Below are 112,432 nucleotides of genomic sequence, written 5' to 3' on the forward strand. Positions count from 1 at the left end.
CGATTCCCACTTGATGTGCTTCTTCAAAGCTCACTTCTTCCGGAACAAAGGATTGGATTAAATGATGGGCTAAAGTCTTTGTCCTCGACTTAAACTGTTTCTTGGTAAGTTCAAATTCCTTATGAGTATTTTCTCTGCTGCAAAGATGCGTTGTAACATAGATTTCATTATCTGTTTTATCGCCATTGCAAATATAGTCTATGGCTTTTTTTAGTGTTGTTTTAATGGGATGTATCTTTGTAACTGCCATCAGCCTATTACCTTGTTGATGATATAATCGGAAACTTTTTCTCTAAATTCCGCAAGAAATGACAACTCCAGTTCTAATCCAGAATGGATTAATTCAATATCTTTTTTGTAAATTACTCCTGTACTGTTTATATGCTTTGTTATTTGATTTAAGTTTGCTGAATTTCTACTTACAAGAGAAGATAATTCTCTTAATTCTTTTCTAAAAGCTCCTGATATATCAATGCTGATAATCTTTTTTTAAAGATAGCATCTCTATAAAATTCTCGTTTATTCTTAAAATTTGTTAATGCAAATCTTCGATTGAATTCTTTCAGCTCTTCTTCGTTCACCATAAAATGAACAGTACAGTTGTTTTTACGATTAACTGTCTTTGACATTTTTCATCTCTCCTTTCTTTTTCGGGGTCTTAGGGTTCTCCCTAAATATTTCAAATTTGAGTTATCAAATTTCAAGCCTACTTTTTGAGTGTGGTCAAAAAGTATATGCTTGCTATCTACCTATAATTCATACTTTTTATAAATTAGTCTTTAACTTACACAGAAAAAAATGGATGTAAATTCTACTTTTACCCTTTGCACCGTTCATACCGCACGACATTCCCTTACACACGAAACATCAAACGGTACGAACGGTCTGAACAGAATTTTAATAAATTACATCCTCTGAATTATATTTAACTTGATAATTATTATTGTTTTTCCCTCGCTTCATGTAAATGCTTATTCCATTTTTCCTAAGAATATCTTTATTACGATTTAATGTCTTTCCAAACTGCTGAGGACTTTCAATTTCTAAATTGATTCTGGAACAAATATCTACGATTGTTCCTTCAATTTCTTTTAATCTCGGCATAACCTGTACCAATCTTTGAATTGATGGTTCAAGCATTTCTATCGGATCAATCTTATCAAGCTCTAATATCTTCTTTGACGGATGAATCTTAACTTGATATACCTTTGACTCAAAGAGTCTACTTGTAACATCTAAGTTAAATTCCGTATCAAATTCAGATGCTTTATTTATAGCTATAATTGTATCTACTGAACCGGATAATGCCTGTGAACCTATAACTTTTTCACTCACACTTTTGATAGATGAATCCTTTTTTGTGTGGTACATCATAATAAAAGTGCAACCATATTTTTCTATAAGCTAATAATACTTTGCCATAACCTCATAGGTGTCATTGTAATCATTGGCATTATATTTTCTGTCATATTTTATCTTAGAAAAGGTATCTACAATAAATACTTCATAACCCAAATCCCTATCTGCTTTAACGATTCTTTCAAATTCATCAAAGTCTACATAACTTGTTCCCTCGTAGAATTTCATGCTGCTTGAACAAGGTATGCCTAGTCTTCTAATTCTTTCTTGAATTAGCCTTCCAGAAAGTTCGTTACAATAGTAAACAACCTTTGTTTTTCTAACTTTATTTTCAAGAAAATCAATTCCTTCGTTGATACATATACCAAGATTTAATCCCAATGCAGTCTTTCCTTTTTTAGGAGAAGCTACTATCAAAGTAATACTTTTTCTTGCAATGACGTTATCCACTATATACTTATCAGAGGCATCAAACTCAGTATCTATCGTATATGCTTTCAACGAACTGCCTCCCTTGTTTTTCTTTGATAGTTATAATCCCAATAATTCATTCCACCGACTTCCTGTGCCTTTTGAATACTTTGATTTAAGTATTTAATATACGCACCCTCAGTTCTTCTCTTACTCATATCACACCCATTCGATTTAGTGCCGATTTTAAGAATATCTCAAGCATTCAATCTACATTTCCATGTGTAAAGCTATTTAGAATAAGAAGTAATTGAAAATCATCTTTACTTGCATCACCTGTGGAATATTCCCCTCTAAAAAGCTCTCTGCCTTTGCGATTTGTCATATAAATTACCTTTAAAATGTCCTCTATACCAGGAACATCGCTATCTAAATTTTTATAGTAGGATATTCGTTCTCTAATCGTTTCTTTAAGAGCATACTTTTCATAATAAAGATTTAGCTTATACTGTTCATTCTGTATTTCTGTGCAAATTCCTATAACATCGCCTGTCATAGCAATGCATTTATTTGATTTATACATTTCAAAATGATCAATTTGATTATTGATGTTTTTGTGGATTTTGCCCTTAGCAAAGATATGAACTCCATTTCCTGATACAGAAATTTCTTCATATGTTTCTCCAAAATCACTTATTATGTCTTGCACATCCTTAAACCTGTCCTTAACCTTGTCCAAATCAATGCAGATAAATGGATCATCTTCGGTTAGTACAAAAGATAGTCCGTCACAACCACTTCTTTCTAGTCCATCTAAGGCAGTTTCAAAACTTGCCCAGTTTTCTTCTTTATTCCACTCTTTTGATTCACAAGTAATTGGACTGATTGGAATCTTAACCATTTTTATATTTCTGTTTTTATCTTCGTTATGGTAAATCTTGAACCATAACCACTGTTTACATTCTTTTAACTCCTGCGGAATATTGTTAATATATTTTTCTTTGTTTACCATTGCTACCTCCATATTTTTGTTGATAATAAAAATACAACCTGATAAAATATTTTCAAGAGTTGCAATCTTATCAGGCTGCTTCTTGGCTCTATCTATTGCCGTAGGTAGAGTCATTTTTATTTCTATTCACCGTTTCAAACATTTCCAAAATATATGCCAGAAGTTCGAGTTTATTTTCTTCAATATCGCAGTCCAAATTAACATTTTTAAAATATTCTTCAAGCATCTTCAGTTTCGTTTTCAGTTCATCAAACACTCTTATATTTCCAGATACCTCAACTTTATGATTTATGCTCATTTGAATCATATAATCCTGTTTGTTTAATCCTGATAATGCTATTTTCTCTTCCAATAAACTTTTTTCTTCCGGAGACATTCTGAAATTCACTATAATATTTCTTTTTCTATTTTTATCGACTTTCAGTTTTCTACCTTTTGTTTGTAGACTTTCTCTTTTAAATATCTTACTCATCTTAATAAATTTAATTCCTTTCTTTCTCTATCATTTCAATGATTTCCAACTGCTTTGACGGATATAAATGTGCATAGTTTAAGGTTATCGAGATACTTTCATGACCTAATCTTTCTGCAATTACCACAGGAGAAAAAACTTGCTCTATCAAATAAGCAACATGAGAATGTCTTAAATCATGAACTCTAATTCGTTTTACTCCTGATAACTTACAAGCTCTATCCATTTCATGATGTAAATATGATTTTGTAAAATTAAATAGTCTCGCCTTTGAATCCAGATGATAAAACATTCCAAAGAAGTCTGCCATTTCATCACATAGAAATTGTGGTAATTGAATTACTCTATTGCTTTTTTCTGTCTTTGGAGATGTAATGTAATCTTTTCCTTTTAACCTTTGAAATGATTTACTAATAGTTAGAGTTTTCTTCTCAATATCAAAATCGTCTTTTGTAAGTGCAAGCAATTCACCTTCTCTAATACCGCACCAATAAAGTATCTCAAAAGCATAGTATGAGGCAGGTTTGCTCTTAACACTTTCAGCGAATTTTTCATATTCCTCTTTAGTCCAAAATAACATTTCCTGTGCCTTTGATTTTCCCATCTTAGTAGTTTTATGAGCAGGATTACTTGTTAAGCCATAATACTTATTGGCATGATTAAGAATTGCATTTAGTTGATTCTGAATTGTTCTTAAGTAAGTTTGAGAATATTGTTTCCCCTCACCATCTGACTTTTTAAGCAATTCATTTTGCCATTGTAAAATATCCGGAGCTGTTATTTCAGCTATAGATTTTTTAGCAAAGTATGGTATTATTTTCGTTTCTATAATATGAACCTTTGTCAAATAAGTGTTGTATTTAATCCTCGGCTTTAAATCACTCAAATAGATTTCAACAAAGGATTCAAATAACATATTCAAATCTCTTGACTTACTCGATAAAAACTCCCTTTCATATTCCAATGCCTCTCTCTTTGTAGCGAATCCACGTTTTATATGGATTTGTTTTACTCCTTGCCAATCAACATACCTCAAATAAATTTTCCAGGTACCTCTTTCTTTATACTTGCTTGCTGACACAGCACCACCTCCTACACTTCTTTCGATTGTCCATAACAGTTTTCTTCATAAAATTTTCGATTAACCTTGCCTGCAATCACTATCAGATTTGGATTGCCTTTTAACATTCTCTCATTTAATTCTTTTATCATTTTGTATGCCTTAGGTTTTGAAACTCCCCAATCTTTGCTGACTTCTTCAGCATCAACATACATTTTTCTCATATTTTTCCTCCTCTCTCGTTTATTTGAACTTGCGATATATATTAGTATACCGATTTATATAATATAATTAAATAGTTGTTTCTAATTTTTATCAGTTTTTCTCTTTATTTTTAGTATACGATTTGATATAATAAGATATAATAAATATAGGAGATTGTAATATGAATAATAAAACTGTATCGGAACGATTGAAATATCTTCGTTCTATAAATAAAAAAACACAAAAGGAGTTTGCAGAATTTTTAGGAATACCTCAACCGTCAATGTCTGCTTACGAAAATGATAAAAATAATCCTACAATAGATGTGCTGATAGATATTGCCGATAAATGCAAAGTATCTTTAGATTGGCTTGCCGGAAGAAGTGACTATACTTTAGGTCTTTCAAGCATGAGAGATTTTGTATTATTTATGTATGAACTGGCAATGAAAAAAGAAATCGGATTTGAAATAATTGTGGAAGATAAATTCCCCAATAATGACATTGAAACCGATGAAAATAAATGGAATGTTAAGCTTGTGTTCTATGGTAATGATAAAGAACACGCTTTTAATGCTGATGTATGCAATATCCTAAAAGAGTTGTCTGATAACCTGTTTGACTTGGAATCCTACTCCATTACAAAAGAGCAGTTTGATTCTATGAAAAATAAATCTATAGAGTATTATTCTCTACCGCTAACACAGAAAGAATTTGAAGAACTGTCAAGAGATGAGATTCTGAAAAAGAGAATTGAATACTTGAAAGAAAATAATTTGTTATAGCTTTAATAGAATACTGTAATATATACAAAAGTGAGGTATACATATGAGATTTTGCGATTTATTTATCAGTTATAAAATAGGTTTAAAGGACACCAAGAGTACTATCCCTTTTACTAAGCTACCGCTATACCGAAAAGTTTTTCTTGTCATCTTTCTTACCGGAATTATTATCAGTGGCATTTTGCTTATATTTATACAAAATATATTTTCATTTATCCCAATGGGATTAAGTTTAATTTCACTTATCATTTTCGCTATAATTGACTCTAAAAAAGATAATCTTCGTGTCATGCTTGAAAACCATTATATTCCCTATTCTGAAAAGCGAATGAATATGACAATTGAAGTTTTAAAAAAGTATAATATTGACATCAAAAATTTAGATTCTCTTGATATGTTAATTACGGAAGCAAAATATGCACAGATACAATGTGATTTATTATCACAATTTAAAAAACCTTTCAAAACATTGGGGGCAATCATTATTCCTATCGTCGTATTTATTGCCAAGAAAATTAGTGAGACAGCTACAGAAACACAGATGCTTAATATGGCGGTATTAACAATAATCTTAATTTTATTAATTTTTTCACTCATATTTTCTTTCGTACCTATTGTAAAAGATATATTTTGCGAATATAATAGGTATGATGAATTTATATATGACTTAAGACAAATAAAACTTTTCTATTCAAAAAACTAACTACTTAATTACTCTACACTTACACAAAAATGATTTGAAGCTCTTAGTCGTGAAAAGATTCTAAAAAAGAGAATTGAATACTTGAAAGAAAACAATTTACTGTAATAAATAATGCTATGGGAAACTCCCTGTAGCATTTTTAGGCACCACAACTTCTAGTGGGGAATTAAGCAATGAAATCAGACTGAAATTCGTAGACATAATACGAAATTCAGTCTGATTCTTTTAATCGAACGTTCGGAATAATGAGTGTTTAGTCTCTTAGAGTCCAATCGTCTTGATTAATGACATATATCATACGGTTACGACAACGTTGGAAGGAATGCATCCCTTTGGCATTGCGAACTAAATTTTTAATCTGCCATTAGACGATTCGGCAAAAGCATTGGATAACCTAACACCATTAATCACCGTAAAAGAATTACAAATTTCTATCTTCCACCTGCTTAATAATTTTCCAAATTGCACCATTTCAGGGATGCCAGAATTGTAGAAATCGCTAATAAAAGCATCAATCTCAGCGAGTTTTCTATGAGGAAAATCGATGTGAGAATTGAAGAGGATATATTGATCCACTAAGCTATATGCTTTTTCTAAAATGGGATCAATTTGTAATAGTAATTCAAACAACTGTGCTTTATTAATATACCGTTTTAATTTACGATTGTATTGAGGGAGATTATGAAAATCACTTTTACGATTAAAAAGTAGATATTTCCAATTTTTTTAGCAGATAATACTCAATAGAATCAGAATGATACATATCCATGCAGATGTATTGAACTTTTTCTTTGTCTTTAGCAGAGAAAGGTCAAAAAACGGTGTAGGTCTTCTTTTGTTCTAGAAGGAAGGACATCGATTAATTTTTTATTTTCAAAATCATACATGACAGTTAGGTAATTAGAACGAATAGTTAACGATGGAACATAGATTTCATCTAAGCAAAGAACGGAAGGAAATTGAAATTTAGGTGGATGATAATATTTGTCAAAATACCGTTTAACGGTTGTTTCAGACACATGAAAGTTATCAGCGATTGATTTAAACGTCTGATTTTCTTTTTTTAGACTAGTCATAATCGCCTCAATTGTAGGGTAAGATGTAATGAAATTTCTGGGGGGTAATCCCGTACTGTTAGAGAAAGAATGGAGACATTCTTGGCATTTAAAACGTTTAATATTAAGAATGATATTTTTAATATTAGAGTGTTGGTAAGGAATGGTAAAAGATTTTTTATAGAAACCTTTACTATAAACATGAGTAGAATGACAAAAGGGACAAGCTGAATGAGTATTTTTTAACACACAAGAAATAGAGGATGAATCAATGGTGGTAATCGTATCGATTTCTTGAAAGGGCAAATTTAATAAATGAGCAATCAATAATTTATTATCTTCAAAAGTATACATAAAATAACCTCCTGCTGAAAATACGAACGTTCGATATATATCAGTATAGGAGGATATTTTGAATAATCTATAGTTCTACAACTTCTGGTGAGGAATTTGTGTCCCCAACAGAAGTTGTAGTAGCCCCAATCCCCTGGAGAAGTTGTTGTTCTAAAAAAATCACCTAAAGAATTACTCTTCAGGTGATCCATTTCTAAACTTTGCAAGCATTTTGCAAGCACGCCACTCACAAAACAGCTATTTATAAGGCTTTAACGCCTGTTTTTAACTACTCCCACTCAATAATTAACGTATCATATTTGTTTCTTTTATATACTATCAGTATCTATTAAGTTTCTAAAATTGGTCATTTTTATATCTATTTTATGGTTTTTGAGATTTTTAGTATCAAAGCAGTATCAATGATGATACTACAGTACGAATATCTTTCTATTATTAGCACACATTATTCATCCAACATCAATTTGCCTTTTTTAGCTTTATCCTTTAGACGCTTCATCTGCTCTTTTTCTATCTGTTGAATACTTTTCTCCGGAACAGGCAAATCTTCCGGCATAGTACCTCCAATTTTTTCAATAGCACTTCTCACTTCTTTTCCTACTGAATAATGAACCTTTGTTGCAGCTTCTACACCTTCAATTTTGTCCTTCCTTAACTTTTCTTCGGTCTGTGAAATTCTAAATAAATTAGCAATCAATTCGGTGCTTCCCATATAATCCAAAATTTTTTGTCTTGCGGTTAAGCCTTTTCTGTCATGTATATCTTCTACATCTAACCCACCGTACAAACCCATATAGCCTGCATTCTGAAATATAGCAAATTCTTCATTTGTTATAACTCCTGCATCATGTGCTGTTTCTACCAAAAGTTGATTCCACTGTTTAATATCTCCACGAACAACAAGTCTTCTTCTATCTTCATCAAGCTGATTAAAATGGTCAGTTATTTCTTGACGATATGTTTGTATGGCAAAATAGGTTTGTCCAAGTGCAATCACTTCTTTTCTCGGGTCGCCGTTTTGCACAATCAAATAGCAAGCATATCTCGTAAGTTCATAATCTTTTATAGACTTGCTTGTAGCACCAGCTTCCACGATTTTGCTGACCTCAGCAAAATCGTATTCTATTTCATGTCCACTATTCTCACAGGCAATCATTGCTCTATCAATGACCTTTTGAAAGTTTCGCCATTGGGAATAATCCAGTACAGCAGCAAGTTCTCTTGCACTCCAATACTCACTTCCGTCTTTCCGAACATATTTTATATCTTCAAATTTTTTATGTTCTTTTGCTTTTAAATTTGGCATAACTTGTCATCCTCCTAATCAATGGAAGAAATATCTATAATATTTTCTTCACCAAAAAAAACTCTTTCGCTTTCCTTAATATGTCAGAATCATTAGTAGGCATATATATTTTTGATAAAAGCCATGTTCTGAAATTTTGTACATCCAAAACCGAAATATCCTTTAGTTTCTTTCTACCAAACCTTTTTATAACTAAATGGATTGCTGAATGGCGTGTGGAGTAGGTCTGCTCATTTACTTCTGATTGATAAAATGGTAAGTAGGTTGTTTTCATAAATTGCTCATATGTCATGGCATAATTTGAATAGCCATTAGATTATAGATAGTCATTCTAGTCATGTAACTTACAACCAAGAACCTTTTCAACGGCAGTAGACGAGACTCTTCCAAGCCGTCTATTATCGTATAAAGTATACCCTTGTTGTACCATATTCAGCTTTACTTGTCGAATAATTTATAGTAACTAAAAAGCAGAGAACTTTATTCTCTGCTTTTTAGTTTTAAGATTTGAAATCAAGTATAATCTTTTAGAGACAATTTGGAGACAGTTCAAAGGGATCTATCTCATTTTAATACTTTATGCGGCTGTTAAAATGCTGTTGAATCAAGGTTTCTTAGCCTAAGTTAACCTTATCTTTTATTCCCACTCTATCGTAGCTGGCGGCTTGCTTGTAATATCATACACCACTCGGTTTACATGAGCGACTTCGTTTACGATACGGGCACTGATTTTCTGTAAAACATCCCAAGGAATTCGAGCGAAATCGCTAGTCATACCGTCAATTGAAGTAACAGCACGGATACCGATAGTATAATCATAAGTTCTACCATCTCCCATAACACCGACACTTCTAAATCCTGGTAGCACAGTAAAATATTGCCATACATCACGTTCTAAACCGGCATTTGCAATCTCTTCTCGTAAAATAGCATCTGATTCACGAACAATTTCAAGTTTTTCTTCAGTAATTTCACCGATGACACGAATTCCTAATCCTGGACCTGGGAATGGTTGACGCCAAACGATGCTATCTGGCATACCTAAAGCCGTTCCTAAGGCACGAACTTCATCTTTAAATAATGTATTCAATGGTTCGATTAATTCAAATTGCATATCTTCTGGTAAACCACCGACATTATGATGCGATTTAATCGTCTGAGCCGTCTTAGTACCCGACTCGATAATGTCCGTATATAAAGTTCCTTGTGCTAAAAAGTCTACACCCTCTAATTTAGCTGCTTCATCATCGAAAACATACACGAACTCATTACCAATAATTTTACGTTTTTGCTCAGGGTCGCTAACACCACTCAATTTCGACAAGAAACGCTCTTTCGCATCAACACGAATAATATTTAAACCAAATTTACCACCTAAGGCCTCCATAACTTGGTCACTTTCACCTTTTCGCAACAAACCATGGTCGACAAAAATACTCGTTAACTGGTCACCAATCGCTTTTTGTAATAATACCCCAACAACTGAGGAATCTACTCCACCTGATAATCCTAATAATACTTTACGATTTCCGACTTTTTCACGAATTTTTGCAATTTCAATTTCGATAAAGTTTTCCATTGACCAATCGCCTTTTGCCCCACAAATATCAAAAGCAAAATTACGCAACATATCGTAGCCATGCACCGTATGTCTTACTTCTGGGTGAAATTGAACACCATAAATTTGACGTTCAGTATGTTCAAAAGCTGCGAACGGTGTATGCGAATTACTCGCTGTCACCACAAATCCCTCTGGAATTTTTGTAATACGGTCCCCATGACTCATCAGCACATTTTCTTTTTCAGCTAAACCTTTAAACAAACCATGATTGACTTGATGTACGTCAATTTCAGCCGTACCGTATTCACGAGTAGGTGCTGATTCCACCGTCCCACCAAATAAATGGGTCGTTAACTGCATACCATAGCAGACACCCAAAACTGGAATCCCTAGCTCAAAAATAGCAGGGTCAACTGTGAACGCATCTTCTGCATATACACTATGTGGGCCACCTGAAAAGACAACACCGATAACATTTCCCTCTGCTTTAATTTGTTCAGCAGTCGTATCATTCGGTAAAAGTTCACTAAAAACACCTATTTCACGTAAACGGCGTGTAATTAACTGATTATATTGACTTCCAAAATCCAAAACAACAATTTTTTCCATTTGTGTCATTGTTTGCGTCACAAAACATACCTCCAGTAATCTCATTTTTGTAGTTTGCTACACTCTTGCTGTAACGGATACTCCATTGAGCAATTTATTAGCACAACAAGTGCAAGCAACTTTCCACTCTATTTTAATACTTCCGAACATAAATTGCATCAACAAAATGATTGTTCGTCTTATGCATAATCACATCAGCTCGGTCACGTGTCGGTAAAATATGCTCCACTAAGTTGACCAAGTTGATTTCACGCCATATTTTACGGGCATATTGATGTGCTTGATTGCGTGGCCATTGACTCATTTCATGATAATAATTGCTTGAATCGTGTTTCGCCAAATCCATGTGCATATCAAAACGTTCGATATACCATTGACGAATGAGCGACTGTTCAGCGTCAACGTAAATTGATAAATCAAAAAAATCACTCACATAAATTTCTTGGTTTTGTGGTAACTGCAACACATTAATTCCCTCGACAATGAGAATATCTGGCCGATGCAATGTTTCAAATTGATTGGGTACAATATCATAAATCGAATGTGAATAAATCGGATATTGAATCGCAGCATCACCTATTTTCACTTGTTTCATAAATTCGAGCAAACGATTCATGTCATAACTCTCAGGAAATCCTTTACGACGCATTAAATTACGACGTTCCAATTCTTCATTCGGATATAAAAAACCGTCTGTCGTCATATACGCAATCTGTTTTTCTGGATAGAATTTTTCTAATAATTGATGCAATACTCGAGCTGTCGTACTTTTTCCAACTGCGACACTCCCACAAATACCAATCACAAAAGTAGGCATTTTCTTTTCGGTGTTTCCTAATAAAAATGATTGTTTTGCAGCTGAGAATAATTGCTTGTTTTGATACACCATATCAATATAATCAACTAAAGGTCCATAAACTTCTTGCACATCATTGGCAGAAAGACGATCATTTAATGAGACAAGTTTTGAAAGCTGATCTAATTTTGTAACGGATTGTCCTGATTGACGTAATGCTTGCCATTCAGTCCGTGAAAATCGTTTAAAAAGTGGCATCTTCATAACTGTTTTCTTTTCCTTTTCAGTGTGAATTTGATACAATCATTTTACCACAAAAGCAATCAAATATTCGTTATCTTATGTAAGTTTTTTGAAACTTTACACAACATAGTTGAAGAAGTCACTTGTTGTATTTTTCAACTATTGCTTTCATAGCATGGTTTCGGTAAAATAGTATGGAATTAATTAGAATCTTTGCTAATTATAGCTTAAATTAAGCATAATTTATCGACATAACCTGTGTCGTTTATTGATATAACAAAATTAGGGAGGTTTGCACGTGTCTATCGAGAAAATCGACTCGCATGCAATCGATACATTAAAAAAGTCAGCACTAACATCCAAAAACGTAGGTACTGGCCATGCACATAGTAAAATTATTTTAATGGGCGAGCACGCAGTAGTCTATGATTACCCTGCGATTGCCCTACCATTTCCTGCCATTGCCGTTCAAGCAACGGTGACCCTGAATCCAAACCAAGAAAATTATTTAACTTGTCACTATTATACAGGGCCACTCAACCAAGCACCCCAACATTTAGATAATATCCAAACGGCAATTCAATTGACTTTGGATACTTTTCAACTTGGTAATCCAGCATTAAACATTACCATTACCAGTGAAATCCCACAAGAACGTGGTATGGGGTCATCAGCAGCTGTAACAGTCGCAGTAGTACGTGCTATTGCTGATTTATACAATTTAACATTGAGCGATTACCAATTACATTTTATTGTCAATCAAGCCGAAGTGATTGCACATCAATCAACCAGTGGCCTCGACACCTTGATGACTAGCACTTATGCTCCTGTCATCTACCGAAAAAGTCGTGCCCCACATGCTTTTGACTTATCGCTATCTGCCTATCTCGTGGTCGCTGATAGTGGTCAAGCTGGACAAACAAAATCAGCCGTACAACATGTTGCCCTATTGCGTAAACACAAACCACATTTCGTCGACCAAGCGATGCAAGCAATCGGTAACTTTGTCCAACAAGCCTATGATAAAATTGCTCAAGGTAATGCGATTGAGTTAGGAAAATTAATGACCTATAATCACTACTACTTAAACCAACTAGGTGTATCCAACTCACACTTGGATAAAATTGTAAATGCAGCGTGGATGGCAGGTGCTTTAGGTGCAAAATTAACCGGTGGTGGTCGTGGCGGCTGTTTAATCGCCTTGGCTGAAACAAAATCAGCTGCTAAACGTATCGCCAAAGCAATGCGTGATGCCGGTGCTGTTCAAACATGGCACTTAAACTTAGAAACAGGTGCTAATAATTAATACGACGTTTGCGTCATATTTATCGTTTATTTAGAGTGTAACACTTCCCCTTTTTTGACCAACTCAATCAATGGAGACGTGTTACACTTTTTTCACAATCAAAACATGGTGCGAGCGTGGATGCTTTGGCCTGAACCACTGGAGTAAAGGTCGTAGAAGTGCCTACGCACTTCAAGAGTTTTACGAAGTGGACGTCATGACAATCCATGCGAGCCTGAATAAACATGGTGCGACAACGAGCGTTCTGAAATGAACCACTGGAAGAAGTCACTGGCGTGTGAGTGGCACACAAAAGGGACTTCTGAAGTGGACGTCATTTCTGCTCGGTGGAGCCTGAATAGGAGGAATTCATAATGAGTCAAGGAAAATTTCGTGCCCATACCAATATTGCCCTCATTAAATATTGGGGAAAACGCAATGCAGAATTATTTTTACCAGTAACTAGCAGTTTATCACTCACACTTGATGCCTTTTATACCGATACCAAAGTCACATTAAAGCCCGAAGAATTAGTAGATACCTTTTACTTAGACGGACAACTTCAGTCTGAGGCAGCAACAAAAAATGTGACAAAATTCGTTGAGCGTTTTCGTGCTTTGAGTGGAAATTCAGCTGCTGTCCAGGTCGAAAGCTGGAATCATGTTCCGACCGCAGCAGGACTTGCATCTTCTGCATCTGCCTATGCAGCACTCGCTTGTGCTTGCAATCAAGCATTCGGACTAGAACTAGATGCAAAAGCCTTATCAATTATTGCACGTCAAGGTTCAGGTAGTGCTAGTCGTAGTTTATTCGGTGGTTTTGTTGAGTGGCATAAGGGTGACGGCGATGTGTCGGAATCGAGTTATGCTGAACCTATTGATGCAGCAGACTGGGACATTGCGATGCTCGTCATCGTCATCAATCGTCAAGCAAAGAAAATTAGTAGCAGAATCGGCATGGAACAAACAATGGAAACTTCACCTTTTTACGCACTATGGCCACAAGAAGTAGAACATGATTTACAAGAAATAAAACAAGCAATTCAAGCGAAAAACTTTGAAAAAGTCGGACAAATCGCTGAGCACAATGCAATGAAAATGCACGCAACCACACTAGCTGCCAATCCAAGTTTTACTTATTGGGAACCTGAATCATTAAGAGCCATTCAAGTGATTCAATCAATGCGTGAAGATTTAGGATTCCAATGTTATATCACAATGGATGCTGGTCCAAATGTTAAAGTGCTTTGTCCAGCTAGCCAACTAGACGCTTTACGTGGTCAATTACTATCACATTTTGCAGCCGAGCAATTAATTACGGCTTTACCTGGTCCTGCACCTTACGCACTTCCTTTAGATGTGGAGTGATAATGATGAAACAAACGACTGTTCGTGTTCCTGGCAAATTATATATTGCAGGCGAGTATGCCGTCTTGGAATCCGGTGAACCAGCCATTATTGTTGCTGTTGACGCATACTTGTCTTGTTGTCTTAATGAAAATGCAGACTTTCATCAAAGTCGGTGGACTTCGTCCTTATATCCAAATAATTCTTTTTATTATCAACATCAAAATCAGTTGATTCCGAAACAGTGGCAATATGTTTATCAAGCCGTCAAAATGGCAGAAACTTATTTAACTGAATTAGGTATTGCGATTAAGTCTTATGATTTACATTTTGACAGTGAATTGATTTCAAATGAGGGAGCAAAATACGGACTGGGCTCCAGCGGGGCCGTCACCATTGCGACAATTAAAGCAATTTTAACGCATCATCACTGTCCCTTTACACCACTTGAACTCTATAAACTGGCTACACTCGCCTCACTCAAGGTGTCGCAAAAAGGCAGTTTCGGCGATATTGCCGCCTGCGTTTTTGGCGGTTGGGTCTTGTATCGTTCCTTTGACCGTAAATGGCTATTTGAAGAAATGAAACACACTATCTCTTATACATCTCTTATTCAACAAACATGGCCAATGCTCGAAATCAACTCTCTTGCGATTCATTCAGATATTCAATTGATGATTGGTTGGACGCAATCCCCTGCCAGCACAGAGCATCATGTGCAATATTTTGACCAAGCTCGGCAGGCACAAAGTGATGACTATCGCTATTTTATAAAAGAAAGTCGAGCATTAGTAGAAACACTAGCATCAGCCTTAATCCAAGGGGATTTTGCTACAATTAATATAACACTTCAATTACTAAAACAATTGCTAAACCGAATTTCTGCACAATGGCAGCTCGGCATTGAAACATCTGAATTAACTCAATTGATTACGATTGCGAACGCACATTATTTTGCAGCTAAAACATCAGGTGCTGGTGGTGGCGACTGTGGTATCGCAATCGGTCACAAAGCGACTGACATACAAGCATTAATTCATCAATGGCAACAACATAAAATCGTGCCCTTGACGCTTTCAGTCGCACCCAATCAAACTTCGTAGAAAGCGAGGATACTATGTTAAAATCACAACTACCCACTTACTCACAACAACGTAAAGATGACCATGTAGAGCAAGCATTAACCCAGCAACAACAGCATACCCACTCTCAATTTGAGTCTATTCGTTTTGTACATCACTCATTTGCACCACTTGCTATTGAAGATATTTCAATCAGTACTGAATGGGCGAATCATCAACATACACTGCCCTTTTATATTAATGGCATGACAGGCGGATCTGAAAAAACCAAGCACTATAACCAACAATTAGCACAACTAGCTCATCATACAGGTCTTGCAATGGCATCTGGTTCTGTCAGTGGTGCATTAAGCGATTCTTCGGTTGCAGATTCCTTTACAATCATTCGTAAAGAAAATCCTAATGGCTTTGTTATGGCAAATCTCGGTGCACACCACTCCGTTGAAAATGCCAAACGTGCAGTTGATTTACTACAAGCCAATGCCTTACAAATCCATTTAAATGTTCCACAAGAAATTGTCATGCCAGAGGGTGACCGTAATTTTAAATCATGGCTACCAAACATTGAAGCGATTGTTAAATCATTAGACGTCCCTATTATTGTTAAAGAAGTAGGCTTTGGAATGAGCCAAGAAACCATTCAACAATTAATTAATGTAGGTGTCACTACTATTGATATCAGTGGACGTGGTGGCACGAACTTCATCGCCATTGAAAATCATCGTCGTGACCATTTAGATTTCCAATCGCTCATCAATTGGGGGCAAACAACACCTGAAGCATTACTTGAAGCTAGTCCCTACATGGACAAAACGACGATTTTAGCAAGTGGTGGTATTAATGATTTTTCAGATATTATCAAAGCACTAGCACTCGGTGCACAGGCAGTTGGGCTGTCTGGTCGATTCTTGCATATGGTACATACGAATGGCGTTGAAAAATCAATTATTCAAGTAAATGAGTGGACAGAAGCCATTCAACAGATGATGCTACTACTCGGTGCACGCACGATTAAAGACCTACATCAAACTGATTTAGTTCTGCCACCAGAACTAGCTCACTGGGCACAAGCACGTGGGATTGACTGGCAGCAGTTTGCGGTTCGGAGTCAGAAGAAATTATTATAGTGTTGTAAAACCAATAAAACTATCCCACCAAATTTGAAATTTTTAGTGGGATAGTTTATTTATTTTAGTAATTCAGGCAATTGAGCATCAAGCTCATTATATAATTGGAAGAATGATTCATCTATACCATAAATCTCGATGATTAACTGTTTTAAGTCTTGTTCGATAGTTGATAAGATTTTGAACTAGTAATTTCACCCAAAACTTCCCCACGCACAGTGCTGACCAGCAACAGCACCTGTGACAAAAGCTGCCGTAATATTATAGCCACCTGTATAGCCATTAATATCCAATAACTCACCACAAAAATACAAGCCACTCATACGTTTAGACTCCATTGTCGCTGGATTAACTTCTTTTGTAGACACACCCCCACCTGTCACAAATCCTTTTTCAATCGGCTGTGAACCAGTACTCGTGATAGAAAATCCTTTGACCAATTGCCATAGCACATCAACTTGTGCGTGTACCAATTGTTTATAAGCCATTGCGTCTTCTAAGCTAGCTCGTTGAATCACTACTTGAGCCATTCGTTCAGGCATCCATTGTTTTAATATCGTGATAATTTGCTTATCACGTTGCGACTCTGCATGTGCCTCTAATTCTTGTCGTGATAATGCTGGTACTAAATCAATTTGCAGACGAGCCATAGCTTGTTGCTCTTGATGCAGCCATTGATTCACATGACCAGAACAACGTAATATTGCTGGCCCTGAATAACCGAAATGCGTAAAAATCATATCCATTTGATGATACGAAATAACTTTATTGTTGCTATCTAATACACTTACTCCAACATCACGTAATGACACACCACGCAATGACTTATCCATTATCCATTTATCATCTGATAATAAAGGCGATTCAGTCGGATACAATCGCTCAATCGTATGACCAGCTGATTTTGCCCACGCATAACCGTCACCAGTTGCTCCAGTACGTGGATAAGCACGTCCACCAACTGCTAGAATAATTCCATTGGCTTCTATTTTTTTGCCTGATTGCGTAAGTACACCTAACACTTTCTGATTTTCTCGGTCAAAAAATAGTTTATCTACCGGTTCATTCGTCACAATTTCAACACCATTTTCAGCACATACCTTTAATAAAGTCTCTAAAATAGTTCGTGCACTGTCCGTTACTGGAAACATTCGCCCATGGTCTTCTTCTTTTAATGCAACCCCATTTTCTTGAAAAAATGCAACAATATCTTCTTGATCGAATTGATTGAGAGCACTATATAAAAATTTACCATTTCCAGGAATATGTGCAATTAACCGCTCACGAGTTGTCCGATTAGTGACATTACACCGTCCGCCGCCTGATAACAATAGTTTACGACCCAATTTAGGATTTTTTTCTAAAACGAGTACACTCGCACCTTGCTTTGCTGCATGTATCGCAGCCATTAAACCACTCGTCCCTCCACCAACTACAATTACTTGATATTTTTCTTTCATATATTCTCCTCAATCTCTCCTAATCAATAGTATTACACTGCTTTCAATTGCCCCAGCACTACAAATAACTTTTCTTGTGCTTCTTCAAGTGTATAACTCGTCTGTAACAGCCAATAACTCACAAATGCTACAATCCCACCTGAAAAAATATGAATAAAAAGAGAATCCGGAGTCACATTAATTTGTTGACTACCTTGGTGCATGGACATCACCAACATGTCATGAAACGCTTTGGAAAACATCCCCGGTTGACTCATTAATAATTGATAAATAGCAAAACGATGTTGATTAACCGCCAACAAAATATTATCGAGAAACAGACGTTCCTCTGCCTCCGTAATGGTTGCCATATCCTTAATCAATGGAGTACAGGCTTCTTCAATCGACTTTAAAATTTCTTGCATCATACTCTCATATAAATGTTCTTTCGTTTCATAATGTTGATAAAATGCATTGCGTGATATTTGAGCATGTTCACACAATTCTTTTACAGAAATTTTCGCCAATTCTTTATCCTGCAATAACATCAAAAAAGCTTTTTGAATGGCTTTTTCAGTTTTTTCAAACCTTAAATCCTGTTTCAAAATGACACTCCTCTCTATTTTGTCACATAGGTGACATATTGTTCAAAACTGTCCATTGACTGAATTAAAAGACACCTGTAATCTAAGTGTTGTAAATAATATAACAAAAACGAAAGGAGAAAACAAATGCCAAATCGTATTACAGAGATTTTAGGGATTGAAAAGCCGATTATTCAAGGTCCAATGGCATGGCTAACAAATGGCTGCTTTGCAGGTGCAGTTAGTGCTGCCGGTGGACTAGGTGTTCTTGGTATCAGTGCAGGGCAGACGGTTGCTGCAACAACTATCGAAGAAACCATTGAAAATATGCGACGTGAAATACGAATCGCACGTGATATAACTAATAAGCCACTTGGTTTGAATATTTCTCCCAAGCATCCATCAGAAGACCAATTTACCCAACCAATGCTAGACTTAATGGTAGAAGAAAATATTAATGTTGCTGTTATGAATGGTAAATTTTACCCAGAATGGACTGAAAAATTCCACGACAAAGGCATTAAAGTCGTTTATCGTGCCGATACCCCAACAGTTGAAAATACTGAGCAAGCAATACAAGGCGGAGCCGATATTATTGTCGCCACAGGTTTTGATGAAGGTGGAACACTCCCTTCACAAGTCATTGGTACCTTTTCAATTGTTCCAATGATTGTCGATGCTGCTAAAGGACGTGTCCCTGTAATGGCAGCTGGTGGCATTGTCGATGCTAGAACGGCTCGAGCTGCTTTTGCACTTGGAGCTGAAGGCCTCTATGTAGGAACAGCCTTCATGATGTCTGAAGAATCTATTTTAGCAACAAATATCAAACAATTAGCCCTAAATATAAAGGCTTCAGACTTATTACTTTACCGTACAAAACCAGATTTCTATCGCTCATTGCCCGGTGAACTACCTAATCAATTAGCTGAAATGAGTCAAGAAGGTGCAAGTAAAGAAGAAATTTTTGCAGCACAAAATGGTTACAATGGCTTACGAGATGGCATGTTGTTTGGTGATTTATCGAAAGGCTATGCCTCGTTTGGATTAGGTATTTCGATGATTGATAAGATTGAACCAATAGCTGTAATTATGGATAAATTAATGTTAGGAATAAAGGAGTTAATATAAAATGACAAAAAAACAAATGAAAATCGTATTACAAATGGTATCAGGTTATGGTGGCGAATTTAAAACATGGAGATTACCAGAAGCAAAAGCTGATGCTTATACAGATATAGACTACTATGTTGAAATGGCGCAATTAGCTGAAAAAGGTAAACTACATGCCCTATTTATGGCAGATACGCCTGCACTCGTAAATGATTTAACTTATGACACACCAATGCACTCAATGGATCCCCTTATTTTTATGACCTCTGTTGCTCGTGCAACTAAGCATATTGGATTAGTCGGAACATTTTCAACAACCTTTAATGAACCATATAATTTGGCTCGTCATTTAAAAACATTGGATGTCATCAGTCATGGACGTGTCGGTTGGAATACAGTAACGACTTCAACAGCTGCAACAGCAGAAAATTTCGGAACACACTTGATGAGTAGCCGTGATCGTTATGGTCGTGCGCATGAAGTGATTGAAGCCGTTCAAGGACTATGGGGTTCCTGGGGCGAGGGAGCTTATCTACATGATAAAGAGTCTGGTCAGTTTGCCGATATGTCAAAAATTAGTCCAATTCACTACAATGGTGAGTATATTAAAACGGCAGGCCCCCTACCAATTCCTCCGTCAGAGCAAGGTCAACCACCAATTTTTCAAGCTGGTCCAAGCCCTGAAGGTATTCGCTTAGCTGGTCGTTTTGCATCAGGTGTGTATGCTAATCCATTTACAATTGAAGAAGCACGTGACTACCGTAATATTTTACGCGAAAGTGCTGTCGCACATGGTCGCTCTGCTGATGATATCAATATCTTTACTGGATTTATGGTTACTATTGCTGATACTAAAGAAGAAGCCATTGCACGTCGTCGACAAGTGATGAATTTTGATCCACAAGAAACTAAACAACGCTTAAACTACTTATCAGCAATGGTAGGAATTAATTTAAACAGCCTAGATATTGAAAAACCATTGCCACAAGAGGTACGCTCAATGTTACAACCACACTGGCAAGACCCTCGCTCACCACGTGCCGTACAATTATTACAAGAAGGATATTCACCACTTGATACATTGGCTATGGGAGTAATCAACTATCATCCAGTTGTGGTTGGTACAGCAACAGATGTGGCAGACTTCTTACAAGAATGGTTCGAAGCAGGTGCAACAGACGGTTTTTCAATCGTACCTGATTTATCTCATGACGGTGTTCGTGCCTTTGTTGAACAAGTTGTGCCAATTCTTCAAGAACGTGGCATCTTCCATGAAGACTATGAAGGTAATACTTTGCGTGAGAATTTAGGTGTGAGCTATCAGTATGGAGTTCGTGACGAGAAATAAGTTGAAGTAATTTAATCATTAAAATATATTTGCCAGTATTATGTGTAAGTCATTTTCTACACATAATACTGGCTTTTTTCGATTATGTAGGGCATCAAAACAAAATAACATGTCTCTATTGCTTTTGACTGATTAAAATTTATTGCTGCTGAATACTACGGATTGCTTTTTACAACTGTAATTAAAGTTTTGATTTATGTAGCTTTCTTCTAGTTTCATAATTTTTCATCTTAGTTCTATGGCTAATTCTGAACTTTATACTGTCAGAATTCTAGGTAGGCGCTTACAAACATTAGATATAAACAACCAGACTGAATTATTAGTTTAATACAAATTTCAGTCTGGTAATAATTTCACTAAATATCTATTAAGTTCCACTAGATAATGCAGAATCTATTTTATATTAATACACATCTTATTAGATTTCTCCACCAATCCCCTTAAATTTTTCAACCAATGCAACAATTTTCTCGAAAACTTTTTGTTTCATTGTCCGATATTGTGGTTTAAGTGGACTCATCTTAGGTAAAGCCTCATTCAAAGCATTCCCATTTTCACTAGCATATTCATGTTTAAGAGAGGTTTCTATATAACGTCTTGCTGCTATTTCATTCAAATTATCCTCAGCAATCAAATCGGCAACTTCTTCTTGCTGCTTCTTACGTGCAAAGAGGAAAAAGTGCTCAATAATATCCGCTTTGTCTTCAAAATCATCCAAATTACTCGTATGAATAAATTCCACAATCAAATCTTCTTTCGCCCGATGCCCAATGCTAGAACGGATAGTGCGCTTGATTTCTTCAATCAATTCATCTTTGTCAGAAATTTTTTTATTGGTCTCAAAAATCAATTCAAGAATATAATCTAAGTTGATTTCTTGTGATTTCAACAACTCTACCTCAAAGACAATTGAATCCCAATCAACCTTAGAATCATTATCCTGCTTATTACGACGCTCATTATCATACCAAGCCTTTATATCATTATAAGTCGAACGATAGTCTTGAATCTCACGGATACTTGGAACATCTAATTGTAACAATTCTGCCAATGCCTCATCATCAACATGAAAACGATTCTTGAAATTTTCTACCTCTTGTGTATTTGAAATATCCAACTCTTGTAAAGTCTGTAAGCTCATAAAATCATCATAGTTTTTCAGGATATTATCTAAGCGTAGGAATTGACCAAATAAAGCTACAAACTCTTTTTTATCACTCTCTTTGACAATAGCCAATGGATCTGGAAATTTCTCCTGTAACTCTTGAACCACATCTAGATAGCCTTTTTTTCCTTCTCCCGCTTCCGTATAACCATTCATATAATCTTGGTAAGACCGTTCAAGTAATACTTCTGCTGTCTCAGTTTTTCCAAATAACTTAATAGCATCTTTCGTTGCTTGCTCTAAGTCACGAAAAGTTACAATATTTCCAAAAGCCTTAGTAGCGTTATAAATCCGATTTGTGCGTGAAAAGGCTTGAATCAGTCCATGATATCGCAAGTTTTTATCCACAAAGAGTGTATTCAGAGTTGGTGCATCAAATCCTGTCAAAAACATACCGACAACAATAAGCAAATCTACCTCTCCACTCTTAACGCGTTTTGCTAAATCACGGTAATAATTTTGAAAATCATTCCCATCAATAGTAAAACTTGTTCCAAATAAATGATTGTAGTCAGCCACGCAGCCGCTCAAAAACTCCTTACTGCTAACATCAGTCAAATCCGCTGGTGTAAAGGTTTCATCTGCAATCTCACCAACCGACAGTTGCGTTTCATTGGCTGCATAAGAGAAAATAGTCGCAATCTTCAACGGTTTATCTTGATTTTTTTGCTGTACTTGTAACTCTTGATAATAGGCTTTTGCTGCCTCAACGCTAGAAACAGCAAACATTGCATTAAATCCCTTACCATTCTGCCGGTGAGTTTTCTGATTGAAATGCTCTAAAATATAGCTAGAAATTTCTTTAATTCGTGTTGGATGAAGCAAAGCCTTTTTATTTTCAGCAGCTGACAATTTATCTAAATCTTGCTCTTTTTCAAGTGCCTTAAACTGAGGACGGACATCATTATAGTCAACTAGGAATTTTAGAACTTTCTGGTCACGAATAGCGTCGGTAATAACATAAGCATGCAACTCTTGACCAAAAACCGAAGCTGTTGTTTCACTACCCAAAGCATTTTCTACCTTAATCGGTGTCCCTGTAAAACCAAATTGGCAATACTTCTTAAATTTTTGTCTCAAACGCTTCTGTACTTCCCCAAATTGAGAACGGTGACACTCATCAAAGATAAAAACCACTTGCTTATGGTAGACTGAATGTTCTTTCTCACTACTCATAAAATTATTGAGCTTTTGAATCGTAGTAACGATAATTTTATTGTCGTCTTTTTCAATATTACGTTTCAGCCCTGCTGTACTATTTGAACCATTCACCGAGTCAGGAGAAAAGCGTTGATACTCCTTCATTGTCTGATAATCCAAATCTTTCCGATCGACCACAAAGAAGACTTTGTCCACTTCATCCATTTCAGTGGCAAGCCTTGCCGCCTTAAAACTAGTCAGAGTCTTTCCAGAGCCAGTCGTATGCCAAATATAGCCACCTGTCTCGGGTCCGCTTTTTAACTTTGAAGAAATGGCAGAACGAATTTTCCAGATAATACGCTCCGTCGCCGCAATTTGATAAGGTCGCATAATCAGCAAGGTGTCACTCGTATCAAACACAGAATAATTAATCAAAACATTGAGCAAAGTCTGTTGACTTAAAAATGTTGAAGTGAAATCTTTTAAGTCCTTAATAGGTTCATTGTTTTTTAGTGCCCAGTTCATCGTAAAATCAAAGGAATTCTTATCTCGCTTAGTAGTGTTCGCAAAATAGCGAGTATCCGTACCATTTGAGATGACAAACAGCTGGAGATACTTATAAAGCGAATTTTCCTCATTGAAACTTTCCTTACTGTAACGATGAATCTGATTAAAAGCCTCACGAATCGCTACACCTCGCTTTTTTAATTCAATCTGAACCAGTGGTAGACCATTGACCAATATCGTTACATCATAGCGATTATTATGAATGCCCGACTGTTTCATCTGATTGATAACTTGAAGTTTATTACGATTAATGTTTTTCTTATCCCACAGATAGAGGTTCTGGATATGACCGTCGTCAAAGATAAAATCATAAATATGATTATCATGAAGTTTTCTCGTGCGATCAACCAAACTATCACTAGGTTTATTCAGGTATTCTTCTAAAAATCGTTGCCACTCTGCGTCCGAAAATGATACATTATTTAATGCTTCCATCTGAACTTTCAGATTAAGCATCAAATCTTCTGGTGTAGTTAAGTGATTAAGGTACTCATATCCATTTTGCTGCAAATCCAAAATTAACTCTCGCTCCAAATCAGCTTCTGTCTGATAAGAACCTGCCTTTTCATACTTTGTGTATTTTTCTAAGACAATAAAATTATTAGCCTCTAAAATAGGATCCGTATAAACTATCAATCTTGGTCACCCTTATAAAAATGATATCTAGTGATAAAGTCTTCAAAAAGACAAATTAACATCTTTTTTGTGTATTCATTCTATAACTTCTTCTGATGAATGTTTAATATAACTTGAAAAATCAAACATACGTTTCTTATATACGTCTTGCATGCCCTGTCTTTATATTAAAATCTTAATAACTGATCCCTAAAATATTCATACTGTTGCTGTCTTTGGGCAATTTCTAGTGGCAGACCTTGTGTGAGGTCTGAAGTTAATGTATCGAATTTATCAAGAATGGAGACAATACGTTCTTGTTCAGAGAGCATAGGTAAAACAAAACAGTATGTGAGGATAGCCTTCTTATCTCCTCTAGGCATCTTTGAACCCCTAGCATTTTGCATATCAAATTCAAAAAATCTATCATCTGCCAGTATATGATATAAATACCGACTATTTATACAATCCGATACTTGATTTTGAACAACCAAGACATCTGGGCTTGCCCCACCTATATTTGAAGAAAACCAGATTTTCTTCAAATAAGGTCGTATATTTCCAAGTAAAATGTTTTCTTTATTATAAACATTTACTTTTGTATTTTTTGGTAAATAAGTCGCTTCTTCTTTCCCTGCCCTATTTTGCAAAAGATTATCAACACCTACATAATTTTCAGATGTTAACTCATCTGTTGTTATTTTTTCAGTGCTATAATCAGCCACAGCTCCCAACGTTACTCGTATCGGTCCAAACACCCACTGCAAGAACTTAATTAGGTCTTGTCTGTGCTGTGCTGTGCTGTGCTGTGCTGTGCTGTGCTGTGCTGTGCTGTGCTGTGCTGTGCTGTGCTGTGCTGTGCTGTGCTGTGCTGTGCTGTCAGTGTACACGCCTTCAGCGGCAAAGGTCAAGAGCTTATCTCGAAAATATTCGTATTGTTTTTGACGTTGTTCAATCTCTTTTGGGAGACCGATTTTTAAATCATTACAGATTGTATCAAAGTTGTCCAAAACTTGGACGATGCGGGATTGGATGGCTTTATTAGGCAAAGGTATTCTATATTTCTCAGTATCATTACTTGAAATTTGTGGCATTTGCATATTATCAGCAATATTCTGAAAATGTAATTTGTTATGATTGAGATAATGATAAACATAACGTAAATTTATATCTTCATTATCAGAACTATATGACCAAAACTCATTTTTAAAACTAAAAGGTTTTGTATAATATTCAAAATCAATAATACCACGCGACTTCACGATAATAGATGTTTCTGTATGAACATCCTTATCTGGAATATCTCCGTAATTAACATCCGCAAATGTCTTACCACCTGCAAAAATACGAATAGGAGCCCCCTCCTTATGCAAGTCTTTCATTTGTCCAGCTGTAATTTTAGTCCCTCGTCCTTTGACAAGTACCTCCCCCAGCGTCTTCCACTCAACTTCATACACTTCATTTTCAAACGAAAGGAGCTTATCACGGTGATAGGAATATTGCTGTTTACGAAACGTAAGTTCCGTAACATATTCTGTAAATTTGTCAAGTATTTGCACGATTTCTACTTGAATTTTTTTCGGTGGGAGAGGGATTTTGATTTTAGCTAAATTTTTAGGATAAAGTTCTATAACTTTTGTACCCATTACCAAACGTTCTTTTTGCTTAGATGTTTGAAACAATTCTGCCAGTTCTGCTTGTGTCAGCCAAACAGTTCCATTATCTAAGTGTAGCTCAATTTGGGCTTTCCCATCATCCGTATTGTAGATGATCACATCATTGCTCATCAGCTCAACTCCTCGACAATCTTATCAATTTCTGCACGCAAGCGATCAATATTTTTCACTGTTTCAGCGATTTCTCTATTCAAGACATCAATATCAATCTTCTCACGTGTATCTTCTTTTTCTACATAGGTGGAAACAGAAAGATTGTAGTCCGCTTCAGCGATTGCTTTCAAAGGAATTCGAGCAGAAAAGTAGTCCTCAACCGCTTGACTTTCAAAAGTCGTCAAAATTTTAGAGATATTTTCCTCCGTCAAAACATTGTTGTTGGTCTCTTTTTTAAACTCTTTACTCGCATCGATAAAGAAAACATCTGTTATCGGCTTATTTTTCGCCAAAACAAGAATACAAGTTGCAATGGACGTTCCAAAGAAAAGATTATCTGGAAACTGGATAACTGCTTCAACAAAATTTCCGTCTACTAGGTATTTACGAATCTTTTGCTCCGCACCCCCACGATAAAAAATCCCAGGAAATGTTACAATCGCCGCTCTCCCTTTTGAGGATAAATAAGACAAGCTATGCATGATAAAGGCAAAATCCGCCTTACTCTTAGGTGCCAAAATCCCCGCAGGCGCAAAACGATCATCGTTAATCAGCGTTGGATCATCGCTCCCAATCCACTTAATAGAATAAGGTGGGTTTGAAACAATAGCATCAAATGGCTTGTCATTCCCATGCTTAGGATCAAGCAAAGTATTCCCACGCTCAATGCTAAACTTATCATAGTTAATATTGTGGAGAAACATGTTCATCCGTGCTAAGTTATAGGTCGTCATATTGATTTACTGCCCATAAAATCCATCTTCAATAACATGGTCGTCAAACTGTTTCTTCGCTTGCAGAAGCAAAGAGCCCGACCCCTCTCGTGTCAAGCGACTGACACAAAATATGTTGTTTATTTTTAGATAATAAAAGAGGGTGATTTCTCACTCCCTCTTACATCTATTTCCATATGATTTTTTGAACTATACTACCTTCACAGATAACTGACTCAACATACTTTTCCATAAGTTCTCGTGTAAGTTCATTATCTGTTACTACTTCTATTTCATTAGAAGATAGTTTTATCTTTTCTTCAAGCCTGTCAATTTCATTATCTATCTGATTTTTGCTTTCTACAAACTTAACTTTCGTCATTTTTCCAAGCTTATATTTTTCAAAATCAGACATCTTTTTTGCCTGAAGCTTCTCTATCTTCCTCTCTATATCTTTAATACTTATTTTTTCTTTGGGCTTTACTTCTGCTTCACCATACTTCTCTTTAATAAGTGCAAGCACCTGATCCTCTAACTTATCTACTCTTGAGTTTTTATGTGCTACATTATTACACTTACAGATCCTACAATGAAAATACTTGTGTATTCTCATACTTCCATCTGGTCGTTTAAACTTTGATTGAGTAAGTCCAGAATATGATTACAAGTAGGACATCTTGCAAATCCTTGTAATGGCGATTTTGTCCTCCAAGGATAATCTGTATTCTTTCCTTTTAAGAAGCTATTCTTTTCTTTAATTTCTTTAATTTCTTGAACCTTATCAAACTCTTCTCTTGAGATAATAGCTTCATGATAGTCATAAACTCTACCCCATTCTTCTTTAGGATTAAATTTAAAACTCCCAAGAGTCAATACCGACTTTTCTTGCATATTGAAGACATAAGTGCCTGTGTAATTTTCATTAGATAAAATATCTACCACTGTACCATTTGTCCATGTTGGTGCATCTCTTGTATCTGATGACACAATGTTATATTCATAATCCATATTGGTAAGTTCTTTTTTGCGCTCGTTTGGTGTTGGTATATTCTCTTCATTCATAACTGCTGCAATCTTTCTTGATGCAAGTCCTGTAAGGGCTAAGTCATACACCATCCTCACAATCCAAGCTGTTTTTTCATCAATAATGATGTTGTGCTTATCATCTGGATCTTTCATATAACCAAATGGTGGACTCCAGGCAAGAAACTTTCCTTGCTTCTTAAGTTCAGTAGTAACTGTCTTTACTTTCTGCGAAATATCTTTTGTATAGAAGTCATATAACAAACCTTTAAACTGAATATCAAGGTCTGTTCCGTTTCCTTTTTCCTTAGCACTATCGTAGCCATCATTAATCGCAATAAACCTAATACCAAGAAAAGGAAAAATATTCTCCAGATAATCACCAAGCGAAATGTAATCTCTCATAAACCTCGATAAGTCTTTTACAATGATTGCATTGATTTTTCCATTCTTAACTTCTTCAAGCATTCTTTGGAAAGATGGTCTTTTCTCATTTGTTCCTGTATATCCGTCATCAATATATTCTTCTCTTTGGAAGCTTTTAAATTCATCATTTCTATCAAGAAAATCATTCAGGAAATACCTTTGGCTAATGATACTTTCGCTCTCATCTTTCTTCATCTGATCTTCTACAGATAATCTGATATAAAGTGCAATTTTACTCATCCTTTATGCCTCCCATCAAACTATCCATATTAAATTTAAAGATTATTTCAAAGTTATGATTGCCATAGACAATTATCTTCTCTACTAAGCTATGAATTAAATCAGCTGGTAATTTTTCAACTTTTTTTGCTGAAAATACATCCTTAATCCACTTAATAGATATTCTCTTATTTCTTTCAAGGTCTTTTACAACCTTTTCAATCGAAATAACTTCATTATTGATTGTTGCAATATGGCTAAGAGCAATCTCTCTTTTTAGACCATATTCTTCTCTATCAATCTTACCTAAGCTATACTCTTCATAGGCTTTTTGAATTAGAATTTCTTCCTTCACTGTCTTAATTTTGAGTTTTGAAATATCTTCGTTTAGCTTACCTATGCTTTCAGAAAACCTTGCAGACACTCTTTCTATTAGCTTTTCCTTGCTTGTAGCCTTAGTGATAAACTCTGCTACCTTTTCTGACATTGCTTTATCAAGTTCTCTTTCCATGATAAATACTCTTACTTCGTTATCTATCTTTCCTGTGCAAGTATCATTTTGAAAAGAATAATAAAGTCTATCATGGTTTATACCATAAATTATGGTTCTTCGGTAAAGCTCCTTACCTGTTGCATAATCGAAAATCAATCCCTTATATCTATTCTCATAATCTCTTTCAAAATTATGCATTTCTGCACCAAAAGCATTATTCTTTAATCTATCTGCTCGCCCTTGCAACACTTTTTCAAAGTCTTCTTTTGAGATAATAGGTTCATGAGCATTTTCATAAATAATATGCTGGCTTTCATCTACATATTGTTGCTTCATTCCTTTTGCAAGATTTTGTTGCTTAACACCTTGCACTAAAGTTCCTGTGTATGCTCTATTAGTAAGCATTTTTGAAATAGTAGCTTTATTCCACTGTGGATCGCCATCTTGTCTATAAATTCTACCTGTTTTGTAATAGACCATTCCCGTCGCATAACCCTTTGTATTAAAGTGTTTTGCAACCTCATATTGGCTTTTTCCCTCAAGTGTCAATCGGAACATTTCTTCAACGATGAATCTAAAATTCTCATCAACTTCTAATTTCTGTCCCTCTTTTAATTTTACTACCTTATATCCATAAGGCGGAACAGAACCAATAAAGTATCCGTTTCTTGCCCTATTGTGCTTACTTGTCTTTATCTTTACCGAAATATCTTTAGCATACATATCATTGACGATATTCTTTAGAGTTACTTCAAATGATTTCTTAGAATCTAAATCCTTAACAGTATCAACCTTATCATTAACAGAAATAAACCTTACTCCCAAGAACGGAAATACCTTATCTATAAGTCTTCCCATCTCAAGATATTCTCTTCCCAGTCTTGATAAGTCTCTTATGATAATACAATTAATTCTTCTTTCACGAATATCTTGCATCATCTCTTGAAACTGTGGTCTTTCAAAATTTGTTCCACTATATTCATAGTCTGTGTAGATATTTACGACTTTGATGTTTTCCTTTAGAGCATACTCTTTACAACAAAGCATCTGTGTTTCGATAGACGATGATTTCTCACGCCACTCTTCTTTTCTTTCACTGGATAATCTTGTATATACTCCAGCTTTATAAAATACTTTTTGTGCTTGTTCTTCGTTTTTTCTTATATATCTTTTAGAAGTCCTTGCCATTAACAAACACCTCCAACTGCAAGCTTAGGTTCTACTCTTTCTAACTGCTCACCAAATAACTTGCCCATTGATATTAATCTTGTCTTATGTGTATCCTTAGCTTTAGCCTTATCACTATACACAATTGCTTGAAGTAGATTTACTGTTTCAATATTGTTGAAGACAAAGTTAATTGCATTATCCTCTCCTATCTCAATACGATCTATAAAAGACACTAAAGACAATCGATTCAATTCATCGCTTTCAGGATTAGGAACTATCTCAGAAGCGAAACTACCTTTATCGTTTATCTTCATTTTCAATTCATCTACGATATTTTGCTTTGTAATAATTTGTTTCTCAATTTCTCTAATCTTGATAAGATAATTTTTTCTAAATCGTTCAAATTCTTCAGTCGTTATAAGTTCTTCTTCTAAATCCATACAAAGAGATTGTCTAAGTCTTTCATACTTCCTTTTTTCTGCATTTAATGACTCAAAATCAACCTTTAATGTAAACTTTGAAACATCTATTTCGCTAACTTTTTTAAGTAGCTCATTGTACTTAGATAGATATTCATTTAATGCATGAATAGTTGCATGAGTAACATAGTCTTCTTTTACACTATGTCTTGAACACTCTCCAGTATTGTTATATTCAGAGCAAATATAGAAAATCTTGTCTCTTACTTTTCGCCTGATCATAGGACTTCCACAATCTTTACAATAAAGCATACCTGATAATATATATGGCTTATCTTTAGATTGTTTCACATCACGAAGTAGCATTTTATTTGCAAGTGCAAAGATGGATTTTGAGACTATGCTTTTATGAGCATTTTCTATTGCTATCCAGTCTTCTTTTGAAACATCTACTTCATGCTTTGATTTATAATTTAATTTTGTTGTTTTTCCTTGTTCCAGGACACCAATATAAACCTTATTTGAAATAATACGGTTTACCATCTTAGCATCCCATTTTGCTTTTTTCACAACAAAACCAGTATTGAAGTTATCACCATTATTTTCTTTGTGCTTTGATGGTGTGACTGTTCCAATACTGTTTAGAAAGTCGGCAATAACCTTTGAGGAATATCCCTCTATTTTCATATTAAATATTCGCTCAATGATATGAGCTACTTCTGTATCAACTACAAGCTGATGTTTGTTTTTATCATCTTTCTTATATCCAAAAGGAGCAAATGATCCAATAAACTCACCATTCTTTCTTTTCACTTCTTTTGATGATTTCACTTTCATAGAGATGTCTCTACAATAACTGCCATTGATAAAATTTCTAATTGGAAGTATTAAATGTGTATCGCTAATATCCGCATTATCACTATCATAGTTATCATTTACAGATATGAAGCGAATACCTTTTTCAGGAAATATCTTTTGCAGATACTTACCTGACTCAATATAATCTCTGCCGAAACGAGATAAGTCTTTTACCATAATGATAGAAAACTTTCCTTTATTCAGGTCATCAATCATATTCTTAAAATTTGGACGCTCAAAATTAGAACCACTATATCCATCATCTACATATTCAAAAGATAGATCTATGTTCTTTTCTTTAGCGTAAGATTTGATTATTTGTCTTTGATTTGAAATAGAGTTGCTTTCATTACTGTCTCCGTCTTCTCTTGAAAGACGAAGATACATACACGCAGTATTTCACATAACAATCCTCCTAAAATGATATTTTGGCAAATAGTCATTTTGGAAGATTACTTCTACCACCTATATTTTACCGCACCCTATTTCTCTTTGTCAGCCCCTCAAATTCTGACACAGGATTTACATAGATACATCTCAACAATATCCAGTAAATCAAGCTTTTCACTTTCGCTTGTAGAGTAGGTTATTTTCTTAGAATAATCATCGGCTATTTGTTTCTTATCCTTATCTTTCTTAACTTTTTTTCTTATTCATAGTCTTAACCTCACTATTTTTATAATAAGTTTTATGACATTGGTAGGTGCATTGGCTGCTACATTGGAATCTCACCACCGCCCCTTATTAAGACGAGCCGGCTTAAACTATTGAAGTATCATTATCACCATTTGCATCACAGAGATAGATTGCCACATCTATCCTTTATGTATTCCTATTTATCGCTCTTTTTCTTTTATCCTTGGCACTTACCAGTATTCATTTAAACCAAATTTCTTAGCAGAAAAGTCTTGGCGTAGGTCATAATTCTCCACAAATGGATAACGTCCCACCTTGGTCTATTCAGTTGTCAAAGATCAATTAGCTTTCTGCTATGTAGGATTCTTTGCTTAATAACGGAATAGATTTTCTCTTCTACCTCAAAAGCAAAAGGATAAATTCCCCCTACACTTTAATAGTGAAAATTTATCCCTCTTGGTAACCAGATTTATGAATTTTTTTGAAAAAGAAAAGCACCTCCGTAGAGATGCCTTTCAAATAAAGTTTTAGCAATATAATGGTTCTTGAAGTTTGTAGTCATTAAGACAAACATTAAATCCTATCTTCATAGCTTCGTAAACATCAGTCATAGTTCCGCCAAGCAGTAGTATTTCGTTCTCAATATCTTCCTTTGCCCAACCTCTTGAACCATCATTTTCTTTTGCAAACTTGTCCATTACTTTTTTAACAACAAGTTCTAATACCTCTTTTTCAATCATACCTTTTCCTCCTGTTACCCATTTTATTAAGTTTGTATAGGTTAAAAGAATTTATCTTAAATTACAACCCACTTGTAAGAAAAAGGTATTTTAATGTCGATATTAAGTTTTTTTTTGCTGTTTTTTCGTAATGACCTAAATGCTATTTAAAGTCTTTCAGCAATTCTCTTAACTTGTCCAATATCTTATTTCTTCTCTTTATGAGAGCTGGATGAGATATTTTTTCGTTTCAGCCACCGAACGAATAGTCTCATCATTGAAATAAAGTCTATCAATGATTTCTCTTTCTTCATCATTTAATTTTGATAGTGCATCTCGCACTGCCTCAATCATCATCTGTGTCTGAACGATCTTATCTACATCAAAACCCTCATCAACTATACTATCCTCAAAATGTCCATCATGATCAAAAGACGAGAAAAAAAGCAGGTGATTTCTTCTATCCACCTGCTTCAAATATTTTTCATGATTTTTTTCTTGCCAGTAGACTTTATAAATCTCTTCACTAACCTCCACTTTTTTTCCATTCACAAACAAGAAATAATTTTTTCGCATTTTTATCTTCCTCCATTTCTTTGTTTTCTTGTTTAAAACAAATCATAACCACCCGTCTAACGGGTGGTTTGAACAGGGGCTATAAGCCCAAAAAGCCAGCCAGCGCCTAAAGACGCTGGCTTTCACTTTGTTCAAGCCTTATTGCTCTTGACCCGTCACTCGCCTCTCAAAGAGGCGTTTGTATTACTTACCACTATCCCTAAAGGGATTTTCATATTCCTTCACACTCAATTTATCCAAGGCTATATCATGTTTCTCTTGCTCTTGAATATATTTCTTTATCGTGGCTTCGTTTAATCCCACCGTACTCACATAATATCCTTCTGCCCAAAAATGTCGATTCCCAAATTTATATTTCAAATTTGCGTGTTTATCAAACATCATTAACGCACTCTTACCTTTTAAATATCCCATAAAACTCGATACGCTTATTCTTGGTGGAATACTGACCAACATATGTACATGGTCCGGCATCAGATGTCCTTCTATAATTTCGACTCCTTTATAACTACATAATCGTCGAAATATTTCTCCTAAACTACTGCGACATTGATTATAGATGATTTTTCGTCTATACTTTGGGGTAAACACAATGTGGTATTTACACATCCACTTTGTGTGCGATAAACTATGTGCCATGCGTTTTCTCCTTTCACTTTACAGTTGGCTTGAACACCACTATTGTATCGCGTTTGGAGTTTTTTGGTATAACCGTCGTTGCGCACCCGCATAGCGGGTGGTTTATTTGTCACTCACCTTACGGTGCGTGACCGACTAAAGTCACAAAAAAGGAGGACTTCGGCATTTATGCATACCGAATCCTCCATAATGGATGAAAAAATATTAAATTATTTACATGGTAATCCTTATGATTTACTAAATTGAAAATATAAAAAAGGACTTATATTAAGATATGTATCGTATTTAGTTCTTTGTGATACCATCTTTAAAAGTCCTCCTTAACCTTTTGTATTATTTCTATTTTCTAAAAATCAAATATACTAAGTTGTCTAGTTATCTCTCTTTCTTCAAATTCTTTCAAGTAGTCAAAAATAATATCATTATCATGCATTATTTTCTCTTTTTCGCAAAAGTCATGAAAAATCTTCATTAATTTAGAATTATTTTTGCTGTTAGCAATATAGCTATTTCCAAATGTTTTAATATATTTATCTTTAACCCTGGGGAATTTTTTATCTAATGCACAATAGAAATATTCTCTATTCCCTTCTCTTAGGGTGAGACCTATGCCAAAGCAAATTATTCCTTTACTTCTGCTTCCTTGCAATAATTTAAAATGCCCATTAGATTCTCTTCAGTGTCATTGATAAAAGGTAAAATTGGACTTAACCATACAATTGTAGGTATCCCTTCATCTCTTAAAGCAAGCAAGGTCTCAAATCTTTCCTTTGTTGTAGAAACATTTGGTTCAAGCAATTTGCATAGCTTTTCATCATAAGTAGTAAGTGTCATTTGAACAACACACTTAGTCTTTGCATTTATTTCTTTCAATAAATCTAAATCCCTTAACACATTTGATGATTTTGTTATAAGCGTTATGCCGAATCCATATTTGTTCATTAACTCAAGTGCCTGCCTTGTATAATTTAATCTAAGCTCTTCTTTAATGTATGGATCTGTCATAGAACCTAATCCAATCATACATTTTTTGCGTTTTCTTCTTAAAGAATCTTCTAAGAGTTGTAGGGCATTTTCTTTAACTTCTACATCTTCAAATCTATGGTTTATCTGATAGCATTTACTTCTTGAGTCACAATAAATACAACCATGTGTACAGCCTCTGAATAAATTCATTCCATTTTTTGAAGATAATATTCCTTTTACCTTCGTAAAATGCATTCTATCATCTCCATATCTGCTTATTTTTTCTTACAATTTTTTTGATGTGCTTTTAATTTCTTCATCGCCCAATCATAATGGCTTGAAGTAGTGCTTACAAAATATGAACCAAGTACACTTCCTCCTACCCACTTATAGACATCTTTTGAAAACAATTCTTCGTTTGTAAATCTCTCAGCTAATTCTAAAATATCTTTATAGGATTTCTGAAACATTTCTTTTGCATCTTCAAGAGAAGTATTTTGATGTTTTTTCCAAAACTCGACATTCATATCTCCATAAGTTTTCCAATTATATGGAGCTGGAATAAAAGGTTTTGCCACTCCCTTTAAATTTGTATCTACCCAATTCAAAAGAAGTTGGTGCCATTCATATAAATGAATCAAAATATCTCTTAAATTTTTGTCTCTTTTCCAATGAGCCTCTTTCTTTTTTTCATCACTTGAAAAGTCAAAAGGTGTGTTTAATTCTTCGTCAGATAGCTTAGCAATTAATACGTTCAACTTATCATAGTTTTCTTTCGCTGCAATCATTAAATCTTCTTTTGTTCTTGGTCTTGGCATAATATTTCCTCCTACTTTACGCTATATCTCAATATGGTTTTTAAGTTTTCTTCTGATGTTCTATTCTTGTTGCTCAAATAGATTTCTGTATGATAATCAAATTTTCTTAAAAGACCATGTTTTTCCATAAAACTTTCTAGTTTTTCAAATGAATATGGTTCTGTGTCAAAACTTCCAATATGTAAAATCTGTACTGCTTTGCCGCCATCTACATCATCAAAAATGATTTCATCATATAATTTATTCGGTTTTTTCTCTCTAACATTCTTAATAGCTAAATCAAAAATATCTCTTGTAATAAAATCTGGCTGTTTAATCATAATTGCATATTTCAATTTATTTTTATCAAATTGTTCTCCAGAGTTTTTTCTCCAGATGCCTTCGCGTGGAAATACAGCAAAGTCTTTGTAAGAAGAATTATTTTCATCTATATTCGTCTTTTTAAATAACATTTTTATACCATATGCTAATGTAAACAATGCCGAAACTCTATCTGAAAAATCAGCTAAATTGGGATTACTTTCTCCATTTATCATAATGAACTTCTGATTAGGAACATCTATTATCTCCGCTTTTTGCTTCGCTCCATATAAGTATTTTTCTTCTTTTTTCCATTCATATTTCATAGCAAAATTCTCCTTTGTACTGATAAATATATTATACAAAAGTTAACTTGACACCATCTGTCATATTCTATATTTTTTAGCCATAATGTTTATTATGTTTTTAATTTTATCTCGAATTTCTTTCGGTTCTAACACCTCTGCCGCATCTCCATAGGAAAATATATAGTTATATAAATTGTAATCGTTGGGAAGTTCTACTGTAGCATATAAATTTCCATCTTCATCTTCTTCAATAGCACTGGATACTTCATCAAATACTCTAAAAGCCATTTTTCTATCAAATTTTACTTTAACAAATACAGTTTCCTCATACTCCATTTCTTTTTTTAAGACAATACTATCAAAATCATCTTCAAAGGTATTTGGTAAAATTTCAAATTCTTTTATGCGTGACAGCTTAAAATATCTAAAATCATTTCTTGACAAACAAAATGCATACACATACCAATCCCATCCTTTAAATAGGAGTCTTATTGGCTTTACTTTTCTGCTTGTTTCTTTTTTATTACTGGAAAAATATATAAAACGAACAATATTTTTATTGATGATTGCTGATTTTATATCTTTAAATAATTCATCAAAAGATTTACTTCGTTGCCAATTTGTAAAATCAACTTCTATCCAGTTAGTATTTTTCGTTTTAAATAAAGCGGTTAATTTGATTAAAAGTTCATTTTCGTACTCCTTATTTGTCAGTTCTAAACCTTTTAAGGCAATCAAAATCTGTTCTTGCTCGTTCTTAGAAAGAAATGATTTTTTCAATACAAAATCATCCGCTATTTCTATTCCACCACCTTTCCCTTTGGTGGCGTAGATGGAAATTCCGGCACTGCTAAGGACATCAATATCTCTATAAATTGTCCTTATTGATACTTCATATTTTTCCGCAAGTTCATTTGCCGTTACTTTTCCTTTTTCCAGTACATAATACAAAATTTTAAACAATCTATTGTTTTTCATTATTTAACCACTCCTAGTAGTTACTATTATACCATAAATATGACATTTTTTGTCATGTTATAAATGTGTTTTAGATAAAACGCTGACATTAACTTCTATACTTGGTATAATTAAGACACAAACTCATATCTCGCTTAACGCTTGCTTTACAAATCATTCTTATGTAGCAAGCACAGTAAGTGTGTACCCACTTACGAAAAATCGATGAAGCAGCCCCCTCATGGAGTTGCTTCTTTTTTATCAATTTTAGCTTGTTAGGGAGTACCCTAAGACCCCAATTTTTTTGAAAGGAAGTAACAGAAATGGCAAATAGAATTAGAAATGTTCAGCTGAAAATAAACTTAACAGAAGAAGAAAAAGCACTTTTTGAAAAGAAAATGAAAATGGTAAAGTGTAAGACGATGAACCACTTTCTAAGAAAAGTAGTATCTGAATCTGATATTTATGTTGTTGATTTACAGCCCTTTAGGGAAATACAAGGATTGCTTTTTAGGTATGCAAGTAGCGTCAATCAAATTGCTAAACGAGTTAATTCGACTGGTGTTATCTATAGCGATGACATCAAAGATATGCAGTCCCAAATTGAACATCTATCAAAAGAAATATGGCAAATACATTTCCCTACTGCTCAATAAAACTACCAACAAAGGAGATGACATATAAGTGGCAATTACAAAAATTCATCCTATAAAATCTACTCTTAATCTTGCTATCGCCTATATAACAAACGAAGAAAAGACTGACGAAAAAATATTGGTAAGCACAAATAAGTGCTTTGCTTCTACTGCCCATACTGCTTTTATAAAGACTAGAGAAGATAATAAAGTTAATGGAACTGTCCTTGCAAGACATCTCATTCAATCTTTTCTACCGGGAGAAGCCACGCCTGAAATGGCACACCAAATCGGTCTTGAGTTATGCAAAAAGATTCTTAAAGATGAATATGAATTTGTCTTATCGACACATATAGACAAAGGTCATATCCATAACCATATCATCTGTGCGTCCATAAGGTACGAAGTAAATCCATTTTAGCAAAATGGTAGAATAGTAGTTTTAATATCTAAGGTCAATAACTAACTTAGAGGAGAAATCCAAAGAGGACAATAGCACGTTATTAAAGTCATAAGCTGGATAGATATCATTCCACAGCTGAATGGCGAGACCTAAAGTTGATATGAGGATAAAATCTAAACTGATTGAATGCCAGTCCGAGGAACATTTGTGGTGGTCATAACGAAAGATATCTATATACGTTATGTTGAGTGTACCTATGTAGTGAAAATGAATGCATTAGGCAAAACTTTACACTCAATCCGCTTGCATAAGCATGAAAGGACGAAAAGCATATCCGACAATCAACGCTTGCTTTTTACTTCGATACTAAATGGAGATTACCTAAGTCAGAAAGCGATAAAATGCTATGGTTTTAAGAACCTGAATATCTGATATGGTAACGGAGCCTTCGTAGTAATCCGAGAGAGATAATGACTCTTACATGGTGAAGGAAGGCAGTTTATTCATTCAATTCAGAGGAAAGGAAGGTGCGAGAGGCACTATGAGAAATCCCAACAATGTATTGATTAGTTTGAGAAAACATTCAAAAGAAGAAAACTACACTTACAAAAGATTGTATCGTAACCTTTACAATACAGACCTATTCTTGCAAGCATACCAAAATATTTATGCTAACACAGGAAATATGACTAAAGGTGTAGATAATCAAACAATAAGTGCAATGAGCTTAGAAAGAATTAACAAAATCATTGATTCACTAAAAGATGAAAATTACTCACCCACACCAACAAAAAGAATATATATTCCAAAGAAAAACGGAAAATTAAGACCATTAGGCATATCAAGCATTGACGATAAATTAGTACAGGAAGTATGTAGAATGTTATTAAATTATATCTATGATGAAAGCTTTGAGGACACATCTCATGGCTTTAGAGATAATAGAAGTTGTCATACCGCTTTAAGACAAATTCAAAATAGATTCGTAAGATGTAAATGGTTCGTTGAAGGAGACATTAAAGGTTTCTTTGACAATATAGACCATAACATTATGATAGACATTCTATCCAAGCGTATTGACGATGAAAGATTCCTAAGATTAATAAGAAAGTTTCTTAAAGCTGGATACATGGAACAAAACCAATATCACAACACCTACAGTGGAATGCCACAAGGGTCAATAATAAGTCCCATACTTTCAAATATTTACTTGGATAAATTTGACAAGTATATGCAAAATTACAAGGAAAGCTTTGATAAAGGTAATAAAAGAAAGCAAAATAAGGAATATAAAGCTCTCTATGATAGAAGAAAAAGACTTGAAAATAAGTTAAGCAAGACAACCAATAAAATTGAAATAGATGATATTAAATCAGAAATTGAAGAGATAAACAAAAGATATTTCAATATACCTTGCTTAAATCCTATGGATGAAAACTTCAAGAGAATACAATATGTTAGATATGCTGATGATTTCATTATTGGCATTATCGGTTCTAAGGCAGATGCTGAAAAGGTAAAACAAGACATTGGTCAATTTATCAAATCAGAATTAAACCTCGAACTATCTGATGAAAAAACGCTAGTAACAAAATCAACAGATAGAGCCAAGTTCCTAGGTTTTGATATCAGAGTAACTCCTGGAAGTAATCATACAAAGAGGACAAAAGCAGATATAAAAGCAAGAAACTTTGGTGGTCATGTAAGACTTGAGCTATCAACTTCAACAATACAAAATAAGCTAGCAGAGCTTGGAGCATTAAGAATTAAAAATCTAAATGGAAAAGAAGTATGGTTTCCTAAAGAAAGAACTGAGCTAATATCAAGAACAAACTTAAGTATATTAGACCAATATAACGGAGAAATTAGAGGATTCTGCAACTACTACAGAATCGCAAATAATTCTTCAAAGCTCCATAAGTTTAGATACATTATGGAATATAGTCTGTATAAAACATTGGCTTGCAAATATAGGGCAAAGGTAACGGATATTATAACTAGATACCGCACTGATAAAGATTTTGGTATAAGTTATACAGATAAAAATGGTAATAACAAAACTCGTTTACTTTGGAAAGACAACTTGGCTAGAAAAGAATTTCCCCAATGTGATAATGCTGATGTGATTCATAAGCAAAAATTCTATCTTAAGAAACCAACGCTAGGTTTAAGATTAAAAAATAATAAGTGTGAATGGTGCGGGAAAGAAACTAATAATCTAAAAGTGTATCAAGTAAAAAAGCTTAAAGACTTAACTGATGAATATGCTTGGCATGTTTTTATGAAAAGCATTAATAGAAAAACTCTAGTAATTTGTAATGAATGTTTTGAAAAAATTAATAACTCAAATGAAGAATAAATGGAAAGCCGTATACATCGAGAGGTGTACGTACGGTTTGGGGGCGAGTATCTAAAAACCTACATTAGAAATAATGCAAGGCGTTGGATACTTAGCCTACTCAATAATGTGAATATGGTTACAGGCAAGTGCTATCAGTCCAACAAGAAAAGCTATCATCAAATTAGGTATCAAAGTGATAAATTGTGCAAAAAAAACAACCTATCTGTTATTGATGAGTTCTATGAAACTTATAGAAAGAAATACAAGACTAATGGTAAGTCATGGTATGAAAATGACCAATTTAAAAAAGGTACTTCTTGGAAAAGTAAGCTTCAATTTGATATAGACAGAGCTATTAAACAATCCAAAGATTGGGATGATTTTCTAAAGAAAATGACTACCTTCAATTATGAAATTAAGTATGGAAAACACATTGCATTTAAGCAAAAAGACAAAGAAAGGTTTACAAGAGCTAAGACTATTGGAAAAGATTATACTGAGGATAGATTAAAAGAGCGTATCTTAGATAATGCTAATCAAAGAACCTATGCTGTAAAAAACGTGTTGGGAATATTATAGATATAGCAAATAATGAAAAGATACAATCAAGCAAAGGCTATGAGTACTGGGCTACAAAACATAATTTGAAAACTGCAGCCGATACTGTACTTTTGATGCGTGAAAAAGGATTTAAGTCTATCTCCCAGCTTGATGAATTCATTAAGAAAAGTGCATTAAAAAGACAAAATTTACAGGACAAAATCAAAGTCATAGATAAGAAAATTTCAGTTCTATCAAGTACTATGGAACAAGTTCATACCGTAAAAATGTATCGCCAAATCTATCTTGAATATAAGAAAGATCCATCAGATAAGGCTTTTTTTGAAGAACATAAATCAGAAATAACACTCTATGAAAATTCTCTTTCAGACCTAAAAATATCTTACTCAAAACTTCCAAACTCCAGGGATATTTTGAAAGAGCTTGATTCATTGCATGAAAAAAAGAATACCCTAATGCAAGAGTATTCTTCTGCAAAATCCGATATGAAAGAACTGTATCAAATCAGAAAAAATTATGAGAAATATATGGGTAAGGAGATGGAGAGGTAATTCATTCTCCTTTTTGTCCTCTCAAAAAATCTATAACGGCCATTGCAATTTTTTTAGATAGAATTGGCGGAACAGCATTGCCTACCTGTTTAAATGCAGCTGTTCGTGAATGTTCAAAATAAAAATCATCTGGAAACCCTTGTATTCTAGCTGCTTCTCTTACCGTAATTGAACGATTCTGTCTTAAATCTGGATGAATATAGTAATGTCCATCCTTCGCAATATGAGCAACAACTGTATGACTAACAGAGCCATAATCCAAAGCTTTATATCTATCTAAAAAAGATGTTGTATTAGAATGCGTTTGTAGTTCTTCAGGTATATCGATATACCTGAAATTCTTACCTTTTTTCTTAGCTTTTAGTACCAATTTATATATCTTCAAATCATTTTCGTTATGAGGTCTTGCAACATGTTGTGTTAAAATATCATCTTTTTTACGAATATATTTTTCAACAAACTGACTTGAAACATCACAACGATACTTATGAGAACTTCCTCCAGACTTTATACTTGGCAAGTCCTCAAATAATTCTTTTATAGTTGGGGCAGCTTCAACATATTCAGCCAAGCAGTCAAAAAATGAGTTATCGAACACTAAATCTTTCCGATGTCCGACAAGTATTAAACGTTCTCTTTTTTGTACTACACCATAATTACTTGCATCTATTATTTGATAATCTACCTCATATCCGCACTTATCAAATTCGCAAATTATTTTTGGCAAGAGTAACTCTCCTGATAAATCCTTAAAAGAAAGCAACCCTTTAACATTTTCAAAAACAAAGAACTTTGGTTTATATTTATCCAGAAAATCTAAATAATGTTTATACAGATAAATTCTTTTATCAGTAGATTTTTTCGACTTGTTATTAGCTCTACCGATTGTAGAATATGCCTGACACGGTGGTCCACCAATAATACCATCTAACTCATTATTACCTAATCTTTGGTCAATAAATTCAAAAATCGAAGGTATAGTATCTTTACTTATTTCCTTATTCAATATATCTTTAGTTAGATCTCTTGGTATAATCGAGTACAAATCATCTCTCGAGATTTTTCCTTGAATATATTCAAAATATGGAGATAAGTTATTTTCTTTTTTTAAATAGTAATATATGTTTCTTAATTCTAAAGAAGAGCAAGCATCTTTGTCCATTTCTATATGACAAATAAAATTATAATAGTCTTTATACCTAAATCCTTCGGTTAATCCACCCGCTCCTGAAAACACATCTACTATATTTAGCATAACCACACCTCCTTTCTAAAAATTCAAATTATAAATATTTTTTTAATATACTATCAGCATTAAATGTCGGTTGTCCTTGTCTTTGATAATATGAACTAAATCTTGCAATAATATCTCTCTTAAACGAATCTGTAATTGTTCCAATTTTAACTAAATTTCGTTCTGCAAATTCATTATTTTCTCTATCATATTTTAGGCATGTTAACAAACTAAAATCTATAAAACCTCCATCGAAAAACCCTACTTTAGGTAAAAAATGATATCTCATAGATTTTTCATGAGAATTTCTAGACCATGAAGCTATCTTATTTCTATTTCCATTTGAAATCTTTTCTTCCGTTTTTTGTTGCTCAGAACACTTTTGTATGGTTTTATTGAATTCGTCAACACTTTCATAACTTTGAATTTTAGCAAACAAGATATTTTCAGCTTTATCATTAGCTAAATCACAAGCCGGCGTTAATACTATAAATTTTTCATTACTATCATCATCTTTGTAAATATCACAATTACATATCCTGTCAATTGGATTTGGGAACATATACATTTCGATAGGCTCAACATCCAAATAACCATCATTAAACATATATTTATTATTCAACCAACTAGATACATAACGTATTATCACTTTTTCTTGAATTCCCTTATCTAAACCATTAATTTCCTCTTTCTTATTTATAAAACACTCTGGTAATATATTCCAGAAAAAATCTTTAATATGCTTATCTACTTTTCCTCTTGAACCAAATATGCTAAAAATAGAAGTATTGTAGTAATCTATTAACTCCTCAACAACTTCTTCTAATGTTGGTGTCTCTTTAGAACAAGATTTAATAATATTTCGATTTATCTCTTGAGTCATCTTATTAGGAAAACCCGTTCTAACAATTATTGGTATAATTTCCTTACTAATAATGTTTTTCAATAAAACATTCCCAGAATAATTTTCATCTTCTTTATTATTATCATCAGTTTCTAATTTTAAATCTACAATCAAAGCATGAAAGTTCTCTTTATACAATAACAGCATTGCTTTCTCTGGTGTATCAGCAGCTTTATATATTACTGAAAAATTAAATATTTCATCAATTTCGCTACTTAAGCTAAAATCCTCTTTTAACTTATTATAAACTGCTTCTTTATTATCTAGTATAGATAGCTTTGCAATCTGCTTCCCCTCAGCAATTCCAAGAATCTTGCTTGCTTTATTTATGAAATATTTTTTATTAAAGTTCTCAATCGCTTCTTTTAATTGTTGTTCTTGCTCTACATCATCATCTATCAATAAAATTTTAAATTCACTCATACAGCTAACTCCTTAATAAAGTTATTCTAAAGCAAGCTCCTTTAATAGCCTCTATAGCTTCTAACTTTCCATTATTTCTTTGGATAGCTTCTCCTGCTATAGCTAAACCCAAGCCTGTACCATTATCATCTGACACTCTTTTTTTGCCAGAATATCCAGGAGTGAAAAGAATATCATCCTCCAAATCTTCTTTAGATATGCCTGGACCATTATCCAAAATTTCTATGTAGATTTTATCATCATCTCCATAAGACATTATCTCAATTGATTTTAATGGTTCAGAAGAAAATTCCACCCAAAACATTGCATTCTCAACAATATTAGTCAGCGCCATATACAAATCTTCTTCAATGATATTTGTATAAAGATCTTCTACACTGTTATACTGTATTTCAACATCTTTATCTTTAGCAATTTCTTCAAACAATTCAATAACTCCGTTTATTTGTTTCTGAACACTTGTTTTTTTGCACTTACCCCTTTTATTAGAGGATAATGGATCCAAGCGTTTAAAAAAATTACTCATTCTCATAGCTTCATCACTCAGTTTTTTCATTTGATCTGACAATTTATTGTAACTAGATGCTCCAAGTTCTTCACACTTATATAAATTATCTAAATATTCTTTAATTGTAGGAATTCTGTTAGTATACCAAGAAAGAGGTTTTCTTCCTTCATGTAACACAACACTTATCACATTCCCAAGAGTTGTATGCTTCTGATAAATTGCAATAGTTTCTTTAACTTCTAAAAATTCTGTTTCCTTTTCTTTCTCTAAATTCTTTATTTCTTTAGTTAACTCTTTATTTAATAGCGTAATGTGTTCATCAGTCTTCTCAGGCGATTTCATTAAATTTTTATATGCTTTTTCAACCGCTTTTTCCATTTTTTGATTGATATGGCTAAAATCAAAAAGTTTATCTATTGCCTCTGGCTTCTTTTTTGTTGCTTTTTGTCTATACCTAAATCTTTCCTTTTCTAATAAGCTAAGACTCAAATCAGCAATTCTCTGCAGTGTATAAAAATTAGAGTTTTCATACAATCCGTCTCTAGCACTTTTTTCCTTTAGTCCAGACATTTCTTCAGATTCTATACCTATTTTTCCATTAATTTGTTCTGAACCTATTGACATACTAGGATTTTGTACACGCTTAGAGTCTAAATTTAACCAGTCAAAGCCCTTATCTCCATATGGTCTTATTCTAAAATCATTTCTAAAAATACTAATACCAGATTTGTCAATCAACATATTTTTTATTTCTGTTTTAGAAAGATTTGTATTTTGATTTCCATTAACAAAATTCACTATCACTTCTATTCCTGATGGATCTTTATCATAAACCCTATAATCAATACTAATTTCCCCACATGATACAGAACCTTTAGGTAATTCATCTATAAAACTATCTTTAAATTTTTTTTCTTCTTTTGTATAAAAATTTAAATATTCCAATTCATAACTAAAATCAGAATGTATTTTACCAGATAACTTATAATGCCACGCTTCACTGAATTCTAACTGTGAAATTTCTTTGCAAATATTCTTTTTAACATCGCTATAAAAATTTTCATAGCTAACGATTATTTTAAAATCTTTTACATTTGATAATAGCTTTGATAATTCCTTCTCAACTTTTTGTGAATCAATTTCACTTATTTCATCAGCTAACACATTACCATATTCGTTTGTAATAATAAGTTTAGTTCCAGAATCATCCGTGGTTTCAGATGTTGTAATAACAATTGGAATTTCACTCAACTTCTTCTCAGAATTAAATTCATCCCAATCAAAATGAGCCATGGTTTTAATACCATCTTTTATTGTAATTAATTCTAATTTGTTACCCAGTAAAGAAACAGCATACCTGCCGATTCCTTTTCTTCCTTGATAAACCCTTCCTTTTGGACTATTTTTCTTTTTCAGTTTATAGTCCGTTGATGGAACCATCCAAGCATTCAGAACTGTATCTTGACTCATTCCGTGTCCATCATCTTCAACAACAATTTTTAACTCATTCTCATTTTTTAGATATGTTATTTTTACATAGCTTGCATCTGCATCATATGAATTTTTTACAAGCTCCACTAAGGCTGCTGGAAGGTCTTTAATTAAATCTTTACCAATTGACATTATTAGTCTGCCAGTAGGCTCAAAATAACTTTTCATTCTACATCTCTCCTGACCATCTACAATCTATCGATATTATTGTTGTAGGCATACCTATAATTTGTATATCAAACTTCAAACTTGATTCAACCTTAGTCGAAGCATTATGAATTCTGAAACTAAATTGCCAACCACCATCAAGATATAGTTCCAATGTATTCTTACTGCCTGGTTTATATTCCAAGCTAACAATCCTTGTTGGAAGTGTTGATATTGGCAATTCAACGCTTCTTTTACGCTTTTTACCCTGTCTATTCAATGTTCCTCTCAAATTGTAGCTTTGAACTTGAGTTATCTTTTTATTGTCAATCCCAATTACTTTGTAAAAATCAAATTCTCCAAGCAAATACTCAACCATCAATCTAGGAATATCTTTACCAAACAAACAATTTTGTCTCTCCAGTTCCCCTTTAAATGCATTTAATAAAGGAACATATACATCGTCTTCTTTGTTAGGTAATTCACTCCACTTAGAACCCTTTTGTTTTTCAGAATCAAGATATTCAAATATTGGTTTAATATCTGTCCAATATTGTTCAGAACAATCTATTCCATACCACTTTTTCCCAAAATCTAAATTCTTAGATAATCTACTATGTTTTACAGCAAAATGGTTGTGTTTTACGCTAAGACCAATTTCCCATTCAATACCTCGTCTAATAATCAGTACATCTCTTACATCGCCTTCTTTGCCATTGTCATCTGATTGAATTTTCAATTCCAGTTCATCTAATCCATCATCTAAAATCAAAGGTTCAAGTTCAAATATAGTATTTACTCCAGCTAATGCACTAATCTTGTATATAGCTTTTTCAGAATCGGTTAAAGTATTCCATGCACGTTCTGCAGCATAAAAGCTACTGTTTTTTTCTATCTTTGCCGTACGAACTTTTGATATTTCTTCAAACAATGTAGTTAAATAAGAAAACTCATATGCCCTTCCTTGATTATTACTTTTTTCACTCATAGATTCCCTCCGCCTAATTATCTGTGCCTGTTTTTAGGAAACTCAAATTTGAACTAGAATTACGCAAAGCTTCTAAAATTGACTCAGCCATAACATACGCTAAGTTCACAGGAACAGCGTTACCGATCATTTTATATGCATCGTTCAAATTCGTATAATAGAATTTAAAATTATCTGGAAATCCTTGTATTCTTGCACACTCTCTCACGGTTAATCTTCTGTATAGTGCTTCCTTACCAGGTTCAAATATATTTTTATTTTTTTCTACTTTAGGCATAACTGGTGCTTGCGGATGTAGTTGGCACTGTCTTCCAGATGCTTGGACTGTAAATGCCTGTTCATCCCATTGTCTAACTCTATTTCTACTCATAAATATTGGCGAATAAGCACCAATAAAGTATTCATGATTCAAAACTTTGCAGTTATCACCATTTGTCTTATTTTTTTCTAATGCTGGAATTGCCGAATCTTTTAAATCAAATATCGCATCTTTAAAAGTTAACTTTGACTCATATGGTTTAGGTGGTTCAAATTTGATGTTTAAATCCTTCCTAAATCCAACATAGAAAACTCTTTTTCTATCCTGAGGAACACCATAATCACTAGCATTTAACAAATGAATGAAAACATCGTAACCAGCTTCCTCAAATTGAGAAACAATATTTTCAACAGCACTATTATGCCTTTTCGCCATCATGCCCTTAACATTTTCTGCTAAGAAGAACTTCGGCTTTTTATCTTTCAAAATGCGTATGTACTGATAAAATAATTGTCCTCTTGGATCGTCAATTCCTTTTAATGACCCTGCCTCACTCCAAGACTGGCATGGCGGACCTCCTATAATACCATCACATTCAGGAAACATCTCTGAAGGAATACCACAAATATCTCCCTTAATAAGTTTTGTATCGTGATTTTTTTCATATGTTTCCCAAATTGTTTTATCGTATTCATTAGCAGCTACCACATTAAACCCTGCTTTTTCAAAACCCAAGTCTAATCCTCCTGCTCCTGAAAACAAACTAATTAAATTCATTTTATATTTCCTCCGAAGAATCATTAACACATTCTACAATCTCTGAAATATCACATTCCAATACATTACAGATTCTTAGTAACACATCAGTTGTAACATTTTCACCGCTTTTTATTTTGTAGAATGTGCTTTTACTTACTTTTGCTTTTTTCATCAGTTCAGTATTTTTCATATCTTTATCTATCAATTTTTTAAACAATTTTTTATAGCTGAATTTTGACATGACTAACCTCCAGTCATTTTCTTGTTAAAATCATATCATTTCTATTATACCACAAAACTAGTACTTATAGTACACTTTTGTTCTCTTTTCTCGAACCATTTTGCAAAAAAATCGGTGCAGCCCTAAGACCACACCGACATCTTCTATCTCTCCGTTTCCTTTGAAGATTCTTTCTTTTCTACAGGTTTTGCTTTTTCTTCAGCCTTATATTTCTTTATTGCTCCAAGTACTGATTCTTTCTTTTCTTCTTGCTTCTTCATCTGTTCCTTTGCTTTTAAAAGCTTAGACGATAGTATTCTAACATTAGTATGTTTCTTTTCGTTATCGTCAATGGATGATCTCACCTGTCCAAAAAGCTTTACAAAGTCTCCCTGCTTAAAGTTCTTTGGAATATCTCCCTTATCCCCATAAGCTGAGCAATTAGTGTAAATCTTATTTCCCTCATCATCTTTTGACACAACCGAGAAATTAACTACTTTAAAGGCTTCTCCATTCTTATTTTCTCTTTCAATTGTTTCAACCTCACCTACGATATTCCCAACAATATTCACCAGATCATTATCTTCTTTTTCAATTGCTGCACTGTCTTTAATTTGTCCATTTTCTCTAAGTTCGTCAATCAAATAATCAAACTCATCATTAAGTAAACTCATACTGTCATTATCCATATACTCCTGATATAACTTATCCAAGGCAACTTTATCATTGATTCCTTTTTCAAAACTAATTAGTGCCTTAGCAAAATCTTCGTGATTTTCGTTTGCCATTTGTTCAAGTGTATTTCTCATTTCTTTGTAGTTCATAATATTCCTCCATATTTTCTACTAAAATTGAAAAGGAGCTTGAAATAAGCTCCTTAACGTTCATCATGCTCTTTTGATTTATTTTCTTTTATTTCTGTTTGTTTTTCTTCTGACTGATATAACCTAATCTGCCCCAGGATAGATGCTTTTTCAGATACCTTATCTTTGCTTTCTGCCTTTGTATTAAGGTTATCCTCTACATCATAAGTAGTTTCAAAGTAGTCACTATCTCTAAAGTCATTATCGTATCTATCTGGCACACCATCATTGTCCAAATCTTTTGCAAGCGGATCATAGATATTACCATCGCCATCTCTTTCAAGACCTAATGCTTTTTTAAGGTCATTATCATCAATAGATACAAACTCTCCAAAGTCTCCATATTCCATTTCTTGTTTTAGAAATTCCAATGCCTTTTCTTTACTACCAAGGTCTTTGAGATAATCAATCTTTGTAATTTGTTCTCCATCGATATATTGAGTAGCTGTAAAGTCTTTTAAACTAATTTCATATTGAATTTCATGTTTTTCATCTGGTGTAGTTGTATATGCAATTCCAATATGAGCAATATCAGGAAATAAATTATTAAAGTTTTCATAAGTATAACTGTCATCTTCATATTCCCTTTTACAAAAATCTACAATAACTCTTTTTACATCTTCAATTAGTGGATTAGGATTTCCTTCCACTTCTCCCATATCAAGTAGCTTGTTTAATTCTGCAAGTCTTAATACTTTTGTCTTTAGCTCATCTGCTTTTTCAAAAGGCTTTTTCAGTTCCTCTTTGGCATTTTCCAGTTGTTCCTTTGTGATAATGAGTTTTTCTTCAAGACGATTTAACCTTTCAGGCATTTTATCAATAGCATTATCTAGTCTTGTAATATTACCATCTGCACTTGTACCAAGCTCTCCTGAATGGTTTGTAGCACCTCTTAAAGTAAAATTATGTTCATTGGTGAAGAAATTATAGCTTATCTCTAAGTCCATATTTCGGTACTGTCCTATAACCTTACTTTCATTAATTTTTATGCCTTTAATCGCTTCTAAGAGCTTTTCTCTAGCTATCTTTTTATCTCGAATTATCTCACCATTAATCATGATAGAAGTGAATTTATTTTCACCACTTCTTTGTGGTTCAACATTTTCAATATCTTTTTTCACTGCTTCAATTAGCTTTTCAGTCCTTGCTATTTCTTCAGGATATGTCTTTGCAACCTTATCCTCTAATCTGTAACGATTGGACTTATAGTTTGCTTCCAGCATTTTAAGTTTCGTAACCTCATTATCCAAATCCATCTTTTCTTTAATCTTAGGATCACCTGTGGCAAGGGCTTTAATTTCTGCATAATTTAATGAACTTTCGTCCACATCTTCCGCCACACGAACAGGAGTCTTTGAAGTCATTATCTGTGAGATGAATTTCTGCTTGTTTTCTATCGTCTGGTCGAGTAGGTCGGGGATATTACTATCCCTTTCCCCTCTAAGAACCGTGCATGAGAGTTTCCCCTCACACGGCTCAAGTTTTTATAAGCCCTAATTAAAGAGCCAGCGTATTTTCTTTATCATTTATATGCAAATTTCTATGACACCAAGGGTGTACTAATGTTTTAAGGGTAATATTGTTTTGATTTGTTTGATGTACTCTAAAGTCTGTATCAAGAGTTATTTTCTCTCCACAAACAGGGCATATTCCGTTTTGTGTTTTATACAGTCTATTTATAACTGTACGCCCTTTAAGTTCGTTTCGCATTTTTAACTCTTCTCTTTCTTCAAAGTATATTTGCCAATTTTCATCAAATGGATTTGCTTCAGCTTGTATCTTGGTAAATCTCTTAATATTAGTATCTGTAGCATATTTAAGACGAAGATAGTATTTCTCGCCATTTTCCATTCTGTCTCCAGTTGCTACACTGAAAGTCCAAGTTCTATTTCCAATTGTATGGAAATACTTTTTAGCTATCCATTTTCTACTTTTCTTAGGATGTCTACGAACACACCAGTCCCACATGCATTTATATATTTCATAATCAAGTTTTTCAAACGCTTTCATTGAAACATTATATTTCTGATAGTTTATCCAACCTATAATAATTGGATTTAATTTTCTAATCAGAATTTCTTGTTTCATTGACGGATTATCCTTTATGATTTGTCTTATTTTATCAACAATATCCTTGACGTTCTTTTCAGATGGTTTTGTCAGCAACTTATCTTTATACATCCTAATATTAACTCCAAGAAAATCGAAACCATCATTTATGTGTGTTATGAGTGTCTTTTCCTCAGATAGTTCTAAACCTCTTTCTTCTAAAAATTTTACAATGATTGGCTTAACACCATTTTCAAGCAACTCTGCACTTTCTCCCGTAACGATAAAGTCATCTGCATATCTTACAAAATTAACTTTCGGAAAATAAACTTTCTTATTTGCTGTTCTTCTATGGTATTTTTCTTTTATTACTTTTTCTAAACCATCTAATACCATATTAGATATTACAGGTGATATTAGTGAACCTTGTGGGTTTCCAGTTTCTGTAGGAAATAATCTTTGCTTTTCTATATATCCGCACTCAAGCCAAAGTTTCAATACAGACTTATTCATTGGAATATTATTCATTATCCATTCATGGCTAATATTATCAAAACAACCTTTTATATCTCCTTCAAGTACCCATTTTGCAGATTTCTTTTTATTTAGAGATGTAAAGCATTGCTCAATAGCATCTTGCGTACACCTTTTCGCTCTAAATCCATAAGAGTTAAAATCAGCCGTTGTTTCTGCAATCGGTTCAAGTGCAAATTTATATAAAGTTTGCATTGCTCTGTCTGTCATTGTAGGAATGCTAAGAGGTCTCTTTTTACCATTTTTCTTTGGTATATACACTCTTCTAAGAGGTTTAGGTTTATATCCTCTTAAGTTTAACTTTCCTATTGCGTTATACTTTGCCTGTGGTGTTAGCCATAATTCGCCATCAACACCACTTGTTTTCTTGCCTTGGTTTTCAGTTACCCTCTTAATCGCCAAGGCTTTTGCATAAAATGAGGTTGTGAGTAAGTGCTGTAAAGATTTAACCTTTCCGTATTTACTCATTTTCCACGCTTTCACAATACGCATTTGTAGTTTTTTAACATAGCTTTCTGCTACTGAAAAATCTATACTTTCCCAGTCTTTAGCTCTGTTAGTAGTAGCACACATTTTACTGTTCATTTGCTTTCTCCTTTCAAAAATTCTACAAGTTCTCTTGTGATTAAAAACCAAATGGAAGTCTGCACTCTTTCTAGTTAGGGCAAATTTTGAACCCCTATCCACCTCATTACAAGATGGCATTCGCTTTTTCCATTATCCTTTACCTGCACCATTATCAGCATTTCTTACGATTTACCTTGCCTTTTGGCAATAGTACAGGCTTACCATGTTCCACTTAATTAACATTGATAACTTAGGCTCTACCTCTCTGCCGGCAGTCTTCTTGTCCGTGTAATCCCACTGTGGAAAGGATTATCCGACTACACACCATTTTGGTTCAGGCTTGTCAGCAACTTTAGCCTGTTCGCTTTAACGGCATTTATCAGTAGTTCACATATGTTAGCCATATTATCAAGCCTCGCTCCCTAACCGCCTTGTTGCTGGCAGTTTCGGTATTCCCTCACGGTTCAACCTCAAATAGGGCTACTTTAATATCGGCTTACCACACCTAAATGTAGTCGATACTTGGCTCAACTAACGGAATAGTCGGTTTGGTCATTATGCCAAACAGTTAAATTAAGCGACTTCATGTCGCACCCACAAATATGCATCAAAAGTGTTCTCTGTAACATAACGATAGATATTTACCTCCTTATTCTCATTTCCCTGCCTTACAATTCTGCCCGCACGCTGCTCTAAATCTGCAGGACGCCAAGGGACATCGAGGTCATGAAGTGCAATCAGCTTGTTTTGAACATTCGTGCCGGCTCCCATTTTCTGTGTAGAACCGAGTAATATCCTCACATCTCCCTTTCTTACCTTTGCAAAGAGTTCATCCTTTTGCTTGTCTGAGTTAGCTTCATGGATAAAGACGATTTCTTCTTTTGGTATTCCCATTGCAATGAGTTTTTTTCTAATATCATCATAGATATTAAACTCTCCATCACCTTTCGGTGTGGACATATCAGAGAATAGAAGCTGTGTGGATTTGTTCTCTTTTGTCTTATCCCAAATGGCAAACACATTTTTCACGCAGACATTTACCTCGCTGTCAGGATTATCAGGAAGCAAAGGATTGATTAAACGCTGATCTAAGGCAAGTTTTTTACCGTCATTGGTAATTTTAAGCATATTATCTTCATCAGGCTCTACAACCCTATTTCTCACATCATCAGCTCTTTCAGAAAGGCTCTTTAGGATTTCCTTTTGCTCCTCACTCGGCTCTGTTTTAATCACTTCATAGTGTGCTTCAGGTGTAGGAAGATTTAACATATCTGCTGTCTGAATATCTGCAACTTCCTTAAACATTGACATTAGTTCAGGCAAGTTATAGAACTTGGAAAATCTTGTTTTTACCCTGTACCCTGTTCCCTCCGGAGATAATTCAAAAGCAGACTGTGTTTCTCCAAATGTAGAAGCCCAGCTATCAAAATGCTCTAGTCCATTCTTTTTCAGAGTGTCATACTGTAAATATCTTTGCATAGTATAAAGCTCTGTCATTGAATTTGATACGGGCGTGCCTGTCGCAAAAACAATTCCTTTGCCACCAGTCATTTCATCCATGTATCGGCATTTCATAAACATATCGGAGGACTTAAAGGCTTCTGATTGTCCTATACCTGCAACATTTCTCATTTTTGTATAAAGATATAGGTTCTTATAGTTATGTGCTTCATCAACAATCAACTTATCCACTCCCAGCTCTTCGAAAGTAATAACATCATCTTTTTTGAAATCATCATTTAACTTTTCAAGTCTTGTTTCTAATTTCTTTCTAGTCTTTTGAAGCTCTTTTACTGTAAAGTTTTGATTTCTGTCATGCTTGTACTCTTCTACATAATTGATAATCTCATCAATCTGGTCTTGAATATGCTTTTGTTGATATTCCTTAGACATTGGAATTTTTTCAAACTGACTATGACCAATAATAACTGCATCATATTCTCCTGTTGCAATCTTCCCGATAAATCTCTTTCGATTCTTTGGTTCAAAGTCTTTCTTATCAGCCACCATAATATTAGCTGATGGGTATAGCTGCATAAATTCACGACCAATTTGCCCAGTAAGATGATTTGGCACAACAAATAATGACTTAGTACACATTCCAAGTTTCTTTGCTTCCATAGAACTTGCCACCATTTCAAAAATCTTGCCGGCTCCCACTACATGGGTAAGCAAGCTATTACCACCATAAAGTATTCTTGCAATTGCGTTCTTTTGATGTGGACGAAGCGAAATATCTGTACTCATTCCATCAAAGCTTAAATTTGATCCGTCGTATTCTCGATTACGAATAGAATTAAATTTTTCATTATAGGCTTTTACAAGTCTATTTCTTCTATCCTGATTGTTAAATATCCAGTTTTTAAACTCTTCTTTTATAAGTTCTTGTTTCTGTCCTGCAAGCATAGTTTCTTTTTTATTTAGTACCGAAGTCTTTGAACCATCTTGATTGAGAATTTGGTCAAATACCTTTGTTTCCTTTAGGGTTAGAGCGTCTTCAATAAGCTTATAGGCACTTACTCTGCTTGTACCATAAGTCATTTCTGCGAGGTCATTTCCCCTGTCTTTGCTCTTACCCTCAACATTCCATTCACTGGTTAAATGTGAAAATTTAACTTTAATATCCCATCTTGCATATCCTGGAGTCTTTAATGTTTCAAATATGAATCTTTCAATATCTTTAGGTGGAATCCAAGTTGCACCAAGCCTTACATTGATTTCACTGGCTTCAAGTTCTTTTGGCATTACTCTTTGAAGTTCTGCTTTTTGATATTCCAGTCTGCTTAATTCGTTTACAAGTGTTTCCCTTTCGTTTTCACTTTCTTCTGGAAGCATTCGTTCTGCTTGTCGTAACCTGTTGATATAACTATCTACAATACCTATTTTTTCTCTAATATTTCCACTTAAGTATTCCTCTTTCGTTACATATGTATACTTAAAGGAGTTAGTCTCATCACTACAAGCAAATGGTAAATCACCATCTTCCAAGTCAAAAGAAAGCTTCTTATTAAAACTAACATTCTCTTCCCTAATGTTTAAAAAGATTTCTCCTCTAAGTTTTTCTATAAGTGTATTCCTATCCTTATCTGTAAGACTTTCCATATAATCAAAATCTACATAACCTTTTTGAGAAATGGATAGCACCAAGGCTTCAAGTGAAGTATCTACATGATCTATTACTTTTGCCTTTGTAATGGTTCTTTTCGAAAATATATCTCCCTTTGCTTTAAAGTTTTCTTCTTCATCAAGTATCTCGATAGAAGATACCAAAGAAAAATTACTATCTTCTCTTAAGGCTCTGGTATTACTTAAGTTATTTACAAAACCATGTTTCTTAGAAAAACTGTCATAAACTGCGTTTAATTTTCCCTGAGACTCTTTAATTTCAGCTTCACTAAAGTCTTCTTTTTGCTTATATATTACATCCTTTAGTGCGTCATTTAATTCAAGATAATCTTTAATCTTTTCCTTGTTTTTGTCTGATACTTCTTTCTTAATAAAAAGTGAATTTTCCCTGTAATATACCTCATCATCTACGATTGTGTAGGAAAAGTTTTTTACATCATCTGTTGCTGGGATTGATGTTACTTCATCATCTAATAATTCTATCTCTTCATACTTCGCATCTTTTGATATTCTTTCGCCTGCAGCTCCAATACGATCTTTTAGAGAAGACATATTTATTTCATAAGGTAAAAATGCTATTGGCTCACAAATAAGAGTTTTTCCAAATCTTCCGCTTACCTCTCTCATGTTTCCAAGGACTTGTTCTGGATGGTCTACAAAATATTTATTATATACAATACCATTTCCATCTTCTGCTAAATGAACCCAGTCATCATCACGCTCAAGTACACTATCTCTTTTCTTCAGGAATATAATATCTGATGTTACTTCTGTGCCGGCAACCCCCTTAAAGGTATCGTTAGGAAGTCTTATTGCACCTAAAAACTCTGCTCTTGCATTTATATATTTACGAATGCTTTCGTCTTTCTTATCCATTGTTCCAGATGATGTAATGAAAGCTATAACACCACCATTTCTCACCTTATCAATAGATTTAGCAAAGAAATAGTCATGAATTAGAAAGTTATTACGATTATATTCCCTATCATTAACCTTAAATTCACCAAACGGAACATTACCGATTGCCACATCAAAAAAGTTATTTGAAAAACTTGTCTCTTCAAACCCTTTAACTTGCACATCACTTTCAGGATAAAGAAACTTTGCAATTCTACCACTAACAGAATCAAGCTCAACTCCATAAAACTTCGACTTGTTCATTTCATCTGGAAGATTACCGATAAAATTCCCAACTCCCATCGATGGTTCTAAGATATTTCCACTCTTAAATCCCATTTCTAAAAGCGTCCTATATACTCCATCAATTACAATTTTAGGCGTATAAAAAGCTGTTAAGGTAGATTCCTTAGCAACCTCATATTCTGATGATGATAAATTTTCTTTTAAGAAAGCTCTTGCTTCTTTCCATTGTCCGCCTTTACTTTCATCAAAGATATCAGCCAGTCCACCCCACCCAACATATTTAGCTAAAGTTTCCTGTGCTGTAATATCTAAATCCCCTTCACCTTTTTCTATCCTGTTAAGCATTGAAATGGCTTCAAGATTATTATTTAACCTTTCACTTGGAGTAAGTTTATCAGGGAAAATATCTTTTGTAATTTTGAAATTTGATACTTTCTCCGGTTTCTTTTCCTTAAGTCCAAAAAGTCTTTCTAAGTCATTTTCTAACCTATAAGGAATAACTTCTGAACCCGTAATCATTCCTACAAGATACTCAACATTATCCTTTATTGTAACAGTCTTAAGACCACCGCCCATCTCGTCAAAGCGAGTTATAGTGTAGTCTTTATCTTTATAGTGAACTTCGTCTCCAACAAGTAGCTTAGGTCTATCAAAACTAATCTTTTCTAATAACTCTTTATCATCTGCAAAACTTACTATAGGCATCATATGATTGCCATTTCTTAGAGGAGTAAGTCTTAAGTCATTCTTTTTTAGAATCTCATTAAAGCTCACTTCATCATCAATCTTATATGCCTCATGATCCATATAGACAGTTTTCCCAATAGATAAGTCTAATGATTTTTCTTTATCTTCTTCTGTATTAAGGTAATCAAAAAGTGTCTCTTGTTTTGCTTCAACTTGAGTAGCTTCTACAACATAATCAGCAATCTTATATACTTCATATTTTCCAATATCAATTAACGTATCAACCTTTGTGCTTTCCTTAAAATCTACTCCTCGATTAAGTGAATAATCCACTCCATCAACTTCTACTTTTCTTCCAGTATCTTCAAGGCTAATTCCTAAGCTATCTTGTTTACTTGCAAGTATAAATTCATTGCCGACTTTAACTGCTACTTTCTCATTTTGATTGTTATATGCGTAGTCTTTAAGGCTATCAACAAACTCGCTCATCGTAACAAAATCAATATTATCCTTAAATTCTTCAATCTGGCTTATGCTTACTTCATCATTTATAAGATAACCTTTAAGTACATTAAACTTAGCAAGTTCAATGTCTAACTCTTTCAGATATTTTATCTTTTCTGATGTAACACCATCCAAGCCTTTGTTCCAATCATCAATAAGCCATTTTAAATGTTCCATCTTCCATACAGGAAGTTTAGAATCTGCAATCTCAGTAATTTCATTTCCATAAAAGTCATACTCCTTTATGGCACTTATAATCTGCTCTAATTGTTCAAAATTAAAATCACCAATTTCAATGTTTGTACCTTGAAGTGCTTCTTCTAACTTACTTGTAGCAAGTCTACTAATTGCAACATCTCTTTCTACTTCGTATTCTTCCATAATAGAGCCAACTTCTTCAGCAAAATTAGGACTTAATTCTTCTTCAAATTCATTTATTACTTCATTGCTAGCTTCTTTAGAAATTACATCATCTTCAAAACTGAGTTCCCCATTAAAGACCATTTGAAGCTCATGTTCATCCATCTGCTTTTTTAATTCTCTATCTTTAAGCTCTCTAAAAGTCTTTGGGAAATCTTCTAAAATAAGTCTTTGAGCATTTAGTTCCTCAAGCTCATGAATATTAAAATATCCCCACTCAGGTTCAATTCCTAAAACAAGACCAAATGCATCTCCTGTTTCCATATCATACTCCGTCATATACCATGTCCAGTTGCTTCTAAATGGAATGATATATGCTGCATGAACCTGAGTATCTGCTAGATTAGTATGCTCTTGGTCATAAAGTTTTGGAACACGTTCAAGCATTTCATCAGTCATTAAATTGTATGGATCTTCTTTAGAATAGAAAAAGGAAGCTTTTTCTGCTCCCTCGTTTGTTTTCTCAATGCTATTTTCTAAGCTTCCACTATTTCCTTGATTGTCATCTCTTTCAAAGCTGAGAACATCGCCTTGTATTCTGGACTCGTTTCGCTCTCTATTTTCCAAGCTTCTATCATCTTCGGCTTCTCTTTTCTCATAAAGTCTATGGCTCTCTTTTGAACTTCCATCAAGTGTTTCACTAGGCTCTTCTCTTTGTAAAGGTCTATTAGCATTTGATAGTATTTCTCTTCGCTGCTCTCTGTTAGAAAGTCCAATCTCATCACTGCGTAAATTGGATTCGGAAATTCTTCCATGAATTTCTTCTCTTCCTCCAGTTTGTTCAAAGTCTTCTCCTTGATTATCGAAATTATCTCGTCCGTATTCTCCAACCCTGAAAATTCGGTTTCCATCATTATCATCTCTTTCGTCATTTGATCGAATAGCATTCTCCATACCTCCTAATTCATTATTATTTTCGTTAAGCTTATTATAATCGGCACCTATACTCTTTGTCAGGTCTCTACCCACAGATAAATTTCTTGTTCTTATCATTGTAGCTTCGATAATATTGCCACAAGCATTGGAAATACAATTACCAACACTCATTAAAGAAATTCTATCTAGGTGCTTAAAATTTTCTTGCAAGTTATCCATTGGAATAGGATAATCCAGGTTAAATCTATTAGAAATTGCAAAGCTAATAGAATTTCTCATAAAGTTTACAAATGAGTTTCTATCTTCATCAGCAATCCTCAGATTATTCGCAAGCTCATATATGCTTTCATCGGCGTATATTCTGCTAAGAGAATATAGGTTTTCCAATAGGCTATCACTTGAATCATATCCTTGTAGCTCAATCATGTCCTTTAATGTATTCTCATGCTTCTCTCTATCAAAAGACCATAGTTCCACTTCATTCACATTTCTATCCATCGATACCGTCTGACTAATATCGAAGATATAGCCTACCTTTTGGAAAGCATTACTGTCATTTAGAATAGGTATCCCTTTTTGCCCTCTCATAACAGTTCGATTAAATCTTTCCCTCCACATATCAAAGCTTGCACAAGCTGTTGCATTAGGATTTTTATCATAGATACTAAGTTGACCTAAAAAGTCATATCTTTGATTATTTCCAATGACCTTTAAGAGCTTTAGATATTCTCTTTCACTATCTAAAACATTTCTTTTTACAAGTTCAATTATGTTGTAAAAATCATTCGGTCTCATTTTTACCTCCTAGTTCTTCAAAATTTCTTTTAATATTGCTTCTAACACGTTCACGACAATGCTATTTCCAGCTTGTTTATACAGTATTGACGATAATTTACCTTTTCTTCCTGGATATATAGCTTTAAGTTTATTAAAGTCTTCATCATCAAAACCCATAAGTCTAAAGCATTCTCGCTCTGTTAAATATCTATATTTACCATTACCTAGATCAATAATTCCTGAATTTGGAATACGCACTTGCTTGGTGGAAATTGTGTAGGCAAACTTATCTATCACTTTAAGTCTTCCTCTAAAATTATTATTCTTAGGATCTCCTCTTATATGTCGAAGCATTGACTCTTGCCTTACTTCATAAAGATTTGAAGCGTCTTTCTCAAGAAATTCAGATATATTCCTTGTTTGTATTTTTTCGAGTTTGCCAAAATTAAAATGATTAGTTCCCAAGATGCTCACAACAAAGATACGCTCTCTTTTCTGTGGTATTCCAAATTCTATGCTTTACAGTGGAAACATATTGATTTTGAAAAATCGCAAATTCAATTGATTCAAGCTTTGGATAGATATGGAGAAATAAAATCAACAAAAGGAAATAAAAAAACAATATTCTCTGTTTCAAGCGACCTACTTCAACTACTCAAACGCTGGAAAGAACAACAAAAACAAGAACTTTTTAAATTTGGAATCATCAGTAATCCAGAACAATTTGTATTTACATATTATAGATACAAAGGAAAATATTAATAAACCCCTACATTCTGATTACTTAAACAACAAAATGAAAACAGTAAGAACAAGACATAAAGAACTTACTCACGCAACACCTCATAAACTCCGACATACTGGTGCTACTTTAGCAAAACAAGCTGGTATGAGTTTAGAAGCAATCTCTGAAGCTTTGACACATAGTGATACATCAACAACACAAATCTATGTCAATACTTCAAATGTTATTCCTATGGCTATTGGAGAATACGCATTAAATTCTATAAAACAATAAGGTAAATTTTAAGGTGAACTTTTACAAAAAACAACAAAAAAAGCACCCATGAGGTAAACTCTTGAGTGCTTGAAACGTTGATACACCAACGATATTAACGTTTTGAGAATTGAGAAGCTTTACGAGCTTTCTTAAGACCTGGTTTCTTACGTTCAACCATACGAGGGTCACGTGTTAATAATCCAGCTGCTTTTAAAGCAGGACGGAAATCAGGATCTACTGTTAATAATGCACGTGCAATACCGTGACGGATTGCACCAGCTTGACCAGAGAATCCACCACCGTTTGCGTTAACTAATACATCGTATGAACCTAATGTTTCAGTTACAGCAAATGGTTGTTTCATAACTTCGTGTAAGTGAGGGAATGGGATGTATTCATCTAATGCTTTACCATTGATTGTGATAACACCAGTTCCTGGCACTAAGCGTACACGAGCTACTGAGTTTTTACGACGACCTGTACCTAAATATTGTGCTTTAGCCAATTGCTTTCCCTCCTTAAATTAATGTAGTAATGTCTAATGCTTTAGGTTGTTGAGCAGCATGATTGTGTTCAGCACCAGCATAAACATGTAATTTTGTAAATTGTTTACGACCTAAACGAGTATCAGGTAACATACCTTTTACAGATAACTCTACTAATTTACGAGAGTTTTTAGCACGTAAATCACCAGCAGAAATAGATTTTAATCCACCTGGGTAACCTGAGTGACGGTGATAAATTTTATCAGACGCTTTTTTACCTGTTAATGCTACTTTATCCGCATTGATTACGACTACGAAATCACCTGTATCTACGTGAGGTGTGAAAGTCGGTTTGTTTTTACCACGTAAAATTGAAGCAACGACAGCAGAGAGACGACCTAAAGGCACATCTGTAGCATCTACTAATACCCAGTTACGTTCAACTTCGTTCTTTTTAGCCATATATGTTTGACGCACGATTGTTTCCTCCATTAATAAATCTAGTTGTTTGACAATTACTATTGAGTTTCCGGGGCTCATAGTGGGGCAAACAATACCGTCTATTATCTTACCGTCAACAAGCTCTAAAGTCAAGTCTTTTCAAACGTATTTTTCAAAAAAATCATGTGAAATTTGCACCGGAAAACGAGTACGTTTTCACTTAATCCCCACTAAACATAAAAAAGATGCGTACCAATTAGCACACATCTCATAAATACATTTAACATCAAAGTGTCTAAGTACTTTCAAACAAGCACGACCGTCCTCGCACAATGCATTACTCTACTTCCATTGACACTAACTCATTCACTGCATCTTGCATTTTAGCTAAATGTCCCTCATCTGTCACGACAATAAGTAAATCACCTGCTTGAATACGCAAATTCCCTTTAGTAACAAATTCTTTTTCGCCTCGACGAATAGTAGCAATAATAATATCTTTAGGCCACATTACTTCTTTAATCATCAGCCCAACTAATTTACTTTCGACTGGAACTGGGACTTCAAAAACAGTTCGTCTGCCTGTATGCTCACTATCTTCATCATGGCTCATCTTCTCAGCTAGCACTTCATAAATCGGTGCCATTTTCAAAAATTCTGCCGTTAAATACGCACTCAGTACACATACCCCTAATGGCATCAACTGATTCAAGCCACCTACCATTTCAGTGACCAACAATAAGGAAGTCAAAGGTGCTTTTCCGATTGCCGCAAAATACCCTGCCATCGCATAAATAACAAAACTTGAATAATAAACTTCTGGCACATGTAAAACACTCACTGCCATTTCACCAAATAAACTACCTATAATCGCACCTAATGATAATATCGGCAAAAAGATGCCACCTGGTAACCCTGTACCGTATGACATCATCGCTAAAATAAAGCGACAACTAAATAATCCAAATAAAAATATAATTTCTGGTTGTTTTTCAACTAAGTCAAGTACCAGCTCGCCACCACCAAATAATAAATCTTGGCTGTAAAGACCGACTGGAATCATAATTAAAAAGCCGATAACACTATAAAAGTGCTTAGGTACGCTTGGAAATAATGTGCCATAAATTTTAGGCAGTGCAAAGATACCTTGTTGATATAACCAACCTAAAAGCCCTAGCACCACACCGAGTATTACGATAACCCAATATAAATGAACAGGAAAAACCTCATAATTACCTAAGTTTAACGACGGGGTAAGCCCAAAAAATTGTAACGACACAAAATTAGACACTAATCCTGCTGTTAAGGTAGTCAGTACCACATTACGACTGAAATTATGATGAACTTCTTCTAAAACAAACATTAAGCCGGCAATCGGTGCATTAAAAGCCGCTGCTAAACCAGCCCCAGCCCCAGCAGAAATTAAAATATTTTCCTGTACCTTATTACTCTTTAAAGTGGCAGCAACACCATGTCCCACTGCTGCACCCAATTGAATTGACGGCCCTTCACGTCCTAAAATTAATCCTGAACCAATCGCAAGTGTCCCACCGACAAATTTTTTCCACAAAATTCGCCACCAGTTCATCGACAACTTACCTTGTAATTGTAATTCGACTTGTGGTATCCCACTTCCCTTAATATGTGGTTCTGATTTCACAATTAAGCCTAAAATTATTGCTAATGCTATCGATACGAGTACCCAAAGTAGTAGCCACCATGGTTGATGCCAATGTTGATTAAGAAAATGAATAACATCAAGCACTACATCAATCCATTGCGTAATCAGCCAGCGAAACGTACTGACCACAAAACCAGCACATACCCCTACGATAACACCAGTGATAATATATTTACTCTTTCGACTCACTACCGAAACATCTTGCTGTTTCTTCATCATTCATCTGTCATCTCTTCCTATTTTGAATTAATGCCGACAGTCCAATACCAGACTGCCTATTATCATTATAACAATTGCAAATCGTCACCTTTTTCAAAAGGATTTTGCTCATTGATATGGTCATAGAAGAAAATCCCTTTTAAGTGATCCAATTCATGTTGTACAACAATCGCTTCATAATCACGCAAACGCAATTCATGATGCTCACCATTGATGTCTTGATAACTTACAGTAATACGTTTTGGACGGGGTACATAACCTGGGACATCACGATTTACCGATAGGCACCCCTCTCCGTCACGCAAAGCCACTTTTTGCACTGAATGACGAGTGATTTTAGGATTAAAGATAACATCACTCAGTAGAACACCTACTTCATTACCGTCTTCATCATATTCAAGTAAATGAACGGCAAAAATTTGTTTACTTAGATTGATTTGGGGTGCTGCTAAACCAACCCCTGCACGTAAGCCATATTGTTCAGCAATTTCATCATCTTGACTATTAACTAAAAATTCATGCATCAAACGTGCTGTTTCTTTTAATTCATCTGACAGTGGAAACTCTACCGGCTCAGCTACTTGACGCAGCGTTGGGTGTCCTTCCTCAATAATATCTTTCATTGTTAACATTAATTTTATTACTCCTTATATTTCATACCACTATACTTATACTTCTTCATTACTTTGACGGCGGAATCCTTTTAACACATATAATTGTCGTTCTTCATCAAATTCAACCGATTCAACCAATGTTTTTTGACGATACAGAGCCAGTAATTCTGACTCATACGGCTGAATATCTACTGTAAATGATTCACTAAGCGTAACAATTTCTTGCCAAATCGCTTGTTTCAATTGTTCAATGCCGTCCTTATCCAATGCTGATACTAAAACATTCGGAAACAAGGTCGGTGCAAAAGAACCCTCGATCTTATCTTTTTTATTATAAACGGTCAAAATCGGTAAATGTTCCATTTCCAATTCTTTAATCAAATTCATTACCGTTTGTTCTTGCATCATTCGGTCTGGGCTTGACGCATCGACCACATGCAATAATAAGTCAACATAACGCATTTCTTCTAAGGTCGACTTAAATGCTTGAATTAATGAAGTCGGCAATTCTTCAATAAATCCTACCGTATCCGTCAATGTAAAGGCATCATGACCATTTATCGTCAATTGACGTGTCAAAGGGTCTAAAGTCGCAAATAGTTGATCTTGCACATAAGTATCACTCAAGGTCAACTCACGTAACAAAGTCGATTTCCCAGCATTAGTATAGCCTACTAATCCGATATTAAACTCACGTCCACTGCGACGACGCAAACGAGTTCGTTCTCGATGCTCTGATAATTGTGCCAGTTCCTTTTTAATCGTTGTCATTAAACTGCGAATATGGCGACGGTCACTTTCTAATTTCGTTTCACCAGGCCCACGCGTTCCGATACCAGCACCTAGACGAGATAAATGTTTCCCTTGTCCATGCAGTCGTGGTAACAAATAATCGTACTGTGCTAGTTCCACTTGCAACTTACCTTCACGACTTCTCGCACGCATCGCAAAAATATCTAAAATCAACTGCACTCGGTCAATCACTCGCACACCAAGTTCTGACTCTAAATACCGATTTGAACTGGGCGATAATTCATTGAGCGAGATAACCAAATCAATATCTTCTTTCACCACTTGGTCTTTAATTTCCAATAATTTACCACTGCCGACCGATGATTTTGAATCTTGACGACTCAACTTTTGCGTCATCATTTTCACCGGTATCCCACCAACCGTTTCGGTTAAGGACGCCATTTCTTTCATTAATACTTGAAATTTCTCATCAGTATATCGATCAGTATGCACACCCATTATTAACACACGTTCTGGCTGTAATTCTGTTTCAATCATGCTTTGCTCTCCTTTCTTCATTATTTTTTAAATGTTGTTGTACCAATTCAAACGCATCATCGCCACCATTCAATGACTCTAACCAGTGGGTATCAGTGAATCGATTGCGAAACCATGTTAATTGACGCTTAGCGTAACGGCGAGAATTTTGTTGAATCATCGCAACGACTGCCTCTTTCGACAGCGTCCCCTCAAAATACGGCCACCATTCCTTATAACCAATCCCTTTTGCTCCATTGATTAATTCACCTTGATAACGTTGATACAATTGATATACTTCCTGCTCTAAACCGTCAGCTATCATCATTTCGACACGGCGATTAATTCGCTCATATAATAAATCACGTGGCATATCCAATATTAAAATACTGGCATCGAACACTGACTCTTGTAATTGATGTCGGTCTTGTGCAGAAAATAATTGTCCAGTAGTTTCAATAACTTCTAAAGCTCGCAACACACGTCTTTGATTTTGATACGGTATTTTTTCAGCTGCAACAGGGTCTTTTTCATTAAGCAATTGCCAAAATGCTTGCTCGTCCATTGTTTGCGACAATTGCATCAGTTCAGCTTTCACAGCTTGATGCTGACTATTATCGCCACCAAACTCTAAGTCATACAATAACCCCTCTAAATATAGGCCCGTCCCACCAACTAATATCGGTAATTTACCACGTTGGTAAATGTCGACAATTGCTTGTGTCGCTAATTGTTTAAAACGACTAGCATCAAATACCTCATGTGGCTCAAATAAATCCAATAAATGATGTGGAATCCCGTCACGTTCAGCAACAGTCGCCTTACCTGTTCCAATATCGAGTGTTCGGTAAACTTGTAGACTATCCCCATTAATAATCTCACCATTAAATTGTTTCGCCAGCTGTATACTTAAAGCTGTTTTTCCCACAGCTGTGGGGCCACCAATCACAATTAATGGTATCTCTCGGTAATTCAATAGCCACACCCCTTTCATCATTTCTATTTAAGTTCGAGCCAGCATGACACAATCAAACCTTAACGATTTTTTATCGCACGGTCAATATCTCGTTTTGCTTGTTTTTCTTTCAAAGCATGACGCTTATCGTATTTATTTTTACCTCGAGCCAAGCCGATTAATAATTTCGCACGTCCACGAACCAAATACACTTTCAATGGCACAATCGTCATGCTGCTCAACTTCACTTCATTCGCCAGTTTTAAAATTTCACTTTTATGCAATAATAATTTTCGATCACGCAATGGATCATGATTGAAAATATTGCCATGGTCATAAGGACTAATATGGGCATTTTTTAACCATGCTTCCCCTTGATGAATCGAAATATATCCGTCTTGCAAATTCATTTTTCCTTTACGCACTGATTTAATTTCAGTACCTGTTAGCACTAATCCTGATTCAAATGTATCAATGATTTCATAATCATGGCGTGCTTTTCGATTCTGCGCTAATGGTTTATCTTTTCCTTGTGACATTTATTCACCTACTTCTATTTGCGTTTTCCTTTTTTAAACACTTTACGGGACGGTTTCGCTTTCCCTTTAGCTTTTTTATGCTTCTCTTTTACAAAATTCGCTGCTTCTTGATTGCGACCTTTTTTCTTTTTCTTCTTAGAATCCAATTCAATCGGACGCAAATCCGTCATCGGTACAGCGTCAATTAATTTGAAATCAATCGTACGGTCGCTAACATTAACTTGGTCTACTTCAATCGTCACTTGCTGTCCAATACGGTAAATATTTCCTTTAGAACGTCCAATCAATACTAAATGCTGTGCATTATACTCATAATAGTCATCAGTTAATGCTTTAATCGGAATTAATCCCTCAACTGTATTCGGTAAACCGACAAACATACCGAATGAAGTAATCGACGTAATTCGCCCATCGAAATGCTGACCGACTTTATCCAACATATATTCTGTTTTCTTAATTGCATCAGTTTCACGCTCTGCCTCAACGGCACGACGCTCTCGTTTCGACGAATGTTCTGCAATTTCAACTAATTGTTCATTCAACTGTTCTTTTTGACGTTCATTTGGTTCACTCGTCAAATAACGGCGAATCAAGCGATGAACTATCAAGTCTGGATAACGGCGAATCGGTGATGTAAAATGCGTATAATCTTCAGCTGCCAAGCCGTAATGCCCAAGTGGTGCTTCACTATATTTAGCTTGCTGCATACTGCGTAACATCATCGTTGATACAACTGGTTCGTACGGTTGCCCTTTAATCGCTTTTAATGCCAATTGCAATTGTTTCGGTTCAATATTCGCAACATTACCACGCAATACCATACCAAAAGATGTCACAAATTCTGCAAAACGCATCATCTTTTCTTCTTTCGGTTGCTCATGCACACGATAAATAAATGGTAAATCACGCTTAGTAAATTCTAATGCCACTGTTTCATTCGCCGATAACATAAACGATTCAATCAGACGCTCTGCTACATGACGTTCTCGCAACTGAATTTCCAATGGATGACCTGATTCATCCACAATAATTTTTGCTTCTGGTGCATCAAAATCCAATGCACCACGACGTTGACGTTTTGCCTCTAAAATAGCATGCAACTCAGCCATTTCCTCTACCATATCAACAATCTCATTATACTCACGGTTTAAAACATCATCGCCTGCTAGCATCTTATTCACATTATCATAAGTCATGCGATAAGACGAATGAATTACGCTCGGATAAATCGCATAATCCATTATCGTTCCATAAGCATCAATCGTCATCTCACAAGTTAGCGTCAACCTGTCTTCATTCGCATGTAAGGAACAAATACCATTCGATAAACGTTGTGGTAACATCGGCACTACTCGGTCAGTTAAATATACACTCGTCCCACGTTCAAATGCCTCTCTATCTAAGGCACTCCCCTCACTCACATAATGCGACACATCAGCGATATGCACTCCTAATTGATAAGTGCCGTCTGCATTTTTCTCTAAAGAAATCGCATCATCTAAATCTTTGGCATCAGCACCGTCAATGGTAATAATCAAACGGTCACGCAAATCACGACGCCCTACCATGTCTTCTGCTTGAATCGACATCGGTACTGCATCCGCTTCTTTTAGCACATTTTCTGGAAATTCATGAGGAATATTAAATTGATAGAGTACTGCTAAAATATCGACACCTGGTGCATCCTTATGCCCAACTTCTTTAGCGACATAACCTAATAAATGATTTGGATTCTCAGCTGACGGATACTCTTTAATCTTCACAATACAAATCGAATGGTCAACTGGGTGCAGTCCCTCTGGTAACACAAAAATTTTCACTTGGTCACTAAAATCACCTTGTGGTAGAATATACCCTAAAAAGCCAGTCGCCTCACGCTCTAATTGGTTATAGGCAAAAAATTCTCCCACCATTTGCGTGGCTGCACGTTCAATGACACGCTGGACAATCGCCTCAGAGCCTTTACCAGTTTGTGGATTGACATGTTTCACGACCAATGCCTCAACCGTATCACCATGCATCGCATCCGCTGAACTGCCAGGTGGCACAAATAAATCTGCCTCGCCCTCTTCATACGTAATAAAACCAAAACCTTTACTATTGGCTCTAAACGTTCCAATAACGGTCTTAGCCGGTTGTTTGATAACTCGGAATTTATAACCTTTTACTAATTCCACTTCACCAACACGTTCTAAAAAAGCCATTGCTTTTACTAATTTTTTATATTTTTTAATACCTGTCAAAGATAAGATTGACGCCAACTCGTCCATACTATATGACTTATCCGAGTGTTGACTTAAAAAATCTAAGACATCTTGTTCAAATTTTGTTAATGACATTCTATTGCCTCCTCTCTACTTTCCTTATTTTCTATTCATTTCATTTTCAACAACTACCAATTTATTCTTCGATACCAATAAATTGGAGAATACTCGCTTCAAACGCTTGACGATTACGATTGGTCGTAATGACATGCGTATTTTCTGGAAACCAATGGAAATCCACATCTGCATGAATCAATGCCTCTTTGACCAAATACGCATCTTCAGCTTCTATCATTTCATCTTGTTCAGATTGTGCAATATAAAAACGACTGGTAATATCTTGTAAATCCATTTGATAACTGGTCGTAAAGTAATAAATTTCAGCCACCTGTTGCTTATGACGTTCTAAAATATCCTCTTTCTTCTGGGCATACTCTGCTTGCAGCCCTAATCTATCATATAAAGCTACCACATATTTTTCGAAAAAATACGCGATATCCAATGGTTTGGAAATGTAAACTGGCGAATTAATAATCCCACCTGCTAAATTTTCATCATGATGCTCCGTCAATAATCGCGTAGCAAAAATCCCACCTAATGATAATCCAAACACATACACATGCTCATAATGACGTGCTTGCATCCATGCCAATGCTTCTTGTGCTTGAAGCCACCAATCTTCTGGATGAGCCTCTAATATATCATAAATATCATTCGTAGCATGCCCTTCAAATGTCGGACATAATACTTCAACACCTAAACGCTGCAAGCGACGTGCTAATACATTAAAATCATTCGGCGACCCTGTATAAGAGTGAAATAAAATTACACCAATGGTCGCATCATTCGCATCATAAAATTTATAATTCTCCATCCCAAACTCCCGTCTTATTTGTTGCGACGAACATAATGTCGCTATGCTTAGTGAAATTCCGCTTATGTAAATATAAATAAACACATATTTACACACATCCGATAGTGCGATTGTGAAACAATCCCAAAAATTCTGATTGAGCGAGATTATTCTATCATCAGCCAATGCTATGAATTTTGTTGCTAACGGTTTGTTAGTAAATATGTGTTCGTTCGACTCACTCTAAACTGCCTATTTTTGTGCTGATAAATAAGCTAAAGCAATTGCGATTACGAAAAAGGCAATACCTAAAAAACTTGTTGCACGAATTAAAAAGGCTTCAAAACCACGAGCCTTTTGACGACCTTGTGGTTGATCTGCACCACCGCCTGTTAAAGTACTCGCTGCATTACTTTTTGACGGTTGCATAATTACAATTAAAATAAGTAAAATCGACACTACGACAAGTGCAATTAATAAAGCATTATACACAGGGTTTTCCTCCTCTACAAAGTTTCCACTAACTATATTACCATATCTTTGGTAAAAATACTATTCTTTCAAGAAAATAAATTAGGCAAGTGCCCAACTTACGGTTACCTAATTGACTGCTCGCCACCGATAAATCTTCGCAAAAAAAGACTTGCAATCAATCCAAGCCTTTTAACTATCTTATGAATCAGTCGGTACTGTCTTCGGTAATTTAAATGCTGAAATCATTGCATCTGACGCTTTATTGATTGCAACTTTTTCTTTTAATGACGCTTGAACTACAATACGGTCTTGTAAGGTAGAATCACACGTAATCAACGTTAAAATCGCATTATCTGTCGGATAGGTTACTTCAACAGCTGTCGGTGGCACAGTTTGGATATTATCAATTTCATAAACATATACATACTCTAAGTCCGTCAAATAAACCGTATCCCCATACTCCACACGTAATAATGGCGCAAACAATAAATCTTTATGGATAGAGTGATGACTCGCTAACGAATAATTTGACACACCCATTTCTTGGTCGGCATATAATGTACCGGCACCTAAATACATTCCTGCTTCTGATACCCCTTTATAAATCGGTAAATTCATATTCACTGACGGAATTGCAATCCCACCAATAGTAGGTAAATCATCCGGATTCACATTTTGACGAATTACATCATAAGCTGATAAAGAAGAAATATCCTCCCAGTTATATGTTACATTCGCTTTTTTATTTTCACGCACTTGCTCAACCGTTAAATTATGGATTGCATTTTGTGTTTGCCCTTTTTGAATCATGTAGTTTTTAATTGGATCTAATGCAAATAATCCTAATGCAATCACAATTAAAATAATACCGAGTGCTGTACGAAAACCACCACCACGTCTTCTTCTACGCTGTTTACGTCTTCTCTTACCGTGCAACTCTTGACGTGTTTTTGCTGACATTTATAATCCTCCTATATTTTAGCACTGCATTTTTAACTTCGACCATGCCAAATTATAATTATTATCAATATTATATAGTATCTGTAAAAAAATAACAGTATTTTGCTTTCAAATTTAATCTTTTCTTATGATTTATGCACTCAATATATAAAAACAAGTGCACCAGAATCAACCTGTTGCACTCGTTTAATATTGATTAATTATGCTTCAACGTAAGCGACAAACTCACTCACAAACGCATCAAATACTTCTTGTTGCTCTGGTTCTAATGCTAATGTACCAGTTGCCCAAGCTTCACCTGGAATTTTAATTCCTAATCCTTCGCTTTCCATTGGTGCAGTACGAACATATGGTAATAAGAAATTCAATGCGCCACGAACAAATTTACCAAAAGTTGAATTAGCTGCACTAGCCACTGCAACTTTTTTACCTGCTAATACCGTTGGTGTTTCATTATCAAACGCAACAACAGGACGGCTCAACCAGTCAATTAAGTTTTTCAAACGAGCTGGGTATGAACCATTGTACTCAGGTGATACAAATAATAAAGCATCAGCTGCTGCCACTGCTCCACGAACACCCTCAATCGATGCAGGTGCAGGATATTCTGTATTTTGGCTTAATAATGGCACTTCACTATAATCATAAACAGCTGCTTCTAACCCTTTAGCGTTTAATGCTGCCACTAATTGTTCTGCTAATTGAGCGTTAAATGAACCTTGACGGTCTGAACCTGAAAATACTAATACTTTTTTTGACATAATCATTACTCCTCTTAAATTAAATACTTTTGAATTTTTTTAGCAACTGAATGAGTTGTTTTCGTTCTTCTTCGGTATAGATACCAAACAAATCATCTAATTCTTCTCGATGTCTTGGCAACACTTGTTCAAATATTTCACGCCCTTTATCCGTAATATGAAATACCGATTTACGCTTATCTTTCTCAGCAGACTGCCGAACAATTAAGCCATCTCGTTCCATATTTTTCAAAACAACGGTCATATTACCAGATGTCGCTAACATCTTATCTTTTAAATCACAGATAGCCATATCACCAATTGAATAGAGAATATCTAAAATACTAAACTGAATCCGTGTTATTCCATACTCACGAAACACTTTCCCTGAATTTAATTCAATCGTGCGAGCAGCTTGTCGAAAGACAATATTGGCATGCACACATGAATTGCGTGGAACACTAATATCCATGATACCCTCCTTGTTATGTGATGAAATAGAATTGTTGCTCATCACCCCAAAACAACTACTAATTAGTAACAAATAGAATTGTATTACTAATTAGTAGTAATGTCAATCGCTTTAGCTATAAAATATTTTTATTAGAAACCAAACTGAAAAAATACCCTACATAGCCAAATTCAACTATGTAGGACACCTATATTATTCACGCTCTGAACGCCATAATTGATATGAACGTTTAAATGTTTGAATCAGACCTTTGTCACTGGTCACTAACACATTACTCTTATAGAAAATAGTAGAAACAGATAAACATAGCACCATAAAGATTAACGAGATGATAATTGATAATACAATTTCAAACGGACTAACCGTTTCGGCAGCAATTCTAAATGGCATAACAAATGGTGTGAAGAACGGAATTTGAGAACCGATACGCACAATCGGATTATTGGTTGATGACAAAGCATACATTCCAATATAAAAACCAACGACACCCACTAAGACTAATGGCCCAATCATTTTACTGATATCTTCTATACGGGATACTAAAGAACCTAAAAAGCCTGCAATTGATGTATAAGTCAAAATACCCATTAAAGCAAAGAGTGCTCCAAGTGCAATATCATTCGAAAAACGAGAGCCTAATGCCACATAATTATCAATTAATTCGATTGGAATATAAGCAGACGCAACTTTACGAATTACTAAATTCGCAATTAAAAATAGCACCAAATAAATAGCCACTTGCGTCAAAATAACTAAACCGACACCAATCATCTTACCTAAGAAATGCTTCGTTGCAGAAATACTTGATAGTACAATCTCCATAATGCGTGAACCTTTTTCTGTCGCAATCTCTTGGGAAATAATGGATATATACGTCATAATAAACATATACACCACAAAACAGACACCAAATGCGATACCAATGCGAATATTCTTTTCAGATGAATCCAACTCGTCTACTTTCACATTACCATTTTCATCAAAACTAACATTTGTCGTATTGACCTCAATATGCATACTATTGATTGACGCTAACTTCGCTGCATCAATGCCCTCTGCTACCAAGCGTTTATTGACTGCATAAGCTTCAAGAACTACTTTGAATTTATCGACTTCAATATCTTTTCCTAATTTATCTCGATAAAAAGTCGCACTTAATGGCTCAGCCGTTTCATCAATTACTAGATAACCATCAATTTCTTTCGCATTCAACGCAGCAGCTGCTTGAGCATCTGTTTCGAATGAATGAAATTCATTACCAGTATCTGCCTCTGTTAATACTTGTTGAATTTCAGCAGAAGGATGAACTAAACCAATTTGACCTACACTATCATGTACCTTCGACATCCCTACAAAATAGCCAATCGCACCCATTACTACAAACATTAAAATCGGACCGAAAACCATTGCCAAGAAAGCACCAGACAATACATTTTTACGGTACACTTCTTTAATTACAATCCACATTTTACTCATTTGATTCACCAGCTTTCATTTTGAAGATTTCTTCAAGACTCGGTGCTTGTTGATAGAACACAGGTAAATATTCACCCTTAGCAACCTCATCAAAAATACCTTTACCAAATGACTCATCTTCTAACTGCAACATATATTGGTGACCTGAGTACGCTTGTACTGCTGCCACACCTGGTAACATCGCCAAACGTTCTTGCGTCCATTCAGTTGTTTCAATCAATAATTTCGTCTTACCAAATTGACCACGTACTTCGTCCAATGTTCCGTAAAGCACTTGCTTACCATTATGAATCATCACTAATTTATCGCAAATTTCTTCCACATTATTCATATTATGACTTGAGAAAATGATACAACTACCTTTGTCACGCAGTGCGAGTATACCTTTTTTCAAGAAATCTGCATTCACAGGGTCTAGCCCACTGAAAGGCTCATCTAAAATCACTAATTTTGGTTCATGAATCAATGTCGCAATCAACTGCACTTTTTGCTGATTCCCTTTTGAAAGTGACTTAATTTTATCTGTACGCTTACCTTTTACATTGAAACGAATCAGCCACTCATCAATTTTTGTCGCAATTTCAGATTTTTTCATTCCTCGTAATTGTGCAAAGTACATGATTTGTTGTTCAATTGTCATCTTTTCATACAGACCACGTTCTTCTGGTAAATAGCCTACGACATCATAGACCGAATCCGTCAAAGGTTTGTGATTCCACAATACCTCGCCCTTATTTTCAGGTGTTAAAAAATCAAGAATCATTCGGAAAATCGTCGTTTTCCCCGAACCATTCTGTCCGATAATACCTAAAATCGAGCCGGGCTCAATTGTAAATGACACGTCATCTACTGCTAAAAAAGAACCAAAAGTCTTTACTAAGTGTTTTACTTCTAACATAATATCACTCCTTGCACTATGTTTTGTCTATTATTATATACCTTACTCAATCGCATGTCTATTTAAAACATCTAAATATTACCATTATTTTAAGTCAATCGTATAACATTTTCACTAATAATTTTCCCCACCTAGCAACTCACTCTTGATACGACAAAAAGCATCGGTCACAATCACAACCAACGCTTTTATACCTATATTAAAATACAATTACAGGTGTCCCATACTCCACATATTCATAAATAATCGCCACTTGATCCAATGGGGTATTAATACAACCGAGTGAACCAGAGTAAAGATAAGTATCCCCACCAAACGAATATTGCCAGTTTGCATCATGAATACCTTGTGATTGATAGTCAAAACGCATCCAATACGATACTGGTGCAGAATACGGTCTTGTTTGTCCTGGAGCAATTCCAACCAAATTAGTATTCGTCAACATTTCAATAATAGCATTCGCACCTGGGGCAGTCGGTGTACTTAATTTACCGGATACAATATTCGTAGAAACAATGACTTCTCCTTTGTAGTATAGATACATCATTTGATTTTCTAAGTCAACTTCCACATAAGTATCGCCAATATCATTTGCTTCACCCAAATGAGTTCCAATACCAGTAAATGCTGCCTTGCGTGTCACATCTTTACCTGCTCTTAAATCTCGAATAATATTTTGAGTTTCTGTTTCAACATCAATTGACCACCCTAAAATACCAGCTGGTACCGTAACCTCACCACGCAATGTACTTTGAAATTGACGAGTCTTGCCTTCCGTTGAATATTTTTCATTCAAATCTTCAAGATAAGCAGCCACTTCTTCTTCATCTACCGTCACCTTATTATCAGCATCGAAATGCACCCATTGCTCAATTAATTCTTTCGGAATCGTAATCGCTTCTCCGGCTATTTTTAAAGTAATATTAAGACCCAATATTTTTTGAATATAATCCATTGTATCTTTAACAACCGCACTTGACTCTTCAATTTCTGGGTGTGCATAGACATCTTCCAATGCCACTTTCATTGTCTTATTTTCTAAACTCTCTAACATTGCTGTTCCAAGACGTTCATAATCCACTTGAGTTCCAATCACACCAGGCTGCACATAATAACCCTTTTCCTTATCATATTCAATTGACGCATTTGTAGCCGGTGTACGTGTAGCATTATCAATGCCAAGTGCTGACGCAGCATTTTGTACTAACTCTTTATTAACGGCCACACGATTTGAAAATACGTGCTCAACTTTAGTGCCATTAAATAGATTAACAATCCATGTACTTGGGTCTTGTGTTTGGTAGACAGTTTCTAATGCTTCTTTTGCATCAAATTGATACCCTAAATCAGCTAACGAAATCTTACCTAATTCTTTTCCCTTTTCAACTAATGTTACGGATTGTTTACTGACATCTTGTGCAATTTTTTCTTGTGCTTCATCGACTGTTAAATTACCGATTGAAACTGGGCCGTAACTCGTATTAGGCGTAAATTTTTCAGCATAATAGCCAATCCCACCCATATAGGCAGCTCCCAAACTAAGCAAAGTTCCTAATGTAATCCCAATCGCTTTTTTCACTCTAAACCACCCTCACTTCTATTCTTATTATTAAGAATACCATAATGTTTTCTCCTTTGCAGAAAAAAATTATGAATTTTTTATGAAATTCTTATACTTTTTCTTTGAAACATTTAACAACTAACACTATTTATTTTATCTGTTCAAGCACAACGCATTTACTATCACAATATTAATGACATAAAAACACTAAAACTAAATTATATGTACACGTTTTCTTTGTTTTGTCAACAATATTTTTATGCAAAATTTGCATACTAATTTTCTTTAAAAATATATTGACGCTAATTATAATAAAGGTAGTTGCAACGAATAAATTTTAAAGGAGTGATTCGCTATCCCAAATGATTATCTAACTATTATAAATTTTGTTCTGTCGTTATCACTCGATTTTCATATAGCTCAAGGTAAGGATACAGTGCCGTATTATTCTTCATTTTAGCGATATAGTCTGCTTTAGATAGATACTCACGTGCTGCTTCCACTTTACCTAAGCCTAAATATGCATCAGTAATCACTAAATATAAGTCATCTACAAGGAATATACTATCTTTACTCATCGCAAAGCTAACAGCAATTTTAGCTTGTAAGACAGCTTCCTCATAATCTTTTAAATGACAAGTATTGAGTGCTTGCGTATATAATATCTTTTGCTTATTTTTTACTGAAACTTGCGTTGATTCAAAGAATGGTTTTGCAGCAATTAATACTTCTTGTGCCTTTTCATAAGCGGCCATTTGGATATATTGGTTTGCTAGTGAATTGAACACTTTAATTTTTAAATCAATAGAAGATGTATCTTGTTCTAGTGCTTCCAATGATTTTTCAAGGTAGTCAATAGATTCTTGCACATCTTTGTACACTGTTTCTGAAATGACCGCTTTAATCCAATAATAATAGGCAGGGTCTAAACTATCCCGCATAATCTCATCACCTGTTTCATTAAAGTATTGAGATAAAGCAAAATAATCACGTTTTTCAGTAAAGTAATTAATCATTTGCATTTTAGACAAATTAACATCTACATTTTCATCAATTAAATCCATAACTGTTGTATTCAAACGTTTTGCGATTTTAATCAATGTATCAATGTCAGGTGACACTTGCCCCGATTCAATTCGAGAAATCATTCCTTGGCTACAAATGTCAACAGCCAAGTCTAATTGGTTCAAACCTTGAGTCACACGATACTGTCTAATTTTGCGTGCATAAACATTCATAAAACCCCTCCAAATATCAAATAAAATGTTATATCTATTATATAATATGATAATAGATTGTTCAATTAATATTTATAGACAGGTAGAATCGTTTATGCTGAAAATCATATTTGTAAGAAAATCAAATTATTAAAGGAGAGAATTTATCATGAAAAAATTTGTCGCTTTATTATCTATTGTTACTGCATTAGCTGCCGTTGTATCACCTTTGGGATTAGAAGACACTGGACAAAAACCACCGATTATTTATGTTACTCAATAGAATAAAATAGTAATACCCCACCCGATTAACTGGGTGGGGTATTATAGAGGGCAGAAGATTTTCAATGCTTACTGATTGCATAGAAACTCGTATCTTCTAATAATTAACATTTATTTCGAATCATTCAACTCTCTCAATCGTTCTCGTCTCAACTTCAACATTTCTTCTTCAACCTTACTCCATTTACCAAACAGGCATTCTTTAAGAACTTTTGCTGTTGAACAATCATCCACTTCCGAATCATAGACGCCACTTCTATCTCTTTGATAAATTTGAATACGCTCAAAAAGATTTTCCACTTCTAATTTTTCAAGATTTTCAATCAAGTGTTCAACTATTCCGTCATGGTATGCTTTTGATGTCGCTCTAGCTTGAGTAGGATTCAAGGCATAAAGCTCCTCATAGCGAATTAACGTGCTGAGATAAGACAATTCTGGCTTAGTCGCAATTAAAGATAATAAGACTCGGTAGCCTTTCGATTTCAATAATTGAGCTGTCTTTCTAGGAACTTCCGTTGTTCTTAGCGTACCTTCAATTAACAAATGATAGCCACGTTGACTTAGTTCATCTACTAAACACTCTACCATTTTCCCGGCAAATTTCTTTGTATATTCAACGCTATCTTTGCCATATTTGTCTTGCAAGGCAAGGTAATTAGGGTGTAAAAAACGATAACTATCCCCGTCAATAATGATGATATTTCCTTGAAATTCCTTTTGTTTAATCCGATGTATCGTTGTCTTTCCCGCTCCACTTTGTCCACCAAGTAAAATAGCTTGCGGTTCTTTTGACGGTAATTTACCACGAGTTAAAGAACGAATAGTTCGTTTTAAAGCTAAATCAAAATTTATTTGACTAAAATCTTTTATAGCCATTATGCTACCACCTGATGATTCGTAAGACTCAGCATTCGCTCAATACCATCTGGAGACAGCAAAACGACACCAATTAGATACTGAGCGTTATATAGCTTATTTATTAGAGCACCTGCCCAATTAACCATTATTCGAAAAAAATAAGGCTCTGGAGGTTATTTGCCATGGAATGAAACCATGCAGCAGATGTTTCCATTACCTTATGTAAAAATGAAAGAATCATGCCCCAAACGAACTCCCATAATTGACATGAATAATATTCAATCAATTGTGAAAGTTTCAATATACCTGGTTATTGTACGCTTACGATATGTTAAGAAAAATAAACATTTTAAGTATTTTTCTAAAGATTTTTTCAAATCGCTTTCTAACAAAGTCGATCCACCACTTTAAAGCTACATCTTTACGAAATACAATTAATAACAACAGTACTAAGCTACTACCTATTACAATAGCCATTTGGATCCAACCCATTAAATTAGAAGCAAACCATTTTTGCGGAGCTAAGAAATATAATCCAAAAAGAGTAACAAAATATACAATCCACTGTAGAATATTTATCCAAATATACTCCTTCATCGACCTTTTCAATCCATATTTAAAAATTATATATGGTTCAAACCAACTATTCGTCAACACATTCGAGCAAATTGTACCCAACAAAATTCCACTTATCCCCCATTTAAAAACTACGAGAAACAGTAAAGAAATCACTAAGTTTAACACAGCTTCTACTATTGGTTTATGACGAGACTCCCAATATAACCCATACGCATTATATAATATGAATCCTGAATAACGATAGGTTTGCAAAAATATGTATATACTTAATAATAGTACTATTTGAGTAGACAGCAAGTAGTCTTGTCCAATCCACAATACAATAAATGGGTTGATTAAGATGAAGATAAGCAGTGAAACTAAATATGAACTAATAAAATTAACAAATTGATAACGCTTATACACTTCATATACCTTAGCTGAATTAGTGGTATGAACTAAATTTCCAACAGATGCAGATTGTGAAACCATTATTTGAGATAACAGAAGATTAAAAGCATTGGTAATCAACGTATAATTAGAGTAAATCCCTACTGTCGTCACACTAATAAAGGAAGAAATTAAAATATTATCTGTACTAAATACAATGACAGTCGCAATATTTCCAATGATGTTCCCCAACACATTTTTCTTCAATAATGCTTTTTCTTCTTGAGTTATTAGTTCAGGTACTATGTCTTTTAAAGGATGACGTTTATTGGTTACAAAGGCAACCAATAGATTCGACAGAATCGTTGAACAAATGGTTAAGATAAGTACCAAAATATATTGATGTGTCCACCACATAATCACCCATTGACAGATTGTCGTTACAACATACAACCCAAAATCTAACCACAAAACAATGTAATTTTCTTGATGAGCATTCAAAAGACTTCTTTTATAAGAAAATAATAGATAGCCTATGACTGAGTTAATTAAAAATAGAATATAAATCACTGTTTCTTCAAAGCTTAATTGGCTAACTTGTAAGATAACTGGTAAAAAGTGGGAAACAATTAATCCCAGCCCAAAAATAATCAACGCAATGAATCGATAAGCTTTACTATATAAATTCATATACGCTATTATCTTTCCGTTGTTATTTTCTGCAATCGGTTTATACAGAGCAAAGACGATCGAGGCTCCCAACCCTAACTCTGCGACAGATAGCATTCCAAGAATATTAGAAAATATACCATTCAACCCAAGGTAATAAATCCCTAGTAGTTTGATGAATAAACTACGGTTTACAAATTGCACTAATAATTTCAAAGGAAAAAGAACGAGGCTAGAAGCTGAATTATACAATGCGTTTTGGGTTCTAGTTTTCGTTGTCATATTGTTTCTTTATATCTTCCCAATTTAACTTTTCTACTTGATACCATTCATCTGCATAAGGAACCGTAAATTCATTCTTCAAAAAATCTTCAAATGTGATATGCCCTTTTAGCAATAATTTTAATCCGCGTTTTCTTCCAATTTTTCTTTGCGAAAAAGGCTTTGCAGCAGTCGTATAGTGAATAATTAAGCGGCGTTCCCATGACTTATCTTTCCGAATTACTGGATAAGATGCGGCAATTTGATAGTTATAAGTTTCATCCACTTCTAGCCATTCATCTCTAAAAAGAAAATTTAAGACACTCTGATCTGCATCTGTTAATGAAACATTAGGATCTGAATGCAGTTTTAACGCTTGATTCAACACCTTTTTTTCTCGCCATTTTTTATTATTGACAAGCATAACTCCTGCATTAAATTCTTTTCTTTGATGCATATAAGCTACAATTGGGTCTGCTGCTGCTGCTATAGCATAACCTGTAATATTTGTATCATAGAAAGCACGTAAATCTCCAGTTACTACAATATCCGCATCAAGATACAAAACCTTATCTTCTTCTACCAATTCTGAAATATGATAACGATAAAAGGTTGCCTCTGTTACATAATGATAAGTATACAACTGTTCATATGCTTGAGAATGAATCACTCTATTATGAATCACACTATCAAAAGATCTCAACTCATTATTTAAATGGTCAAACCATTCCTGAGGATAATTTTTATTCAACAGGAAAAACTGTACATCTCGATGATATTTTAAGATAGACTTAATCGTTACTTCTACCTGCTCGTGCATACGGTAATCTACTGCCATCGCAATATTCATCCGATATTTTTTATCTTTTTGCATCCTTTTCCTTCTTTCTAAACTTAGTCATCTTTCACATGCCAAATCTTACACATCTTCATTTATTCCGATTTTCGATAAAATCTTCCCACTTCAATTGACTCAATTGATGCCATTCTTGTTCAAAGGGTAATGTATCTCTATTTTTTATTGCAATTCTCAATGGGTATCTCATCTCTCTTCCACTTAGATATGCATACAAGATTCTACACACACGCCCAACCTTTGATTTGATTGTCGTATCATAGGAAGCCCATGGTTTGATTGCTGTTAAATAATGAATCACAACTGTATCAGTAGGAACAGTATAGCGTTTTGCTACCATAGATTCTCCAAGTATTTGCATATTATATCTATCTGGTATTTCCAGCCACTCATTTTTAAACAACTCATTCAAAACATCTTGGTCAGCAAATTTCAAAGTCTCATCTGACTTTTCATGAATATCTAGTGCTCTATGTAAAACATTTTTTTCACGCCATTTACGATTATTAATTAAAAGTACTCCCGCATTAAAAACATTTTTTAAACCAGAATCTCTAACCGCTGCTAAGCTAATATGTTCAATATCCAAATCATATAAATTAGATAAAGCATTCACTATCAATGTATCAGAATCCAAATACAAAACCTTATCTTCTTCAATCAATTCTGGTATATGATACCGATAAAAGGTTGCCTCAGAAATATGCTCAAACGTTCTATAATTCAGATATGAACTAGATGTAATTTTCTTATCTTCAATACAGGAATCAAATGCAGCCAGTTTTTCATTGATGTACAAAAACCATTTTTTTGGATAATCCTTATTGATTAAAAAAAAATGAACTTTTGTATGAAACTTTAAAATTGATTTCATCACTGTCTCGACTTGAACTTTGTAGCCGTAGTCAGCAGCCAGAACAATATTCATTGTATCATTTTGTTTTTTTGACATATTTTCATCCTCGTAGTATATAATATTAAAGAGATTGATAACACTCCTACTAATCTCTTTTACTTTTTGTCTACACAATACTTAAATGATATTTAAGTATTGGAGTCCCCTTTATCTAATTTTTATGTAATATGTTTTTTTCTGGAAAACATCACAATAATTATAAAAAAACAATCAATATCAGATTAAAAGTATAATTATTATTTTTAAACACTTTGGTAAGTAAATGCTCCATTATATCATTTAAAATATTTCCAATTCTTTCTTATACTCAGAACACAAGTTAATCATTTTTATGTAAGCAACAAATAAGCTCTCATTCATACTGTATCTTATCATACCAGTTATGAAATCTTATTTTTGTATTAAGTAGTCTACCTTATTTAATCTTAACAAAAAGCATAATATTATGATTTGATTCAAAATTTATCCTTGGTCTTTATTATAATATTTTCTATCTTTATTTTAAAGACTCTGTTTTTTAGAATAATTAATAATATATATATTGGACTAAAAATATAAAATAAAATTAGTTTTATTTTAGTCGATATATTCATGTCCGAAAATAATACATTTTTCAAATCAAACAAGCAATAAAATTGATTAATAATTTTTTTTAATATTACGAAATCCACTTGCTTATTTAACAACAATTTAATTTGTGCACCTACAAAGATTAAAAAGAAATTTTGCAAATTATTTCTTGCTTTAAATAAATTCATAGACTCTAACAAATTAAACCATTTGTCGAATTCTGGATATACTAAAATTCGATTAACATCGAATGGTTTACTATTTGTATTGCCTGGTAAATCTTGCATATAATAATGCAGATTTAAGTTTACAATTGTGTATCTTTGTACTTTTAATAAAATTGATCTCATAAACTGTACTTCTTCATATAACGGACCTTTGATAAATCTCGTATTATCAATAATATCTTTTTTTATTATTTTATTCCAAACTTCAAACTTAATATCATTTTGTTTATATAAAATTTCAAACACTTGATTTCTATTAATTGTTTTATATTCTACTTTATCTAATTCACTACAAATTAATGAATTAAATTTATCATATCCATATATTTTTTGCGATTTATATTCAACAATATCACTATCTGTTTTTTCTATTATTGGAAGCATCAGTTCGAACGTATTTTTATGTATAAAATCATCTGCATCTAAAAAAGCTAAATAATCACCTGTAGCAACATCTATTCCCCAATTTCGTGCTTCTGCTTGTCCCTCATTATTTTTATCAATGACAAAAACTCGTTTATCCATATTTTCATATCTTCTGCAAATAGACAGACTATTATCTGTAGATCCATCGTTAACTAAAATCAATTCTAAATTCTTATACGTCTGATTTAATATTGAAGCTATTGAATATTCAATAGTTTCTTCTCCATTAAAAATTGGCATTATAACACTAATTTTATTCATATTATCTAATCCTTTTTGTAGTCACTAAATTATTTAATCCCGATATAATATAATATAATATAATATAATATAATATAATGTCCACAACAATCGTATGAAGAAAATTACGTTGTTTTTAAAACCAGAAAAATATTATGAAAAACAATGAATTAAATCATCAACCTAAAAAATATAAACACCTTACTGAAGCTCAACGTCTCTTAATTCAAAATGGTCTTGACTTAGGAATGACTTTTAAACAAATCGCTAAAAGAATTGAGAAAGATCCCACAACTATTTCTAAAGAAGTTAAAAAGCATCTTCTCGTTAAAGAATCCGATGTTCAACATTTCGATAAACAGGGTGTCCCTACGAAAATAACCTGCCCCTACCTACTAAAAGCGCCATTTGTCTGTAACGCATGCCCTAAAAAGTCGCGTCAATGTGGCTTTGATAAACATTTTTCTATTATGCTAAACGAGCTCAAAACGAATACTTAGAATTACTTTCTGAATCGAGAGAAAATGTTGCACTTAATAAAGATTCCTTTTATGAAATGGATCACATCATTTCAAATGGCATCCATAATGGTCAACATCTCTATCACATTATCCAAACACATGACCTACCCATTTCAAAATCTACCGTCTATCGTCATCTCAAAAAAGGATTACTTACCGTTTCGGCAGTGAAATTTCCACGAGTCGTTAAATTTAAACGCCGTAAAGCCAAACCGATTTTAGATCCTATCAATCCAAAATCAAGAGAAAATCGTACCTATCTTGATTTTAAAAATCATCTCAATGAACATCATATGATAGCTGGCTTGAAATGGATACTGTTTTAGGTAAAGTCGGTGGAAAGATCATTGTCACATTTTTACATTCAGCCTCCAATTTTATGTTCGCTATTCTTGTTGATAATAAAACTGCCCTATCGGTGACATATGGAGTTGAGGCATTAAAGCGTCGTTTGTTAGATAGTGGTTTTCTGTTTAGTACCTATTTCCCAGCCATTTTAATGGATAATGGTGGCGAATTTGCACTGGTAGACAGACTCGAACATTGTAGTGGTGACACTAAATCCTCTTTATTCTTTTGTGGCCCTAGACGTTCTGATCAAAAAGCTAGGATTGAAAAAAATCATACTTTATTTCGAGATATTGCACCAAAATCAACATCATTTGATCACTGGACTCAAGAAAAGTTAAATTGTATCTTCTCTCATATCAATTCCATTAAACGAGAAAAATTTAATGGTAAATCTGCTTATGATATGTTTACCTTTATTTTTGATGAAACACTAGCTAACGCTCTTGGGATTTCACGTGTTCCCTCTGAAGATGTTGTACAATCCATTGCTTTACTTAAGCAAATAGGGTTATAATCTAAATATAAAAAGAAGCCTGTTTCCCTTACAAAACAGGCATATCTATTACTGATAAAAACAAGGAGATATGAGGCTACATACTCAATCTTTTTTCCCAACCTAAGTTCCGTTACAGTGGATGTTACCATGAGAAATTGACAATTTAGGTTATTTAGCATGCATCATAATACTTTTTCTCGTTAAAACATTTCCTTGATTTTATCCATTTCTACTTGCATTCTAGCACTTTTTTAGATTTTTCCCACCTTAAATTCCGTTATTTATAGCCTTTTTTCCTGAAGTAACGCCAACCTTTCCAACTGTGTAGGAATTTACGCGAAAAGAAAATACAAAAACGTTGATTTAGTAAAGAAGTTACAGTTGTGTTGCACGGTTCTTATCCACCTTTTCAATTATGCCCGATTGGCTTGAGCAAAGACTATTTTCAACTATCACGGACACTTGGCTGTCATCGTTTGTCTCTGAGCCCATTAAAATCACATACAAATTTAGATGCGAGTAAATTTCGATATTGAAAACCTCCTAAAAACTTACTATTGTGAGGTTATGAGGGGGGATTTGTCATTAAACACCAAAATCAAGAGTGTTTTTATTAATATAAAATCCTGATATACAATTCGGTATTTAAAACATCATTTTCTCATTATTATTTGCTATTTCGTCTTCCGGAACATATAATTATAATAAATCAACGCATAAATGTTATTTAAAACAACAAAGGAGTAAGCGATGAAAAAATTATCAACTCAATTATTAGCAGATATTGTTATCAATAAGCGAAAATCAAAAAGCTTAACGCAGGCACAATTATCTGAATTAACAGGCATTAATAGATCTCTAATCGGTCGTATAGAAAATTTAGATTATTTACCCATGATTCATCAATTGGAATCTCTGGCTAAAATATTAGAATTTAATATAACGGATCTATTTGTCGAAGAAGATAAACCTGTTGAAAAAAATAAGCTCAAATCTTATAAGATTGCTGTGGCTGGTACTGGATATGTCGGATTATCCTTAGCAGTATTACTTGCTCAACATAATGAAGTTACCGCTATAGATATTGTCCAAGAAAAAGTGGATATGATAAATAATAAAAAGTCCCCTATTCATGATGATTATATCGAACAGTACTTAGCAGAAAAAAAACTAAACTTAACTGCTACACTAAACGGTGAACAGGCATACACTGAAGCAGAATACGTTATTATCGCAGCACCAACAAACTACGACAGTAAATTGAATTTCTTTGATACTTCTGCCGTTGAGGCCGTTATTGAATCAGTACTAAAAGTTAATCCAAATGCTTTAATGATTATTAAATCAACAATTCCAGTTGGTTATACTGAATCTGTACGAGAAAAATACAATACCAAAAACATCCTATTTAGTCCAGAATTTTTACGTGAATCAAAAGCATTATATGATAACTTATATCCTTCACGTATTATTGTGTCATCTGATGAAACAACACATAAACATGCTGAAATTTTCGCTCAATTACTACAACAAGGGGCATTAATAGAAGACATTCCAACTTTATTTATGGGATGCACAGAGGCTGAAGCAGTAAAATTATTTGCCAATACATACTTAGCGTTACGTGTTTCATACTTTAATGAACTAGATACTTATGCTGAAAGCAAAGGACTAAATACAAAAGATATTATTGAGGGCGTCGGCTTAGACCCACGCATTGGTTCTCACTATAATAATCCTTCATTCGGATATGGTGGCTATTGTTTACCTAAAGATACCAAACAATTATTAGCAAACTTTGATGATGTGCCACAAAATATGATTACTGCAATCGTAGAAGCCAACCGCACACGTAAAGATTATATTGCTGATCGAGTATTAGAATTAAGTGGAACTTACAGTGCCAACGGTGATTGGGATGAAGATAAAGAGAAAGAAACTGTTATTGGGGTTTACCGATTAACAATGAAGAGTAGTTCTGATAACTTCCGTCAATCTGCGATTCAAGGCGTTATGAAACGTATTAAAGCAAAAGGTGCCAAAGTGGTGATTTACGAACCAACCTTAGCGAGTGGTACCACATTCTTCGGCAGCGAAGTTATCGGGGACTTAGAAGAATTCAAAAAAGTGTCACAAGCTATCATTGTCAACCGTTATGACAGTGCTTTAGATGATGCAAAAGAAAAAGTCTTTACACGCGATATCTTTCGAAGAGATTAATGAGGGATAAAATGAACAAAATAAATTTAGAAAACAAGAAAATATTAGTTACAGGTTCTGCTGGATTCGTTGGAGCTAACTTAGTATTAGAACTTCTCAAGACAATTTCACCTGTGCATATTGTCGGCATTGATAACATGAATACCTATTACGATATTCGTTTAAAAGAATGGCGTCAAGAACAAATAGAAAAAGAACTAAAAAATCATCCGGAATCCACTTTCAAATTTGTTGAAGGTGATATCTCAAATAACGAATTAATTCAATCTCTTTTCAATAATGAAAAACCAAACATTGTTGTGAATTTAGCTGCACAAGCCGGAGTCAGATATTCCATTTCACATTCTGAAGCTTATATGACTTCCAATATCATGGGATTCTATAATATATTAGAAGCTTGTAGACATTCATATGATAATGAACAACAAGGTGTTGAACATTTAGTATATGCTTCTTCGTCTTCTGTTTATGGATCAAATAAAAAAGTACCATATAGCGAGGATGATAAAGTTGACAATCCGGTTTCCCTTTATGCTGCAACTAAAAAAAGCAATGAATTAATGGCACACTCCTATAGTAAATTATATAATATACCAACTACCGGCTTACGATTTTTTACCGTTTATGGACCAGCTGGAAGACCAGATATGGCTTACTTTGGGTTTACAAACAAATTAATCAAGGGTGAGCAAATCCAAATCTTTAATTATGGAAACTGTAAACGTGACTTTACATATATTGATGATATTGTTGAAGGTGTAAAACGAGTAATGACTGGTGCTCCAAGTAAAGAATTGGGTGAAGATGGATTGCCAATTGCGCCTTACTCTATCTATAATATAGGAAATAATCAACCTGAAAATTTACTAGACTTTGTTGATATTTTACAACAAGAATTGGTTGCAGCTAATGTTCTTCCAGAAGATTTTGATTTTGAAAGTAAAAAAGAACTTGTCGCTATGCAGCCTGGTGATGTCCCTATTACTTTTGCAGACACTAGTTCTTTAGAAAGAGATTTTGGTTTTAAACCTAATACTTCATTAAGAGAAGGAATCAGAAAATTTGCTCAATGGTATAGAGAATTTTATGTAAAATAATATAAATGGACTATAAATCTCATAATAAATCCATTGAGGGCATCGTAGAAACGATGTCTAAACAACAATAATTAGTGAGTATGCCTAGGATTGGTCCGGTCTATACTGGCGGCATTATCTCGTAAATCGGACAGATTGACCGTTTTGACTCTCAGGCTCAACTCGCAAAATTTTCAGACTTTATTGAACGACTATCCAGCCTGGTCCGTATGTTTCAACGAATACACTATTGGCAGCTTCAATCATGTAATCGATAAATTCGTTATTACCTGATTGAAACTGCCAATTCAATTAGACGATACGATGCCACCTACCAAGCCTATTATAAATAGAAAAATTCTGAAGTTTCTAAAAATCAACACAAACGTGCCAACACTCTAGCAGCAAGAAAACTTGTGTGCTTAATAGATACGCTACTACGTAATCATACTATTCACCTCAAAGAGGCGATAAAACTCAACATTCACCAACGTTAATTATATTTTTATAATTCTTGAAAATAACATTTTTAGGGTGTAGATTAGTGCTGGCGTTTTAAGATTTTACTTAGTAAAAAGTGTAATTATCTATCATATTTACTTGACATAATACTAATAGACTAAGTAGTGATATCTCTAGTATAAGAGGTTATTTAGGTGAGGGATAGATACCCTAAGCATCCAATAACCAGGTATCTATTCTTCACATAAACTCTCTTTCTCCTTGTGGCATCAATATTTAGGAGGAAGCCCTATGACAAAGCAATAAACAAGATACATATAAGAATCAGCTCCAAATGAAAATTCTACTTCAACAAATAGAAATTATTTGCTACAAATCCATGTCCTCTGATGAAATGGAGTAAATACTAGTACGGTGCTCCTGACTTTAGTTTTTTAACTAAAAAACTCCCAGAACCTTATAATATTCCAAACACCGAAAGACAGGGAATACAGATTAAAATTAGCATTATTACAACAAATGTCAATCTGTATTTTTATCCCCTAGCTAAATATTTAACAGAATAACAACTTTTTCTGGGAATTCAGGAAATAATTTGTGTATATTTTCATTCGATGTCAAATAATCCTCTACATCCCCGTTTTTCAAACAAGGAGTCATTCGATAAGTGCTCTAATAAATAATGAATGTTCAATTCAAAGAAACAAGCTGAATTATTCTCCACAAAATATTTGTTAGATTCCTTACTAGAATTAGGAGAACTATAATTAATAAACCCTCAAGATTAATATTTCTCTCAGATATGCATGGTTAATAAAGTTATTAATTTAAAATATTTTAGAAATATTTTCCTCATATTGATTAACAAAATAGAAATATAATAATATTAATAAAATGTATACAATACTAAAGCCACCATTTATTAAATATAAATATTGTTCAACAGATAATGAATAAAATGTGGATAATAAATAACTTATGAAAGCAGTTAGTATTAAAAATAAATTTAACATCAACTCAATATTCTGTTTGTTAAATAAAGTGAATACACCTGAAAATGAAGATGCAATAAATCTTGTGCCATACATAAAAATTAAAATTCTAATATATTCACCAGCACCTTCATAATTTTTGCCAAAAAATATTGTTGTTAAGCTTGGTGCCAAAATATATAATAAACCAAATCCTAAAATCGATAAAATAGATAACGCGAAAGTAAAAAAACAAAAAACATTTTTAATAGATTTCCCATTAGCAATATTTTCACTTAATTTTTGGAAAAGGACCTTACTAATATTTGACGTAATAAATATAATAGGAATTTCTAATACTCTTAACCCAGAAGTATAAAATCCCAAAATTTTGGGATTAAATAATTCTGATATAGAAATTGTAATTAAAACTGAAGAAAAACTATTAATAAATTGAGAGGGAGTCAAAAATAAAATTTGTCCTTTTGCTTTCTCATTTATTATCCTTTTAAAATTAGTGAAATTGATAAATTTCCTATGCTTAAGTTTTAGTAGATAATTTTTAATTTGAAATTTCAACCCAAAAAATGGAGCGATAAAAAAACCAAATAATAAAGATAAAACTCCAAGATTTAAAAATCCAGCACAAACCTGTATTACGCCTCTACTAAACTCACGAAATACCGATACAACAGATATTGCTTTATAATTTCCATAACGATTTAGATAACTAATAAAGATAAAACGAAGTCCATTAGAAAATACTAAAAATGGCACCAGCAAAGCAAAGTATCCATATTTATTAAATATATTCTCTTTACTTGACAAAATACTTATTAATATTATCAATAAATAAGCAATAGATGTTATAACATTTATGATAATTGAAACATCTGTCAAATATTGAGCTTCAGTTTCATCTTTTTCTGAAACAATTAACATATCAATTTTTAAAGTAGAAATAGGTATTATTACATTAGCTAAAGATATATAATACGTATAAATACCTAAAACCTCAGGACTAAACAGTCGAGTTAAAATTGGTTGTGCTAGTATGTTAATTAACTGTGCAATAACGGTTCCCACCCCCATATGCAATATACCCTGAATTACTTTATTAAAGTCATTATTTTTCATAAAAATTTTAAGAACCACCAATTCTGATAGAAATTTTGTTAATATTCTCAATAATAAAATATAATACAACTGGAATTAATATTGAACTTCTAAATAAAACTAAAGGAGTATAATGTACCATCTAACACAGAACGCAGTTACAAGACTTATAATTATTAAAATAAAATTTGAGCGGTTAGAATTTAAAAGTTTATTCAACACAATTCCAGTAATTATTTCTCCGAAAATTACACCACTCCAACCTGCAAATGAGTATAAGTGTTGGGGCAAAATTCCTCCCCCAGCATTATAATAATAATATGTCTTTGAAAAACCTATTACGTCGCTAAATTCATCTTTTAACCCAAAAATGCCTTTAACAAAACCAAACAAAATATTTAATCCATATTGTTTAGTCTCATGAACTGCAATACCGCTTAATCCCCCATAATACGCCCAGGAAACAGTATCTTGGTAAAGTCCCTTCGCAATAATTTGGTGAAATACATATGAAAATGATAGATTAGAACCAGCACCCCTAATAATCGAAATTAAATTAGACAAAATAATCCCTGAAATACCAAAAAATATTGTGTTTCTAAATGTTAGGTAATGTGGAAACATTAAAAGTAACAAAATAATAATATACAAGAATGATGAAGAACGATCCCCAAATATTGTGAAACTGACAGTAAATAGCACAGCATAAAGAAACAACAATAAGTTTATTATTTTAAATTTCTTCGCAAAAAAATACGTCAAAACAAAAATCACAATTGAATACTCATAAATAGTTGTTTCTATATAAGTATAGGTTCCTAATTGGAAATTTTTACTTAGACTTATTATACCAACACCTAAAATTAAATATAAGAATATTACACCAACTAGTGCGATTATTATATTACTTTTACGATTTCGGCTAATGAGTTTCTTCGTAATATTTTTGTTTGTATTAGTCGGATTTATAAAGCAAGAAAAAATTACAATAAATAATAACATCACTCTAGCAGATAAATCGGTAATATAAGTACTTCTTAGTCCTTCAATCTACCACTGAGAAGTTAAAATACCTTTTTAAGGATATCATTAACAGCAATTGATGTATTTACTAAAAAAATAACAATTGTAATAAACATTAATATATTTTTTTGATTTATATGAAAGCCATAAACTATTTAATATCAATGTAGTAGCTATAAAAATATTGGTATATTCTGATACATTGAAAAAAACATTAATATACTTGATATCAAAAATAAAATATCAATCAAAATATTTTTACTAATTTTAATTTTCATCTTTTTTCTCCCAATTAACTATATTAATTAATTTAATATAGAAATCATTTCTTCGCTTCTGTAAAACAGAATTCTCATATTCTTTTGCTTTTAATATATTATCCCTACTCATTTGACTTAATTTATTCTTATTATTAACTAGATCCATAATTTTATCACTAAAAGCTTCTACATCATCTGGATTAAATAAAAACTCCATTTCTAATAATTCGGGAATTCCATTTACTGGCGTTGATAAGCATGGTAGCCCTACTGCCATTGCTTCAATAATTGCTCTTGGAAGCCCTTCGGCATGGGTTGGAAATAAAAATAAATCCGAATCCAATAACTTATTTCGAATCTCTGACTTAGATGATAAAAAACCTGTGAAATTAACATAATCTTGAATACCTAATGACTCAGCTAAAGTTAAAAACTCCGCTTTCTTTAAGCCATCGCCAATAAAAGTTATATTTGCATTTATACCTCTATCTCGTAAGCTCTTCACAATTTTAATGGCGGTATCATGCCCTTTAATATAATTATTAATATTATTAGCAGTATGTATTAAATTGATTTCTTCACTAATTTTGTCAAAGTTCTTTTCTGATGAAAAAAATTTTTCAGATAAGTTTATACTAGAATAATAACTCTCAAAAAACGAGTAATTACTCTTATTTAATGTACCATTTTTTGAAGGGTACAATTTTTGAAGTGCATATTTGGTTACATATGATACCCCATTTGCCCTTAAGCATGCCTTTTTTAAATGTTTTGTCATTATGTACTTGACAATTTTATTTTCTTCATAAACAGTTTCCGGATCTGCGACAACTTCTAATACATATGGTTTATTTTGCTTACTAAATATTATTTCGGCAATAAAAGAAGTAATTGAAGGTAATCTAAAGATAGCACAGTCAACATCATTTGATAAATTTTTAATTTTTTTTACAAAGTTTGGTAATTTAATTATGTAATCTTTAGCAGACCTAACTAATGGGACTCCCCAAAAGTCAACATTGTCACCACTTGATAATAAAAATCCCTCAACAAATTCATAAGCCACATTATCAATTCTTGAAAGTACAATAATATTAGAAAATGTTTCTAAATATCTTTTCCAAAATTCATATCCATAAATTGTTTTTGTCCAAATTCGATTATCGGGTGTTCTATATAAGTGTGCATCAACAGAAATGAAAACTTTCAAATCAAAACACCTCCTTTATCATTTTCTCCAAACTACTTTATTCATATAATCAGTATAACTTAAAGTAATACGTAATACCTTTTAGATATTTTTTATTATAGAATAATTGAAAAATTTTTTCAAAAGATAGTTAATAGAGTTACTATAAATAATTCTTCTCATTATCATATTTCCCCTTTTTGATTATATAAATACATGCCAATAATATAGCCAAATAGTGGAAATGCCAGAGACACAGACATTAACATTATTAGCAAAACCGTTAAGCAAGATACATATGCATATTTTCTTTCTAAGAGAGAGCCATCTTTTCTTTTCTTAAAAAAAATATATATGGTATTTAAAGGCAAAATTAATCCAAAAATACCCAACTCAAAAACACCTGTTCCCCAAGCACTCATAATTCTACCAGTTGTAAAATTAACATTCACTAATTGTTGTAAAAAAAAGCTAGAGTTCAAAATAATTGGGTAAGCAAAATTATCCCATTGCCCCAGTCCAAAACCCAATCCTTTAGAATAGAATAAACTTTTAAAGGAAACAATAATATGGGATAATCTATCAGTAATACTGCCATCTTTATAAATTGCATCTAATGGATTTTCTAAAAATCTTGAAATCAAAACTCCTACTCTACTAGTAGCAAGTGCATCAACTCTCGTATAAATAATTATAATCAAAAATAATACTAAGGTGGAAAATACTAGCCCTATTATTTTTTTTACGTATTTTTTTTCTAATGTATATTTGAAAAAAAGATATGAAGAGAAAATAATAAAACCTAGTGCAGATTTAGCAAAAAATAATTGAACAACTATAAAAAAAGAATTTACAAAATACTGTTTTTCGGTTTGTTTTTTGTTTATAAAAAAAGAATCATTAATTAAAAGAAAAAATATCAATATTATTGAATAAGCAGATGGTTCTACAGCTAATGATGTTACACCTCTTGTTTCAGAAGTACTCATTCTTGCTATTATTTGTGCGCCAAAACTTCTATGTATAAAATATTGGACAGCTCCAAAAAAAAACCAAATATATAAAATATATTTAAATTGATTGATTTCAATGTATTTAATTGATTGGTAAGCAGCTAAACTTATAGCAAAAACAGAAACATATCCAATTATAGAACGCAAATTATTAATCATTGATATCTCAGGCTGAAATTGAATTATTGAATATATGACCACTATAAAATAAGGTACTAAATATTTTGGTAATTGTAATTTCTTTTTAATTAGCATTTCTAAAATTATAATAATAATTGAAATTATAAAAGCATACGGTTGCGTATCAAATGGTGTTTCAATTAAAGAAACATATGGCACTAAAGAAAAGAAGAAAAGTAAAGAGGCTAATATTTTATTTACACTAATATACACTTTCAAATAACTAACTCCCTTCATTAATTTTAATTACACTATTAAAAATATCTAAGTACTCATTTTGAATTTCATCTAAGTTGATTTTGTTTTCTAAATATTTCTTTACATTTTCTCTTAGCTCGTCAATTTCTTCAAAATTTAATTTTGCGACTTTTTCGATATACTGAACAAATCCAATTTGATTATCTAATGGTAATGCTGAACCAGCAAAATAATCGTTAATATCATTCCATGGGGTTTGATCACTTATTAAAATTGGTACATTAGCTACTAACGCTTCATAAATAATATGACCAAAATTTTCACTTAAAGTTGGCAAAAAGAAAAGATCATATTCCATAATTGTATTGATAATCTCATCGTGAGTTAAAATACCTTTATAATTCCAAAATATATTCTTGCTTGTATATTTCAATGTTCTTAAGGAATCATTAAAATAGATTTCATTTTCGCTAGGTCCGTAAATATCAAAATAAACTTCAATATTCTTGTCAACACCATTTAAACATTCGATAGCATATTTCAAATTCTTTTTAGTCTGAATTCTTGATATAAAGCAAATTTTGATTGTATTAATTCTTTTTTTCTAATAGTTTTACTTTACATTGTAGCGTTGAATACTGTAGGAATGTCTAAAAAAAAAACAATATTTTCTTTATTTACATTTATTTTTTTGTATATTACTAAATTCACTTTCAGATGTAGCTTGATAATAAATTGGTATTTTAAAAAAGAATACTAAAAAATTGTATAAAGTTAAATATAAACTCTTTTTAATTTTTTTAATTTTTAATGCGTTTTCTTCAAGTTCTCCCCTAGGAGCAATTAATAAAGGTATTTTTTGATTTAATGCATACTGTAATCCAATACTCATTAATCTAATATTAAAAAAACTATTAACATAAACTAAATTAAATTTGCTATTTATTTTATCATTTAAAAAAATGAAATTGAAATTTTCTTTATCTAGACAATAAATATTCTCGTTGTACTTTCCTTTTATTAATATATATTTTTTTATATTCTTATTTTCATGCCCATTAATTTCCTTTGAGTTTGTAAATACCGTAATATTATACTCTCCTGATAAATTTTTTACGAAATTTTCAATACTTACTGAGGGCCCTCCATAGGATTTCAAAGGTGGATATCCACTATTTATTATTAATAAATTATTTTTCATTTTTACTTTCTCCACACTACTCTATTAACATAATCAGTATAACTTAAGATAATTCTTAATACTTTATCCGACACATTTGGCATGCTGTAATCAGCAACATGACGAAGTGTATCTTTTTCTTGAATTTCTAATACAGCTAAACCTTGAAGAATGCGTTCTTTTTCTAGTCCAACCATCATCACAAAAGCTTCTTCCATTGCTTCTGGTCGCTCATGTGCTTCACGAATATTCAACGCTTTAAATCCCAATATAGATGATTCTTCACTAATAGTTCCGCTATCACTCAACACTGTTTTAGAATGTAATTGTAGTTGATTATATTCAGTAAAACTCATCGGTTTCATTAAACGTACTAATTCATGAAATTTGACACCTGTCGCTTCAATCATTTTACGAGTACGCGGATGTGTGCTTACAATGACAGGTAGTTGATATTTTTCAGCAATTTCATTTAACGTATCTACCAAATTTAAGAAATTACGCTCTGAATTAATATTTTCATCACGATGTGCGGATACTACAAAATATTCATTTTCTTTTAAATCTAATTTATCTAAAGCATCTGTCTTCTTAATATCATCTAATTTAGAATTTAACACTTCAAACATTGGACTACCTGTTTTGATAACACGATCTGCAGGTAACCCTTCACGCAATAAATATTCTCTTGCGATATCACTATAGGTCAAATTAATGTCAGCTGTATGATCAACAATTTTACGATTCGTTTCTTCAGGAACACGCTGATCAAAACAACGATTACCTGCTTCCATATGGAAAATAGGAATACGATGACGCTTAGCCGCTATCGCACATAAACAAGAATTCGTATCTCCTAAAACTAAAAATGCATCTGGTGCCTCTCCAGTTAAAATTGGATCAATTGCAGATAGAATATTTCCAATTGTTTCAATAGGACTTCCTACAGCTGCATTCAAAAAGTAATTAGGTCTTCTAATTCCAAAATCTGCAAAGAATACTTCGTTTAATTCATAATCATAGTTTTGACCCGTATGGACTAAAATATGTTCGACTGCTTCAGATTCTTCTAATTTTTGAATAACAGCAGCCAAACGAATTATCTCAGGTCTTGTTCCAACCACCGTCATTACTTTTAATTTTTTCATTTTTACACCTCTTCATAAAAAGTATCTGGGTTATTTGGATCAAACACTTCATTTGCCCACATTACCGTCACCATATCAGTCTTTCCTGTATTCTCAATATTATGAGTGTATCCAGTTGGTATATCCACCACTTCTAATTTTTCTCCAGAAACAGGATACTCTATCACTTTGTCCTCACCAACTTTTCTAAAACGAATGACACCTTCTCCTGAAACTACTAAAAACTTTTCATTTTTGGTATGATGCCAATGTTGACCTTTTATTATACCTGGTTTTGCCACATTGATAGAAACTTGTCCACGCTCATCGCTTTTTAAAAATTCGGTAAATGAACCACGATGGTCCACATTCATTTTTAATTCATATGAAAAATCATTTTCTGGTAAAAAACTTAAATACGTAGCATATAATTTTTTACTAAACTCATCTTTCATATCTGGAATAAGTAAATTTTTTCGACTTTCTTTAAAAGATTGAATTAATTCAGCTAATTCTCCAATCAATATCTTATGCACCGTAGGGACGTAATAAAAATTATCGTCCTTATGCCCCTTTCCTTCTATGAGGAGCTTAAGTTCAGCAATAACATCATCGATATAGCATAATTCAATTTCAGCTTTAGGATCATTAACTTGTATCTCAATATCTCTAGCAATGTTATGACAAAAAGTTGCTACTACTGTATTGTAGTTTGGTTTTGACCATTTTCCAAAAAGATTTGAAAAACGATATATGTATACTGGAACATTATACTCTTTAGAGTATTGGAACAATAAATCTTCCCCTGCTTTTTTACTTTTTCCATAAAGATTATCTCTTAAGGCTTGAATAGAAGATGAAAGCATTACTGGAGCTTGATTTTTATGCTTAATTAACAAAGCTAATAACTCTGAAGTAAAGCCAAAATTTCCTTCCATAAAATCTTCTGTATTCTCAGGTCGATTTACACCAGCTAAATGGAAAACAAAGTCAGCTTCTTTCGCCCACAACTCCAATTTTTCCCTTGGAGTATCAAGATCAAATTCAAATATTTGAATTTCTTCATTTCTTGATAAATCTGCCACTAAATTTCTGCCGACAAAACCTTTTGCTCCAGTCACTAATACTTTCACGATTATTTATCCTCCCATTTTATTAATTCTTCTCTTACTAATGGTACCGTCAATAATTTCTCTTTAATTTCAGCTACTGTCATTAATTCTGTATTATTTGAATTAAATTCCTCTAAAGTATTTCTTTCTTCATCTCCAGTTGTAAAGTACTTATCATAGTTCAAGTCACGTTTATCAGCTGGCACACGATAAAAATTCCCCATATCAATCGCATTGGCACACTCTTCATTTGTGAGTAATGTTTCATACATTTTTTCCCCATGTCGTATACCAATTACTTTCATTTTATTATTTGCATTAAATAATTGACGAGTAGCTTCCATTAAGTCTCCAATTGTTGAAGCAGGTGCTTTTTGAACCATAATATCGCCAGACTGCCCGTTTTCAAAGGCATAAATCACTAAATCAACCGCCTCTTCTAAAGTCATAATAAAACGTGTCATATTAGGATCTGTAACAGTAAAATCTTTGCTCTCTTTAATTTGATTGATAAACAATGGAACTACCGAACCTCGAGATGCCAATACATTTCCATAGCGTGTGCAACAAATCATTGTTTTTTCAGGAGCAACCGTTCTCGATTTCGCAACAACAACTTTTTCCATCATTGCTTTTGAAGTTCCCATCGCATTAACTGGATATGCTGCTTTATCAGTTGATAAACAAATTACTTTCTTCACACCAGCTTCTATTGCAGCAGTTAAAACATTTTCAGTCCCAAAAACATTTGTTTTCACAGCTTCCATTGGGAAGAATTCACATGAAGGTACTTGTTTTAACGCAGCTGCATGAAATACAAAATCAACACCATGCATAGCATTACGAATACTGTCTATATCTCGAACATCACCGATATAAAATTTTAATTTATTACTATATTCAGAATACTCGTGTTGATATTTGTGTCTCATATTATCCTGTTTCAATTCATCACGTGAAAATACACGAATCTCTTTAATATCCGACATCAGAAACCTGTCCAACACCGCATTCCCAAAAGAGCCTGTACCTCCTGTAATTAATAAAATACTATCTTTAAATGCTGTCAATATTATCCCCCCATAAAACTTTTTCAAGTATATCCATTAAGTTATCTTTTTTAAAATGTCTATGATAATATTTAATTGAGTTACCACTTAAATATTTTTTATCCTCTTCGGACATCTCTAAAAATTTAACTATATTTGCGAATAAAGCATTCTCATCACCAGATGAACTAACCAATCCTGACATTGATTTTTCTATAATACTTGAGGTTTCACCATCAACTGATGCAATTATTGGCATGGAACATGCCATACTAGACTGCAGTTTAGCTGGTATTGTCATCTGAAACAATTCATTTTTTGATAAAATAATTAAAGAAGCATCACTATTTGCAAAATACTTGGGAATTTCTTCCGGATTTTTTTTCCCGATTAAGTTAAAGTAATCTTCAACATTATACTTGCTAATTTCTTCTATTAATGTTTCTTTATACCTTCCGTCACCAATCAAATTAAATCGGACATTTATTTTTGAGCCTTTCAATTTTTTTGCCACTTTTGGTAAAATATCCAAGCCTTGTGCAGCACCTAAATTTCCAGTAAAAGTTAAATTTAAAATTCCATCATTTGGAATTTCGTTTTTAAATGTATTCTCATAAGGACAATAAAATTCTTCTGCATACTGCGGCCAAAATTGAAGTTTAGCTTTCTCAACACCTCTTTCAATTATTTTATCAATAAAACTTTCAGAAGATGTCAAAATATTATCCACATTTCGATAAATATATTTTACCATTTTTTCTAAATTTGCAATTATCAGTGGGTGATTTATTCCTCCAACAATCTGTACATTTTCCGGCCATAAGTCTGTTACATATAAAGTAACAGGTATTTTCCTACGTTTAGCTAACCAAACTCCCGGTAATGCCTGTGTCATAGGCGATACCTCATATATAAATATATGATCTGGATTAATTTTTGTGATAATCTGCCAAAAGAATCCAAAAAACACAAAACTAAGGTAGTTAGCTACTAATCCTAATTTTCCCTTGCCTCTTGGAAGCAATGGGATTCTATGAATTTCAACTTCACCCATTTTTTCATTCCGTGAAAAAAAATTATATCCATCATAATATTTGCCTTCAGGATAATTCGGTATTCCAGTTAACACAGACACCTTATAGCCTCTCTTAACCAAATCTAACGCAATATCATTAACTCTAAATTGTTCTGGATAAAAATACTGCGAAACTATTAAAATATGCTTTTTCATTTTTGTTCTTTTTCCGTTCTTAATATACTTTTCTCAAAATCTACAATTTGATAGGAGAATGAATATCTACTCAATTTTTTTTCATAGTAAAGGTCACCAAACATTTTATTGAATATTTTTAAAGTTTTTAATGCACTAATCACACTATTAAATAATTTAGTGGTAATTATATTATGATTATGTGCCTTCGCAATTTCTTTCACTAAATTACTTGTATTAATATACTCTTTATTTTGTGGATGAAAATATCCAAACAAATTTAATTCAATGACTTTCGCAATACATTCCATTAAATTATCAATATGAATCATACTTCGTTTATTATCATAATCTGGAAAAACAGGAATTTTTTGAGCTAGTTTAGCTAATTTAGGATAATTTCCTTTTGAACCTTTCCCATAAACCATCGGTGGTCTCATAATTGCAATGTTAAAAGTATCAGCCTGTAATGAAATAATTCCCTTTTCAGCCTGCAATTTACTATCTCCGTAAAAATTATCAGGATTAGGTACAGTTTCCTCAGTAATAGCCGAATTTTTTGTCCCAAATACAATCATACTACTCATAAATACAAACTGTTTTGCCCCATCATTTTTTGCTTTTTTAGCTACCTCAATTGTTAAATCGCGATTTACAGAATAGTATAAATCTTTAAGTTTTGGATTTGAAGAGTTATGCGCAATACCTGCTACGTGAAATATAGTGTGATATTCTCCAAAATTAAGTTTTTTCCATTCATCGTTTTTTGCATCAACTTCATCAATTTCAAAGTCATGGCCTCTTTCACTTGTATAATTGATAAACGATTGCCCAATATAACTGTTTTTACCAACTATCAATATTTTCTTCATTATTAAACATCCTCTTTATTCTTTAAAGCTCCCGTCCCGCCTTCAACGACACCCTCGCTTTTTACAATACTAAATATCGTCCCAAAGAAACACTTCAAGTCGAACAAGAAACTCATTTTTTCAACATATTCCCCATCAAGTTTTGCCTTTACTGGTATTTCTAACTCATCACGTCCATTGATTTGCGCCCAGCCAGTTAAACCAGGTAAAACATCATTTGCCCCATACTTTTCACGTTCAGCCACCAAATCATCTTGATTCCATAATGCTGGACGAGGACCAATAATTGACATTTCTCCTTTAAGAATATTGATAATTTGAGGTAGTTCATCTAAACTTGTCTTTCTTAAAAAGGCTCCTGATTTAGTAATAAATGTTTCTGGATTGCCTAATAAGTGCGTAGGGGTATCTTTTGGTGTATCTGAACGCATCGTTCTAAATTTATAGATTTCAAAAAATGAGCGATGGATGCCCACACGTTTTTGTCTAAAGAATACAGGACCTTTAGAATCAAATTTTATCCAAATCGCAATGAACAGGAAGATAGGGCTTAACAAAATTAAGCCCAATAATGCTAATATAAAATCAATAATTCTCTTAATTGATAAATACATATTTACTCCTCCTCATGCACATTCGCAAAATTAACTATTGCTTCTTTCAATGCTTGTGAATTATCTTTTTTCAATCCAGTAATAAACTGTTCAATTTCTTGTAACGGACGCTTCGCAACATTTCCAACAAAGATTTTGCCGTCAATTTGCTTATCTCCCTTTTCACTACTTAATAACAATTCTTCAAACAATTTTTCACCAGGACGTATTCCAGCTTCTACTATTGGAATTTCATGTTCTTTATAACCACTTAATAAGATTAATTTTTTAGCTAAGTCGACAATTTTAACTGGTTCCCCCATATCTAAGACAAAGACTTCACCACTCTGTGCAAAGGCACCCGCATGAATTACTAAACGGCTCGCTTCAGGAATTGTCATAAAATAACGTGTCATTCTAAAATCAGTAACTGTTACTGGGCCGCCCTCATCAATTTGCTTTTCAAACACTGGAATAACACTACCACGACTTCCCAATACATTACCAAATCGAACAGCACAAAAAACTGATTTACTTTGTTGTGCAATACCTGTAATGATTAATTCAGCTACACGCTTTGATGCCCCCATGACATTTGGTGGGTTGACAGCCTTATCTGATGAAATCATCACCATTTTCTTAATTCCAACTTCATCCACAGCCGTTGCGACATTATACGTTCCAATAATATTGTTTTTATATGCTTCAATCGGATTCATTTCCATTAATGGTACATGTTTATGAGCTGCAGCATGGTAAACAATATCTGGTTTTTTATCATTCATAATTTGAACTAAACGTTCTTTATCTTGAATATCAGCGATAATCGGTTCATATTGAATCATACGACCTTGTTTTAACATTTCATGATAGATTAAATAGATTGAATTTTCACCGTGTCCTAATAATAAAATACGTCTTGGATTAAAACGAGAAACTTGACGAACAATCTCAGATCCGATTGAGCCACCGGCACCTGTTACTAAAATCGTTTTATTTTCCAATTCCTTACGTAGTAACGTCTCATCTAATTTAACTTCTTTACGTCCCAGCAAGTCAGCAATATCAACTTTAGGCAATACTTTTATTGAGGGTGTAATGCCTTGTAAGACCTCTTCAACTTTAGGCATTTTTGATACTTTTAATCCATACTGATTGCACATGGCTAACAATCGTTCATAATCTTCCGACTTTAGCGAAGGAATTGCAATAATAACTTCTTCGACACCTTGTTCACTTAATTCAGCAAGCTTTGTACTATCCCCAAGAACACGAACACCACCGATAATTTTATTATGCTTTACTGGATCATGATCTAAAATACCTACAATTTCAATATTACCAGGGTTACGAGAATAACTTTCCATAAAGTATGAACCACCGTCACCAGCCCCCATAATAACAACTTTTCTATATTGTTCTCCATCTTCTATTTTTGAACGGTTTGCTGTACTATAGATTAATTGCCACATAACACGCAATGATAAAACAAAAAACACAGAACCGAGCACTGACAAAATAGAAAAACGAATAGAATGTTCTTGCATAATTAAAAAAAGTATCAAATAAGCACACAGGTGACTGAATACAGTTAAGGAGAATAATTTAATAAAATCAAATGTCCGTAAATATCGGTTAATATGTACACGAATTGTCGTCACATACCCTAAAAGCAAAAAAACACCCCACGCAATAAAAGTATAGAAGATTTCAGTCCTCAAAGAGAGCGTAGTTATCTTCGATAAAATAAACATTGCAAATACGGTACCAAAGATAAACGCTAATGCATCTCCAATTGTCCATAATATTTGTCGCTGAACTTTTGTAAGATTTTCAATTGCAACAATAAAATTTTTTTCTAAACGATTTAAATTCATTTATTTCTCTCCCAGTTACTATTCCTATAAATATAAAATTCACTTGTTCAATACCTATCATATTAAAACAGAGTAAATGTTTCAGAATTTACTCTGCTCCCTATATAATAAATACAATTTATTCAGCTAACTCATTCGCTATACGTTGAATTGTTTCGCTAAGAATACTTTCATCAGCCAAATCATAATAAACACCGTCAATCATCGTTCCAGTTCCAGATAACTGATGCGTTTCAATCTCACCAACTTTATCACGATACTCAGAAAATAACTGTAATATCGTTACCATATTCAAATCAGTTTGTACATTTTGATTCATCGCTGTTAATATTTCTTGTAGATTAAAAATCGAATCAGCTGTACTCACTTTTGACATCACTGCTTGAATAATTTCACGTTGACGTTCTTGTCGTGCATAATCGCCGCCTGAAGTATAACGTTCTCTCGCATAAGCTAGCGCTTGTTCTCCATTAATATGTGTTGTTTCACCTGCATTAAATGTAAAGCCCGTTATTTCAAAACTAGTAGGTGGCGTCACATCGATCCCCCCGACCGCATCTACGATTTGTTCAATACCTTTCATATTGACTACTATATAATGATCTAACTTCATCTGGAACAATTGATTAACCGTATCCATTGACATCTGAGGACCACCAAATGCATACGCATGATTAATTTTATCCTTAGTGCCACGGCCAACAATCTCAACATATGTATCGCGAGGAATACTTGTAAGCGTCACACGCTCTGTTGCTGGATTAATCGTCATTACCATGATAACATCACTTCGACCAACTTCGTCACGCCCCAAAGCTCCTGTATCTGTTCCTAATAATAAAATAGACATTGGCTTTAATTCTGTCATATTGGCACTAACATTCACTGGCGTTAAGAGTGACAAACATGCTAATAATGCTACCACTAAATATTGAATTTTTATTTTCACTTTCTAGCTCCTTTTATTCCGTTCCATACATCATCGGACTACACACTAAAATATCCAAAATCGTTTTTTATTTTTAGGACGCATACGTTTTATGCTTTCTCCATTAAATACAGAAAGTGCATTTTGCTGAAAATATATCGCTAGCCGTTCATCATAATCTTCAGCTAATTGTGCATAAGCAGCCTGCATATTAAACGGACGCTTATCTATATGATGAGCATCTGATGATATCAAATGCACTAAATTATGTCTCATCATTTCCATACTGATATTACGTAATTTTTGTCCATAAAAGCCAATATAAGAGTGTGAAGTTAACTGCCCTATACATCCTGCTTCAATAAATTGATAATACAATCTCAAATTGTTCGCAAATTCATGATTTCGCTCAGGATGTGCGATTACCGGCGTAATTCCCACTTCAATTAACGATTTTAACACTGATAATGCATACTTAGGAACCGTTTTCGTTGGCATTTCAATCAGATAATATTTTCCACCACTATCCAAAGACAAAAAATCATCTCGATACAAAATATCCTCTAATAAAGTTTCACGAATTCGAATTTCTTGGGCAGGATAGACACGAAGTGGGATTTTTGCTTTATCATACACATCCTGTAAAGCCTCCGTCGCTTCGATTACTTCATCCTTATGATTCACATATTGATTATTATAATGATGTGGCGTTAACAATAAATGTTGTATCCCTTCATCTACTGCTAACTTTGCTAATTCAACCGATTGCTCGATCGTTTGAGCACCATCATCTACGCCTGGCAGCAAATGACTATGAATATCAACTAACATCGTCTATTCCTCAGAATAACCATAATAAGCATAATATCCTGATGAATCAGTTGCTTCCTTATCATTGATTACATATCCAAAAATTTTTGCGTTAACATTATCCAAAGCAGCCTTAGCATTTTTCACTTCTTCTTTGGTTACATAACCTTCACGAACTACTAATACGACACCATCTACTTTAGAGGCCATAATCTGTGCATCGGTTATGGCACTAACTGGTGGGGTATCATAAATAACTAAATCAAAATATTTCTTTAATTCTTCCATAATGTGAGTCATCTTAGCTGATGCCAATAATTCAGAAGGATTAGGCGGAATGGCACCTGCTGGTAATAAATATAAATTTAATTCTGGATTAAATTGAATTACATCATTAAATTTAAGATCTGGCTGAGAAAAAAGAGCTGATAATCCCCGTTCATTCGTTAAATTAAACGTACGATGTACCGTTGGTTTACGTAAGTCCGCATCAACAATTAATACTTTCTTTTCAGTAGCCCCCATAATATGTGCAATATTAGCTGAAATAGTTGATTTCCCTTCTGCTGGAATACTAGAGGTAATAACAATTGAGCGAACTGGTTTATCTAAATTAACAAAATCTAAATTGGTACGAATGGTTCTAAATTGTTCTGCATGTATCGACTTTGGATTATTAAATGCGACAATTGGTGCACCTTTCGCTTGTTCTTTTTGCAAGTTTTTTTCTTTTTTTCTTCTATTAAATCCGAACATAATTACACCTTTCTACGTCGCATATTTTCTTTTGTTTCTTTTAAACGAGCGTTTTTGACATCACGGTTTGACATTGCATAAACCTCTCCCAATTTGGTTAGTCCAAGTTGTTGTAAAAAGGCCTCATCTTTAACCGTCGTATCCATCATTTCACGTAACAATACAACCAATGCACTTAATGCTAAACCGATGAAAGCACCAATTGCTACATAACGCGTTGCACTTGGCGACACACGATTAGGATTAAAAGTAGCCGGCAACAAAGTATAGAGAGTAGTTACATCATTTTGATAAATTTCATGAATTGTCTTATCAAATTCTTGAACAATTTGTGCAAGTACCTTTTGAGCTGTAGCTGGATCATCTAATACTACCTTAATTGTAAAAGCTTGTGAATTTGTTGACTGAGTAACACTAATTGCATTACGTAATGATTCAGGTGCGTACTCGCCACCTACTGCTTGACTCACTTCGCTCAACAATTGCTGACCCGTAATCACATCACGATACGTATTAATTAATTGAATATTCGATTGAATTTCATTATATTGAATAACTTGTTCCTGATTATTTCGCTGATTAACCAAAATTTGTGCTTCTGATTTATATTTTGGTGACACTAAAAAATTCATAAATGCGAGTGCAATAATAGCTCCCACCAAAGTTAATGAAAACATCATAAATAAATGCTTCTTAACTATTAAATATAAATCCTTTAAACTGATTTCTTCCTGCATAACTGCCTCCTACACTATATATACCAATTTCCTGACCATTATATAGCTCTTCTCCTAATAATGCAACAGTTTCTAATGCAATATTTACGGTAATATTTTCGACTATTTAAGCAAATTAAATTAAATTAAATTAAATTAAATTAAGGTTAGTTTTTGATTAGGGAATGATTATATTTTTTAGCGCCCTCTATAGTTATACGAACGATAGTACGTAACGATAAAATTCCAATGCGAAAATGAGCAGAAATGTTGATAAAAATATACATTTTTGCTCATTTTTTTTGTTATTTTATTTGTTATGATTTGAAATTCGGAATTTCATTATGATTACAATTCTTAATTCCCACTAGAAGTTGTGGGACCTTCTTAATGAGTAGCACCACCAATGAAACTCACATCTACTTGCCCAAATTTTTGGACTACAACTTCAATTGCAATAGTCAATGCCTTAACTATTGTGTCTAATTTCATTGACGCAACATTTGGTTTATTAACAACTTGGCTTGGCATATACGGCACATGGATAAAACCAACAGACGCATTTGCTGATAAATATTGTTCTGCATAATATCGTGCTTGGTACATAAGATGGTTACACACATAGGTCCCTGCTGTATTCGATACTTGAGCAGGTATCCCAGCTTCTTGTATTGCTGCCACAATCGCCTTTATCGGTAATGTTGAAAAATACGCTGGAGGTCCGTCTGACTGAATCGGTTCATCAATTGGCTGATTGCCCTCATTATCCTTAATGCTGGCATCATCTTGATTGATTGCCACTCGTTCTGGTGTTATCGCAGAGCGACCACCCGCTTGTCCAACACAAATAATAGCATCAGGTTGAATCTCTTTGATAGCAGTTTCGAGCATCTTGCCACTTTTGTGAAAAACAGTTGGTATTTCAAGTTTTATTATCTCAGCGCCTGCAATCGAATCCGGTAATAATTTGACTGCTTCAAGCGCAGGATTTACACTTTCATCTCCAAATGGTTCAAATCCTGTTACTAACAGTTTCAAGCATCCACTTCCTCACGGTCAATTAATCTTCTTGAACATACTCTAACATCACATCAGTTTGGTCAGGCTCGACATTACCTGCAAAATTAGGTGTTGCTAATGAAACTTTATTATCACGATTCACAAATAAGTAGAACATCATTCTTTCAACTCCACCGTCTGTCGGTGTAATTTCTAACATCGTATTCACTGAAACAGTACGAATTTCATTCGTTTCATGTGAAAAAACTCGAATTTCTTTTGTCGGAATAGTGTGAAGTTCTGCTTTACCTTCGAAGTGTCCACCATAATAATTATTCATAATAAGCGTTGAAATTCCTTTATAGTACTCGATCTCCTCAGGAATATTCATACCCTCTCGCTTAAAGAATCCTTGGTCATGTACTAAATCCATATCAACTGCGTATGGTGCATCAACCACTTCAGTTGTTGCTACTGGTTCATTTGTTTCAGAAGTAACTGGCATTTCCGTTGTTTCAGCTGGAACTGCTGGTGTTTCTGTTGTTTCTGCAGGAGCGACCGGTGCTACTGTTTCAGATGATTCTACTGGTGCAGCCTGAACAGGTAGTTCACCTACAACATATTCAAGATATACAGCCGTACTACCTGAGTAGTCTGGTGTCGCTAACGCTAATTGATTATCACGATTAACAAAGACAAAAATATCACCAGATAGGTCTCCAAGTCCAGAAACTGGCACATGTAAAATCGTATTAACATTCACTTGACGAGTTGTTCCGTCTGGATTTAGCACATCAATAGCACGTGTTGAAATATTCTCTGCTGTAAAATGTCCAACAGCCGTTCCACGTTCATAGCTAATTTTTCCTTCTGATAGAGAAACTACAATATCACTTGGATATCCACTACCAGACTTAGCCACAAATCCTACTCTATCACCATATTGACTTAAATCAACTGCATATGGGTGATTTTCACTTACATCGATACTCTTTTGAATTTGTTTAATAGTATCTGTATGTTTTGCAACTTCAGTTCTTGCATAATCCAATGCTAATTGTTTTAACACTTCAAAAGTAGAAGCAGGTAATTTAATCGTTGGATTATTTGCTAATACCTTTTTCACTACTTCGTTTCCGTCAACTGCATTACCACTTGACACTAAATTTGTTACTTCTGTTTTGATTTCAGCAATCAATTTATTGATTTGATTATCTGTAATATCCGTTGACTTTTTAGCATCTTCAACAATTTTAATTTCTTTTTCAGCCACTACAATTGCTTGTTTATCTACTTTGATCCCAGCTTGTTCTAAAAGAGCATACACACCAGTTAATGCTCCTTCACCAGTAACAGGCGTAACCGTTGCGATTTTAATTAACACATCTTTTGCACCTGATGTAATCGCAGCATTTTGATACGTTGTCGGTTTAACTAATAAAATATTTTGTGGTGTCACAACCTGAACTTGTACACCAGAACCAGCTGGTAAAGGTTGAATCAATGCACTTGAATACACAGCAGTATTAATATTTGAACCGTCATTTAAATAACGATTAATTGTCGGACCATCAACATAAATTGTTTTTGCCAACGCAACACTATTCGCTCCCAACAAAGCTTTTGTTTGATCTGCTTGTTGAACATTTAAAGACGCACCCAATGACAACATCGGTTGAACTTGTGTTTGTGCATAAACAGTAGAATGATTCACTACTGCCGTTAAAACAGGAGCTGCAACCAAACCACTCAAAGCACACACTAATAAAGCACTTTTCTTAAATTTCATAACTATCTCCTCCTATAATCTCTATGCTTTTATTATAACAGAATACCCACAATAAGTTGTGAAGAAATTGTAAAGAATTATGGAATAATCATTATTTCCCAAAAACAAAAAAAAGTTGGTAAACTAATACCAACTAAATTAATGCAGTAAGGCGGTAACCGGATTTGAACCGGTGATCGAGGTTTTGCAGACCCATGCCTTACCACTTGGCTATACCGCCATTTTCTATTCTACTGGGGTAGCTGGATTCGAACCAACGAGTGACGGAGTCAAAGTCCGTTGCCTTACCGCTTGGCTATACCCCACTCATTTTATAGGCGAACGAGGGGAATCGAACCCCCGAATGTCGGTGCCACAAACCGATGCGTTAACCACTTCGCCACGATCGCCATCTTTCTACAGGGACAGTAGGAATCGAACCCACACTAACGGTTTTGGAGACCGTTGTTCTACCGTTAAACTATGTCCCTATTCCTCTATCTTGCCCGCTCGCAATCTAAATTATGGAGGGAGGCAGATTCGAACTGCCGAACCCTAAGGAGCGGATTTACAGTCCGCCGCGTTTAGCCACTTCGCTATCCCTCCAATGGCTTGGGACGGAATCGAACCGCCGACACTTTGAGCTTCAATCAAATGCTCTACCAACTGAGCTACCAAGCCTTTCTACGGTCCCGACGGGATTTGAACCCGCGATCTCCTGCGTGACAGGCAGGCATGTTAACCCCTACACCACGGAACCATATATGGAGGTTAACGGGTTCGAACCGCTGACCCCCTGCTTGTAAGGCAGGTGCTCTCCCAGCTGAGCTAAACCTCCAATGTTATTCACTTTTCTATGATCCGTACGGGATTCGAACCCGTGTTACCGCCGTGAAAGGGCGGTGTCTTAACCACTTGACCAACGGACCTTCTTCTTATTCTTCTCTCCACTTACGGAGAGTAAGGGATTCGAACCCTTGAGACAATTGCTCGCCTACATGATTTCCAATCATGCTCCTTCGGCCTCTCGGACAACTCTCCTCAATTTTCTTCCCTTATATTAAAAACACTCCGCAAGTAGGGCTCGAACCTACGACATCATGATTAACAGTCATGCGCTCTGCCAGCTGAGCTATTGCGGAATGACACTAACGACTTCTCCTGCATGGCAACGTCCTACTCTCACAGGACCAAAAGTCCAACTACCATCGG

85 protein-coding genes, 11 tRNA genes, 1 rRNA gene and 13 pseudogenes (2 of these 110 running past the window's edge) are annotated in these 112,432 nt (G+C 33.8%); 16 read left to right on the forward strand and 94 right to left on the reverse strand.

The genetic code is table 11. The annotated features are described in order from the left end of the window. From JDW14_06925 to JDW14_06960, 8 genes and pseudogenes are all read right to left on the reverse strand, one after another. Positions 1 to 250 (reverse strand): annotated as a pseudogene (locus tag JDW14_06925) (relaxase/mobilization nuclease domain-containing protein); it reaches 83 nt to the left of the window's first position. Then, positions 250 to 629 (reverse strand): annotated as a pseudogene (locus JDW14_06930) (mobilization protein). The pseudogenes JDW14_06925 and JDW14_06930 overlap by 1 nt, the downstream one beginning before the upstream one ends. A 268-nt stretch (positions 630 to 897) precedes the next feature. Then, complete coding sequence (locus tag JDW14_06935; GenBank protein QQD65056.1) at positions 898 to 1,335, reverse strand: hypothetical protein; 438 nt, start codon at positions 1,333 to 1,335, stop codon at positions 898 to 900. Between the two features lie 69 nt (positions 1,336 to 1,404). Further along, positions 1,405 to 1,860: an AAA family ATPase gene (locus JDW14_06940; protein ID QQD66525.1), complete on the reverse strand. Its 456-nt coding sequence runs from the start codon at positions 1,858 to 1,860 to the stop codon at positions 1,405 to 1,407. Next, a pseudogene (locus JDW14_06945) lies at positions 1,855 to 2,782 on the reverse strand (DNA primase). Before JDW14_06945 ends, JDW14_06940 begins: the two are co-directional and overlap by 6 nt. An 88-nt stretch (positions 2,783 to 2,870) precedes the next feature. Continuing rightward, positions 2,871 to 3,254, reverse strand: a complete 384-nt coding sequence (locus JDW14_06950) for a hypothetical protein (GenBank protein QQD65057.1) — start codon at positions 3,252 to 3,254, stop codon at positions 2,871 to 2,873. A 10-nt stretch (positions 3,255 to 3,264) separates the two neighbouring features. Next, positions 3,265 to 4,335 (reverse strand): site-specific integrase, encoded by a 1,071-nt coding sequence (locus JDW14_06955; protein ID QQD65058.1) that lies wholly within the window; start codon positions 4,333 to 4,335, stop codon positions 3,265 to 3,267. A gap of 11 nt (positions 4,336 to 4,346) precedes the next feature. Further along, positions 4,347 to 4,538: a hypothetical protein gene (locus JDW14_06960; GenBank protein QQD65059.1), complete on the reverse strand. Its 192-nt coding sequence runs from the start codon at positions 4,536 to 4,538 to the stop codon at positions 4,347 to 4,349. Positions 4,539 to 4,699: 161 nt separating this feature from the next. On the opposite strand from JDW14_06960, the gene JDW14_06965 reads away from it, so the two are divergent. Both JDW14_06965 and JDW14_06970 read left to right on the forward strand, forming a co-directional pair. Next, positions 4,700 to 5,302 (forward strand): helix-turn-helix transcriptional regulator, encoded by a 603-nt coding sequence (locus JDW14_06965; GenBank protein ID QQD65060.1) that lies wholly within the window; start codon positions 4,700 to 4,702, stop codon positions 5,300 to 5,302. A 43-nt stretch (positions 5,303 to 5,345) separates the two neighbouring features. Further along, a complete protein-coding gene (locus JDW14_06970; GenBank protein ID QQD65061.1) occupies positions 5,346 to 6,005 on the forward strand; it encodes a hypothetical protein in 660 nt (219 codons plus the stop codon). 345 nt (positions 6,006 to 6,350) lie between these two features. Here JDW14_06970 and JDW14_06975 read toward each other — a convergent pair whose 3' ends face one another. The 7 genes from JDW14_06975 to JDW14_07005 all read right to left on the reverse strand — a co-directional run bounded on the left by JDW14_06975 (position 6,351) and on the right by JDW14_07005 (position 11,944). Continuing rightward, positions 6,351 to 6,635: a transposase gene (locus JDW14_06975; protein ID QQD65062.1), complete on the reverse strand. Its 285-nt coding sequence runs from the start codon at positions 6,633 to 6,635 to the stop codon at positions 6,351 to 6,353. A 167-nt stretch (positions 6,636 to 6,802) separates the two neighbouring features. After that, a complete protein-coding gene (locus tag JDW14_06980) occupies positions 6,803 to 7,414 on the reverse strand; it encodes a transposase (protein QQD65063.1) in 612 nt (203 codons plus the stop codon). Positions 7,415 to 7,859: 445 nt separating this feature from the next. Next, entirely contained in the window at positions 7,860 to 8,720 is an 861-nt protein-coding gene (dinD, locus tag JDW14_06985) for a DNA damage-inducible protein D (GenBank protein QQD65064.1), read from the reverse strand. A 34-nt stretch (positions 8,721 to 8,754) separates the two neighbouring features. After that, positions 8,755 to 9,012: a hypothetical protein gene (locus tag JDW14_06990; protein ID QQD65065.1), complete on the reverse strand. Its 258-nt coding sequence runs from the start codon at positions 9,010 to 9,012 to the stop codon at positions 8,755 to 8,757. 39 nt (positions 9,013 to 9,051) lie between these two features. Then, on the reverse strand, positions 9,052 to 9,150 hold the full coding sequence (locus JDW14_06995; GenBank protein QQD65066.1) for a DUF3173 family protein: 99 nt from the start codon (positions 9,148 to 9,150) through the stop codon (positions 9,052 to 9,054). Between the two features lie 207 nt (positions 9,151 to 9,357). Continuing rightward, positions 9,358 to 10,899 carry a glutamine-hydrolyzing GMP synthase gene (guaA, locus tag JDW14_07000; protein ID QQD66526.1) on the reverse strand — a complete coding sequence of 514 codons (1,542 nt, stop codon included), beginning with the start codon at positions 10,897 to 10,899 and terminating at the stop codon, positions 9,358 to 9,360. 124 nt (positions 10,900 to 11,023) lie between these two features. Next, the gene (locus JDW14_07005; GenBank protein QQD66527.1) at positions 11,024 to 11,944 is read right to left on the reverse strand and encodes a type I pantothenate kinase; all 921 of its coding nucleotides are present in this window, start codon (positions 11,942 to 11,944) and stop codon (positions 11,024 to 11,026) included. 388 nt (positions 11,945 to 12,332) lie between these two features. Here JDW14_07005 and mvk point away from each other — a divergent pair, with 388 nt between their 5' ends. The 4 genes from mvk (at position 12,333) to JDW14_07025 (ending at position 16,769) form a co-directional block, all read left to right on the forward strand. Beyond that, complete coding sequence (gene mvk, locus JDW14_07010) at positions 12,333 to 13,235, forward strand: mevalonate kinase (protein ID QQD66528.1); 903 nt, start codon at positions 12,333 to 12,335, stop codon at positions 13,233 to 13,235. Between the two features lie 353 nt (positions 13,236 to 13,588). Next, positions 13,589 to 14,581, forward strand: coding sequence for a diphosphomevalonate decarboxylase (gene mvaD, locus JDW14_07015; GenBank protein QQD65067.1), 993 nt, complete (start codon positions 13,589 to 13,591; stop codon positions 14,579 to 14,581). Positions 14,582 to 14,583: 2 nt separating this feature from the next. Next, positions 14,584 to 15,663 carry a phosphomevalonate kinase gene (locus JDW14_07020; GenBank protein QQD65068.1) on the forward strand — a complete coding sequence of 360 codons (1,080 nt, stop codon included), beginning with the start codon at positions 14,584 to 14,586 and terminating at the stop codon, positions 15,661 to 15,663. A gap of 14 nt (positions 15,664 to 15,677) precedes the next feature. Then, entirely contained in the window at positions 15,678 to 16,769 is a 1,092-nt protein-coding gene (locus JDW14_07025; GenBank protein ID QQD65069.1) for a type 2 isopentenyl-diphosphate Delta-isomerase, read from the forward strand. A gap of 194 nt (positions 16,770 to 16,963) precedes the next feature. On the opposite strand, the gene JDW14_07030 is transcribed toward JDW14_07025, so the two are convergent. Both JDW14_07030 and JDW14_07035 read right to left on the reverse strand, forming a co-directional pair. After that, positions 16,964 to 18,229 (reverse strand): NAD(P)/FAD-dependent oxidoreductase, encoded by a 1,266-nt coding sequence (locus JDW14_07030; GenBank protein ID QQD65070.1) that lies wholly within the window; start codon positions 18,227 to 18,229, stop codon positions 16,964 to 16,966. A gap of 32 nt (positions 18,230 to 18,261) precedes the next feature. Then, entirely contained in the window at positions 18,262 to 18,813 is a 552-nt protein-coding gene (locus JDW14_07035; GenBank protein QQD65071.1) for a TetR/AcrR family transcriptional regulator, read from the reverse strand. A 126-nt stretch (positions 18,814 to 18,939) separates the two neighbouring features. Between JDW14_07035 and JDW14_07040 the strand changes: the two genes are divergently transcribed. Together JDW14_07040 and JDW14_07045 are read left to right on the forward strand one after the other, a co-directional pair. Then, a complete protein-coding gene (locus JDW14_07040) occupies positions 18,940 to 19,920 on the forward strand; it encodes a nitronate monooxygenase (protein ID QQD65072.1) in 981 nt (326 codons plus the stop codon). Between the two features lies 1 nt (position 19,921). Then, positions 19,922 to 21,250, forward strand: coding sequence for an NtaA/DmoA family FMN-dependent monooxygenase (locus JDW14_07045; GenBank protein QQD65073.1), 1,329 nt, complete (start codon positions 19,922 to 19,924; stop codon positions 21,248 to 21,250). 418 nt (positions 21,251 to 21,668) lie between these two features. Here JDW14_07045 and JDW14_07050 read toward each other — a convergent pair whose 3' ends face one another. The 13 genes and pseudogenes from JDW14_07050 to JDW14_07110 form a co-directional block, all read right to left on the reverse strand. Then, on the reverse strand, positions 21,669 to 24,758 hold the full coding sequence (locus JDW14_07050; GenBank protein QQD65074.1) for a type I restriction endonuclease subunit R: 3,090 nt from the start codon (positions 24,756 to 24,758) through the stop codon (positions 21,669 to 21,671). A gap of 167 nt (positions 24,759 to 24,925) precedes the next feature. Continuing rightward, positions 24,926 to 26,524, reverse strand: coding sequence for a restriction endonuclease subunit S (locus JDW14_07055; GenBank protein QQD65075.1), 1,599 nt, complete (start codon positions 26,522 to 26,524; stop codon positions 24,926 to 24,928). Beyond that, a pseudogene (locus JDW14_07060) lies at positions 26,524 to 27,384 on the reverse strand (type I restriction-modification system subunit M). Before JDW14_07060 ends, JDW14_07055 begins: the two are co-directional and overlap by 1 nt. Positions 27,385 to 27,466: 82 nt before the next feature. Beyond that, positions 27,467 to 28,968 (reverse strand): annotated as a pseudogene (locus tag JDW14_07065) (recombinase family protein). After that, positions 28,961 to 30,628 (reverse strand): recombinase family protein, encoded by a 1,668-nt coding sequence (locus JDW14_07070; GenBank protein ID QQD65076.1) that lies wholly within the window; start codon positions 30,626 to 30,628, stop codon positions 28,961 to 28,963. Before JDW14_07070 ends, JDW14_07065 begins: the two are co-directional and overlap by 8 nt. Further along, complete coding sequence (locus tag JDW14_07075) at positions 30,628 to 32,274, reverse strand: recombinase family protein (GenBank protein QQD65077.1); 1,647 nt, start codon at positions 32,272 to 32,274, stop codon at positions 30,628 to 30,630. The genes JDW14_07070 and JDW14_07075 overlap by 1 nt, the downstream gene beginning before the upstream one ends. Before the next feature lie 776 nt (positions 32,275 to 33,050). Continuing rightward, the gene (locus JDW14_07080; GenBank protein QQD65078.1) at positions 33,051 to 33,263 is read right to left on the reverse strand and encodes a hypothetical protein; all 213 of its coding nucleotides are present in this window, start codon (positions 33,261 to 33,263) and stop codon (positions 33,051 to 33,053) included. A 142-nt stretch (positions 33,264 to 33,405) separates the two neighbouring features. Continuing rightward, a pseudogene (locus tag JDW14_07085) lies at positions 33,406 to 33,818 on the reverse strand (sigma-70 family RNA polymerase sigma factor). Between the two features lie 183 nt (positions 33,819 to 34,001). Continuing rightward, a complete protein-coding gene (gene tnpA, locus JDW14_07090) occupies positions 34,002 to 34,457 on the reverse strand; it encodes an IS200/IS605 family transposase (GenBank protein ID QQD65079.1) in 456 nt (151 codons plus the stop codon). 346 nt (positions 34,458 to 34,803) lie between these two features. Continuing rightward, a pseudogene (locus JDW14_07095) lies at positions 34,804 to 35,678 on the reverse strand (radical SAM protein). Between the two features lie 20 nt (positions 35,679 to 35,698). Next, a complete protein-coding gene (locus tag JDW14_07100) occupies positions 35,699 to 36,241 on the reverse strand; it encodes a ClbS/DfsB family four-helix bundle protein (protein QQD65080.1) in 543 nt (180 codons plus the stop codon). 11 nt (positions 36,242 to 36,252) lie between these two features. Further along, positions 36,253 to 36,867, reverse strand: coding sequence for a GyrI-like domain-containing protein (locus tag JDW14_07105; protein ID QQD65081.1), 615 nt, complete (start codon positions 36,865 to 36,867; stop codon positions 36,253 to 36,255). 60 nt (positions 36,868 to 36,927) lie between these two features. Next, positions 36,928 to 37,827 carry a YafY family transcriptional regulator gene (locus tag JDW14_07110; protein ID QQD65082.1) on the reverse strand — a complete coding sequence of 300 codons (900 nt, stop codon included), beginning with the start codon at positions 37,825 to 37,827 and terminating at the stop codon, positions 36,928 to 36,930. Between the two features lie 302 nt (positions 37,828 to 38,129). On the opposite strand from JDW14_07110, the pseudogene mobC reads away from it, so the two are divergent. From mobC to JDW14_07130, 4 genes and pseudogenes are all read left to right on the forward strand, one after another. Further along, positions 38,130 to 38,490 (forward strand): annotated as a pseudogene (mobC, locus tag JDW14_07115) (plasmid mobilization relaxosome protein MobC). Next, positions 38,491 to 38,826 (forward strand): annotated as a pseudogene (locus JDW14_07120) (relaxase/mobilization nuclease domain-containing protein). It abuts the pseudogene before it with no gap. 499 nt (positions 38,827 to 39,325) lie between these two features. Continuing rightward, complete coding sequence (locus tag JDW14_07125; GenBank protein ID QQD65083.1) at positions 39,326 to 41,203, forward strand: group II intron reverse transcriptase/maturase; 1,878 nt, start codon at positions 39,326 to 39,328, stop codon at positions 41,201 to 41,203. Next, positions 41,204 to 42,297 (forward strand): annotated as a pseudogene (locus JDW14_07130) (relaxase/mobilization nuclease domain-containing protein). Position 42,298: 1 nt separating this feature from the next. On the opposite strand, the gene JDW14_07135 reads toward JDW14_07130, so the two are convergent. The 11 genes and pseudogenes from JDW14_07135 to JDW14_07185 all read right to left on the reverse strand — a co-directional run bounded on the left by JDW14_07135 (position 42,299) and on the right by JDW14_07185 (position 61,295). After that, positions 42,299 to 43,552 (reverse strand): DNA cytosine methyltransferase, encoded by a 1,254-nt coding sequence (locus JDW14_07135; protein QQD65084.1) that lies wholly within the window; start codon positions 43,550 to 43,552, stop codon positions 42,299 to 42,301. 28 nt (positions 43,553 to 43,580) lie between these two features. Next, a complete protein-coding gene (locus JDW14_07140) occupies positions 43,581 to 44,858 on the reverse strand; it encodes a hypothetical protein (GenBank protein ID QQD65085.1) in 1,278 nt (425 codons plus the stop codon). Positions 44,859 to 44,862: 4 nt separating this feature from the next. Further along, positions 44,863 to 47,025, reverse strand: a complete 2,163-nt coding sequence (locus JDW14_07145) for an ATP-binding protein (GenBank protein QQD65086.1) — start codon at positions 47,023 to 47,025, stop codon at positions 44,863 to 44,865. Position 47,026: 1 nt separating this feature from the next. Continuing rightward, positions 47,027 to 47,992, reverse strand: a complete 966-nt coding sequence (locus JDW14_07150; protein QQD65087.1) for a HaeIII family restriction endonuclease — start codon at positions 47,990 to 47,992, stop codon at positions 47,027 to 47,029. A gap of 13 nt (positions 47,993 to 48,005) precedes the next feature. Beyond that, complete coding sequence (locus JDW14_07155; protein QQD65088.1) at positions 48,006 to 49,028, reverse strand: DNA cytosine methyltransferase; 1,023 nt, start codon at positions 49,026 to 49,028, stop codon at positions 48,006 to 48,008. A 1-nt stretch (position 49,029) separates the two neighbouring features. Next, complete coding sequence (locus JDW14_07160) at positions 49,030 to 49,251, reverse strand: helix-turn-helix transcriptional regulator (protein ID QQD65089.1); 222 nt, start codon at positions 49,249 to 49,251, stop codon at positions 49,030 to 49,032. A gap of 143 nt (positions 49,252 to 49,394) precedes the next feature. Further along, complete coding sequence (locus JDW14_07165) at positions 49,395 to 50,054, reverse strand: DNA-binding protein (protein ID QQD65090.1); 660 nt, start codon at positions 50,052 to 50,054, stop codon at positions 49,395 to 49,397. A gap of 53 nt (positions 50,055 to 50,107) precedes the next feature. Further along, positions 50,108 to 51,457, reverse strand: a complete 1,350-nt coding sequence (locus JDW14_07170) for a helicase (GenBank protein ID QQD65091.1) — start codon at positions 51,455 to 51,457, stop codon at positions 50,108 to 50,110. A gap of 133 nt (positions 51,458 to 51,590) precedes the next feature. Then, positions 51,591 to 53,261, reverse strand: a complete 1,671-nt coding sequence (gene ltrA / locus JDW14_07175) for a group II intron reverse transcriptase/maturase (GenBank protein QQD65092.1) — start codon at positions 53,259 to 53,261, stop codon at positions 51,591 to 51,593. Between the two features lie 555 nt (positions 53,262 to 53,816). Then, complete coding sequence (locus JDW14_07180; GenBank protein QQD65093.1) at positions 53,817 to 60,794, reverse strand: DNA helicase; 6,978 nt, start codon at positions 60,792 to 60,794, stop codon at positions 53,817 to 53,819. Positions 60,795 to 60,803: 9 nt separating this feature from the next. Next, positions 60,804 to 61,295, reverse strand: a pseudogene (locus tag JDW14_07185) (DNA cytosine methyltransferase). A 102-nt stretch (positions 61,296 to 61,397) separates the two neighbouring features. On the opposite strand from JDW14_07185, the pseudogene JDW14_07190 reads away from it, so the two are divergent. After that, positions 61,398 to 61,794: pseudogene (locus JDW14_07190) on the forward strand (site-specific integrase). 94 nt (positions 61,795 to 61,888) lie between these two features. On the opposite strand, the gene rpsI reads toward JDW14_07190, so the two are convergent. The 22 genes from rpsI to JDW14_07300 all read right to left on the reverse strand — a co-directional run bounded on the left by rpsI (position 61,889) and on the right by JDW14_07300 (position 85,168). Further along, positions 61,889 to 62,281 (reverse strand): 30S ribosomal protein S9, encoded by a 393-nt coding sequence (gene rpsI, locus JDW14_07195; GenBank protein ID QQD65094.1) that lies wholly within the window; start codon positions 62,279 to 62,281, stop codon positions 61,889 to 61,891. A gap of 13 nt (positions 62,282 to 62,294) precedes the next feature. After that, entirely contained in the window at positions 62,295 to 62,738 is a 444-nt protein-coding gene (gene rplM / locus JDW14_07200; protein QQD65095.1) for a 50S ribosomal protein L13, read from the reverse strand. A 301-nt stretch (positions 62,739 to 63,039) separates the two neighbouring features. Beyond that, on the reverse strand, positions 63,040 to 64,599 hold the full coding sequence (locus tag JDW14_07205) for a ClC family H(+)/Cl(-) exchange transporter (protein QQD66529.1): 1,560 nt from the start codon (positions 64,597 to 64,599) through the stop codon (positions 63,040 to 63,042). 68 nt (positions 64,600 to 64,667) lie between these two features. Then, entirely contained in the window at positions 64,668 to 65,234 is a 567-nt protein-coding gene (locus tag JDW14_07210; GenBank protein ID QQD65096.1) for a peptide deformylase, read from the reverse strand. 36 nt (positions 65,235 to 65,270) lie between these two features. Then, positions 65,271 to 66,506 carry a GTPase HflX gene (gene hflX, locus JDW14_07215; GenBank protein QQD65097.1) on the reverse strand — a complete coding sequence of 412 codons (1,236 nt, stop codon included), beginning with the start codon at positions 66,504 to 66,506 and terminating at the stop codon, positions 65,271 to 65,273. Then, entirely contained in the window at positions 66,499 to 67,479 is a 981-nt protein-coding gene (gene miaA, locus JDW14_07220) for a tRNA (adenosine(37)-N6)-dimethylallyltransferase MiaA (GenBank protein QQD65098.1), read from the reverse strand. Before miaA ends, hflX begins: the two co-directional genes overlap by 8 nt. Before the next feature lie 41 nt (positions 67,480 to 67,520). Then, positions 67,521 to 67,979, reverse strand: a complete 459-nt coding sequence (smpB, locus tag JDW14_07225) for an SsrA-binding protein SmpB (GenBank protein QQD65099.1) — start codon at positions 67,977 to 67,979, stop codon at positions 67,521 to 67,523. A gap of 14 nt (positions 67,980 to 67,993) precedes the next feature. Next, positions 67,994 to 70,318, reverse strand: a complete 2,325-nt coding sequence (rnr, locus tag JDW14_07230) for a ribonuclease R (GenBank protein ID QQD65100.1) — start codon at positions 70,316 to 70,318, stop codon at positions 67,994 to 67,996. Between the two features lie 61 nt (positions 70,319 to 70,379). Continuing rightward, entirely contained in the window at positions 70,380 to 71,117 is a 738-nt protein-coding gene (locus JDW14_07235) for an alpha/beta hydrolase (GenBank protein QQD65101.1), read from the reverse strand. A gap of 231 nt (positions 71,118 to 71,348) precedes the next feature. Next, positions 71,349 to 71,588 carry a preprotein translocase subunit SecG gene (gene secG, locus JDW14_07240; GenBank protein QQD65102.1) on the reverse strand — a complete coding sequence of 80 codons (240 nt, stop codon included), beginning with the start codon at positions 71,586 to 71,588 and terminating at the stop codon, positions 71,349 to 71,351. A gap of 180 nt (positions 71,589 to 71,768) precedes the next feature. Further along, positions 71,769 to 72,530, reverse strand: coding sequence for a class A sortase (locus tag JDW14_07245; GenBank protein QQD65103.1), 762 nt, complete (start codon positions 72,528 to 72,530; stop codon positions 71,769 to 71,771). Between the two features lie 200 nt (positions 72,531 to 72,730). Continuing rightward, positions 72,731 to 73,291: an NAD(P)H-dependent oxidoreductase gene (locus tag JDW14_07250; protein QQD65104.1), complete on the reverse strand. Its 561-nt coding sequence runs from the start codon at positions 73,289 to 73,291 to the stop codon at positions 72,731 to 72,733. 19 nt (positions 73,292 to 73,310) lie between these two features. Beyond that, complete coding sequence (locus JDW14_07255; GenBank protein ID QQD65105.1) at positions 73,311 to 73,742, reverse strand: MarR family transcriptional regulator; 432 nt, start codon at positions 73,740 to 73,742, stop codon at positions 73,311 to 73,313. Between the two features lie 192 nt (positions 73,743 to 73,934). Then, complete coding sequence (locus JDW14_07260) at positions 73,935 to 75,218, reverse strand: ABC transporter permease (protein QQD65106.1); 1,284 nt, start codon at positions 75,216 to 75,218, stop codon at positions 73,935 to 73,937. Beyond that, positions 75,211 to 76,116 (reverse strand): ABC transporter ATP-binding protein, encoded by a 906-nt coding sequence (locus tag JDW14_07265; GenBank protein QQD65107.1) that lies wholly within the window; start codon positions 76,114 to 76,116, stop codon positions 75,211 to 75,213. The genes JDW14_07260 and JDW14_07265 overlap by 8 nt, the downstream gene beginning before the upstream one ends. Before the next feature lie 199 nt (positions 76,117 to 76,315). Then, a complete protein-coding gene (locus JDW14_07270) occupies positions 76,316 to 77,695 on the reverse strand; it encodes a peptidoglycan binding domain-containing protein (protein ID QQD65108.1) in 1,380 nt (459 codons plus the stop codon). A 359-nt stretch (positions 77,696 to 78,054) separates the two neighbouring features. Further along, positions 78,055 to 78,915: a helix-turn-helix transcriptional regulator gene (locus JDW14_07275; protein ID QQD65109.1), complete on the reverse strand. Its 861-nt coding sequence runs from the start codon at positions 78,913 to 78,915 to the stop codon at positions 78,055 to 78,057. Positions 78,916 to 79,287: 372 nt separating this feature from the next. Continuing rightward, positions 79,288 to 80,052, reverse strand: a complete 765-nt coding sequence (locus JDW14_07280) for a zeta toxin family protein (protein ID QQD65110.1) — start codon at positions 80,050 to 80,052, stop codon at positions 79,288 to 79,290. A gap of 303 nt (positions 80,053 to 80,355) precedes the next feature. Next, positions 80,356 to 81,933: a transporter gene (locus tag JDW14_07285; GenBank protein QQD65111.1), complete on the reverse strand. Its 1,578-nt coding sequence runs from the start codon at positions 81,931 to 81,933 to the stop codon at positions 80,356 to 80,358. Further along, entirely contained in the window at positions 81,917 to 82,786 is an 870-nt protein-coding gene (locus tag JDW14_07290) for a glycosyltransferase family 8 protein (protein QQD65112.1), read from the reverse strand. Before JDW14_07290 ends, JDW14_07285 begins: the two co-directional genes overlap by 17 nt. Positions 82,787 to 82,841: 55 nt before the next feature. Continuing rightward, positions 82,842 to 83,720, reverse strand: coding sequence for a glycosyltransferase family 8 protein (locus JDW14_07295; GenBank protein ID QQD65113.1), 879 nt, complete (start codon positions 83,718 to 83,720; stop codon positions 82,842 to 82,844). Positions 83,721 to 84,139: 419 nt separating this feature from the next. Further along, positions 84,140 to 85,168 carry a glycosyltransferase family 2 protein gene (locus JDW14_07300; GenBank protein QQD65114.1) on the reverse strand — a complete coding sequence of 343 codons (1,029 nt, stop codon included), beginning with the start codon at positions 85,166 to 85,168 and terminating at the stop codon, positions 84,140 to 84,142. 134 nt (positions 85,169 to 85,302) lie between these two features. On the opposite strand from JDW14_07300, the pseudogene JDW14_07305 reads away from it, so the two are divergent. From JDW14_07305 to JDW14_07315, 3 genes and pseudogenes are all read left to right on the forward strand, one after another. Further along, positions 85,303 to 86,533, forward strand: a pseudogene (locus JDW14_07305) (IS30 family transposase). A gap of 732 nt (positions 86,534 to 87,265) precedes the next feature. Continuing rightward, a complete protein-coding gene (locus tag JDW14_07310; protein QQD65115.1) occupies positions 87,266 to 88,735 on the forward strand; it encodes a nucleotide sugar dehydrogenase in 1,470 nt (489 codons plus the stop codon). An 11-nt stretch (positions 88,736 to 88,746) separates the two neighbouring features. Further along, positions 88,747 to 89,832, forward strand: a complete 1,086-nt coding sequence (locus JDW14_07315) for a GDP-mannose 4,6-dehydratase (GenBank protein ID QQD65116.1) — start codon at positions 88,747 to 88,749, stop codon at positions 89,830 to 89,832. A gap of 1,268 nt (positions 89,833 to 91,100) precedes the next feature. Here the strand turns inward: JDW14_07315 and JDW14_07320 are convergent. The 31 genes from JDW14_07320 to rrf form a co-directional block, all read right to left on the reverse strand. Next, positions 91,101 to 92,381, reverse strand: coding sequence for an oligosaccharide flippase family protein (locus tag JDW14_07320; protein ID QQD65117.1), 1,281 nt, complete (start codon positions 92,379 to 92,381; stop codon positions 91,101 to 91,103). Between the two features lie 99 nt (positions 92,382 to 92,480). Beyond that, on the reverse strand, positions 92,481 to 93,362 hold the full coding sequence (locus JDW14_07325) for a hypothetical protein (GenBank protein QQD65118.1): 882 nt from the start codon (positions 93,360 to 93,362) through the stop codon (positions 92,481 to 92,483). A gap of 288 nt (positions 93,363 to 93,650) precedes the next feature. Continuing rightward, positions 93,651 to 94,853: a glycosyltransferase family 4 protein gene (locus JDW14_07330; protein ID QQD65119.1), complete on the reverse strand. Its 1,203-nt coding sequence runs from the start codon at positions 94,851 to 94,853 to the stop codon at positions 93,651 to 93,653. Between the two features lie 164 nt (positions 94,854 to 95,017). Beyond that, positions 95,018 to 96,244 (reverse strand): hypothetical protein, encoded by a 1,227-nt coding sequence (locus JDW14_07335; GenBank protein QQD65120.1) that lies wholly within the window; start codon positions 96,242 to 96,244, stop codon positions 95,018 to 95,020. 4 nt (positions 96,245 to 96,248) lie between these two features. Next, on the reverse strand, positions 96,249 to 96,818 hold the full coding sequence (locus tag JDW14_07340) for a glycosyltransferase (protein ID QQD66530.1): 570 nt from the start codon (positions 96,816 to 96,818) through the stop codon (positions 96,249 to 96,251). A 78-nt stretch (positions 96,819 to 96,896) separates the two neighbouring features. After that, positions 96,897 to 97,424, reverse strand: a complete 528-nt coding sequence (locus tag JDW14_07345) for a hypothetical protein (GenBank protein QQD65121.1) — start codon at positions 97,422 to 97,424, stop codon at positions 96,897 to 96,899. A gap of 2 nt (positions 97,425 to 97,426) precedes the next feature. Continuing rightward, positions 97,427 to 98,551, reverse strand: a complete 1,125-nt coding sequence (gene wecB, locus JDW14_07350) for a UDP-N-acetylglucosamine 2-epimerase (non-hydrolyzing) (protein QQD65122.1) — start codon at positions 98,549 to 98,551, stop codon at positions 97,427 to 97,429. Positions 98,552 to 98,553: 2 nt separating this feature from the next. Then, positions 98,554 to 99,663 (reverse strand): capsular polysaccharide biosynthesis protein CapF, encoded by a 1,110-nt coding sequence (locus JDW14_07355; GenBank protein ID QQD65123.1) that lies wholly within the window; start codon positions 99,661 to 99,663, stop codon positions 98,554 to 98,556. 2 nt (positions 99,664 to 99,665) lie between these two features. Further along, positions 99,666 to 100,712, reverse strand: coding sequence for a polysaccharide biosynthesis protein (locus JDW14_07360; protein ID QQD65124.1), 1,047 nt, complete (start codon positions 100,710 to 100,712; stop codon positions 99,666 to 99,668). Then, on the reverse strand, positions 100,699 to 101,922 hold the full coding sequence (locus JDW14_07365) for a glycosyltransferase family 4 protein (GenBank protein QQD65125.1): 1,224 nt from the start codon (positions 101,920 to 101,922) through the stop codon (positions 100,699 to 100,701). The genes JDW14_07360 and JDW14_07365 overlap by 14 nt, the downstream gene beginning before the upstream one ends. Next, on the reverse strand, positions 101,919 to 102,773 hold the full coding sequence (locus JDW14_07370; GenBank protein ID QQD65126.1) for an NAD-dependent epimerase/dehydratase family protein: 855 nt from the start codon (positions 102,771 to 102,773) through the stop codon (positions 101,919 to 101,921). The genes JDW14_07365 and JDW14_07370 overlap by 4 nt, the downstream gene beginning before the upstream one ends. 2 nt (positions 102,774 to 102,775) lie before the next feature. Further along, on the reverse strand, positions 102,776 to 103,387 hold the full coding sequence (locus JDW14_07375; protein ID QQD65127.1) for a sugar transferase: 612 nt from the start codon (positions 103,385 to 103,387) through the stop codon (positions 102,776 to 102,778). Between the two features lie 2 nt (positions 103,388 to 103,389). Further along, on the reverse strand, positions 103,390 to 105,243 hold the full coding sequence (locus tag JDW14_07380) for a polysaccharide biosynthesis protein (protein ID QQD65128.1): 1,854 nt from the start codon (positions 105,241 to 105,243) through the stop codon (positions 103,390 to 103,392). Positions 105,244 to 105,361: 118 nt separating this feature from the next. Beyond that, entirely contained in the window at positions 105,362 to 106,192 is an 831-nt protein-coding gene (locus JDW14_07385; protein ID QQD65129.1) for an LCP family protein, read from the reverse strand. 45 nt (positions 106,193 to 106,237) lie between these two features. Beyond that, positions 106,238 to 107,002 carry a hypothetical protein gene (locus JDW14_07390; GenBank protein QQD65130.1) on the reverse strand — a complete coding sequence of 255 codons (765 nt, stop codon included), beginning with the start codon at positions 107,000 to 107,002 and terminating at the stop codon, positions 106,238 to 106,240. A 3-nt stretch (positions 107,003 to 107,005) separates the two neighbouring features. Further along, positions 107,006 to 107,737, reverse strand: a complete 732-nt coding sequence (locus JDW14_07395; GenBank protein ID QQD65131.1) for a CpsD/CapB family tyrosine-protein kinase — start codon at positions 107,735 to 107,737, stop codon at positions 107,006 to 107,008. A 2-nt stretch (positions 107,738 to 107,739) separates the two neighbouring features. Beyond that, a complete protein-coding gene (locus JDW14_07400) occupies positions 107,740 to 108,474 on the reverse strand; it encodes a hypothetical protein (protein QQD65132.1) in 735 nt (244 codons plus the stop codon). 366 nt (positions 108,475 to 108,840) lie between these two features. After that, positions 108,841 to 109,491: a pyroglutamyl-peptidase I gene (pcp, locus tag JDW14_07405; protein QQD65133.1), complete on the reverse strand. Its 651-nt coding sequence runs from the start codon at positions 109,489 to 109,491 to the stop codon at positions 108,841 to 108,843. Positions 109,492 to 109,513: 22 nt separating this feature from the next. Then, positions 109,514 to 111,241 (reverse strand): DUF1002 domain-containing protein, encoded by a 1,728-nt coding sequence (locus tag JDW14_07410; GenBank protein ID QQD65134.1) that lies wholly within the window; start codon positions 111,239 to 111,241, stop codon positions 109,514 to 109,516. A gap of 149 nt (positions 111,242 to 111,390) precedes the next feature. Further along, a tRNA-Cys gene (locus JDW14_07415) sits at positions 111,391 to 111,461 on the reverse strand. Between the two features lie 13 nt (positions 111,462 to 111,474). After that, positions 111,475 to 111,546 (reverse strand) — tRNA-Gln (locus tag JDW14_07420). An 11-nt stretch (positions 111,547 to 111,557) separates the two neighbouring features. Next, a tRNA-His gene (locus JDW14_07425) sits at positions 111,558 to 111,630 on the reverse strand. A gap of 10 nt (positions 111,631 to 111,640) precedes the next feature. After that, a tRNA-Trp gene (locus JDW14_07430) sits at positions 111,641 to 111,711 on the reverse strand. Between the two features lie 34 nt (positions 111,712 to 111,745). Beyond that, positions 111,746 to 111,826 (reverse strand) — tRNA-Tyr (locus tag JDW14_07435). A gap of 2 nt (positions 111,827 to 111,828) precedes the next feature. After that, a tRNA-Phe gene (locus JDW14_07440) sits at positions 111,829 to 111,901 on the reverse strand. Between the two features lie 6 nt (positions 111,902 to 111,907). Next, a tRNA-Asp gene (locus tag JDW14_07445) sits at positions 111,908 to 111,980 on the reverse strand. 5 nt (positions 111,981 to 111,985) lie between these two features. Further along, positions 111,986 to 112,058, reverse strand: a tRNA-Val gene (locus JDW14_07450). Positions 112,059 to 112,077: 19 nt separating this feature from the next. Then, a tRNA-Glu gene (locus JDW14_07455) sits at positions 112,078 to 112,149 on the reverse strand. A gap of 25 nt (positions 112,150 to 112,174) precedes the next feature. Beyond that, a tRNA-Ser gene (locus tag JDW14_07460) sits at positions 112,175 to 112,261 on the reverse strand. Positions 112,262 to 112,289: 28 nt separating this feature from the next. Next, positions 112,290 to 112,362 (reverse strand) — tRNA-Asn (locus tag JDW14_07465). Positions 112,363 to 112,383: 21 nt separating this feature from the next. After that, positions 112,384 to 112,432, reverse strand: a 5S ribosomal RNA gene (rrf, locus tag JDW14_07470); it runs 67 nt beyond the window's last position.

The organism is Aerococcaceae bacterium zg-252 (assembly GCA_016237705.1).
Lineage (GTDB): Bacteria > Bacillota > Bacilli > Lactobacillales > Aerococcaceae > Globicatella > Globicatella yangjingiae.

Excerpts from the sequence above, each read along its gene's own strand:
- JDW14_06950 (QQD65057.1), bottom strand. The coding sequence starts at position 3,254 with ATGAGTAAGATATTTAAAAGAGAAAGTCTACAAACAAAAGGTAGAAAA.
- JDW14_06960 (QQD65059.1), bottom strand. The coding sequence starts at position 4,538 with ATGAGAAAAATGTATGTTGATGCTGAAGAAGTCAGCAAAGATTGGGGA.
- JDW14_06965 (QQD65060.1), top strand. The coding sequence starts at position 4,700 with ATGAATAATAAAACTGTATCGGAACGATTGAAATATCTTCGTTCTATA.
- JDW14_06970 (QQD65061.1), top strand. The coding sequence starts at position 5,346 with ATGAGATTTTGCGATTTATTTATCAGTTATAAAATAGGTTTAAAGGAC.
- JDW14_06980 (QQD65063.1), bottom strand. The coding sequence starts at position 7,414 with ATGTATACTTTTGAAGATAATAAATTATTGATTGCTCATTTATTAAAT.
- dinD (QQD65064.1), bottom strand. The coding sequence starts at position 8,720 with ATGCCAAATTTAAAAGCAAAAGAACATAAAAAATTTGAAGATATAAAA.
- JDW14_06990 (QQD65065.1), bottom strand. The coding sequence starts at position 9,012 with ATGACATATGAGCAATTTATGAAAACAACCTACTTACCATTTTATCAA.
- JDW14_06995 (QQD65066.1), bottom strand. The coding sequence starts at position 9,150 with ATGGTACAACAAGGGTATACTTTATACGATAATAGACGGCTTGGAAGA.
- guaA (QQD66526.1), bottom strand. The coding sequence starts at position 10,899 with ATGACACAAATGGAAAAAATTGTTGTTTTGGATTTTGGAAGTCAATAT.
- JDW14_07005 (QQD66527.1), bottom strand. The coding sequence starts at position 11,944 with ATGCCACTTTTTAAACGATTTTCACGGACTGAATGGCAAGCATTACGT.
- mvk (QQD66528.1), top strand. The coding sequence starts at position 12,333 with ATGGGCGAGCACGCAGTAGTCTATGATTACCCTGCGATTGCCCTACCA.
- mvaD (QQD65067.1), top strand. The coding sequence starts at position 13,589 with ATGAGTCAAGGAAAATTTCGTGCCCATACCAATATTGCCCTCATTAAA.
- JDW14_07020 (QQD65068.1), top strand. The coding sequence starts at position 14,584 with ATGATGAAACAAACGACTGTTCGTGTTCCTGGCAAATTATATATTGCA.
- JDW14_07025 (QQD65069.1), top strand. The coding sequence starts at position 15,678 with ATGTTAAAATCACAACTACCCACTTACTCACAACAACGTAAAGATGAC.
- JDW14_07030 (QQD65070.1), bottom strand. The coding sequence starts at position 18,229 with ATGAAAGAAAAATATCAAGTAATTGTAGTTGGTGGAGGGACGAGTGGT.
- JDW14_07040 (QQD65072.1), top strand. The coding sequence starts at position 18,940 with ATGCCAAATCGTATTACAGAGATTTTAGGGATTGAAAAGCCGATTATT.
- JDW14_07045 (QQD65073.1), top strand. The coding sequence starts at position 19,922 with ATGACAAAAAAACAAATGAAAATCGTATTACAAATGGTATCAGGTTAT.
- JDW14_07055 (QQD65075.1), bottom strand. The coding sequence starts at position 26,524 with ATGAGCAATGATGTGATCATCTACAATACGGATGATGGGAAAGCCCAA.
- JDW14_07070 (QQD65076.1), bottom strand. The coding sequence starts at position 30,628 with ATGGCAAGGACTTCTAAAAGATATATAAGAAAAAACGAAGAACAAGCA.
- JDW14_07075 (QQD65077.1), bottom strand. The coding sequence starts at position 32,274 with ATGTATCTTCGTCTTTCAAGAGAAGACGGAGACAGTAATGAAAGCAAC.
- JDW14_07080 (QQD65078.1), bottom strand. The coding sequence starts at position 33,263 with ATGATTGAAAAAGAGGTATTAGAACTTGTTGTTAAAAAAGTAATGGAC.
- tnpA (QQD65079.1), bottom strand. The coding sequence starts at position 34,457 with ATGGCACATAGTTTATCGCACACAAAGTGGATGTGTAAATACCACATT.
- JDW14_07100 (QQD65080.1), bottom strand. The coding sequence starts at position 36,241 with ATGCCAAGACCAAGAACAAAAGAAGATTTAATGATTGCAGCGAAAGAA.
- JDW14_07105 (QQD65081.1), bottom strand. The coding sequence starts at position 36,867 with ATGAAATATGAATGGAAAAAAGAAGAAAAATACTTATATGGAGCGAAG.
- JDW14_07110 (QQD65082.1), bottom strand. The coding sequence starts at position 37,827 with ATGAAAAACAATAGATTGTTTAAAATTTTGTATTATGTACTGGAAAAA.
- JDW14_07125 (QQD65083.1), top strand. The coding sequence starts at position 39,326 with ATGGTGAAGGAAGGCAGTTTATTCATTCAATTCAGAGGAAAGGAAGGT.
- JDW14_07135 (QQD65084.1), bottom strand. The coding sequence starts at position 43,552 with ATGCTAAATATAGTAGATGTGTTTTCAGGAGCGGGTGGATTAACCGAA.
- JDW14_07140 (QQD65085.1), bottom strand. The coding sequence starts at position 44,858 with ATGAGTGAATTTAAAATTTTATTGATAGATGATGATGTAGAGCAAGAA.
- JDW14_07145 (QQD65086.1), bottom strand. The coding sequence starts at position 47,025 with ATGAAAAGTTATTTTGAGCCTACTGGCAGACTAATAATGTCAATTGGT.
- JDW14_07150 (QQD65087.1), bottom strand. The coding sequence starts at position 47,992 with ATGAGTGAAAAAAGTAATAATCAAGGAAGGGCATATGAGTTTTCTTAT.
- JDW14_07155 (QQD65088.1), bottom strand. The coding sequence starts at position 49,028 with ATGAATTTAATTAGTTTGTTTTCAGGAGCAGGAGGATTAGACTTGGGT.
- JDW14_07160 (QQD65089.1), bottom strand. The coding sequence starts at position 49,251 with ATGTCAAAATTCAGCTATAAAAAATTGTTTAAAAAATTGATAGATAAA.
- JDW14_07165 (QQD65090.1), bottom strand. The coding sequence starts at position 50,054 with ATGAACTACAAAGAAATGAGAAATACACTTGAACAAATGGCAAACGAA.
- JDW14_07170 (QQD65091.1), bottom strand. The coding sequence starts at position 51,457 with ATGACTTCAAAGACTCCTGTTCGTGTGGCGGAAGATGTGGACGAAAGT.
- ltrA (QQD65092.1), bottom strand. The coding sequence starts at position 53,261 with ATGAACAGTAAAATGTGTGCTACTACTAACAGAGCTAAAGACTGGGAA.
- JDW14_07180 (QQD65093.1), bottom strand. The coding sequence starts at position 60,794 with ATGAGACCGAATGATTTTTACAACATAATTGAACTTGTAAAAAGAAAT.
- JDW14_07205 (QQD66529.1), bottom strand. The coding sequence starts at position 64,599 with ATGAAGAAACAGCAAGATGTTTCGGTAGTGAGTCGAAAGAGTAAATAT.
- JDW14_07210 (QQD65096.1), bottom strand. The coding sequence starts at position 65,234 with ATGTTAACAATGAAAGATATTATTGAGGAAGGACACCCAACGCTGCGT.
- hflX (QQD65097.1), bottom strand. The coding sequence starts at position 66,506 with ATGATTGAAACAGAATTACAGCCAGAACGTGTGTTAATAATGGGTGTG.
- miaA (QQD65098.1), bottom strand. The coding sequence starts at position 67,479 with ATGAAAGGGGTGTGGCTATTGAATTACCGAGAGATACCATTAATTGTG.
- smpB (QQD65099.1), bottom strand. The coding sequence starts at position 67,979 with ATGTCACAAGGAAAAGATAAACCATTAGCGCAGAATCGAAAAGCACGC.
- rnr (QQD65100.1), bottom strand. The coding sequence starts at position 70,318 with ATGTCATTAACAAAATTTGAACAAGATGTCTTAGATTTTTTAAGTCAA.
- JDW14_07235 (QQD65101.1), bottom strand. The coding sequence starts at position 71,117 with ATGGAGAATTATAAATTTTATGATGCGAATGATGCGACCATTGGTGTA.
- JDW14_07245 (QQD65103.1), bottom strand. The coding sequence starts at position 72,530 with ATGTCAGCAAAAACACGTCAAGAGTTGCACGGTAAGAGAAGACGTAAA.
- JDW14_07250 (QQD65104.1), bottom strand. The coding sequence starts at position 73,291 with ATGTCAAAAAAAGTATTAGTATTTTCAGGTTCAGACCGTCAAGGTTCA.
- JDW14_07255 (QQD65105.1), bottom strand. The coding sequence starts at position 73,742 with ATGGATATTAGTGTTCCACGCAATTCATGTGTGCATGCCAATATTGTC.
- JDW14_07260 (QQD65106.1), bottom strand. The coding sequence starts at position 75,218 with ATGAGTAAAATGTGGATTGTAATTAAAGAAGTGTACCGTAAAAATGTA.
- JDW14_07265 (QQD65107.1), bottom strand. The coding sequence starts at position 76,116 with ATGTTAGAAGTAAAACACTTAGTAAAGACTTTTGGTTCTTTTTTAGCA.
- JDW14_07275 (QQD65109.1), bottom strand. The coding sequence starts at position 78,915 with ATGAATGTTTATGCACGCAAAATTAGACAGTATCGTGTGACTCAAGGT.
- JDW14_07280 (QQD65110.1), bottom strand. The coding sequence starts at position 80,052 with ATGGCTATAAAAGATTTTAGTCAAATAAATTTTGATTTAGCTTTAAAA.
- JDW14_07285 (QQD65111.1), bottom strand. The coding sequence starts at position 81,933 with ATGACAACGAAAACTAGAACCCAAAACGCATTGTATAATTCAGCTTCT.
- JDW14_07290 (QQD65112.1), bottom strand. The coding sequence starts at position 82,786 with ATGCAAAAAGATAAAAAATATCGGATGAATATTGCGATGGCAGTAGAT.
- JDW14_07295 (QQD65113.1), bottom strand. The coding sequence starts at position 83,720 with ATGTCAAAAAAACAAAATGATACAATGAATATTGTTCTGGCTGCTGAC.
- JDW14_07300 (QQD65114.1), bottom strand. The coding sequence starts at position 85,168 with ATGAATAAAATTAGTGTTATAATGCCAATTTTTAATGGAGAAGAAACT.
- JDW14_07310 (QQD65115.1), top strand. The coding sequence starts at position 87,266 with ATGAAAAAATTATCAACTCAATTATTAGCAGATATTGTTATCAATAAG.
- JDW14_07315 (QQD65116.1), top strand. The coding sequence starts at position 88,747 with ATGAACAAAATAAATTTAGAAAACAAGAAAATATTAGTTACAGGTTCT.
- JDW14_07320 (QQD65117.1), bottom strand. The coding sequence starts at position 92,381 with ATGAAAAATAATGACTTTAATAAAGTAATTCAGGGTATATTGCATATG.
- JDW14_07325 (QQD65118.1), bottom strand. The coding sequence starts at position 93,362 with ATGTTATTATTTATTGTAATTTTTTCTTGCTTTATAAATCCGACTAAT.
- JDW14_07345 (QQD65121.1), bottom strand. The coding sequence starts at position 97,424 with ATGAAAAATAATTTATTAATAATAAATAGTGGATATCCACCTTTGAAA.
- wecB (QQD65122.1), bottom strand. The coding sequence starts at position 98,551 with ATGAAAAAATTAAAAGTAATGACGGTGGTTGGAACAAGACCTGAGATA.
- JDW14_07365 (QQD65125.1), bottom strand. The coding sequence starts at position 101,922 with ATGAAAAAGCATATTTTAATAGTTTCGCAGTATTTTTATCCAGAACAA.
- JDW14_07370 (QQD65126.1), bottom strand. The coding sequence starts at position 102,773 with ATGAAGAAAATATTGATAGTTGGTAAAAACAGTTATATTGGGCAATCG.
- JDW14_07375 (QQD65127.1), bottom strand. The coding sequence starts at position 103,387 with ATGTATTTATCAATTAAGAGAATTATTGATTTTATATTAGCATTATTG.
- JDW14_07380 (QQD65128.1), bottom strand. The coding sequence starts at position 105,243 with ATGAATTTAAATCGTTTAGAAAAAAATTTTATTGTTGCAATTGAAAAT.
- JDW14_07390 (QQD65130.1), bottom strand. The coding sequence starts at position 107,002 with ATGTTAGTTGATATTCATAGTCATTTGCTGCCAGGCGTAGATGATGGT.
- JDW14_07395 (QQD65131.1), bottom strand. The coding sequence starts at position 107,737 with ATGTTCGGATTTAATAGAAGAAAAAAAGAAAAAAACTTGCAAAAAGAA.
- JDW14_07400 (QQD65132.1), bottom strand. The coding sequence starts at position 108,474 with ATGCAGGAAGAAATCAGTTTAAAGGATTTATATTTAATAGTTAAGAAG.
- JDW14_07410 (QQD65134.1), bottom strand. The coding sequence starts at position 111,241 with ATGAAATTTAAGAAAAGTGCTTTATTAGTGTGTGCTTTGAGTGGTTTG.